We start from the raw sequence: 115,343 nt of genomic DNA, 5'->3' as shown, positions 1-115,343 counted from the left end.
GCGGTTGCCGTGGATCTGCTCCATCACGCTGGCACGCAGTTCGCGGTAATGGTCCCGCATTGCCCCCGCCGCATCGCCGTTGATTTCCAGCAGCTTGGCATCCCCATCCAGCGGCAGTGTCAGCGCCGATGCAGCCCCCCCTGATGACGCGGGCGTGCCATCGGCATACGGGTCCGGGCCAGCGCGGATCACCAGCCGTGGGTCGGCGCTGTATTTCAGGCCGCGCCCGGACTGGGACAGCAGGTAATCGCACTCGATCACCGTATCGATGGCAGCTTCAAACGTGCATGGCCCGTCCACCACGCCGGGGGCGGTCAGGTTGGCCATCCATACCCACGGTACGAAACCCAGACCATGGTGGGTGCTGCGCGTGGGGTCCAGCCGCGTGGGCAGGCCCGCATCGACCCGCTGGGGTACGTAAACATGGCAGTCTGCGCGGTCCCATACACGTAGCCACCAGAAAACGGTTGTCGCATCATCGGGGTTGACCTGCCACCCTTGCCCCGCCAGCGTGGCGCCCGTGACCTTGTAGCACTCGGTCATGCGGGACAGTTCACCCGTGCCATCCCATTGCGGGGTCAGGTACAGCGTATCATGCACGGCAAAGCGCAGGCGGCGGTCTACCGCTTCCACCAGCACCGCGACCGATCCGACCGACCCGCGGGTCGCCGCGTCCATCATTAGCGCTGGCAGCGCCGTGGCCGCCGCAACCTGCGCCAGTATGCCCGGCAATACGGGATCGGTGGCCGCCGTAGTGGGCCAGTGCAATGCACCAAACAGCAGCGACACCGCATCATCCACCACTGCGCGGCACATATTGGTGCGCACCGACGGCCTGCGCTGTGACAAAGGGATGTATTCCCCTGCCCCGTTATATTCGGTGCCGAACGGGTTGGGGATGGCATCGTACTGCGTGCCGGCCAGCACGCGGCCCAGTGCGGCAAGCCGCCCTGCACGGGGGGGCAGGTCCGGATCGTGGGGGTAGGTTTTCCTCAGTTCCTGCCAGTCCATGCTGTCTCTCCGATGTGTTGGGCAAAGGGGGGTGGATTTGATGGTGATGCGGCGGCAGAACCGCGATAGACAGGCCGCCTGGGGGCATATGACCGTGCGATGGAGAAAAAAAGAAAATGGATATCAGTCACCTACTACTGACCCCGGTTCGCCTGGCGGTCGAAATTGGCGTCGTAGGCGTGACCATTGCGGTGGTTGTGGGCGCATGGCGCAGGCGGCATGGCCACCCGCCCGTAGCGGTCCTGTTCCAGCCCGCGCCATCGCAACCCCCGGCGCCGCCGTCGGTACAGTCCTCATCCGTGGTGGATGCGGGTTTCAACGTGCCGGTTTCCATGACCGATTACGACTGGGCAGTGCGGCTGTATGAGCCCACCGCCCTGCTGTCGGAATGGGAGCGGCGGGTGCTGTCCATACTGGTGACGCAGGTGCCGCATGGCTATTACGTCTGCCCGCAGGTCAGGCTGGCGGATTTCATGGTCCCGCGCGGGCCGGACCGTGACGCCAACCGACAGGCGTTTTTCAAGATCGCCTCCAAATCAATTGATTTCGTGGTGGTGCATGTGCAAAGCTGCACTGTAGTGCTGGGGATCGAACTGGATGACAGCACCCACGCCCACCCCGAACGTCAGTATCGTGACGGACTGGTTGACGCCGCCTTTGCCCATACCGGTATCGCCCTGCTGCGTTTTTCCCCCGGCGCACGGGTGGATATCAGCGGATATTTCCGTGCGGCTCCGGTATGACCCGCCCGACGCCTGCGCCGTATCACCGTGGTGGCGGGCGGATCAGGTATGGTGCGTATTGTGCTGAATGGTATTGGAAATACCGCATGACATGTTTAAGGCGGATAATATTATTCCTGCTCCCGTGCATCGTGTTTTTACAGACATCTGATCGCGCATTCGCTACATCCATACAGGCGGACGACGGGTGAAAAATTTACGCTAATGTGCGGTATCAGTATCAGATCTGCTATCCGTCCCGTCTGCTGAAGCCATAGGGAGAACCGGGTGACAGCGACGGACAAAGGTTTCTGGCCCGTGATGGTGGAGAGTCAAGGCATTGGCATAAGCATCAGGATTATTCAGATACGTTCTTGCCAGCCTGTAGGCCGGATGTGTCGCCAGTAAGCGTCCGTGTAGTGTAGGTCGAACGCTTCATTAATTGAAGAAAAGACCCGAAATGGTACCATGGTCGAGAGCAGTCTGTGGTCTCTGGTTTCCTCATGCGTTGGTGTCATGACAAAATTCTGGTCACGTGCAGCCTTTATTTCGAACTTCCGAACGGGTTATTGAAATGAGGTGGCATGTGTTGTCCAAAACCGCTTTCCAGCATCCATTGGGCAATCGTGATGGATGCCGGGACGTCCCTGACGCCATCTTGACGCGGAGTGTCCCGCGTGATTGTCCCGGATCACTCAACAGGCGCAAGGCGCGGGCCCCGCGGGTCAATCCTTTCGTCAGGACAGGATATGCCAGCAAGGTTGTGTTGAATCTTCTGGATCGCCCCAATGGTACAATATCCACAGACGCCATCGACACGCAGACGGGAGCGGATTGCGGAAACCGTGTGTTCAGCAGTTCCTGAACGGCAATAACATCTTCACGTCGGTTCATGCCGCCCCTGCCAACGAAAGCCATGATTTTAAGGGATCTGGATAAGGACATGATAAACGCCTTTCATATATCTGGTCTTTTCCGTCCCTATCGCCCCAGTGTAAACCGCGTCGGCACCCATCGCGCGGGGGCGGCGGGCGGTGCGGACAGCATGAGGTCCGTCAGCGCCCAGACCAGCGCATCCGCCCGGTCAGGAGAATGCGGGCCATGGTAGCCACTGGCGGAAAACTGACATAACTGCTCCTCCAGCGTGACAAAGCTGCCGTGATGGGTCACGCGACCCTGTTCATATAATGCCGCCACAGGTTCAGCACGCGCGGCCTTGCCCCGGCTGGCGGTGACCATGCGCAGGGCGGCGTTGGGGTTGATGCCGCGCAACGTGGCCTCGACCAATGCACCACCAAAATTATGTTCGGCCACGATGCGTTCCGCCCCCCAGTCCATTTGCGCCTGCAATGCCGCGCGCGCCCATCCTGCCGGGCTGTCCCGTCGCGACAGGTCAGCCAGAACATGACCATTCCCGCCCGCATCCACGCCGCATACGACAATGCCGATTTCGTCCGATCGCGTATCCTCCGGTCCCGAACAGCCCGACGGGTCTACCGCCACGACAATGCGGCGCATGTCCCTTGCCACGCTGGCATGGGTTGCAGGTGTGACAGCGGCAGTACGGCGGAAATCCTCAATCCGCCACAACGCGCCATCCACCGCCTGTTGATATTCGCCCAGCATGAAACGTCTGCGCTCGCGTTCCGGCAATGCTTCCAACTGCGCCATGTATTCCGGCGACAGGTTGGCGCGGTTGCCATCGGGGTTCAGGCGCATGGTGGCATAACGTGCGCAGTCCAGCGGTGTGCCGGATGTAGGGTCCATCCCCCCCTCAAACACGCGGTACAGCCAGTGCGCGGTGGTGGGGGGATTGGCGTCGATATATTCCTTCAGCGCCAGAGGCGATTTCTGCGCCAGTCGTGTCAGCAGCATGTTGCGCGCGCCATAGGTGATCTGGCTGGCTTCGTTGAGGTAAACGGTGGCGAATTCCAGCCCCAGTATCTTTTCCGTCCGGTCCTCATCATCCAGCCCGCCAAATAAAATGACCGACCCGTTGGGCATTTCCACTGTCCAGTCGGTGCGCGACAGCGACCATGGGACAGTAGGAAAACACCGCCGCATGACAGTGGGAAACGTATCGGCCAGCACGGTGGCCCGTAGCGCGTTCAGCCGGTGACGGAATATGCCGTGCCGCGTGCCCGCCGCCTTTAGCGCCCGGATAACCAGCGCGCGCACCAGCACAAACGTTTTGCCCGACCGCGCGCCCCCGCGCAGCAGGATATGGGTGGCGGAACCGCCCAGCAGACGGTTGGCCGCGCGCTGGTCTGGTGTCAGGCTGAAGGCGTGTTTCAAAAGCCTGCCCCCCTGAAATACTTTGAAAGTAGAAAAGTTTTTTAATAAATATTTTTTAGATTTTTGAAGAACATTGCCTTTTAAAAAATCTGGCACCCAAAAAATTTTATTTACTAGAAAATACTTCACAATTCCGCATCATCGGTCGTAATCGTAATGGCAATGGTGCTTCCCCCTTCCCGCCGGTCAACCGGTGGGCGCAGGCGGGTCGCGACCCACATCCGTGCCTCCATGCGCAGCTTGATGGCGGGCACATCGTCACGGCCGGTGGCGCGGTCGGCTATGGTTATGATTTCCTCGGCCAGTGTATCGGCCGCTGCCTCCCGCGCGGTGGCATACAGGGTGCGAAACCCCGCGTTATCGCGCAGCCAGCGAAACACCGTGGCCCGGTGTGGCATGGCCGGATCTGCACAGATCGCACGCAGGCTGTGCCCATCAGCCAGCCGGGTGCAGATATCCTCAGCTACCCTGCGGCTATACGCTCCGCGCCGTGCGCCCGGTATGGCGGGTTCGGGCATGGTTATTCTTCCCTGTTATCCAGCTGACATGAAAACGCCCGGGCTACCGTGTGGGGCGGTCCGGGCGTGGTTGTGTCATGATAGGGTTGTTATCGTGAAAAAGCGTGCAGGTGGGAACCGGTTTGTTGTGCCCGCTGGCCGATCGCGGGCATGACGCAGATTGGTTCCGCAACGCCCTGGAGGAGAAAGGGATAAAGCCCTGCATTCCTGGTCGCAAATCTCGCGGGAAACCGGTCAGATACGACAGGCGGAAATACAAACGCCGCAGCCGTATCGAGATCATGTTCGGAAGAATCAAGGACAGGAGACGGGTCGCAACAGGTTATGACAGATGCCCGAATGGCTTCTTCTCAGCCATCTGCCTCGCTGCAACCGTCATCTTCTGGTTATGAGTCCTGAGCCTAATGCGACCCTGATGGCCACCATGGGCATCACACCAGCCCGTCGGGTATTTCCCGCGCAACATCAAATACAACATCTGCATAATCACGCTGACAGTACCGAAAACCCGTCAGCGCAAACATCACCTCCACCGGGATATCGAAATAGAAATCCAGCATCCCCGGTGGATAACCACTTTCGGTTTCCTCGCGGTCCATGGCGGCGATGGTTTCGTGTAACAGCGCGGGCGGCGTGCCGGTTATGGTCAGGTCGTGGGGACCTGCGCCCTGTCCGTGGTGGATTACGGACCAGATCTGCGTGCCGTCATGGTGGAAGCAGGTGACACTTTCATACCGGCGTTCATCCACCATGCAGGTCACGACCGTGGCCCCGGCGGAATACGCCGCTAGTCGCGCTGCATGTGCCCGCGCCATGGCCGGATCGTTGCACAGCACCACCGTCCATCCATCGGGCAGGCTGCCGATGGCTGTTGGCGCGGGGCGGGCGTCGTCCTGTGGCGTGCTGGTGTCCGTCAGGCCCATGCGGGCGCATACGGTGACGCGGTTGATGCCGTGGAATGCGAAGGCCGTCACCACATAACCCGCCGGTCGGGGCGGACAGGTTTCACGTATGTAGAAACGCAGCCGGATGGGGGGGAAGATATCCTGCGTTCCTTCGGTCATCTGGACTGGGGCAAAGGTCACGCCCGCCTCCCCCAGGCGATAGGGATAGACGATGTTTTCCGCCGTGCCGTCGCGGTGGGTGCACATGATGACGGCGGCCTGTTCCGGCCCGTCGCCACCGGGCAACAGCACGGTGCAGTTGGCGACTACAGCCGCCGCCCGCGCGCATGCCTGCCGTGCCGCGTCCTGCACCGCGTCGCGCGCGCGATCAAGCTGTATGGTGCTGTCGGCCTGCCCGCCTGGGCCCGCTACCGTCTCGATCGTGCCAAGATAGCGGCCCGGGACCATGACCGCGCCAAACGGGGCAAAGACGCCCTGCCGGGCCAGCAGCCGCTCCACTTCGGGACGCAGATGGCCGGCAAGGCGGTCAAAATCCTGCCGTGGCGTGGCCAGCCAGCCCGGCAGGTCAGCTTCAGTCCAGCCCTTGTACACGTCCATCCCTGTCCCCCCGTGCCGGTTCGGGGTCATGATGGGTGGCGGATGGACGGTGTGTCAATCCGGCGGGCCGATGGACCATCGTCCGCTCCTGCCGGTTTTAAACCATGGGTTGTTTCAGACAGACCAAAGGTCCAGGATCTCGTCTTTTCCGAAGCTGTTTGAAAACAAATAATTGGGGCCTGTTGGGAATTATCTTGAATTAATGATTGCGCCAACGAGATAGATCATGGCTTCGAATGATCTGTCTGTTTTTTCGCTGCGCATGGCGATGCGCTTGAACTCCTTGAGCTTGCAGAAGAAGTTCTCAATGAGATGGCGTGCTTTGAACAGGGCCCCATCGAACGGGCGTCTGTCGAGGCGGTTTTTGCGCTGGGGGATGGCCACGCAGGCCCCTTGCGCGCGTATGGCGTCCACGATCCAGTGGACATCGAAAGCCTTGTCAGCAAGAATTCCTTTAAAATCAGCTGGTTCGAGAAGAGGCGCAACGCCGACCGTATCGTAATGCTGGCCGGGGATAAGCGTGAAGCGGACCAGATTACCCAAGGCGTCGGTCATGGCGATGATCTTCGTTGACCACCCCGTTACACTCCGCCCTATCGCCTGGCTTCGGGTCCCCCTTTTGCGCCCTGGCCGTGGCGGTGAACCCGGACCACCGTGCCGTCAATCATCGCGTATTCCATGTCGGGATCATCGGAGACAGCCTCGAAAATCTTCTGGAAAACACCGGCTTTCGTCCAGTCGCTGTAGCGCGAATAAACCGAGTTCCAATGTCCGAAATACGTCGGCAGGTCCCGCCACGGACTACCGGTCCGGGCGATCCACAGGACCGCCTCGATGAAGAGGCGGTTATCCTTCCCGCTGCGTCCCTGATCCGTCTTCTTGCCAAGGCACAGCGGTTCCATTTTCGCCCATTGGGCATCCGTCAGTATGAAGCGATCCATATGGTCTTTGAAACACATCATGGCCCTTTAGAAAACTCAATTCCCAACAGCCCCTGATAAAAAACAAAAGTTTTGGGGCTCAGTCTTTTTACAAAAAGACTGCGTTCTTCGAAGCGTTTGGAAAAAAGGCTTCACCCAGTACGTCCTGATGATTGCAGGATGCTGCTTCCTGATCTGACTTTTCAAACGGTCGCTAATCTGTCATAGCCGTCCGCCCTACACAGAACCCAAGCCCTGTCACCGCAAACGGCAGTACCGCCAGCATAAGGCTGGTCCGGGCGGCAAGGCCCGTAATGCGCGTGAAATTGACCAGAATGACACACAGCACCGCGCACAGGGCCACGGCCGCTACGCACGGGATCACCACGGCGCTGAATGGCCGCCCCCCCGACAGATCACGCCTGCGGGCAAAGAACGCCACCACCGCCACGGATGTCAGGATCATCAGCACGACAATGCCAATGGTCGAGATCCCGGCCATCGACCCGAAAATATCCACCAGCGGGTCCTCTCCCGACAGGGCGGCGATACACAGCAGCACGCACGCAGTGCCCGTCTGCACGACGGACGCCACGTGCGGCGAGGCATGGCGGTCATGCGTGCGGGCCAGGAAGGCAGGCATGATCCCGTCGCGCCCCAGTGCAAGCTGGTAGCGCGCGATGATGTTGTGGAACGACAGCAGGCACGCGAACAGGCTGGTCAGCAGCAGCACCTGCATGGCCTGCTGCATTACCCGCCCCGCATATCGTCCTGCGGTTTCCAGCACGATGTTCTGCCCGTGCGCCAGGAACCCGCGCGTGATCCCGGTAATGCTGTCTGCCCCCCATGCATGAATCACGCACCAGCACGATATGGCGTAGAACAGGCCGATGATGATCACCGCGCCATAGGTCGCGCGTGGGATGGTGTGCTGCGGGTCGCGGGCTTCGTCACGGAAAATGGCCGTGGCCTCGAACCCGATGAACCCGGTAATGGCAAACAGCAGCGCCACCGCGAATGGTCCCGCTGCCTGCCCCGCGTCAGCCATGGGAGCCACGGGCATGGGGTGCCACATGATGGCGGCGTTCATGACCACCACTACCCCGATTTCCAGCACCAGCGCCACGCCCAGCACGCGCGAACTCAGGTCGATATGCCGGTAGCCCATCACGGCCACTGCGACCAGCACGCCCGCTGCATACAGCCACCATGGCAGGGCAGGCCCACCCCACTGCCGCACCGCGTCATCCATGGACCAGCCAAAAAACCCGTAAACTCCAAGCTGGATGGAGGTATAGGTCAGTAGCGCCAGAAACGCCCCCGCCCGCCCGCACCGCGCCCCCAGCCCCGCGCGGATATAGGTAAAGAACGCCCCTGCTTCGGTCATGTATGCCGTCATGGCCACAAACCCGACCGAGAACAGCAGAAGCACCATCGCCGCCGCGACGAACCCGGTCCATGCCAGCGCGCCATTGCCCTGGGTGATTGCCAGCGGCACGTTGCCGCTTATGACCGTAAGCGGTGCTGCGGCGGCGATGACCATGAAGATGATTTCCGCCACGCCAAGATTGCCCGACAGCCGCCCCATGTCGGCAGGGCTGCGTGTGTCGGTGGCAGTGGAGACTGTTGCCCGCACGCTCACGCCGTCAGGCCCATTTCGCGATACACATCCAGCCTGCGGTCAGTCAGGAAGGGATTTTCATGCTGTGCCCGTTCCACCACGCCGAGCTGGATGTCGGCCACGATCAGTGCCTCCTCCAGCCCCGCCTGCGCCAGCACCGTGGCGTCAGGCGCGATGATGCGGCTGTTGCCCACGTAAACCGTGTCCCGCTCGCGCCCGGTATGGTTGATGTAAGCCAGGTAGATCTGGTTTTCCCACGCCCGCGTGCGCACCAGTTCGCGGGCGGAAAACAGGTATGGCTCCATCTGCGCGGTGGGCACCAGCAGCAGTTCGCACCCTGCCTGCGCCACGTAGCGGACGTATTCGGGAAACTCCACATCATAACAGATCATGCCCGACACACGCAGCCCGCCAAACGACACAACGGGAGAAGGATGCGTGCCGGGCAGGAAATACGCGCGGTCCATGTCGCCAAACAGATGTAACTTGCGCACATGCAGCACCTCGGCCCCATTGCGGTCCAGCAGCACGGCGCTGTTATACAGCCCGGCGGGCGTATGTTCGGCATATCCCAGCATGACCGCCATCCCATGGGCCACCGCCATGGCGCGCACCGCCCCCACCGCGTCGAAACGGGCCAGGTCATACAGGCTGTCACCAATATCGTAGCCGGTCACGAACAGTTCAGGCGTAATCAGCAGGTCCACCCCCTGCCCCGCCGCGCGCGCCAGCGTGCTGTCAAGTTCACGCAGATTGGCATCAATATCCCCCGGGGTTCCCGCTGTCTGTAGGCCGGCCACGCGCATGCTGTAAGATCCTGATTTATTACTTCTTCGCAATGGGTATCATGGTCGCCGTCCGACGCAACACAAATCTTGCACGTGCGTACGGGACGACGTCTTTCAGAGTTTTTTTGAGAAAACTTCACCAGAAACTTTTATATGCACGGATGTATGGCGTGCCGACGGACTGGCCCGCCGCAAAACACACCGTCCGGCCACGCACTGACGGAAGCTTCACCAGAAAATTGCGGACAGCTCCCGGGGGTCAGGCCGCGTGGGTATGCCCGCCCGGGCCATGGGTATGGCCGGGATCGGGATCATGGTCGTGGGAATGGGTGCCCTCGCCATGGTCATGGCGGTGATGCAGGTCGGGGTAATGCGGGTGGCTGTGGACCAGCCTTGCATGCACATGGTGGTGGGTATGGGGTTCACCCACCGGGTCATCGGGGCCGTGTTTGTGCTGGTGGTGTTCGTCATGCACGTGGCGGTGGGTGTGCTCCATGACTTCATGCACGTGTTCGTGATCGTGACGTTCGCTCACGTGCAGCCACAGCCCTACCGCCATGAACGCCCCCGCAATGGCCAGACGCTCCACGTCATGCGCATGAAACAGCACGACCGACACCACCGCCCCGATAAAGGGAGCCATTGCGAAATATGCCCCCGTGCGCGCCGCCCCAAGGTGGCGCAGCCCCAGCATGAACGCCACAAGGCTGACCCCGTAGCCAAGGAAGCCGATGCCCCCCGCCATCGCCACGACCCCCGCGCCAGGCAGGCGGGCATGTTGCAGCACAAGGGCCGCGCCCAGGTTGACGCTACCCGCCACAACCCCCTTGATCGTGGCGATGCGTACCGGGTCGGCGGCTGAAAGCTGACCGCTAAGGTTATTGTCGATGCCCCAGCACATACAGGCCGCAATGATGTACAGCGCGCCTGGCGCCAGCGCCGCATGCCCCTGCCATGACAGCACGGCTGCCCCCGCCACGATGCACGCGGCGCCAAACAGTAGCCTGCGGTCCACGTTTTCATGAAACACCACCCATGCGATCAGCAGGGTCGCGATGCTTTCCATATTCAGCAGCAGCGACGCACTGGCCGCATCACTGCGCGTCAGCCCGATCATAAGCAGCAGCGGTCCCAGCACGCCCCCTGTGGCAATCACCCCCAGCAGGCATGGCAGGTCGGCGCGTGTCAGCGCGGCCTCGTCATGGCTGGGCAGCCGCAGCGCCGTCCGCGCGCCCAGCACCAGCGCCAGTCCGATACCAGAGCCAAGGTAAAGCAGCCCCGCCGCCATCTGTGCCGACATGCCATCCAGCAACAGCTTGGCAAATGGCGTGCTGGCGCCAAACAGCACAGCGGACATCAGGGCAAGGACAAGACCGGTTCTGTTCATCCCCCATCCTTACCACACCGTTTTCGCGTCGGGCCATGGGGTTGTGGCAGCGTGATCAGGCGGCCTGCCCCGGTGTCATTCCAGCAGTGTATAATTGACCGTGACATCGGCATGGCCGACGAATTCCGCGTGCAGGTCAAGCGGAATCGTCTGCCTCATGAACATGATCATGGTGGCGTTATCAAGCATGATACTGCCCGAGTTTCTGCGGAAACGGACAGACAGGACCCTACCCCGACGGTCCATCCGCAGCCTTTAAGGTCGTATATCCCTGCATGTCGGCGCTGCCTGCCGCAGGGGGATAATACATGTGGTCACGGCCCCACAGATCAATGCGCCGGGTGTTGCCGCGCGTTGTCATGACGGAACTGCTTGCACAAGAATCACTGGAACCGGAGGATTCAGGATCGCTGCCGGTCGTTGTGGCATCCCCATGCGGGACGTATGATTGCTGCGGCCTCACCACCGCTCATGCAGAATATCCAGTGCTGTGTGCAACGTGCGGATGCGGGTGCCGGGGGCTTCGTCCATGCCGCATACCGCGCACACCACACGGGTACGTGCCGGGGTCAGCAGCGACAGGGCGCGGTCGATGGCGCGGCGGGCGTGAACGCTGGTCTCGGTGTCCTCCATCGTGCCGCCACCGCCCGTGCCGGTATGGGGTGTGTAGCGTTGCACAAGCCGCCCGCCACGCGTCGCGCGCAGCCAGCTGGCGCGGAACCGCAGTCCTGCCGCGTGCTGGTCGGCGGTCAGGGCGGCGTTGGCACGGTAGAACAGGCGGTCCAGCATGCAGGTGTCACGCACCCGGCGCACGATGTGCTGCGGGGTGCGCGGGGACAGTTCAACGCGGTCTTCCATCACCATGCGGGCGCGGGCGGCGGGACCGTCAGCCCCCATGTCGAGTTTCAGCCCCATGGCGATGTCGCGTGCGGCCAGGCGCGCCCGGCGGTCGGCACGCAGGATGGCGGCCACGCGGCGGTGTTCCCCGTCGGGGCCATCATGGAGGGTACGCGCGGCATCAGGGGTACGGGCAAGGGGTATGGACATGGCGTTTCCTGTGCGGTCTGTATGATATTTTCATACTATCCGCCGTCCATGCAGGCGGCACGTCCGTACACCCGACTGCCGGGGCCACGGGGTACACGTGCAACACGCTGCACGCCCCGGTTTCCCGCGTCTGGCCGCAATGGTGTGCCCCTTGAAAAGTCATTTGTAGTCTGAGGCCATGAATATGGATCGTTGTATAATGTTGGGGGCAAGGGGGATGGAGGTTATATCGCCCCTGTTCATGCGGGCCACCTGTATTTGGCGGGTCCATGGTTTATATAAGGAAATATATAACCATACTTGAGTTTTTGCATAACATCCCCGGTTTGACAGCGGCCCGGAAGCGTCATCTATTGTTATTCCGTAATGTTTATGGGGATTATGTTTCATGGGACTGCTGCATTGCCATGCCGTAGGCATGGCCGCCCTGCTGTCATGCGCAGCACCCGCCATGGCGAAGACCGTACCGGCCGATGTCGTCTTTACCAATGGCTATATCTACAGTGTCGACAGGAAGGACCATGTGTACCAGGCCCTTGTGGTAAAGGACGGTCACATCGCCTATGTCGGCAGCAATGTGAAGGCGGCCCGTTATGTCGGCCCCGCCACGCAGCGCGTGGACCTTGGCGGGCGGATGATGATGCCGGGACTGGTGGACGGGCACATGCATCCGCTGGAGGGGGGCAAGAGCCTTATGGGCTGCTCGCTGGATTATCAGGCCCTGACGCACGACGAATTCAGCCAGCGCGTGCGCGCCTGTGTCGCCAATTCGGCGCTGCGCCGGCCCAATGGCACGTTGGTGGTGCGTGGCTGGTTTCAGGAAGCAATGAAGCCTGCGGGCGTGCGCCTGACGAAGGAAGATCTTGACCGCATCGACCCCCGCCGTCCCATCGTGGTGCGGTCCACCTTTGGTCATACCACGCTGGTCAATTCGGTGGCGCTGCGCATGGCGGGCATCACGGCGGCGACGAAGGCCCCACCGGGGGGCGAGATCGTGCATGACGCCAAAGGCCAGCCCACCGGCGTGCTGGAGGACGTGGCGCAGGACCTGATCGAACGCGTGGACCCGCCGCTGAGCGCTGATGAAAACGTTCAGGCGGCCCGCGCATCGCTGGCGGCCATGCGTGAACAGGGTATTACCGGATTCCTTGACGCATGGGCGCTGGATGCCGACCTGTCCAGCTATGCCGCCCTGCAGAAAAGCGGCGAACTTACGGCCCGCGCCCACTTCGCTCCGCTGGTCGAACCTGCCACGGGCACCGATGTCGCGGGCAATGTGCAGCGGCTGAAATCCATCGCGGCAAAATATGACCAGGGGCCGATTGGCGTGGACCCCGGTATTACCGTGCGCAACGTCAAGTTTTTCATGGATGGGGTGATCGCGGCTCCCGAGCTGACCGGCCGCGTGCTACAGCCTTATTATGTCAATACCGGCACGAAGGACGCGCCCGACTGGGTACCCGGCACGTCGCTGGGGCCTGCGCCCTACTTCCCGCCCGCGGTCCTTGGCCCGCTGCTGCAGGGCGTGGTGCAGGCAGGGTTTGACCCCCACATGCATGCCGATGGCGACGGCGCGGTACATATTGCGCTGGATGGCGTGCAGTACGTGCGCGCGCACCTGCCCCATGCCGATTTTCGCCCCGCCCTAGCGCATGACGAACTGGTCTCCCCTGACGATCTGCCGCGTTACAGGCCGCTGGGCGCGGTGGCGGTGCTGTCGTTCCAGTGGGAAAAGGAAGGGCCGGACACGGTGGATGCCGGCCGCGATTTCCTCGGTCCAGAACGGGCAAAGGCGATGGAACCCGCATGGCCGCTGTACAAGGCCGGGGCGCGGATTGCCTATGGTTCCGACTGGCCGGTGGACCGCCTGAACGAATGGTTCGCGCTGAAGGTTGGCGTCACCCGCACCAATGCCCCCGAAGCGGGCGAGAAATATGCCCACCCGCTGGGCGACGCTCCCGGCCTGCCCCGGCCCGAGGTACTGCGCGCGATCACCATGAATTCGTCATGGGAGCTGCGTTCGGACACGCTGACGGGATCGCTGGAACGTGGCAAGCTGGCGGACCTGATCGTGCTGGACCGTAATGTCATGCAGGTTCCCGCTGTGGATATCGCAGACACGAAGGTGCTGCTGACCATGGTGGGCGGCAGGGTTGTCTATAACCGCGATGGATCCATTCCGCTGAAAGCCGTGGCCGGCACGGTGCCGTAACCCGTTTGCAGACATCGCCCTGTCTGGATGGGCGATGTCTGTTTCTCAGCTTTTATCCCTGTCCGGGGTCATTACCCATTGGCGGTGCCGTGAAACAGGCCCGGCACGCGGGCTGGTCTGAAAACCATGCCCCGCCATCACGCCCGACCGGCGCGATCCATACCCATTGCGGATCTGATGTGCCACAGCGCAGCTTGTACCGGGCCCAGCAGAGGGCACTTACCCCACCCACCACCCGCATCCGGGCCAGCGCGCGGCCCAGTGGACGATGGTGTCCAGGTTGCAGGTGGCATGGTCCACCGCGCCACGGAAACATGCGGCGCAGGATCGCGTATGCATGGGCAGGACGTGCCAGCCATGCGGGCCACGCGATACAGGTCGGGTGGGATGGCGTGGGTCATGAGTAAACTTATGGGACATATCCCATAATCTCAAGCATTAATGGGATATATCCCCTCTACACAGGATGGGCGGATTATGGGACAGTTCCCATTATGGATATACGCTCTCCCGCCGCCGCCGAGATCGAACGCCGCATGGCGCTGCTGAACCTCAACAAAAAACGCCTTGCCGAACTGGCAGGTCTGAACGAAACCTATGTTCACGACATCCTGCGCGGGAAGTCGCGCAATCCCGGTGGCGACCGACTGGAAAAGGTCGCTGCCGTGCTGGGCTGCACCGCCAGCGACCTGCTGCGCGGGGGGCTGGCTGGCAATCCGGGGCCTGCGGCTGCGCGGCTGAAGGCGCTGCGTGAACGCGCGGGCTATACCGTGCGCGCGCTGGCGCGTGACGTGGGGCTGGGGGACAGATTTTCCAGCTATGCCTTTTATGAAAACAAGCTGAAAAAGGAATACATCCCGGTCGAGCTTGTGCGCAAGCTGGTGCCGCTGCTGACCGACCGGGGTGATCCCCCCATTGCCGCAAGCGAGGTCTGGGCATTGTCCGGTATCGTGCCGGGCGCGACCGACCTGAACGAAAGCATAAGCCGCGCCGAACGCGCCACCATGCCCGCGCAGAATGACGACGGGGCGATCACGGTACATGAATACGACATCTCGCCCCAGGCCGGCGCGGGTGCGATCGTGGACCACACTGCCTGTGGTGATGGCGAAGGCCACCCAACGCTGGATTCATGGCGCATCCCGCGCGACTTCATCCGCAATTATCTGCCGGATACCGGTGGCCTTGCGATCATCCGGGTGGCGGGCAATTCGATGGAGCCGGAATTTGCCGCGGGCGACCGCGTGCTGGTCGATACCGGGCACCGCATCCCCTCACCCGACGGGGTGTACGTGCTATGGAACGGCATGGGTGTGGTAATAAAGCAGCTGATGCTGGTCCCCAATTCCCGCCCGCCGCGCATCCGCATCATCAGCGTCAACCCCACCTATCCTGTTGATGAAGTCGATGCCTCCGACCTGGTGATAAACGGTCGGGTGGTGGGTAAATGGGTGTGGAAATAGGCACGGCATTTCCGTGATTGCCGCCATACATAGGGGGGGCGCCGACAGACAGGACGGGCCGGAACCCGCCACCACGTTGCATGAACCATGGCGTTTGCGCCGGTCGCGGCACGCGTTTTTTATGGCCGGACCTGTCACGACCGCAATGGAATGGGGCGGAAAGGCCATTATGGTTAACCGCTTCTCTGATTCGTAAAAGAACATTTTGAATCAAATGGTTCCATGAAGAAAGGTCGCTGCGCACGCGTGGATGAGCCAGATTTGTCCCACATCGACTATGATCGGGGAATGTGTTCCCTATCACCCGTCATCGTCGGGTGCGCGGGGTGTGACCGCTAGATTGTAACTTTTTGTTGCCAAATGGATGCCATATTCAGGGTCTCCTACTGCCCTGCCCGACGCATGTGACGCCGGGGCACCAGGAAAGGAACGCAACAATGTTCAAATCTGCTTCAGCATTCGTGGCGCTGGCCGCGCTGGCCATTGCCACTCCGGCCATGGCGCAAGGCGCAAATGATTTCTGCAAGGCGGTGAGCAAGCAGCCCAGCGGCGAATGGAAAATCAATACGGACACCACCGTCATGATTGGCGGTGCGCGCGTGGACCTGAAACCCCAGACAGTCTATCGCGGCGAAATCAAGATCAATGAAGAAGATCTGCATAACGAATTCGACAAGAACTGTAAGAAGTAAAAACGTCTGGAATAGCCATTTTTCAATGGAATGCGGTGTTGGAGATTGTCATGGAATGGACATTTCAGAATAGAACGTGACCAGGACATGGGAAAGGATTCGGGCTCTCGATGGGCGCAGATTTATTCCTGTGCCCACATCCCGTTCCTTCTGTAATCTCCACGCTGCGGCACCTATCCGGCTTGTGCCGGTCACGATGCCGCAGCACCGCATTTCCAGAGATCCCCAGGTCGTAGCGGCTGGAAATCCCTTACCAGCTTCAGGTTCCGGATGTCGTGGTGGCGGGGATGGCTTTGATGTCAATTGTACCACCCCGCCCCAGCCTCTGGTCTGCCTGACGGGAACACCCTTGTACCGATCAGGCCGATGATGGTGAGTGATTGCGCCGTTTACGATGTCACTGGTCCCTTTGTCTTTCCTGCCCTACTGACGCCGCATTCGGTCCTTAGGCACTCATCCTGCGCCCGCCACCGCTGTCCGGATGCTTCATGCCTGCTGCCCGCTCCCCCTTTGCGTTACAACCCCACGCCGTGACGGGCGTTATCCAGGTCATGACCGACATTACATTCCCTTCCATCCGCCCTTGCCTGTCCGGCATGACCTTGCTGTGCATGGCCGCACTGACTGCCCATCCCGCCCGCGCCGAAAGCCAGCATCTGACCCTGACACCTGCCAACACCACCGTCCTGCTACGCGCAGACAGCGTGGTGGGCGCGATGGAGGGGCAGTTCGCCAAGGTTTCGGGCACGCTGGATTATGACCTGTCGCGGCAGACCTGCCATGTTGACCTGACCATGGATGCCACCAGCGTGCACATGGATACCGTGGTGGAACGCAAGGCCGCAAAATCGGGCAACATGCTGGACAGTGACCGCTTTCCCACCACCCGGTACGTGGGCGACTGCAGCCCCCGCGTGGTGAAGGGACAGGTCCAGTCGCGCATGGTTGGCCGCCTGACCATGCGGGGCCAGACCCATCCCATGACGTTTGGCACACAGATGGTCTTTACCGGCAATACCCTGACCATGCTGGACAGCACCGGCACGTTCGATGGCCGCCAGTGGGGTATGTCCACCATGCTGCACACCGTCAAACCCCGCATGCGCACAGAAACGCGCATCACCCTGCCCGCCACCCCTGCCGCCCACGGCTGATATCGCCCCACGGCTAAATCGCACAGAAAGCGCGTCCTCCATGACCGACCAGATGACCGCCCCCCGCACGCTGGCTGAAATCACCAGCTTCCACGCCCATGTCTATTTTGATGATGCTGCCACGCGCGACATGGCGGCCCGCCTGCGGGACCAGATCGCCGCGCGCTTTCCCGTCAGGCTGGGGCGATGGCATGAGGTCGCGGTTGGCCCGCATGTCGCCCCCATGTACCAGGTGGCCTTCGGGCTGGACCTGTTTGCAAAGCTGGTGCCGTGGCTGATGCTGAACCATAATGGCCTGAGCATCCTGATCCATCCCGGCACCATCAACCCGCGCCGCGATCACATGCGTGACGGCATGTGGATCGGCCGCCCCCGTGCCCTGCTGTCCGACCGCCTGCCCGAACATACGTTCGAACCCGATGGCGTGGGTGAAATCAATACGCAGCCTGATGGGAAGACAGTGGTGTAGGTTGTCGGTGCCGGAATTGGCTGCCTGAATGTCGGGTGCTGCCTTTTTTACGGGAAAGCGGCGTTCCTGTGCAGCTTTCCCGTAAAAAGCATCACCAAAACATTCCGTTTTTCATTCATGTGCTGTTTTAAAACGGATCGTGTCCCAGCGCAGGCAGCCGAAGGATCTGGCGCTTTGCCGCGACCAGTTCATGCGCCCTGTGCCGGAAGGCGACCGGACCTGCCGAGAACGGTTCCAGCAGGTCCATGCGGGGAAGGTTGTGTTCATCATTGATGGACAGGAACATGGCCCATGCCTCGTCCGCCCGACCACACAGGCCCAGCGCCACCCCGACATTATAGGTAGACCAGTTGCCCATGTACGGTGTGACCCCACGCTGTCTCTGCTGCGACAAGTGTATCAGCGGTTGTGGCAATGGTGCTCAATTGCGCCGCCGGGACCGGCGCCGTGTTGGCGGCCAGGTGTGCGAGGCGCATGATCTCGGGTTCAAATTGCACGTTCGGGACATATTCGACAAAGTCCGTTATCCGTGCGTACGCGTCAGCATAATCGAAGCTTATGTAGTCCTGGTCCTGCCACAGCCAGTGCGCCTGCACGTTCAGGAATTCCACAATGGTCAGCCACTATCCATGATCGTATATTCATGTGTGTGAACGGCCCTTGCGCTAAGAGCCGAGGGGTCTGGGCACGGCAGTGCCCGCTTTCCCCGACCAGCCTGTGATGGGGAGGTTGCATGGAAACGGTTTTATGGACCTGCCGCGCTGCGGGCAATATCCATGTCGGCCCGATCCATGGAAAAGGAACAGCCCAGCTGACCGGCATCGCATGGGGCATAAAACCATTTATTTTCCGGGCGTGTTTCCATAAGGATCAGTAAATTTTCACGGATGCATGATGACAGGCTTACACGGCAGTCTTGATCCCTCCCTTGCCCGCTTTATTGACTGGGCGTATCAGGCGTCCGTGGCTGGCATGGGGAAAACCGGATCGGCAGAAGACATGGCGCGGACCTGTCTTGCCCGCCATGGGGACGATCCGCAGCGGGCAGCGCACGCGTTGATCCGCAGGCAGAACCTCAAGGCCGCGACGGCGGGGTTCATCAGCGGCCTGGGCGGTCTGGCCACGCTCCCCCTTGCCCTGCCCGCCAATGTTGCGGGCGTGCTGTATGTGCAGGTCCGCATGATTACGGCCATCGCCGCCATGGGCGGGCATAATATCCGTGATGCGGACGTGAAAGCCGCGTGCCTGTCCTGTCTGACCGAAGTGGGGCTGGAGGAAATGGCCAAGAATATTGGCCTGTCCATTGCCGGATCTGCCGCCGTCAACAATATCGGCAGCCGCGTCGCGGCCGAAGCCAGGAAACATATCGCCCGCCACGCCCTGCATGCGGTCGCCGCACGGGGGCTGGCAGGCGGGGCGGCAGCGGCCATACCCGTACTGGGCGGCATGATTGGTGGGACATTCGACGGCCTGAAAACCAACCGCATCGGCCGCGCCGCCATCCAACAGTTCATTACACCACCCGACCCCACCCTTCTGTCGCCGCCAGGGCGTGTCGTCAGTTAGATCCGATGATAGCGGAGACGAGTTGCACTGCTGCACAGAAGATTGATTTCAGCTTGTCATAGCGTGTTGCAATGTCCCTGAACTGCTTCAGTCTGACGAAGAACCGCTCGATGATGTTTCGTTTTTCATAAATTGAAAAACGGGTTTTTCGTGGACAGATACGGTTTTTCCTTGGGGGGATAACCGGTGTGATCCCCCGCTCTTCGAGTTTTTCGATGAGGGGATCGGCGTCATAAGCCTTATCGGCGATGAAGGTCTCGGGATCGACTTCATCGAGCAATGACTCTGCTTCAGTGATGTCCGCCCTTTGCCCGGGTGTCAGGGAAAGAGCCACAGCCTTTCCCGCAGCATCGACAATGGCATGGATTTTGGTGGTCAGTCCGCCACGGGACCGTCCGATAGCTTGATCCGCGCCCCTTTTTTACGGGTGCCCGCACTATGCTGGTGAGCACGGACAATCGTGCTGTCCATCATCATGTATTCGTTGTCATGGTCAGCAGCCAGATGCCGGAAAATCCGTTCGATCACACCGCTTTCACACCAGCGATGCAGCCGCCGGTGCACGTTCTTCCAGTCCCCGAACCGGACAGGCTGGTCACGCCAGGGGATGCCAGCACGGTAACGATACAGCACGGCTTCGATAAACTGACAGTTATCCGCAGCCGTGCCACCGACCAGAAACAGGAAGAAAACATCACAGATCAAACGGGAGTACAAGCGGCATAATCCTCCCGCTTCACTGACGACACGTCCTAAGCTGCAGCAGCGCTGACGGGGCGGCAGACAGCGCCTTCCCAGAGAAGGTCGCCGCCATCCCCTCGATCGCCAGGCGCTTTCACTGGGCGATCATCGTCTGTTGCACGTCGTGCTTCGATGCCAGTTCCGCCAGTGTCAGCTCCTCACGGATCGCCTCCAGTACGACCCGTGATCTGAACTCCACCGCAGACCTCTTGCGCGTATAAAACCCGTCCTCTCTCAGGTCGGATTATAGCTTAATCACCTGTCCAAAAATCCGGGACCACCTCTATGCGACGCAGGTCCGTATTGTCATACGCCCGGCATCCGTCCCCCGCCTGCCCCACAAGCCTGACAATCGCCTTCGCGACGGTTTTCGCATCAATTGCACCGTATCTGGCGAGTCTGCCAACCATCAGCGGTGCCAGCACCGCCGCCAGTCGCTGGCCGATCGCCTCCATCGGCCGTGCTTCCGCACGGTAACCCAGCAGCATGCCGGGGCGTATGATGTCTACACGGCTGAAGCCGAGCGCCCTGATGCCGTGTTCGATCGCGCCTTTGGTCCTGAGGTAAAAACCGGGACCACCTGCCCCGACGGAGGACACGAGAATGAACTGACGCGCACCAAGCGCACGGGCTCCTCTGGCAAAAGCGACGACATAATCGTGATCAACACGGAACATGGCCGCCTGCGATCCTGCGGCACGAAGTGTCGTGCCCAGACAGGAAATTGCTGCGTCAGCGCCGGAAAGGGCCGCAGCATGTAATGTCGTTTCGGGCGCAGCGCACAGGCGTTCGAAATCCATGACATGATCAGCTTCACATGATTTCCGACGCGTCAGGCTGGTGACGACGGTGTCGGGGCGCGTGGCAAGGTCCGCATGGACAAAATGCCCGATGAGGCCGGTGCCACCGACAAGCAGCACTCGCGTTGTCATCGCAGGATCAGATTGGTGATGGCGTCGGTGAGTTTGCCGAAAGGCGGCTGAAGCAGCGTTGCTGCATTGAAACGACCCTGTTGGTACACACCACGGGCATGCGTGAGTGCGATGAAGCCTTCCCTGCCGTGATAGGCCCCGATGCCACTATCCCCAACCCCGCCAAACGGCAGGTCATCCTGCGCAATATGCAGCAGGGTGCCATTGATGGTGACGTTTCCTGAAACCGTGCTCTTCAACACTTTGTCGCGTTCAGTGCGGTTGTCGCCAAAATAATACAGGGCCAGAGGACGCGGCCGGGCGTTGATGAAAGCGATGGCTTCGTCCAGTGTGCGATAGGTCAGCACAGGCAGGACGGGGCCGAAAATTTCTTCCTGCATCACCGCCATCTGCGGTGTCACATTCAGCAGCAGCACGGGGGCCAGAACATGATCTGCAGCTGAGTTGCGCCCCAGCCGGATCACCCGTGCGCCCTGTGTTTCAGCATTGCCGATAAGACCGATCAGTCGCTCGTAATGATGCTGGTTTAGAATGGCGGTATAATCAGGTGACCCGACGTAACCGCCCGGATGCTGCTTTTTCACGGCCTCCTGCCAGGCCGAGGCAAAAGCGTCCCTGTCGTCTTCGTGAACCAGCACATAATCCGGTGCGATGCAGGTCTGCCCGGCATTGGTCAGCTTGCCGAACGCCACGCGGTCCGCCACCCGCTGCATGGAAAAACCGGGCTCGATCACCACCGGGGACTTTCCCCCCAGTTCAAGCGTGACCGGGGTCAGGTTGCGCGCCGCCGCCTCGGCTACCTTCTTTCCAACCGCCGTGCTGCCTGTAAACAGGATATGATCGAAGGGCAGCGCCGAGAACGCGGCTCCCACCTCGCCACCGCCCGTGACCACAGAAGCCTGTTCCGTCGGAAAAACGGCCTGAACGATCTCGCCAATCACCGCCGATGTGGCCGGCGTGAATTCCGACGGTTTGAGCATGGCCCGGTTGCCAGCTGCAATGGCTGTCGCCAGCGGCACGAGTGCCAGGGAGACCGGATAATTCCACGGTGCGATAATCCCCACGATGCCCACCGGCTGTCGGACCACCCAGGCGCGGCCGCACTGGAAATAGGCCGATACGTGACGGCGCTGCGGTTTCATCCAGTGTCCCAGATGCGCGATCATGTAATTGATCGACTGCACCAGCGGGATCAGTTCCACGATGGCGCTTTCCCGTTCCGACCGCTGGCCGAAATCCGTTTTCAGGGCGCCCAGGATGTCACTCCGCCGCTTCAGGATTTCGGCTTTCAGATGGCGCAGATCGGTCCGGCGCTGTTTCAGGTCGGGTGGCCCGGCATGCAGGAATGCAGCGCGCTGCTGATCAAGAATGCGGCGCAGGTCAGCGGGCGTAACATCGGACATCGTGCCCTCCATGTTTACAGGAGAAACTTATGCAGGCAGGATATGGAGCAGGACGATCTGGTGTCAATGAAAGTTTCTTTTGCAAACATAGGTCTCACGAATGAGTGAAATCAAGGACCGCCCCTACCATCACGGTAACCTGCGTCGTGCCCTGATCGATACGGCTATGGACATGCTGGCCGCAGATCAGAACTGGGCTTTCACCCTGCGGGAGGTGGCGCGGCGCACGGGTGTCAGCCACGCAGCCCCTTACAAGCATTTTCGTGATCGTGAGATGCTACTGCGGGAACTGGCCCGGATCGGGTTCATCAGGCTTGGGGAGAGCCTGACAGAGGCCATGTCGGTAGGCCTGCCTTCCATGCGCGCGCAATTCGTGGCCGCAGCGCAGGCCTGTATCGGGTTTGCCTGTCAAAATCCCGGCCTTTATCGCCTGATGTTCAGTGCCGATGCCGACAAGACGATAGACCCGCATCTACATGACGCGGCCATGAGTACCTTCGGGATTCTTCTGGGTCTTCTGGAACGCGGGCAACGTGACGGAAGCTTCCGGTCGGTTGCCGTCAGCGCCCTGGCGGCGGCCTGCTGGGCGCAGGTGCACGGTCTCGCCATGCTGGCGATCAACAATCAGCTGCTTGAAGAGAAGGTCGGGTCAGCTCCGGTCCCGGCCGCGCTGGACGTGTTGCTGGACGGCATGTGCCGCAACGACTGATCGGGCTACGACACGATGTCGGTTTTTTGGACCGCGTGATGCCTGCTTTGGCATCGGGCCTGTTCGCCATGCGCAAGGCTTAGGTGTGTAGTCTCCGGCACACCATAGCCGTTCACTGCTGTCCAATATGGCGCAATAGCCAAGCAGCAACAGGACTGTCTTCATCCCCGAGAAAAGGAACCGAATTCATTCGATCATCTTCAGGAAATGCGTCAGAACAGGATTGGACCTGCCTGCGCGCCAGACGACACCAATATCCCATGACAGTTCCTGCCCCGGAAGAGGCCGGATAACGATAGATCCAGTGTCTGCAGTAACTGTATCAATAGCTGACTTATGGATCAGAGCCATACCAATTCCCGCTGAAACCAGCGCAACAAGTGTCCAGATCGTGTTAACTCGATGAACAGATGCTGGAAAAAAATTATGCGCTGCGAAGAGTCGTTCAATCCTCTTATTCAGGTCTGGTGACAGTTCAGGACGCAACAGTATGTATGTCGATTCTTTGGGTAATAAATCATCGAATTCTTCAATGGTATGAGACCATTTGCGCGGGATCGCCAGGACCAGGGCATCACGGGTCAGTGGACGGGCTTCCAGATCTTCCTCCACCGGCAGGCGCATGAAACCGACATCAAGGTCGCCGCTACGGAGCTTTGCGATCTGGTCGTGGGACGGCGCATCATCGAGCGTAAAGGTCACATTAGGAAAACGGTTCTGGAAACGGGGCAGTAGTGACGCCATGATATCGACAACCGAAAGGTTGAATCCCAGGCTCAGATGGCCACATTCCCCCCGCGCTTCACGTATCCCGCTTCGCCATATCTTATCTGCATGATGCAGTAATGGCCTGACTTCAATCAGAAATCGCTGGCCGAAAGGCGTCAGGCTCGTACCCTGCCGACTGCGGTCAAAGAGCGCCGCGCCCAGCAGATCTTCCAGCCGTCGGATCTGCTTGGTCAATGATGGCTGCGACAGATGAAGCCGTGACGCGGCGCGCCCGAAATGACCTGTTTCACCAAGAACCACGAACGATCGCAGAAGCTCGAGATTGGCGTTCTGCATCCGATCGAGGGGTAGCAGTGGAGTGGAAGTGAAAGACATCTGCGAACATCCTTCCGCCGCAAACCGGGTCATGCGTGGGCCGTCATGCCCTTCGGCTATCACGATAGACAACAAGAGTTTATTTATTCAACAATTAATATGATTAATAATAGAAATCGTGAAAAATATAACGATTATATATCGCTAAATTTCATTCCAAAGATCAGTCTAGACAACAGGGATGTACATATGTCGATCAAGGGAAAGATTTGTCTCGCCGGTTTCCTGAATGCTGGCCCTCAGGGCACGGCGGGATGGCGCCAGCCGGGTGCCGCACCTGATTTTCTTTCAGCCGCTTATTATGCCCGGATCGCCCGAATGCTGGAAAATGCATGCTTTGACCTGATCTTCATTCCCGACGCGCTGGCTGTTCCCCGCAGCATGTCCGACAGCACTGCCCCCGCCATAAGCTGGGGCGCGGGCACGCCCAGACTGGACCCAATGGTCGCACTGGGGGCAATGGCGGGCGTAACCAGCCATATCGGGCTAGCGGCAACGATGTCCGCCAGTTTCAATGAGCCCTATAATATTGCGCGCTCCTTTGCCACTTTCGATCATCTGTCCAGTGGCCGGGCCGCATGGAACATCGTGACCAGTTTTCAGGATGCAGAAGCCCAGAATTTTGGCATGGACCGCCTGCCTTCACGGGAAAAACGCTATGACAGGGCAGAGGAAGTCCTGCAGGCGACGACACGCCTATGGGATAGCTGGGCTGATGACGCGCTCGTCGAAAACAGGGAGACGGGGCAGTTCGGAATACCGGAAAAAGTCTCAGACGTGTCCTACTGCGGCACTTACGTGCAGGTGCGTGGTCCGTTAGCTGTCCCGCGACCACCGCAAGGTTACCCTGTTCTCGTTCAGGCTGGCGCGTCATCGCGCGGGCGTGATTTTGCGGCCCGTTGGGCAGACGTGATCTTCTGCAGCCATGAATCCCTTGAATCGGCCATTGCTTTCTATACCGACATGAAATCCTTGGCTACCGCTTACGGACGCGATCCCGATCAGCTCAAAATCCTCTGCGCAACCTGCATTATTGTGGGGACGACCGAAGAAGACGCGCTGCGCAAAAAACAGATCGCCGAGGACCTCGTCCTGCCCGAAGCGGGCCTTTCACGCCTTGCCTACCATATCAATGTCGATTTGACGCAATATGATCTCGACAGTCCCCTGCCGCCTCTCGATGAGGTTGGCATTGATGGGCATTATCGCGAAATCGTTGAATTTGCACAGCGTGAGAACGCCACCCTGCGCCAACTGGGCAAATGGTATGGCGCGCGCAGTGAGGGCAACATGGTCGGCACTCCACAGCAGGTAGCCGATGCGATGATCAGATGGCAGGAACTGGGGGCGGCAGATGGCTTCATGATCATTCCAACCCATGTACCCGGTGCGTTTGAAGATATCATCGCACTGCTGCTGCCAGAATTACGACGACGAAATGTGGTGAGGACAGCATACGAAGGAACGACCCTGCGCAACCATCTGGGTCTGGCTCGACCAGCGCGCGGCGCATGGCGCGACCGGGTCCCGCAAAGTGCCGCCCGGATGAATGGAGTCCCCTGATGAAACATGTAACATGGGAACACGACAACGTCCGCCAGACTTGGCAAGCCCTACCCGTGCGCAAACCTTTCATCTATGGGCAGACCAATTATATCGCGGCGACCCTCAGCGCCAACGTCCTGCTGGCTGCTGGTGCCGTAACGGCGATTGGGGCGATTCCATCGGCTGTCGAAATTTTTGCCAGCAACGCTGACGCTATATGGATAAACGCAGCAGCACAGGTAACAGACCCGCCGGAGCAGCTTTTTGCTGCCGCACGCATCGCGCAGGACAAGAACATTCCATGGGTGCTAGACCCGGTCGCCATGGGGGCTGGGGCGGAGACCTATGACAACGTGATCCGGCAACTGCTGACCTACCGCCCGGCAGTCATTCGCGGCAACGCAAGCGAACTGATGGCACTGGCGGGGGGGGCTGGCGGCACAAAAGGTGTTGAGGCCACGCTCTCTCCCGCGGCTGCGCTGGCTGCCGCGCGCGACCTGGCCCGCCGTTCCGGTGCAGTGGTTGCGATCAGCGGCCCGGTTGATCACATTACGGATGGTACATCGGTCAGGCTGGTTCCGGGCGGCTCACCGATGCTGACACGTATCACGGGAGCCGGATGCAGTCTGGGAGCGCTGGTCGCTGCACTGCTTCGTGTTGCCGCGACACCATTGGAAGCAGCCACGGTTGCACACGCAGCTTATGCCATCGCAGCAGAACAGGCGGCTGAACGGGCCCGGGGGCCTGCATCCTTTACAATGGAATTCGTCGATGCGCTCTCATGTCTGGCTGATAATTGATATTGTGGTTCATCTGCCCATAATTGCCAAATTATAATGCAATCATCTATTTATTACTTATGTAATACGTTAAGAAAACAGGCAGGATACCATCAACACCGGGGGCTCCAGCGTATTCCGGAAGGGCTCCCGATATTGTCATGCCAGATTACCGGTAGGGAGCAGTTACCGCGACTGCCGCCGCCTTTTGCAGAATATGCCGGGGTTTGTGGATAGTATCGCATGAACAGGATGGCCGCGAAGGCAACCCCTCTTCTGCCCGTCAATGGCATTGAAGTCCATTGACACCCTACCAGTACCCTTGTCTACGCCACTGATATGCTGACCGGCCCGGCACACCAGCAGAGCGACGGATTCCATCGACCCGATCCGCGGAATTATTCGAAAAAAACGGGCTTTTGAACAGGCTTACCCACCACAAAACAGATATTCCGCGTCCGCAGCGGCGGAGCACGGCAATTGTCCGAATGAGTTCTGACACGAATATATGCACTTCATAATTCATGTCGACTATCAGCGTGCATAACAACAATCTATTTTAAAAAACTATTATGATCGTATTGTTTTGGGAGGGTTAATATATATCCACGGTATATTCCGTTGATTTATGCAGCCTATTATGAATTGCGGGACCATATCAGATGAAACAGACATATCGCCCGGGCACATTCTTGTTTTTCCTGTCCATTCTTGCCGTAGGGGAAACAAACGCCGAGACCATATCATCTCATCCCCAACCGTCACCGACCGCGCGCCCCAGCCCTGCCGGTAAAAAATCTGAATCGGATTCAACTGCCCGACCACATGCCGCCGTACATTCTGCAGACAGGGCTACGCCACAAAGTGAGAACGTCGTGGTCACTGCGATCCGGCATCAGGCAGGTGGCGCGCTCGAAGTCATAACCCAGAATTCCCTTGGTCATTATGCACCCGGCACCAACCCGATGCAGATGCTCAATCAGGTTCCGGGACTCAATTTTGTATCCGATGATGCATTGGGGAATGAAAGCTGGGGATCAAACCTCTGGATGCGCGGTTTTACACAGGCCCAGCTTGGCGTCACACTCGACGGCGTACCGCTTGGTGCCCAGGAATATAATACCTATAATGGACTACTGGCGAATTTTGCCATCACATCGGAGAATATTGACCATATTACCGTCTCGGACGGTGGCGGGATGGTCGCGACCCCTGCAACGACAAATCTTGGTGGTGCCATCCAGTATTTCTCCAGTGACCCTGCCGACCGTATGGGGGGAAAGGTTTCCCAGATGTTCGGAAGTCGCGACACGTTCCGGACCTTCGTACGGTTCGATAGTGGAAAATTAAATCCTTCCGGCACGAAATTCTATGTGTCCTATGTCCGATCCGACCAGAGCAGGTGGAAAGGCAGCGGTAATCAGTTCAATCAGCAGCTGAATGCGAAGCTTGTCCAGCCTGTCGGCGAATCAAGCCAGATATCTGCCTTCTTCGATTGGGATGAACAGGCCTATTTCTCTTACGCCGATCAGTCGCTGGATATCCTGTCCAGCCTGGGGCAGCGGAACGATTTTTATTATCCCAACTATACAGCGGCCTACCGCGCGGCTCAGGGTATCTTTCCCAAAAACTTGCAAAATTATCCGGGCGCTACGGATGTCTCCTATTATGACGGGGTTACGTTATCCAGCGAATATCTTGGTGGCCTGAATTTCGATTTCAAACTGAACAAGCATATCCGTTGGCTGACAACCGTGTATGGACATGGGTCCAGACAGTGGTCCACCTGGACTGACCCCTATCTGCCGTCGCCAAATGGCGCCCCCTTGTCCGAACTGGTCATCCAGCCACAGACCCGGCGTTTTGGCCTGACTTCCACCGTCAGATATCGGTTCGGCCGCCACCATTTTGAAAGTGGCGTCTGGTACGAAAACAATTCCAATTCCATTGGTGAATTCATGTATCAGGAACCCCTGCTGGGACAGGGCAGCCCGATCAATCCACTTGCCAACCGCTTCGGGACACCATTTCAGCAGAACTGGGGCATGCAATACAATACGAATACTTTCCAGTTCCATCTGGAAGATGTCTTCCAGATCCTGGCTTCACTTCGACTGCAGGCCGGATTCAAATCGCTGCTTGTCACGACACATGGGGGTGCCAAGGAAAACGATGCCGCCTATACCGGTCAGGCGATGCTGGCCAGTGGTTCACTGACATCGGCAGCCCCTGCCCTGCCACACTTCAATGCTTTGTGGACGTTTCTGCCGCATCATGAAGTCTATTTTGATATTTCAAAAAACATGCGGGCGTACGATTACGGCGCATATGAATATGGATCTGCCTGGGGCGTTACCAACCAGCAGACATTCCAGCAGATTCATAATAGACTCAAACCCGAAACGGACTGGGATTACACCATTGGCTATCGCTATGCTTCGAAGTTGCTCAGTGCCTCACTTGACCTTTACCATGTTGATTTTTCCAACCGCCTGCAATCCCTGACGTCGGGTTCGATCATCTCGCCAGTCTCGACCCTGATCAATGTCGGTAGCGTGACAATGAATGGTCTGGATGCCGCCCTGACTGTCCAGCCAGTTGCAGGATTATCAATTACAAACAGTATCAGCTACAATCATTCAGTTTATGGCCAGAACGTCGCCAGCAGCGGCGTTTCCTATGCGCTGAAGGGAAAGAAAGTCGTCAATTACCCTGAACTTATGTACAAGGCACGGATTTCATATACCTATCATGGGGCGGAAGCTTATTTTGACGCCAATTACATTTCCCGCCGTTATCTGAGTTACGTGAACGATACCTGGGTTCCCAGCTACTGGATGACAAATCTTGGCGCACGCTATCGTTTTGGGAATTATGGCCTGATACGGGACGTGACTGTTGGTTTCAACGTCTACAATCTGATCAATACAAAATATGTCGCACAGATGGGCGAAAACGGAAATCCGCTCAGCGGTGACTATCAGTCGATCATGTCGGGATCGCCACGATCTTATTTTGGTTCCATCAGTGCTGGTTTCTAATAACATCCCATATCGTGGAACAGGATCCGTCATCATGACACATACGACAAATAGTGATTTACCACTTCTTGTACCGGTTGACTGGCTGATGAGCAGGCTTGAAAGTCCTGACCTTGTAATTCTGGATGCCCGCGTCGTTCGCCAGGTGGAAACAGATGGCAGCGTAACCTATCAACCGGGTGAAGCATGTTTCCAGCATGGAGGACATATCCCCGGTGCGCGGTTTGCGGACCTGTTCAACGGCTTTTCCGCCCCCAGCGCCCGCTTTGCATTTACCTGTCCCGGCATTACCCAATTAGGGATAACCGCGCGAAAACTTGGCCTGCATCCACATAATCGAATAGTTATCTATGATGCCCTGACCGGCGCCTGGGCTGCGCGCATATGGTGGATTTTACGGGTATATGGTCATCAGAATGTGGCCGTACTGAACGGTGGCCTGACAGAATGGCAAAAACAGGGAGGATCCCTGGAATACGGCATCCCGGCTGATCCCAAGACCGGATCATGGATACCCACACCGATTGCACCGCGAAGTTTCACGTCATTTCCTGAAGTGGTCGATATTGTTCAGGGACGTAGACCGGCACATCTTATATGTGCCCTGACAATAACGAATTCAAATAGCGACGCACATTGCGCTCCCATACCGGGCAGCTACAACCTTCCATATCGTGGTCTGCTTGATGATGCCGGCAAGCTTGATCCCACAGCCATTAGACGTGAGACGGAGCGGCTCAATCTGAAAAAAGACGACGATATTGTTCTGTATTGTGGGGGCGGTATCAATGCAGCCGGATTGGCGCTCGGACTGGAACTTGAAGGTTTCAGACATATCGGCATTTTTGATGGATCACTGGAAGAATGGCATGCCAGGACCGGTCTGCATTCAACCTGATACCATTCGGGCTATCCCCTGTTGATGGGAATCATCAGGGTAAGGCGTGAATTGTACGGATGTACCGGGTGGGCAGGAATGTCCATTCTCGCTGGCTACCGCCCGGACCATGCCATCACATGCATGTCTTGTCGGGCAATAGACGAAAAATCCGGATACTCCTGCTAAATTTGTCGAAATCCCTTAATTAGGCTTTGAACCCGCCGCGCACATATGCACGCTTGTCCTGTTTCATGGCTGTCGGCATCCCGTCATATGCTGACAACAACCTGGTGCGCGGGTGTCACGCCACGGTGGTCGCATGCGGTCCGCCGGTGGGGCGCATTACTGGAAATCCGTGCGGTATTTCGCTACGGCAGCCTGTGCGCAGGCTTCGTCCTTTTCCCCGCCTGGCGCGCCGGACACGCCAATCCCGCCCAGCACGGCATGGTCCGACGCCCGGCGCAACGTGACCCCACCGGGCACGAACAGGACTTCGGGAATGGTATTCAGCGCCCCGTTGGCCGGTCCCGTCACCTTGGCCGCGATCAGCGCGCTGGTGGTATCCATGTTGAAGGCCATGCCATAGGAATAGGCCGTATAGGCCTTGCGATAGGACACCGACAGCGACTGCAACGGCACACTATCGCCCTTGATGACGGCCTGCTGGTGGCCTGTCGTATCCACCACGGTCGCGGTCACGGAATATCCCTGCTTCGCACACGCATCCACGGCCTCGATCGCCAGATGCGCCGCCGTCATCCAGTCCAGCTTGGGCGTCATGACCACATGCCCCTGCGCATGGGCAGGAATGCTGGCGCACAGTCCCCCTGCGACAAGGGCATGCAGCATGAACCGGTTCATATACATCATGCCTGTCCCTTCCCTGCAGCTGGCCGGCGACATGATGCAGAACGGGTAGAACGGCATGCAATCGCAAAAGCGGCTCCTCACATGATGGTGTTGGCAGCCGGGATATCGTGCAGATCATAAAGAAGTTTTTGGTGAAGCTTTTTTCAAAAAGCTTCGAAAGATGCTGCCCTTAAAAAAAAGGCAGCGTCCAAAAACTTTTGTTTTTATCGCTCAAACGGCAATATCAGTCTCCCGCCGCGCCCATGGTGGGATAGTCGATATAGCCTTCCGGCCCATGGGTGTAGAAGGTGGATGGGTCCGGTGGCGTAAGCTCCACGTCCGCGCGCAGACGTTCGGGCAGGTCGGGATTGGCGATGAAGGCCTGGCCAAAGGCCACGGCGTCGGCGCGTCCGGCCTCAATGGCTTTTTCGGCGCTGGCCCCGGTGAACTTTTCGTTGGCGATATACACGCCGCCAAACAGTTTCTTCAACTGCGGGCCAAGGCTGTCCGGCCCTTCGGCTTCACGCGCGCATATGAAGGCGATTCCGCGTCGACCCAGTTCGGTGGCGATATAGCCGAACGTTGCGGCGGGATTGGAATCCCCCATGTCATGCAGGTCGCAGCGCGGTGACAGATGCATTCCCACCCTGTCACTGCCCCACACGGCAGTGGCGGCGTCGGTCACTTCCAGCATTAGCCGCGCGCGGTTTTCGATTGATCCGCCATACTGGTCGGTGCGGTGGTTGGTGGAATCCTGCAGGAACTGGTCCAGCAGGTAACCGTTCGCGCCGTGGATTTCCACCCCATCAAACCCGGCCACCTTCGCCAGTTCCGCGCCATGGCGGAAGGCATCCACAATGCCTGGGATCTCTTCCGTGCGCAGGGGGCGGGGGGTGACGTAATCACGCATCGGCCGCAACAGGCTGACATGCCCCCTGGCCGCAATCGCGCTGGGGGCAACCGGGGCTTCCCCCTTCAGGAAATACGGGTCCGAAATTCGTCCGACATGCCACAGCTGCATGAAAATGCGCCCACCCACCGCGTGTACGGCAGATGTGATCTTCTTCCACCCTTCCGCCTGCGCATCTGTCCAGATGCCAGGGACGCCTTCGTACCCGATGCCCTGTGGCGTGACCGGCGTCGCTTCCGACAGGATCAGTCCCGCCAGCGCGCGCTGGGCATAGTATTCGGCCATCAGGTCGTTGGGAATATGCCCGGCACCTGCGCGCAGGCGCGTCAGCGGCGCCATGACAATGCGGTTGGGCAGGGTCAGCGCACCGACCTTGAGCGGCGTGAACAGGGTTGGCATGGGGCGTCTCCACGGTTCGTTCTGGCGCGGATGATGGGCCTATCATCGCCTGCCTGCAACCCGCATGCGCGACACTGGCCGCATTACGGGCATGCGCCCGCCTTTTTCAGCAGCACATCCCGTTTTCTGCAGGTTTCCACCGCTCCGTCGCCCAGCCCGGTGCGATAGAATATCTGCGTGTGGCCGGGATCGTTCATTTCAAACGTAATGCCGGCCTCGCGGCTCTTGCGCTGGTTACGGATGCTGGACAATGCGGTTTCGCACGCAGTGATCGTGCCGATCCTCCCGCCATCCCAGAATTCATATCTCTGCTTTTCCTCACTTTCAGGAACGTCAAACAGCACATCTGCGATTTCATCAGGGCACGCGATGACATGATCCCCCTTCTCCATAATCATGATTTCATGACCATCAAACATCAGCGCATTGGGGTAGTTATCGGTCAGGGTGCATTCACCGGTGATGATCGGATGTTTCATCAGCGGCTGCAGGCGTTCTTCAATCAGGGTGTTGAAGTATCTGTCCGGCCGGGCAGCCTGTATCCGAGCGTTGATGACGGGCCTGCGGATAATCAGGCCCCGCAAGCAGGCCAAAGGCAATATAGGACGCCGAGACCAGCATGAAAGCATGGGCGACAGGCCCCGTACCCCTTTTATCATCATTATTATGGATAGGATGGGCAAGGCAATCAGGTAATGAAACGTAATAACCATGATCATAAGTTTGGATCTGGTGCGGTATGCGATATCACCGTCCAGTCTGGTATGGATCGTTATTTGTCTCCAGGAATATGGATGATGTCCACAGCTTGGCGTTTACAAGGAACGCAGGCAGTGCCCAGAAAAACGCGGACATGAACACGATACTGTTGCTTGCGAACAGGTCCTTGAAGGCTTCCCATCCCGCCTTGGTAAACAGGAACAGTAGGGAACTGATCGTGTACATCGCGATGGTCATGACTGTCGTGAATGGATGCAACAGTCGGCTCGGCTGTGTGATGACGGTAATCATCAGGCCTTCGAACACAAACGCTATGACGAAGCTTTTTGCCACGAAGTCCGGACCGAACATCTGGCCAAGTTCACGATAGTAATTTTTCACCTTTATCAGGAAATTCGCCGGGCGCTCCATATTATAAATCGTAATGAACAAAAGCGTATGGCATTTTTTGTTACCACCCGGTCCATAAATGGCGGGCAGGTTTTTCCACTTTGCAGCATTAATTTGTACATATTTGTCTAAACCGACGCGTACGCACCCCCGCCTACCTGTCACGGCATGCCGATAACAGGCCCGTCCGGACGTTCTATGGTTTCGCACCGATAAGCAGGGGCCATGTCCGTGCCCCTCACATCAGGAATAGGCGGGAATGCCGCATGTAGAACCACGGGGCCGTACCGCCCATGGCGCGCGGTGGCCCCCGGCCTCGGGGTCAGGGCTGCGGTCTCTCCGGCGGAGGCAGATCTGCACGGATGGCGGCGGAATAGTCGGGACCGATCACTGCATCCTGTGAGCGGTGGATGCGGCTTGCGTCATGCACCGCTGCAAAACCGGGATAACGTTTCGGATCATACGGGCCCAGCAGATCCATATCATACGCCATGGCCGCCGTATGACCGCTGAGGATCACGCGCCAGTCAAACCGGTACCGCAGCCGCGCGCCCGCACGCGCCAGTATGCCAGTGGTACAGTTGTCGGTCAGGGTGTTGTACCATACCGGGCGGTAGATGATGTCATGGATCGCGCCAACGTAGCTGAGGAACAGGCGCTGGCGCACTTCGGGCGCGATGTTCAGGCGGTACAGGTACACCCGTTCCCGCCGGACGTCAGTGCGCACGCCGATCAGGTCACGTTCATCGGCGGTGACGTAGAACAGTTCGTAATGATGGAAGAACCCGGCAATGGTAGAATAGGGGAAACGGGCCTGCCTGCGTGTTTCGATGGACATGGCGAGATGCTTGCCATCGGAAAACCCGAAGCTGAGAAACACATGCGCAATCGCCTCCCCCGCCCAGTAGGAGGTCACAAGGTCCACGCTGTCCAGCCGGTTAAGGTCATACGTCGCGTCATACCATGCCGGAATGTAATCGGTTTCGGTGCGATAGCGGAAATTGCGCACGTTTCGGACATGCACCACATCCCCCACCCGCCATGCATCGGCCGGGACGGCGTATTCACCCGCCCAGACCCGGTCGTTGCGCGGCGGGTCGGTCACGTACCAGATCGCCAGCGCGCTCACCGTCATCACCCGCACCGGAAAGATCAGGCCCGTCGGGCGTAGCCAGCGCGCGCAAACCATGATGGCGGGAAACGCCATCGACAGCCCCAGCCGCAGTGCATCAGGTTCAACGGTGGAATAATACAGCGCTCCCACACCCGGCAGCAGGGCCGCCCCCTGTAACGCACGGGTGCCCCAGTACCACATCCGATGCCACCCGCACGGCCTGGCGGGACGGTCGGGTGGCCCATGTGACGCATGCCCACCTGTCCCATTGATGGCTGCATCCTGTCCATGTGGGCATGTCATGGCCGCGCCACCACGGTCCGCCGCGTATGGCGGGGTGTGCCGGGGGCTGCCGCCGGGGGCATGTCCCGCAGCGGGTTCTGGGCCAGCTGCAGCAGCAGGATGCGCTGGACCTCGGCTATGGTGGCGGGGTTGGACTGGGTGGAGTGTTCGGAATTACGGACCACCAGTTCGGACTGCACGTCGGGGATGTGCGCGCTTTCATAAGTTACCACCCCATCATCGGCATGGGCCAGGTCGCGCGGGTTGCCACAGACGGGAATGATGGAATTGGCCTGCACATCGGGGGCCATGGGTATGGTGGGCAACGTACGCATGAACGCGCTGCGGGGTGACATGGCGTACACACTGCCCAGCCGCAGCACGCGGTTGTTCAGGTGCGTGCTGTCCCCTGCCCCGGTCACGATGTCGCGCGCGGTTTCGGTCACGCGCACCGGCAGGCTGACCATGCTGCCGACCAGGCGTGCGATGGACATGGCCGCAAGGTAGCTGCCATGCTGCGGGGTGGAAATGAACACCACGCGCTGGATTTCGGGCATGGCGGTGGGAAACATGGTTTCGCGCACCAGGTCGCGCGTGCTGTCGTTCAGATGGAACGAGGACAGTGGCCGTCCGGCCGTGCCGTCCCACAGCCGGTCACCGGGGTTGATGACCAGCATGCGCGCCAGCAGCCCGCCCTGGCTGTGTCCCACCAGCGTGATATGTCCCAGCGCCGGGTCCGCCTTCACCCCGCCCAGACTGTCCACTGCCTGCGTGATCGCATGCCGCAGCTGCCATGCCGAATACGGGATGGGGTTGGATGTGGCGTAGGAGAAGAACCAGAAATCGAAATGGTCACGGATACGCCGGTCTTCCAGCAGGTCATTGACCATAATGGCCCAGCGGTACGGGCTGGACGCGGTGCCGTGTATGAACACCACCGGCATGTTGCCGTGGCGGTGCGGCGTCATGGCGATCAGGCGCGGGCGCGTGCCGTCATAGGTCGTGCCGTCAAAGAAACCGCGATATTCCTTTGTCCACAGCGCGGTATCCACCAGGCTGAGCGCACGGGCGGCGGTCTGGTCATATTCGGCGGGCACGCGGGCATGGCCGATGGGGGTGTCCGGGCTTTCATCCATCACCCGCAGCACCAGCCGCCCGGTCAGGTGCATACCCAGCACCTGCGCACGCGGGTCGTCTATTTCCAGTAGCAGGCTGGCAGGCACGCGCAGTCTGTCCGATACGCTGAAGCTGCCATCACCTGTGGTGCTGGCTCCGCTGCCTGTGGGGTCGCCGCTGGTGCGGGTGTCGCCGTCATGCGGCGCGGGGGTGGCGATGGCGCGCAGGGCATCGTCATGCGCGGGGCCGGTCAGGTCGGCCACGGCGGAAGGCTGGGTCAGGTGTTTCGCGTCATGCGGGACAGAGGGCGCGGATGGCGGCGGCGCGAATGCAGGATCGGGACGGGCCAGCGCGGTCAGGGGTTCACCCAGCCCAGGGGTGCGATAGACATTGGGTATGCCGCCAACCCCCAGCGTCGCCGTGGGCTGCAGGCGTTCCAGCAGCCGCCCGTGCCAGCGCAGCTGCGCGGGGTCGGCATCCAGCACGATATCACCAAACGGCAGGACGCGGGTCTGCGCCGTGATATTGACCGGGGCAGGAAAGGCCGCTGTCAGCCCAAGGTTGTACAGGTCGCATGCCTGTCGGAAACGTTCATCATACGGGCTGGGGCTGTCCGCCTGCCCGGGCTGGAGGAAGGCATAGGCATAGACCGCCGCCGCAAGAAAATCCTGCACATGGTGGTGGCGCAGGCCCTGACGGTAGCTGAGTTCCGCCAGCGCGAACAGCACGTCGGCCTCATCATCATGGTCCTTCGCCTGCGTGCGCAGGGTTGCGATGGCCCGGTCAGGATCACTGCGCCATGCGGGCAGCAACCCGTGGCGGCGCAGCACGATCATCGTATCATCGCCCGGTCTGCCACCCTGCAATGCAGTGCGCGCGCTGTCACGATAGCTGTGAACCAGCGACACATGCCGTACTGTAACCGGCCCCGCGCACCCGGCCAGCAGCACAAGCGCCATTACAATCCCGCCGCGTGCGGCATGGCCCGTATGGACAGGACGGCGTGTGCTGCGTGCCGGCGCGTGCCGGGCGCCCGTGGGGGTGCGTGTCATGCCGCAGGTTAAGCACCTGTTGATGCATCGCGCAATGCGCTGGCGGCCCCGGTATGGGTGGCGGATGGTGGAGGTTGCCGGGGGTGACTGCCTGCGCATACAAGCAGACGGACAGCAATCGCCTTCTTTTCGGAAACACAATTCGACAATACTACGTTCCGAAAGCAGACTTGAGCAACTTGTAAAAATTACAGAATAAACAGAAAAATTCTGATCGGTTATACGATTTAAGGCATGTATAACGTATAGGTTCTCATTTATACTTTCGATAGTTACTGACTTTTTTCAAAAAGGCAGCATTTCTTGACGCGTTCTGAAAAAAGCTTCACCACAAAACTTCCTTATGATTGCAGGATGCTTCCTGGACTGACTTTTCAGACTGTTTCGTGGCGTTTCTTCCGTGTACGGATTTATGATCTGGTAAAGCACGGTGCACAGTAGCCCCCATTTATTCTGTCAGCCAGCCTACAGCCATCCCTGCATTCGGAGCCGGATTGGCCCGCAGGCATGTGACGGCATGTCGGAATGGTGAGCTATCGGCTGTGTCTGTCTATATACGGATATGTAGTCAGCGACACATGACAAAGGGATTCCTGCTCAAGATCGCATGAAACTTCCTTATCAGACAGGGAGTTATGCGCAGCTTTCAGGGCCTGTCGCCGCACCGGGATCGCCATTCCGGTGCGGCCGGGGTCACTCTGTATTACCAATGCGCCATGTAAATGCGGGGTCGCCTAATACCCTACGGCTGCGCCATCCTTGCGGTGGTCGGACGCACCGCGATACACGCCCGAATGGGGGTCGATCATGATTGCCTGATAACCGCCCATGATCAGGCCGTTGCCTTCATCCACTTCATGCCCCATTTCCTTCAGCGCGGGGCCGACAGCCTGATACAGTCCGGATTCCAGCACGACATGGTTGCTGGACTGTGAATGAGAAAACCGTGCGGCGTCGGATGCGGCCTGTGGGTTGGCTCCGAGGTCGAGCATGTTTTCCAGCACCTGCAACTGTCCCTGCGCCTGCTGGTCGCCATACATCACGCCGAGGCTGAGGAACGGCCTGCCCCCCTTCAGCACAAAGCCGGGAATGATCGTATAGAACGGCCGCTTGCCCGGGGCGATGACATTGGGGCTTTTTTCATCAAGACTGAACTGCGCGCCACGGTTGTTGAGCAGGAAGCCATAGCCGGGCACGGTTACGCCAGAGCCGAATTCGTCATAGACACTGAATATGAGCGAGACGACATTGCCCTCGCGGTCAGCCGTGGTCAGGTACACGGTGCCCCCCACCGGGTCGCGATCCGCCGTAATGGTAGAGGCATGGCGCGGGTTGATCCGGGGACATTGTGACCGGGCATAGGCCTTGCTGGTCAGTTTCGTGGTCGGCACGGACACGAAGTCCGGATCCCCGACATACTGCCGCAGATCGGCATAGGCGATTTTCTTCGCTTCGATCAGCAGGTGCCAGAACAGTGGGGAACGTGGCCCCTCCCCGCGCGGATTGATCCCGATTTTGGGCCCGCACTGTTCAACGATATTCAGGGCCTCCAGCACGGCAACGCCCTGTGTGCTGGGTGGCATTTCATAAATGTCGTACCCACGATAGGACGTGGTCAGCGGCCTGACCCATTGCGGTCTGACCCGGTCGAAATCCGCGGGCGTGAATGTGCCGCCCAGCGCCTGTGATTTCTTCACGATGGCATCCGCGATCGGTCCCCGGTAGAAGGCATTAGCCCCCCCGGTTTCCAGCAGGCGCAATGCACGGGCCAGATCGGGGTTGCGGAATACACCATACAGTCCCGGTGGTCTGCCATGCGGCAGGTAAACCGACGCCGTATCGTGATCCTTGCCCAGCAGGCTGGCATATTCCTCCCACTCGGCTTCCACCCTTTCGGTCACGCCAAACCCGTCTTCCGCCAGGCGGGCGGCGGGTTCCAGCGTGTCACGGAACGACATGGTGCCATAACGGGCCCGGATGGCGTCCCACCCGGCCACGGTGCCGGGCACTACGGCGGCTTCAATGCCTGTGTACGGAACTTCCTTCAGGCCCCGGCTGCTAAAACGTTCCGGCGTCGCTCCCGATGGCGCATGCCCGGCGGAATCCAGCGCGACAAGTCGATGTTCCTTTGCCACCCACGCGATCATGAACAGGTCGCCCCCGATCCCGGCGGATTCCGGTTCGACCACGTTGATGGCGGCGGCGGTGGCGATCGCTGCGTCAAAGGCATTACCACCGCGTTTAAGGATATCCAGCCCGATATCCGCCGCCAGTGGCTGGCTGGTCGCCACCATGCCATGCGTACCCAGCACCTCGGACCGCGTCTGTCCGGTCCATCCATAGCCCCGGTCCCCGCGCAGGGGATTGAAGGGGGCTACGGTCTGCGTATGCGCTGGTGCGGCATGCACATATCCCGGCAAAACGGCAGTGCAGGCCAGCAGCACTGAAAACGCGACGGTGGGCAGTTTCATGCCACCTGCCCTTCGCCTGCACCGCGCGGAACTGACCGGCATGCTCCGGCCGGAACGAAAACCCTGCATGCCGGTATCCCTTTCTGTATGCGTATCCATGCGACCTTCAGCTTTTGTGGTGACAGGCCGGGACAGGGAAACCATGCCCAGACCGGCTGTCGCCCCATATATATCATTTTTTTTTAATAACGAAATATCGAGGCGGCATCAGGCCAGCGGAATGCCATGCATGTGGATCGACTGTTTTCAGCGGGCACATGCCCTGCCGTGGCATTGCGCCGGAACAGAAGGTGCAATCGACCGGTCTATAGGCATCCATGCAGTGTGGAATGCGCATCCTGTCGCACTGGGCGTGGTCGGTCCGGCATCCTCCTGCCGGGATCAGTGCAGAACTTTTTACAACCATCCGGGCGGCCTGCTCGCAGGTGCAGGATCTTACTCGGTAATGCAGGCATCAGGACCGTATTGCATGGCAATATGACCGGCATGCGCATCCTGACCCGCACACAGGAATTCAGGATATATTGTTTTCACTTACTGAAATTATGATATTTAAAAAATAATTATCAATAAGTTACTTGTATTTTATTGATCAATCGATCCCGGCTGTTCGATAATAACCCGAATGCCCCATGTCTTTCCGCCATCAGCAGTGGTCAGTACGACCTGATAGGTTCCGTTATTTGGAATTATGATATGATCGAGTGGCGTATCCGTTGAAGACCAGATGATATTCCTGTCATCATAATGTTTTAACGACACCGTCATTGGCACGACCGGTGCTGCCGTGATCCCGCTTATGATGGCGGCTTTCTGGATGTCTTTTGGCAGCAAGCTCTCGATCGCCCTGATATCGATATCGCCACCACGGTTGGATGGCAGGCTCAGGATAGCGGAAATGCAGGTTTCGTATTCCCTGTAGCTCTCGCTTGTGCAGGGTGTCTGGACGGTCACGCTTGCCGGGGTATTATCGGGCAGCTTCACGTCTGTTGCATACGCCTGGCCAGTCAGCAGGAGTGCCGGAACAAAGGCGAAAAAGCGTTTACTCATGGTACGAGACACCTTACGGGAAATTTTAGCCAACCGTGCAATCCTGTTCAATACGCGAAATTCTCTCCCCTGCACAGGATATGATGAAGCCGTGCCGGTCAGATAACGCATTATTATATAATAACCCTACCCCTTGGAAATTGTTTTCATCTGCCATGCCTGCGGCTGAAACAGGCAGCGCGCCCAGGACCATATTTGCATTCTTCACATCTGACACATTTTGTATCCTCCCGGTTCCAGGGCATGCTGTGCGCCAGCGTCCGACCTGTTGTCTCTCCTGTCCGGTATGGCGGGGCTGTTCCCCCGAAACCGACGACAACGGGGCACGGGTTCATGGCCGTTTGGCATGGCTGCATATAGATTCAGTATAACTTACGTTATTTTAATAATGCCTTACACTCCGGCAGCCGGGGTGCCGTTCTGGGGTATCTGCCTTATATTATTGAAAAATATGTATGAAATGACGGCGATTGTGCTTATCGTCATTGCCAGATAAAAATCAATGTCGTTACAATTCAAGAAAGTCACGTGTTACCATGACAGGGTATCATCAGGTCAGTTCATGAAGTCAGTCGCCCGACCACCATCGAAAAGCAGTGAAAATACAAGATAATACGTCATATTAAGAAATGTAGAGTTCTATTGTTATGAAAAAAATTACGGTGGTGCCGCTCATTTTATTGCTGGGTGGATGTTATGGCGTTGGCTCCCAGAGACTGGACCATGATCAACTTGACTATTCTCAGGCGTTGATTGGATCTTCCAAACAACAGACACTCCTTAATGTCGTCCGGCTGAGATATGCCGACACGCCGGGCTTTCTGGACACGACCCAGCTGATTTCCGGCTACCAGTTGCAGCGCAATATTTCCATCGGTGTTGGCTCGGACTCCAATCCGATCAGGCCCGCGGGCGCTATCGGGGCGCAGATACAGGAAAGTCCGACTTTTACATTCCAGCCTGTTACGGGTGATGCCTATGCGCAGAGTTTCCTGCGCCCGCTTCCGCCGGGTAGCCTGCTGCCCCTGGCCATGGGGGGGCTGCCCATAGATATTTTGTTCCGCCTGTCGGTCCAGTCAGTCAATCTTATCAATAACGCGGGCTCCATCGGGGGCGACGTTGGCCGGGGTTCGCCTGAATTTTTCGAACTGATCTATGACCTGCGTCGGCTGCAGATTGCGGGCCTTCTGGGCATACAACTTGAACATAGCGAGGAAATACCAGGAAAAACCCCGGCTTTTGACCGGGTATTCCTTACGGTATCATCGACTACGGACCCCCTTCTGGCCGAAGTTGTGAAGTCGACACGGCGCTTTTTTGAAATGGGTCCGAAAGATGAACGTGTCGAAGTCATATACGGAGCGGGAAGGCCGCAACATGGCCAGATCAGGCTGCTTACCCGTACAATGCTGGGCGTTTTAGGGCAGATTGCCTACCAGATCGATGTTCCGCAGGAAGATATTGATTCAGGGCGTACCCTTCCCAAGATCATCCTGATAGGACGCAATACAAAGCCAACGGTTTTTGTTCATGTCAGTAATGAACGGCCGCGCCTTTCTTTTGTATCAATAAAATACAATAACAAATTCTATTATATATCGGATACCGATTTTCCCAGCAAACTTGGGTTTACAATGCTGCAGATCCTGATGGAGCTTTCAAAAACCACCAAAAATCCGGGTGCCGTGCTGACCATACCGGTGAATGGATGAAGGCTGTCAGCCTGTTGCCTGAAACATAACAACATGGCCTGAAAACAGACTGCGCCACGCGTTCTTTCTTCAAAAAAAACGTAATCGTTTACGCGACTTATGGGCGCACAGACCGGGCCTGCGCGTCGTCCAGACTGAAACAGCGCCTTCTCCTGAAAGCTGGTCGGGACCATGGCCAGCAGGCTGATCGGACCAATGATGTTTTCTGGCAGGCGTGCCCGTTCGGACGGCACTACCCCTGATAAAGAAATAGCCCGTCCGGATCCATGTAAAGACCTGGAAAAACATTCGTAGGTCATGCTGGTCTTCGGCAAAGGCGCTCCCCCGCCGCCGCTCGACCACATCCTGCATGACGGGACCGTGCGGCCTATCGCCCCAATCGTGAAGACGATGGCAATAAGAGCGTTGGCAAGAACGGGTTCGATCCACAACCCCGCCTGCCCCTGCAAACCACACTCAGAATCGCCAGCATCAACGCCAGTCCATTGAACAGCAGCCACACACATGGAAGGCCCAGATTCCGCCGTGCATCAACCCGTCGCCGGTAACAAACACGCCCCAGTCCACGCGCCCCGTATTCCCGGAACAGCAGCACCCCCCAATTCGGGCGCAATACCCACAAAGGCTGACTGACAGGTCATGGGCCTGTCCGCGGGGCAAGAAAAATATCGGGTACGAAACTGCCGTAGAAACCGTCCGGTATCCGCTGGGGCAGGATTACGCTGGCCAACCGGACCCATCAGCCACACGCCCCACATCAAAAACGACCAGCCGCGATTGTGCGAACGTTGGCCGCCAGGGCAGACCCAGCAGCCATCCGTCATCGGGTCGCCCCCATGGCACTGGCCATGCGCGGAGCAGCGTGCCGCCTGCGCCACTGGTGACATGGGCGGATACGGGGGACACACTGTGGGTGGAATACGTGGCCGGTGGGTCAGGCACGGTTGACTGGCTGATGTGGTACGACGCGGCAGGCCGCCCCGTGTGACATACAGCGCGGTGATGGATCATCCCAACCTGTGCAGCATGCTGCGTGCGCTGGGCCACGGAAACGCCCTGTCCCCACTGTTCGCATCCTGACCAGCGCCGATGGCATCGCATGCTGGCACCATCAGGCGTTTGCTGATACCTGATGGCGGCAGTGACATGTGCAACACGACAGGCAAGGCGAACAGGCTCCATGACATATTCCTTTCCCTTCATGCGGCGGCTGGCGCGGTGCGTGGCCTTTGGCAGTATCGTGCTGCTGGGCGCGTGCGCGACCGGCCATCATACCCCGGCGCATGCATCGCGCATCGGCATGGCCAATCCGGCCTCGGTTTACTGCCAGCAGCGTGGCGGCACGGTGGAAATGCGCACCACATCGCAGGGCGTGACAGGCTGGTGCCACCTGCCCGATGGCACGGTGATGGAAGAATGGGCACTGTTCCGCCGGGATCACGCCACCACCACGCCATGACATGCCCCCCGCGCGCATGATCGGGGTTGCCGCCCTGCGTGGCGTGGCGCTGGCAGCGCTTCTGGGCCTGGGCGCGTGTGATGACGCGCTCATGGCCCGACGCACGCCTCCGCCCGCGGACTGCGCGCGCCGGGGCGGGACATGGCAGGTAAGTGATAATGGGCATAACGGCCTGTGCCGCCTGCCACCCGGCGGGCAGGTAGCGGGGTGGACGATTGTGCCTCGCGGCCATTAAACCGTCATCTTGTGCCCTGATATTTCCCTACTGCTGCCCAACTGACAGTGTGTCATACTGGTATGAAACCGCATAATTTCCCTTCTGTCCTTTCCGTCCTGCGCGGCGCGCTGCGGCAGGGGACCCTGATTGCAGGCATGGTGGCTATCGTAGCCCTGCCTGTCGGTGCATGGGCACGGCCATGGGGACCGGCATGGGGGCCACCGCATCATCGGCACTACATGCGGCGTTATCCGCCGCCGCCCCCGCCACCACCGCCGCCGCCACCCATGCGGATGGGGCGGTTTTACGGCCCCCCACCACCGCCCCCACCCCCGATGATGCCGCCGCCGCCCATGTGGTAGGATGCAACCCCAGCGCGGCTGTGCCGTTCCTCCCCCCATAACAGATGGAGGATAACGTGCCAGCCGTGCCCATGAACCACCTGCCCCGTATCAGGGCGACCCGTCGCCTGCTGCCCCTTATGCTGGGGTTTGCACTACCACTGGCCGGGTGTAGCCATGGAAAGATCGGGGAAGATTTCTGCATTTCGTGCGCGGGTGAAAATCATGCCGAAGCAGGCGCGCCGGGCGCGAATGCCACAGGCAGCCATGGCATATCCGGCCCACGATCGGCGGACAGCCAGGGATCAGCAGCATCGGGCACGCCGCGCATGTAGTGGCGCGGGGCTGACGTTTCATGGTCCGGCCGGGCGGGCATTCCCAAGGTCACACCAATGTGTCCGCAGCGGCCATGATGGCGGCAAACCCATGCCGACAGTCCACGTTTGCTCCATACCACCCCATTGGAAAACAGACAGGAGGACAGATAATGAGGCGATCCGTTTTCTGCGCCCTCCCGATCGTGACAGGGTTGGGAACGGCACTACCGGCGAATGCATATTCCGCCGATCCCGGCACACCGCAACAGGTCGCGGCGTGCAAGGTCGATGCCCTGCGGCTATGCCCGCTGGACATACCGGATACAAGACTGGTCGAAGCCTGCATGCAACGCCGGATTGCCGATCTTTCACCTGCATGCCGGGACACCGTGCAGGGTAAATGACGCCGTCCCGCAAACTCCGGGGGTATGCCGTGGCACAGGCCCGGCCACCCCGCCGACGTTCGGAGGCTCACATGAAAATCTCACGAAGCCTGACTGGAAATATCTCCAACATGACCACCGCCATCGGTGATTTCCTGACCGGCGCACAGGGCGACCGTTCGGGGGCACTGTCGGTGCTGAACGATATTCTTGGTCCCCTGCCCGCACCGGACCAGCCCAGCATGCTGGAACATCGCGCGCAGGAACTGGGCATGCTGCCGCTGATCCGCACATGGCAGGAGCGTGACAACACGTCAGTCGCGGATGAAAGCACCATCCATGCCCTGTTCAGGCCGGCGGAACTGCAACGCTTTTCCAACCAGACCGGCCTGTCGGAACGCGCGGCGATGAATATCCTGCGCGATCTGCTGCCTTCGGCCATCCGCCACCGCGCGCTGAACGCCCGCGCGGGCTGGCAGCAGATGGGCCAGACAGATGCCACCACCCAGCAGCGGGTGGCTGGCGAATAACAAGCAACCCCTAAAAAATGGCGGCAACATGCGTGCCGCCTGACTGGCCCGCCCGCCAAGGGGTCTTCCCCGGCGTGGCGGGCTTTTTTTGTGCCTGTATTTCACAGATATCAAGCAGCACCCCGCCTTGATATTCACCATGAGCGAACGTCAACTCGTCAGTGTCGTCCGGGCGATACCTACCAGGCCACGAAAGTATCAACAGGGCCGAAGGTCTGGCCACGATGGGCATTGGCGCTGCGGAAATGGCCAGTGCCGCGGGCCTGATGGCTGCCCCTGAAGTTGCCTGGCAAGGTTGGCTGCATTGCGCTTGCGGCCCATGGCGCCGACATGATGGTCGCCAGACAGCAGGCGTGGAAAAATGGCACCGAAGTGCTGGAAACAAAAGGCGGTTGACCAGAGCGTGTAGGTTATTCGCCAGCAGGCAATACATGCCTGTAACACCCGGGTTCATGGTCGTGGATCATCCCGGCGGCCTGCATCCAGGCGTAGACCGTGACCGGACCGACGAAACGGAAACCCCGCGCCCGCAATGCGGTGGACATGGCGTATGACAGGGGAGATGACGCCTGAACCGGTCCGGGATTATGCACGGGCGCATGGCCCACCATGGCCCATGCAAAGGTGGCGAAGTCCTCGCCCCGGTCACGCATGGCGATATAGGCGCGGGCATTGCCAATGGTGGCGACAATCTTGGCGCGTGCGCGGATAATACCCGGATCGGCCAGCAGGCGCGTGATGTCAGCATTCCCAAAACGGGCTACGCTGTCGGGATCGAACCCGGCAAAGGCACGGCGGAACCCTTCGCGCCGTTTCAGGATCGTGCGCCATGACAGTCCGGCCTGAAAGCTTTCCAATATCAGCATTTCCCATAACTGACGGCTGTCATGCACTGGCTGGCCCCATTCGTTATCATGATAGGCCATCATCATTGCATCCGTCTGCGCCCATCGGCACCGTGGACGGGTGGGATCAGGTGACATGGGAACGGGTTCCTTGGAATTGTTTAAAAAGCCTGCCTTCGAGACATCCTGCGCATTATAAGAATCTTTTTTAAAAAAGATTCAGAGAACGCTGCCTTTTTTCAAAAAGGCAGCGCCTAAAAACCCTTTCTTCATTTTCATATAGTCTGTTGGATCAAAACCGGCATCTGGTCACCATAAGTTTTTCTCGGTTGGCAGGTTATTGTAATTGTATACTTTTGAATCGGCATGCAACACATGATCCCTGCTGCGTGCCGCATCCATGGCGGCAGGGTCCACATCATACCCCAGCATGTCCAGCAACAGGTACTTGTTCATGATGGAGGTATAATACCCGTCATGGTTGCGCATCTGTTCAGCCATGTTGCAATAGGTGCCCACACCGTTTGCGTCATGGATGATCATGGGAATGATATACTGGTCATAACCACCATACTGGTAACCATGACCTACATTCACGATTTCCCCATGGTCGGAGGTATAGATCATCGTGTAATCGCCCAGTTCCGATGTCGCAATGGACATGATCTGCTGCACGATGCTGTCGGTATGGTGGATGGACTGGTCATACGTGTCGGCGTCGGGCAGGGCCTGCACATCGCGGGGGGTGACCTTGTCGTCATATTTCCGGTGGCTGCCCATAATATGCACGACATACATCTTGTACGGCGCCGGATCATGCATCTTGTCCGCCAGCACAGGCATGATGGATTCATCCTTCCAGTTCACGCCGTTGGTTTCATTATTATAATCCTGGCGGGTGGTATAGTCGCTGTATTCAGACAGATAGCCGAACGGGCGCGCATATGGTCCCTTCCCGTCCTGTGACGCAATCCAGAAGGTCTTGTAACCGTTGTCACGCGCCATTTCGATTATGTTTTTTTCGTTAAACAGCGTTTCGCGTATTTCCGGCGTCTGGAATGAAAAACTCATGGGCACCGAATAACGGGTCATGGGGGCGTTGGTATGGACCTTCGCCAATACGCAGATCTGTTTCCTGTCCTTCATTTCCTGAAGGTTGGGCGTAGTATTCTGATTGTCGTAGCCATACACGCCATAACGCGACGCCAGCGAGGACTCCCCCATTATAAAGACGATGTTGCGCACCCTGCCTGCATGTCGACCGATGACCTGACGGTCAGTGACAGTATGCGCCCTGACGACAAAGCGCCTGTCTTTCACCCATTTCGTCGATATGATGGCAAGATACGTCACGTCCCCAACGACCCCCGGTGCGTGGTCACGCAGGTCCGATGCAATATATCTGCGATAGACGATATCGGTCCATTTCGCGGTATGGAAAGGCCAGTTGGCGTACAGCTTCCAACTGTTATAGCCCCCCGTCAGGACCAGCGGCACCATGGCAATCATGACCGCGCGCCGGTTCCACCGACCCAGACGCCATGACAGGACCGCCACCAGGCCCAGCGCCAGCACGGCCGCGATATAGGCGGACCACGGCACGGTGCCCAGCATGGACGCGGCTTCATGCCGGTTCGTACCCATGATCGCATCCAGCGTACCGTCGGTTATCAACTGACAGTCATGCGCAATATAGAAGTCAAGGATCAGCAGCGCCACGAACACGGTGTTGAGGCACATGCTGCCAATGCGGCCACAACTGAAGAACAGCAGCGGCAGCAGGCTCATCTGTAACGTAAAATGCCACGGATGGCTGCCAGTTGAATGACGCGCAATATACAGTTCTATGAAAAAGTAAATAATACTGATTATAGAAATGAAAAGCGTTCTTTTTTTATTATAAATTTTCCGCAGTCCGTTTTACATATTTTGACACAATCAGGCGTGTATATGTAACAAAACCGCTCATATCAAGCGCATTATTAAAATAAACTAACGTGAATTCATTTGTTTTTATAATAAATTATCCGCTACAAACCATTTTATCCCCGGCCCGCCGTGGCTGCTTCAGTGCCGGTTCCGTTCAGTCGGCAGATTGCTGTAATCGTATATTTTGGAATCCGAATGCAGCACATGGTCCTTGTTGCGTACCGCATCCATGGCGGCAGGGTCCACATCATACCCCAGCATGTCCAGCAGCAGGTACTTGTTCATGATGGAGGTATAATACCCGTCGCGGTTACGCATCTGTTCAGCCATGTCGCAATAATTGCCCACACCATTGGTGTCATGGATGATCATGGGAATGATATACTGGTCATAACCGGCATACTGGTAACCGTGGCCCATACCTACGACTTCCCCATGGTCGGATGTATAGATCAGCGTGTAATCACCCAGTTGCGACGCGGCCATGGCCATGATCCGCCGAACGAACTCATCAGTGTGGTGAATACTCCGGTCATATGCATCCGCATGTGGAAGGGCTGCGATATCGTCACTGCTCGCCTTGTCCGAATATTGCTGGTGGTTGCCCATGATATGCACGACATACAGCTTGTACGGTGCGGGATCCCGCAGCTTGTCCGCCAGCACGGGCATGATGGACTCATCTTTCCAGTTCACGCCGTTGGTTTCGTTATTATAGTCTTGGCGGGTGGTATAGTCGCTGTATTCAGACAGGTAGCCATACGGGCGGGCATATGGTCCCTCCCCCGGCTGTGACGCGATCCAGAAGGTCTTGTACCCATTTTCGCCCGCCATTTCGATCAGGTTCTTTTCCTGAAACAGCTTTTCCCGGATTTCGGGGATCTGGAACGAAAATGTCATGGGCACGGCATAACGGGTCAGGTTGGCATTGGAATGGGCTTTTTCCAGTACACATATCTGTTTCCGCGCCTGCATGTTACGCAGGTTGGGCGTGGTGTCCTGTCTGTCGTAGCCATATATGCCATAGCGCGACGCCAGCGAGGACTCCCCCATGACAAATATGATGTTATGCACTCTGCCCGGATGCCGTCCGGTTACCTGCGGGTCGGTATTGGGGTGGGGCCGGACAACAAAGCGTTTGTCCACCGCCCGTTCAGCCGTCATGATGATGAAGTAGGTTGCGTTTCCCACTACCCCCGGCGAATGGTCACGCAGGTTGGCCGCGATATAGTCCAGCCCCCCGATATCGTTCCATTGCGCGGTGCGGAACGGCCATGTGGCATACAGCTTCCATGTATTATAGGCCCCCGTCAGCACCAGCGGCACCATGGCGATCATGACCGCGCGCCGGTCCCACCGCCCCAGCCGCCATGACAGCACGGCCACCGCCGCCAGCATGAATGCCGCCGCCACATAGGCAGGCCAGGGCACCGTACCCATCATGGATATGGTCAGGTGCCGGTTCGTACCCATGATCGCATCCAGCGTGTTGCCGGTTACAACCTGACACAGACGGGCAATATAGAAATTACTGACCAGCAGAACCACGAACGTGGTGTTGAGACACATGCTGCCAATGCGGCCAAAGTTAAAAAACAGAAGCGGCAGCAGGCATGTCTGTATTACAAAGTGATACGGATGGTTACCGTCTGAATGACATGCAATGTAAAACTCTAACAAAAAGTAAATGATACCAATGATAGAGATATACAATGCTCTTTTATGAATCTTAATTGCCGTCATCCATTTTTATGCATTGAATGACCGGCCTACATAAAATTGTCACAATCCGTCAATCTCATTTAATGAATAAATATATGTTACGTTATTTTATTTCATAATAAATCGTCAGCATGCCGCAGGCGCGCATAAAAAAACCGGGACCGCAACGATGCGGCCCCGGTCGGGTCAGCCCGAATATGACGGGTAAGGTCAGTTCACGTTATCAAGAGCATAGACCACCAGGTCATCAGTGACCGGCGTCATCATGAAGTGGTGGCCACCGGCCATGATGGCGACGTACTGCTTGCCCTTGTATTCATACGTCATGGGCGTTGCCTGTCCGCCACCGGGCAGGACATCGTTCCAGACTTCACGGCCAGTATGGATGTCGAAGGCATGGATCATGTTGTCGGTCGTTGCCGCAACAAAGATCAGGCCACCAGCAGTAATGACCGGGCCACCGTTGTTGGGCGTGCCTATGGTCAGCGGCAGGTGGGTGGGCAGGCCGAACGGCCCATTGGCACGCGCGCTACCCAGCGGGTGCTGCCACAGGACCTTCTGCGTGTGCATGTCGATGGCGGTAATCATGCCATAGGGCGGCCGGTTGCACATCATGCCCGTATATTCATCCCAGAACGGCGAGACGACGATACCATACGGCGTTTCCGCCATGGCCCCTGCCCCTTCGGCACCACCGCCGCCGGGTTTGTAGTTGGGATCATCCACCGGCATCAGCCCCAGCTTGTCCGCCTTCTTGCGGCTGACCAGCTGGTCATACATGGGCGTGTTGTTCCAGTTGGCGATCAGGATGCCGGTCTTTTCATCATACGCGACACTGCCCCAGTCAGATCCACCATTATAGCCGGGATATTCCAGCCACGGCTTGTCGATGCTGGGCGGCGTGAACTCACCCACATAATGCGCACGGCGGTATTTCAGGCGGCAGTACAGCTGGTCAATGGGGGACATGCCCCACATGTCAGCTTCCTTCAGCGGCGCGAAGCCCAGACGCGGCATGCCGACCGACCATGGTTGCGTCGGCGCGCGCGTATCACCCGGCACCATGCCTGGCGAGGGCGCGGGCCGTTCTTCCACCGGCAGCACCGGCTCACCCGTGCGGCGGTCCAGCACGAAGGTCTGGCCACGCTTGGTGGGCATGATCAGCGCGGGCACCGTGCTGCCATCAGGCTTGGTAAAGTCCATCAGCGTAGGCTGCGACCCGATGTCGTAATCCCACACATCCTTATGCACGGTCTGGAACACCCAGCGCGGTTCGCCCGTTTTCACGTCAATCGCGACAACGGCGGAGGACACCTTGTTTTCCTCCGGGCTGCGCATGGCGCTGTAGTAATCAGCGGCCGAGTTGCCGGTAGGCACGTAAACCAGCCCCAGCGCGTTGTCACCAATCATCGCGGCCCAGGAATTGGGGGTGCCACGGCTGTAATGCTCGCCTTCCTTCGGCTCGCCATGTTCATGCGGACGGTTGACATCCCATGCCCACAGGAAGCGCCCGGTTTCTGCGTCATATCCACGGATTACACCCGACGGCGCCCAGCGGCGCTGGCCGTCAAGGATTTCCTGATTGGTGATGATCGCACCATTGACGATCGGCGGCGGCGCGGTTTCGGCCACGAATCCGGGCACGGATTCACCCATCCCCTTCATCAGGTTGACCATGCCGTGCCAGCCGAAGCCCTCGCACACCTTGCCGTCCTCGCTGTCCACCTCGATCAGGCGTTCATCCAGCGTGGCTTCGAGGATACGGTGGTGGCAGTGCTCGCCTTCAGGCACGGTGGAGGACGTGTAGTACACCACCGCCTTGCACGCCGCCGTATACGGAATGCTCTCGTATTTCTCATTGGCGTGGAAGTGCCAGACTTCCTTGCCCGTGGCCGGATCGATACGCATCATGTCGTTCAGCGCGGAACACATGTACAGCCCGTCACCCACCTTGATGGGCGTGGTCTCGGCAGCCCATTTGTTCACCTGCCCCGGCCCCGGCTTGCTGCCGGTATGGTAGATGAAGGCACGTTTCAGGTGGCTGACATTGGACGGCGTGATCTGGTCCAGTGGCGAGAAACGCGTCGCCCGGTCATCGCGCCCGTAGCCGGGCCAGTCATCATGCGCGGGGCTGGCCGTAACCTGCTCGACCATCGGCGTGGCCTCGCTGGGTTCTGCAGGCGGACCGTCGGGAATGTTGGCGGCGTTGACGCCCGGCGCCTGCGGGCTGTTGGGCGACGGGGCGGAAAACGCGTCCGTCGGCGGTGTGGGCGTGCCGGGGGCAACGGTGGCATTGCCGCTACCGGGTGGCTGGTCGGCAGGAGGCACCTGCGCCAGGGCACCTGCGCCTGCGGTACCGGCAATGATGGTGGCGCCCAGCAGCAGGGTGCGCAGCATTGGAGTATTGGACATTATGCGACCTCCCGCACATGGGTTGTGCGTGCGTGGTCAGCACGCCGCAGCACCGGCAGGCACAGCGCCACGCCAATGGCCAGCAGGGTTGGGCCGAATACGCGCGGCAGCAGTCCCCAGCCGTCAAAGCCCACTTCCCAGAATGCCCACAGCCACGTAAAGGCGCAGGCCCCAAGGTAAAGCAGGCCGCCCACTGGCCGACCCATGGCCATCAGCACACCCGCGGCCGTCACCACCAGGCCGCAGACGACGTAATAAAGCGAGCCACCCAGGAACGCGAGTTCAGCGCCCATGTATACCAGTGGCAGGCCCAGCAGGATGATGATGACCGCAAGTAAAAGCGTCGCCCATCCTGCGGCGCTCTGCGGTTTCATAAAAGCAGACATAATGGATGTTCCTCCAGTATCATGCAGCGGAGGCTAATCCCGCGCCTGTTAAACGCGAAAAAACGAAATCGCGAGCTTGGTCACGACTTTATTACTATTGTTTCAGGGTTGTAAGTATTCCGCCAGAAAACAGGTCCCAGCATGACGTATTTGGAATCCAGACCTGCTGTGCTTGCACACGAAATATTTTTTTTACTTATCCATGACCAGATCGGGAACCATTACGGACCTGTCGCGCGCAGGTGCGATCAGGTACAGCCCCGCATCCCTCCCGCTACCCGCAACGCGCGCGCCGTGGGCGCTGTTACCGCCACCAGTTCCGGCATGCCCGCCATGATCGCCTTGTGCATCCTTTCATACGAACACCGGCTGACAATCACGCAGAACCTGCGCCCAAAATCCATGCCGTCCGCAATCCGGCCCCCCAGCTTGTCCCACGGCGTTGTGGCGGCCCACATCTTCAGCGTCTTTTCACGATCGGGGTCCGGCCATGCGCAGTTTGGGCAATTGAAGCCGTCCGGGTAATTCATGGACAGAAGTGCGCGCGACCCCCTTGACCAGTAAGCTCTGTTCCATCAGCACGCGTGCGGTGGCGTTCGCCGCCCCCACCTACCGGCGGGATGGGTATAGGGCCTGAATTCCGGCTTGTCAGATATGGCGTTCTTCCGTGTTTGTACGCAGGAAACTGCAGGATTGTTGTTATTTCAACTACAAAAGACATAATTTTGCATGTATGAAAAATATTTATCTGTTAATAAATTTATTTTATCAACAGAATGGAATGAACGATATGTATTGATTGTATAATACCATATATAGTTCGTTGGTGGCAATGCTTCATTGCATCATGCCGAACCGGTTATATCCTGTCTGGTATGATATCGTGCAGCGTTGTGCGGTCCAGCACATGCAGGAAGGCCTCCAGTGACTGGGACAGCAGGCGACGCAGGCGGCACATGTCCGCCAGTACGCAGGGCTGGCCGTTTTCTGGCTGGCACGACACGACGGAAAGCATGTCCGTTTCCATCAGGCGTACGATATCCCCGATAATGATGTCCTGTGGCTGGCGGGGCAGTTGCAGCCCACCCGACCGGCCACGACGCGCCTGCACTACCCCTTCGTTGGACAGGCGGTTGACGACCTTGACCAGATGGTTATGGGAGATGTTGTGATGGCTGGAAATCTCGTGCACGGATACGCGCCTGTCTGCATTGCACGCCAGATAGACAAGCACGCGAATGGCGTAATCGGTATGAAGGGTCAGACGCATGATATGCTGTTTACGGCCTCCCCATTCCGGTTATCATATAGACCTGTCATGGCGATGTAACGGTTCCCGGCCCGAATGGTAGGCATGGTCCAGTGTTGCAACAGATAGGACATGGATATCCTGTGGTCAGACATGGTGACGATATTACCATAGGGTAAAAAAGACCGTATTGGTACGCACTGCAACAGGAAACCACACTGCCGCCTGTCACATAACTTATTTTTATCACATCATAAGCATAGATTATAACGAACCGATATAAAGGAGCCGATTTTGTTTCGTTTCCAAATTAATCTCTATGCGGTATGCAAATAAAAAATCAAGAATTATTCTTCTTGCCACGAATTAATATTTTTTATGCTCCATTATGAGATCATGCAAGGTCACACGGTCCAGTACGGCCATGAAGGCGTTCAGTGATTTGGCGAACAGGCCCCGCAGACGGCAGGCATCCACCAGTATGCAGGGCTGCCCTTTACCCGGTACACAGGTCACGATCGTATTCAGATCGGCTTCCATCAGCCTTACGATGTCACCAATGAAAATCTCATGTGCCGCCGCCGCCAGTTCCAGCCCCCCGCTGCGGCCCCGCCGCGCAAGGACGATGCCATTATTGGACAGGCGGTTGACCACCTTGACCAGGTGGCTTTGTGAAATTCCGTGGGCATCGGCAATTTCCTGAATCGCAACGCGCCTGCCCGGATTCTGTCCCAGGTAGACGAGGGTGCGAATGGAATAATCCGTATAAAGTGTCAGGCGCATGGTACCTCATGACGCCTGCAACGCGACTTCGGAATGATCTGGCGCAAGGATGTGCTCCGCCAACACCAGATTTGCGGCAGAAATAGGGGGGGAAATGTAAAAACCCTGAATTCTGTCCACTTTCATGGCAGTCAGGATATCCATCTGCCCCTTGGTTTCCACCCCGGTTACGGTCACACTCAGCCCGAAGGCATGAGCAAGTCCCGTCAGATGGGCAATCACGTCGCGCGCCGCCTGGCTGTGTTCGATATTGACCACCAGGTGGCGTGAAATCTTGGCCTGCGTGAACCGGATATCGCGCAGCACCGCGATCGGCAGCGTGGCCTGCCCAAAATCATCCAGTGTCAGCTGGAAGCCCAGATTGGCCAGTTCCTGCAACCGCAGCAGCACGCGATCCGACCGGCGCCCCGCCAGCACGCTTTCCGATATTTCCAGCACATAATCACTGGCGGTGCCGCCCTGCCGCTTTATCTCGGCTTCCAGATCGTTCTGGAACCCGATATTGAGCAGGTCGAGCCGCGAGAGATTAATGGTCAGGTTGGGATAACTTGAAAGGCTGGTATTCCACAGCCGCATGTCATTCTGGAACGACTTCACCAGCCGCGGACTCATGGCCTGCGCCAGTGTCGCATCAAGAAATACGTCACGGAAGCTTTCCGCCGCCAGTAGTCCGCGCATGGGGTGGTGCCAGCGCAGCAGCGCCTCGATCTGGTCGCACCTGCCGGTCGCAAGGTTCAGGATCGGCTGGTAATACAGCTCGAACTGGTCTTTTTCCACGCCATCACGCGCATCGGTCAGGATCTGAGCGCGCTCAAGGGCATGCTGGTGCAGGGTGATGTCGAACATCCGCGACTGATGGCCGCCCGCGCGCTTGGCGGCATACAGCGCGATATCCGCATTTTTCTGCAGGGATTCAGCACTTTCCTGGCTAGCGATCGGGCATACGCCAATGCTGCCCGATACGTTGACCATGGTATTGCCGACCTCGATCGGCGCTTCAAGTGCCGCCAGCAGCCGTTCCAGCATTGTGTCCAGCGGCGTGGCCAGCAACGTGTGGTTGAGGATAAGCGCAAATTCATCCCCACCCAGTCGACATACCGCGTCCTGCGGGCTGACCAGTTCCAGCAGCCGGTGCGAAATGGTTTTCAGTACCACGTCACCGGCATGGTGACCGTGAATGTCGTTGATCTGCTTGAAACCATCAAGGTCGAACATGACCAGCATGATTTCACGGGTGATGTTGCGGGCTTTCTCCTCCACCGCCGCCTGCAGCACGGTGTTGAAGCCGCCACGGTTGAACAGTCCCGTCAGCGGGTCGGTCGCCGCCAGTGACTTCAGCCGGTCACGGGTGTTCATCAACTCGGTAATCTCGAAACGGGTCGCGACATAGCCCTCGACCGCGCCAAGCGAGTTGTGCTTGGGCATGATGGTCGTCGCCACCCAGTACAGCGTCCCGTCCTTCGCACGGTTGCATATGTTGCCGCGCCAGATTTCCCCTGACCGGATGGTGCGGTACATCTGCCTGAAGAAGCTGGCATCATGATACCCCGAATTGACGATCCGGTGCGTCGAGCCGAGCAGTTCCTCACGCGGGTAGCGGCTGATCTCACAGAAGCGGTCATTGACGTAGGTAATCACGCCACGCACATCCGTAATGGCGACGATCAGGACATTGTCCACCACATCGGCCCAGAAATCGGAATCCTTGTGGGTTAGCGCGCGCAGGCGATCATCGTGTTTGAGTGACATGGCGTTGCTCCGTCTTTCGCCTTGAATGGATCAGGACCTGGCTTTGGCAGCGGGGGACTGCGTGGCTGCGGTGGCGGTTGCCTCTGTGGTGGGGGCAGGCTGTTTTTCGGTATTCTTTAATGGCTGGGAGGATGACGCCCCGGCAGCGCGCGCCTTGGCGCGGGCAGCTTCGATGTTACGGATAACGGCAGGTGCGCCCCCCTTGCGGACCCACTGTTCCAGGTCCTTCGGGGCCAGCGGCTTGGCAAACAGGTAACCCTGCATCACGTCACAGTTCAGTTTTTCCAGCAGTTCGCGCTGCTGTTCCGTCTCGACCCCTTCGGTCACGACGGTCATGCCCAGGCGCGAACCGATGCCGATCACGGCCATGGTCACCGCCTGCGCGTTGGTGTCGTATTCAAAGTCGTTGATGAAGCTGCGGTCGATCTTGATTTCCGTCAGCGGCAGGCGCGTCAGCCGCGACAGGGACGAATACCCTGTGCCGAAATCATCCATCGACAGGCCACAGCCAAGGTTGCGGATGGATTGCAGCACTTCCTCGGTATCGCGGCTGTTGTCCATCATCACGCTTTCGGTGATTTCCACCGTCAGGCGCGCAGGCTTCAGGTCATGGTCCTTCAGCAGGGTTGCGATGTGTTCAGGCAGCGCGCGGTTACGGAAATGCACCGCCGACAGGTTGACCGCAACGGTGGGGACATGGATGCCGTCGCGGTCCCATTTCACGATCTGGCGGCAGGCTTCCAGCAGTGACCACCGGCCAATGGCCTCGATCTGTCCGGTTTCCTCCGCCACGGCAATGAAGCGGGAGGGGAAGATGTTACCAAGATGCGGATGGTGCCACCGCGACAGGGCCTCCACCCCGCTGAGTTCCAGCGTATGCGTGCGCACCTGCGGCTGGTAATGCAGCTGCAGCATACCCTGCGCCAGCGAATCACGCAGCGCGGAGCCCAGCACCAGCCGGTCCTGCGCCACCTGGTTCTTTTCCAGGTTGGCGAAGCGGAAGATGCCGCGCCCGTCTTCCTTGGCCTGACGCATGGCGGTGTCGGCATGGCTGAGCAGCGATTCACTGTCCGGCCCGTTGGACGGGAACGTACTTATGCCGATCGAGCATGAAATGGAGAGCGTGTTCTGGCCGATCTGCAGCGGGCGGCCGATGGTGTCCAGAAGCTGCTGGGCGATTTCCTCGATCCGCTTGCCTTCGCAGTCGGGCACCACCACCACGAATTCATCCCCGCCGGAGCGGCTGATGACGTAATCATCACGGGCGATGGAGCGGATGCGGGCTGCGATCTCGACCAGGAACTGGTCAGCATAGACATGACCCAGCGCGTCGTTGATATCGCGGAAACGGTCGATATCCAGCATGAAGATCGCCAGCGTCCGGTTGCCCGGCTGGGCAATGATGTCTTCCATTACCCGGTGCAGTGCGCCACGGTTCAGCAGGCCGGTCAGGGAATCATAACGCGCAAGCTGGGTCATGTGCGTCTTGGTGGCATGCTGTTCCAGCGCCAGCGCGCAGAACGGCAGGCACGACCCGACCAGCCGCTGTGGCCATGCGCCAAGCTGGTTGGGTTCACGCAGGTACAGCGCGAAAATGCCCGTTATCCGTCCGTCACCCGCCAGCACGGGGGCGGCGTAACAGGACTGCAGCCCCAGTGAACGGCACATGGACTGGTAATTGTCCCACACCAGCCGACCGGTATAGGACGCGTTGGCCTTCAGCTTTTCCACATCGGAAGGGGACGGCACGGTGGTTTCCAGCGCATTGCGGATACGCGGCGGCAGGGCAGACGTGCAGATCACCCGCCACGGCTGCGCATCATCCAGCACCAGCAGGGCGGCGACAGAATTGGGCACGAAGGCTTCGACCTTGCGGCAGATCAGTTCACCGATATCCTGTATCAGCATGTCACTGGCCAGTGCCTGCAGCACATCGTTCTGCAGGATCAGGATCTTGCGGCGCTGGCTTTCTTCCGTGACGTTCTTCATCACGCCCATGTAATAGGTCAGCTTCCGGCCGTCTTGATCGATCTGTACCTTCGACAGTGACAGTTCACCGCAGATATATTCGCCATCCGCGCGCGTGAATTCAACTTCGCGCGACGTGCCGACAATGCGGTTGTGACCGCTTTCACGATTGCGATCGATATAACGGTCATGTTCATGGCGCAGGCGCACGGGCACCAGGCAGTCCACGTTACGGCCCATGACATCGGCGCGTGGAATGCCCCATAATGATTCCGCCGCCTGATTGTAGAAAATGATCTCGTTATCCTGGCCGATGATGACCGTGGCGTCGATTGCCTGTTCCAGCGCGGGCAACAGGATTTCGGTAGTCAGGGCTGTGATCTCGGGCATCTGCGGGCTGTCTTTCTTCGCTGTCATTCGGAATGGGCCACGATCGCGCGCAGGCGGTCTAGGTCGAGGATGTGTATGGCGCGCCGCTGCCGGGAAATAAGCTTCTCCCGGTGGAACGTGCTGAGCAGGCGGCTGACAGTTTCGGTGGTCAGACCAAGGAAATCGGCTATGTCGGTGCGGGAAATGGCCGGGTCGACGGGCCACAGTTCATTCTGCCCCATGCGGGTCCCCTGCCCGATCAGGAAGGCGGCCAGCCGTTCGCGCGCCGTCTGCCGCCCCAGCATCAGCAGCCGGTTATGCAGCCCGATCAGTAGCTGGCGGGCGGTATGCAGTGATGCGGCGCATGCGTCGGGTGACGTTTCATGCAGGTGCCGCAGGTAGGGTGCCGGCATGCACACCACCCGCAGCGTGCGCATGGCTTCGGCGCTGTAGCCATAATGATTACAGGGATAGGCGGGCAGTACATCCCCCTTATGGGCAAAACCGATAATCTGCCGCCGTCCGTCAGGAAGTGACTTGAACAGGCGCGCCCCGCCACTCACCACATGGAAATGCATGCTGGCGGGCGTACTTTCCGTCATGAATTCCTGCCGGTCCGCATAATGGCGTTCCGCTCCGGCTAAAGGATTATGAGGCTGCGTTAAGGACATTTTTATCTTTTTCTGTTCCCGACAGGACTGCGACAGTTCTGATTAAAGACATATTTTCGCCATAAGTTAATTTGTAAAATATATGCAGAATAAACAAACGGAATTGTTTATTTTCCCGTACGCCTTATATTTTTGTGTAACTGTCGGATGACTGCTGCAGCCTGCGCTGTAAGTATTCCGCTACACGGACTTGTGTCACAACGCACCTGCAATGGTGTGGTCCGGGCCGCCAGCCTGCACTGCCGGACATGAGCGGTACGGGCTAGATACGTCCCCCATCCCGTCCACGCCATGAACCAGGCCAGGTTACGGTTACGTTACCGTCTCCGGCCGGTGGCTATCGGATGCCTGCCCCGGTTTTCCGCGCCCCGTCCGGGAATGAATCGCGCAGTTCGTCTCCCCTTGCACCGCAGGAGCATATTGCCCGCTGGGTACGGTGCCAGTACGGTTGCCTCGCCTGTTGCAACCGGGTTCAATGCGCCCGGTGCGATCTGGGTGCCCGGTGTCCCTACCCGGTAAGGATGGGATTCGGGCGGCCTGCCTACACCCGCGTGGTCAGTGTAAAAGGCCGGTCTGGTCAAATAATGGTGCCCCCCGTATCGGGACAGGCGGTCACGATTTTCTATTTTTACTTACGCCAGCCAATACCTTGCAGGTGGCCTGGCGCATGCTGATCGGTATGCCTTTCACGCGGTGAGCATGAGCCATGAATATCGCATGGATAATTTAACAATTCATGAAAGTGTCATGAATTGTTTTGGAATATTCTGGTACGATATGCCGCAGGCATATGAAAAAAATTGCCTTCGGTCGGTCAAAATCACGGTCACGTGTCAGGGTGCCCTATGCCGCACACGATCTCGCGACCATCGGATCGTAGGAAATCCTCCCGTCATGGGCAAAAAAAACGGATCGTGCCGAAAGAGTCGTCTCAACAGGTTGTGCAATACGGATGCTAAATGGTGCGGATGCCTGCACGGGGGTACAACCGGAAGAGCATGATGTTTGCGCACCGGTTCGATGGGGTGATGCAATCCATCGGGTCAGTTACATGCGGATGCGGCCCGGAAACGCAAAGGAGCGGGCACGCGCCCTGCGTACCCGCCCCTTTGTCGTCATGTCAGAACCGGCGACTTATTTTTTCGCTGCCGCACACTTGCCCAGAAGCGCGATTTCAGCAGCATTGACACCTTCGGGATCCAGTGCTGCCTGCCTGGCGATGGCCTGCTCTTCTTCCGTGGCGTGCTCGCCACCCTTCAGGACGTGTTCGGCCAGACGGATGGTTTCCGCCTTTGTCATGATGGCGGGAGAATGGGTGGCCTTGCGTACCAGATCATGGATGGAACCGGCGGCATGGGGAACGCGATGTTCGCTCATGGTGAATAACTCCTTATGATATCAACATATGTTGAGCGTCGACCGCGCGGCATCAATACACAGTTTGAAATATTTTCTATCTGTCCGACGTATCAATATCCATAAAATCATTCGACACGAGATATTCCGGCGCACGAGCATGGGCCGGTCTCAGCCCTTTCCTGGGGGTGGATGACCGGGCAGGCCCGTCAGGATCAGGGCGGTGGACGGGCGCGTCGCCGCTACATATAGCAGTTGCTGCGTTTCCAGCACGTTTGTCGCGGCCCGGCGGGTGATGTCACCTATATCCACGAACACGCGCCCGAACGTGCTGCCCTGTGCGGTATGCACGGTCATGGCATAGACCGCCTGCAGCCGCCCGATACCGCGGCGGAATACGAAACGGTGCTGCCAGCGCGCGCGTTCTTCCGCCGCCTCGCGCCGCAGGCGGCGTTCGACACCGGCCATGTCCGCGCCGGGCCGCAGGATCGGCACGGGCACTTCCTCCCCCGTCAGGGTGCGCAGCACCACGTCATGCACCGGCAGTTCCGTGGTCCAGCCCGCGACCTTTGACGTGGCGGGAAAGGCATGGCGCAGGATGGTGGGGCGGATGTCGATGACTTCCGCTTCCTCATTGGTGGCGACGACAACGCGCCGCCCCTCCACATCCATGACCGGCGCGCGGGCAATCACGCGTTCACCCGTGACAAAAGGGGTTGGTGTCTCACCCCCATACACCCACCGGCGCACCATGCGGTTGACCGCCTCCACCCGTGCATTGGTCCAGCACAGGTATCGGAACGCATCGCTGTCGGTGCGGAATTCATCGGATGTGAAGGCACGCTGCATCCACGTATCGGGTTCACGGGGCAGGAAGAGGCCAGCCCCCCCGTGGTGATTGGCGCGGCACCATGACCAGTCCAGCGGGCCGCCCTGACTTTCGCGTATGGTTGTCGCAGCGGCGACCAGCGGGTTGCCCGCCGCCTGCCGTACCACCGTTTCCAGATGCGAGGCCGAGCGGATGGCGAAGGACGGGCTGATCGCCTCCCCCACTGGCGGCAGTTGTGCGGGATCGCCCACAAACAGCACGAAACGGTCGGGCACCAGTTCGCGCACCCAGCGCATGAGTTCTGACCCCACCATGGAACATTCGTCAATAATGATGACATCGGCCGTGATCGGTTCGGGCCGATCGGCGCGCTGCAGCACCTCACGCCCGCCATCCTGCGTGCCGGGCTGCAGCGACAGGACGTTATGGATGGTCCGGCAGGGGGCAAGGTTGCCCACGCGCGCCTTCAGCACGGCAGTGGCCTTGTGGGTTGCGGCGGTAAAGACAACCTCTGCCCCCTGTTTGCGCAACGCACGGGCAACGCGCTGCATGAGCGTGGTCTTGCCCGTCCCGGCATAACCGGTCAGCAGATGCGTGGCGCAGGTTTCGCGCGCGGTCAGGATCTCCGCCAGCGCGCGTTCCTGGCACGTTGTCAGTTCCAGCCGGGACATGGGACGGCCCTGAGGGAATGGTAAGCGATATCGGGGGCCATCGGGCCTGAAGTGATCCTTGATCCGTTGATGCAGCGGGAATGAGTATTAGGCCGCTCCACCCCATCGGGCCAGCGGAAATGCGCCCCGTGATCTTAACCGTCGGCGTTGCGCATTTCCGCTGTCACATGTAGCAGTCCGTGCCAGATGCAGCATCAGGCCGTTCCTGTCCGTGTCGTGCGGTCACTCAAGGTCAGATGTCGGTGATGGACATGGATCGGCAGGCGATAATTGATTGACAGAAAATAATAAAAGTCTCTGGGTGCCCCGTTCTTCGAGGCTTTCTGAAAAAAGCTTCACCACAAACTTTTATCTGTATCAGGCGCTACGGCGGCCCGCGACCCAGACTTCCTGTACCGTCAGATCCGGCCCCATCACCACCATGTCCGCGCGACGCCCATGCATGATGACGCCACGGTCATGCAGTCCCAGCCAGTTGGCGGCATGCGTGCTGACCAGGGCTGCCGCCTGCGGCAGGGACGCCCCGGCCTGTATGGCGTTACGCAGGGCCTGATCCAGTGTCAGCACGCTACCCGCAAGCGTCCCGTCCTGCAGGCGCGCCACACCGTCAAGCACCATCACATCCTGCCCCCCCAGCGAACTGGGGCCATCACCCATGCCGGTGGCGCGCATTGCATCGGTCACAAAAACCAGCCGTCGCCCCATGACCCGGTGCGCAAGGCGGAACAGGGCAGGATGAACGTGATGGGTGTCGAAAATCATCTCGGCATAGGCGTCCTCGCTGCACATCAGCGCCGTGGCCGGCCCCGGCGCGCGCGCCATGACCGGCGGCATGGCGTTGAACATATGCGTGCCACCAGCCACGCCCCCGCCGCCGCATATGCGACAGATGGCGCGTTCGGCCTGTTCATGATCGGCCTGCGTATGGCCGATATTGACCCGTATGCCCGCCTGCACGAACTGCTGGATGGCGGTATCGGCATGTTCCACTTCCGGCGCCAGCGTCACCAGCTTTACCGCCCCGGTCCGGATCACCGCACTGACCCGCGCGGGCGTGGGCGGCAGGGTATGCGCGGGTTGCGCGCCACGCCGGTGGGGATTGATGAAGGGCCCTTCCAGATGCGCGCCGGGAATGCTGGGACCGCCAAAGGCACCGTTGCGCAGGATATCGGCTACCGCATACAGGGTCTCGGTTATGTCCGACCATGGGGCGGTCATGGTGGTGGGCAGCAGCGTGGTGGTACCCTGCGCCATATGGAACATGGCCATGTTCCGGATTGCCATCGGGCCATCCATGGTGTCGGCCCCACCGCCACCGTGAACATGGCCGTCAATGAAACCGGGCAGGATGTAGCGGTCGGGCACATTGTGCGACAGGGGCCGCACGTCAGTAATTGAGGTATCGAACACGACACGACCCGGCATGACCCGGTCTGGCAGGACGATATGGCCATCAATGTTCACGGTGCGGCTTTCCCTGTTCGCATAAGTTGACGCTGTATGTGCGTGTTACCGCGTTGGCGCGGCGGATGCCATAACCTGTCGGATATATCGCAGCCATCCCGGCACGACGATACGGACTGACAACGAACGGGAAATTCAGACCGGCCGCATATCAATGCAGGAAAAAAATTACCGAATGCGCGGATGATGTGACCGGCACGGATTTCGGTTTTCCATGCGTCTGCCGGGCGCTGGCCTGTCCCCTGCCCTGTCGCCGGTGGCGGCACGGGCGACGACGGATAATTCTGTCGCAGGTCTGGTGGGAAAAGGGAGCGAGGCAGCACATGCGTGAAGTATTCACGGCATCAGCATTACCCTGCCCGACGCTCTGCCCGGTCACGGCCATGGCGGGTTGTGGATCACGAAGGTGGCAGGGTGCAGCCATCCCTGTGCGCCATCGCCCTGAAAACCGTCAGGATTCAGGCTGATAGGCGGAAAACCATGCCGCAAGTTCTTCCGCCGGCAGCGGCTTGGAGAACATGTACCCCTGCAGCACGTCGCAATCCATTTCCGCCAGAAGACGGCGCTGTTCCTCGTGCTCGACGCCTTCGGCCACCACGGTCATGCCAAGGCTTTGGCCAATGCGGACCACGGCCATGACCACGGCACGGACCTTCTCAATGCTTTCCAGACCCGTCATGAAGCTCCGGTCGATCTTGACCTCGTTCACCGGCAGGCCCGCAAGGTTGGATAGGCTGGAGAACCCGGTACCGAAATCATCCATCGACATGCCAACCCCCATTTCCCGCAGCTTCTGCGCCACGCGGATGGTGCGTTCGTAATTGTCGATCATGGTGCTTTCGGTAATTTCGATCGTCAGGCGTTCGGGCGGAATACCGGTTTCCTTCAGCAGCTTGTCCACGAATTCGGGCAGCGTTTCGTCACGGAAATGCAGCGGCGACAGGTTGACCGACACCACCGGCACATCCACCCCATCGCGCATCCAGTGCGCCATCTGCATGCAGGCCGCGCGCAGGGACCATTTGCCAATGGCCTCGATCTGTCCGGTTTCCTCCGCCACGGTAATGAACCGCGCGGGGGAAACGAAGCCCAGTGACGGGTCGATCCAGCGTGACAGCGCCTCCACCCCGTACAGTTGGCCGCTACGGGCATGGACCTGCGGCTGGTAGAACAGGCGCAGCCGGTCGTGAGTAATGGCGTCGCGCAGGGCCGCAGCCAGGATCAGCCGGTCACTGGCCTGCTGGTTCATGCGCGGGCTGAAGAAGCAGCAATGCCCCCCGCCATTCGCCTTGGCCTGGAACATGGCGGTTTCGGCATTTTTCAGCAGGGTGTCCCCGTCCTCGCCATTTTCGGGGTGGACGGCCACACCCAGACTGGCGGACAGACTGACCGGTACCGCGCCGATATGGGTGGGCTGGCCCAGCACGCGCAGGATCATGGCGCTCAGCGTGGAGGCATGCTGCTGTTCGCCATTGGTGACGATAGTGAACTGGTCCCCCCCGCTGCGCACCAGCGTGTCATCAATGGTCAGCACGTCACGCAGCTGGCTGGCGATATGGGCAATCAGTTCATCGCCCGCCGTATGGCCGAACACATCATTGATATGCTTGAAATTGTCCACCCCAACGGTCAGCAGCATCAGGTTGCCGCGCACGTGGCGGCGCAGCATGCGGGCCATGTTCTGACGTAGCCAGCGGCGGTTGGGCAGGCTGGTCAGCAGATCGAAATCCGACAGGCGGTTGATGTGTTCCTTCGCCTCGTGCCGTTCAATGGCCAGCGTGCACAGGTGCAGACTGGTGGCCACCGCCTTCTGGCAGGCCGCATCGGGCAGCATGTCGGTGCGTGAATAGCACGTGAACACCCCCGCCACTCGGTTGTTGCGCAGGATGATGGGGGTGGCGCGCGCGGTCTTGATGCCGTTATGCAGCGTCTGTTCACGCAAGTGCTGCCAGCTTGGGTCATGGGCGATGTCGCTACATTCGGTCACATTGCCGGTGGCGGCGGCAATGCCTGAACATGCGGCGCCGTCGCCTATGGGCAGCGTGTCATACAGCTTGACCAGCGACAGCGGCAGGCTGGCACGGCCCTTGCATTTCAGGTGTTCGTCCTTTTCCACCAGGTAGATGGCGGGCATGACGTCGGGGATATAATGTTCGATGCGGCGGCAGATGAAGTCCATGACTTCATGCAGGCTCAGGTCACTTGATATCGCCTCCAGCGTATCGCGCTGCAGGCTGTCCAGGAAATGCTGTTCGGTAATGTCGGTCAGGACAACGACAATGTTCTCGATCTCGCCACTTTCGCTGAACACGGGGTTCATCGCCGCCGATACCCATATGTCGCGGCCGCTGGCGTGACGGGCGCGGATTTCCAGTGTGAAGCCACGGGCGTTGCGCGCGCCTTCATGCAGCTTGTTCAGGATGCCGATATCCGTCGTATCCCCCGCCAGGATGACAGACAGACCATGCCCCGTCACCCGTTCGGGGCCAAAACCGAACATGTCGCTGAAAGCGCGGTTGACATAGATGATGCGGAATTCCGGGTCCAGGATGGCAACTCCTCGGTCGGTTTCACGCACCACCAGCGACAGCAGGCGGATCTTTTCGCGGTCGTCCACTTCCTGTGAAATGTCGCGGATCAGCGCCATATAGCCGATCTTGCCATCCACCGCGATGCGCGACAGCGACAGGTTGGCCCAGAAACTGGTGCCATCCAGCCGTTCCACCAGCACCTCGCGGCTGGTGCCGACGATCTTGTTGATCCCGGTTTCGCGGTTGTGGCGGATCAGGTCGTCATGAGTGGAACGGATGTTGCGCGGCACCAGCACGTTGACGTTGCGCCCGATCACGTCCTGGCGCGCGCAGTGCCACAACCTTTCCGCCGCACGGTTGAAAAAGGTTACGGTGTTGTTTTCATCAATCAGGACAACACCAAGGATGGTCTGTTCCAGTGCAGGAAGGACGGTTACCTGCATGTCATCTATCATGTCGCGGGGCATCGGGCTGCTGGTCTCCTGCTGACTGGAAACGAACGGGGATGAAGCTGAAATGTGACCCCGGTCCGAAACCGTCCGGGGCACTGCAATAAGCGACAGCCAGCATGATGTTTCATGCACATGAAGGGGTTAAGAAAAGGTATATGGAAGTAAATATAAAATATTGTATTATGCATTCATGTATTCACCCCTGTTGCAGGGCAGCCCATGGGCGGGACAGGTGATGGCCGCGCGAATTTACATAAAAGTGAGGTGTGTAAAAGTAAGCTGTCGCGCCACGTGGCATGGGGGTATGCTGTCCTGCCTTCCATCATGCGCCCCCACCGGGACCATGCGGGGCGGCGTAACCCCGGCTGGCAAGGTGCGGCCTGCACCCGCCCCGGCCATGGCAGGAGCAGGCATGACACTGACACGGGCCGATCAGGCGGAGGTGATGGCAACCGGCATTTCCGGGCTGTCGCATGCCGTCCCCCTGCCCGGGGCACGCGCGGCATCATGAAAATGGCCATCGACCATATCCAGCCCCACGGGTGGCTGCTGGCATGTGACGCGCGGCTGGAACGCATCGTGCGCTGGTCCGCCAATGCGCCGCGCTGTCTCGGGCGCGAAGGGCTGACAGGGGGCCTGCTGCTGCGCGATGTCGTGGGGCGGCAGGCCACCCACAGCATCCGCAACGCCCTTGCCACCCATGGGGAAGCCCACCGCCGGCCCGCCCTTGTCTTCGGGCAGGAAGCGCCGGATGGCAGGCGCTATGACATTGCCATCCATACCGCCGGGTCGGATATCCTGCTGGAATGGGAACCTTCCGCCGACCCGGATGGGGATGGCGCGCACCTGTCGCTGCTGCGCACCATGATCGACCGGATACGCGAAATCACGGATTTCGACCGCCTGTTCCGCACCGTGGTCCGGCTGTTTGCCGGGGTGCTGCATTACGACCGCGTGATGCTCTACCGCTTTGCCGAGGACGGATCGGGCGAAGTCGCGGCGGAATATCACGTCCCCAACCTTGAAAGCTTCCTGGGACAGCATTTTCCCGCCAGCGACATTCCCGATCCCGCCCGCAGGCTGTACAGCACCAACCTGATCCGCGTGATCGGTGACGTGGACGGTACCCCCATTCCCATCATCTCGCCCCCTGGCATGGCGCCCCCCGACCTGTCGCACGCCCACCTGCGGGCCGCCACCACCAGCCATGCCGACTACCTGCGCACGATGGGGGTGGCGGGGTGCGTGTCCGTCTCGCTCATGGTGGACGGGCGGCTGTGGGGCATGATCGCAGGGCACCATTACAGCGCGCGCGTACTGAACATGAGCCATCGGATCGTGGCGCGCATGTTTGGCGAATTCCTCTCGCTGCAGATCACCAACTTGCTGCGCACCAAGCGCCTGGCCATGACGCGGCAGACGCATGCCCTGATCGAAACGCTGCTGAAGGGGGCGGCCCCGGTGGCGGACATGCCCGCCTACCTTACGTCGCACCTGACGGACATGCTGTCATTCGTGCAGTGCGACGGGGCGGCGCTGTGGGTCGGGGGGCAATGGACTCTGCATGGCGCGCATCCCCCACCCGGAGCGATGGACGACCTGCTAGCGCTGGCCCGCACGTATGCTGGCGCGCAGATCTGGCATACCACCCGGCTTGCGGCGCATATTCCCATGGCGGCGGATTACGCGGCGCAGGCGGCAGGGGTGATGGTCGTTCCGATTTCCTCGCAGCCGGGCGACTACCTGCTGGTGTTCCGGCGCGAGGTGGTCCGCACCCTGAAATGGGGCGCGGACCCCACTGCCCGCCCCCGCAAGCAGGCCGAGGACGGGTATTTCGGCCCGCGCACCAGCTTTGCCATCTGGACCCAGCAGGTCATGGGCGAATGCCTGCCATGGTCGAGTGACGACATGGAGGCGGCGACCCTTGTCCGTTCCGCCCTGATCGAGGTGATGGGCGCGTACCACCAGCTGCAGCTGAACGAACGCGCCACCGCCGATCTGCGTCAGCGCATGCTGAACGAGGAACTGAACCACCGCGTCAAGAACATCCTGTCGGTGGTGCAGTCGCTGGTCAGCCAGCCGCTGGAACCCGGGGGCACGGTCGAAGGCCATGCCGAACGGCTGCGCGGGCGCATCCGCGCGCTGGCGCTGGCGCATGACCAGGCGGTGCGCAGCGAGGGCGGCGGCCTGCTGCGCGCGCTGCTGGATGCGGAACTTGCCCCCTATCGCGAACGTTGTTTCATCACCTGCGACGGGCCGCCCGTCTGGCTGACGGGCCGCGCCCTGTCGGTTCTGGCGCTGGTGGTGCATGAACTGGCCACCAACGCCGTCAAATATGGTGCGCTGGCCCATGCGGGTGGGCGGCTGGACATTACGTGGTCGCATGACGCGGTGGCGGATGGGTGGCGTATTTCATGGCGCGAAAGCGGGGGACCGGGTATCGCGCCCCCCGCGCGCCGGGGCTTCGGCTCCGTCCTGATCGAGCGTGGCTTCCCGCATGAACTGGGGGGACGCGCGCACGTCAACTATAGCCCTGGCGGGCTGGAGGTGGTTCTGGACCTGCCTGCCCGCCACGTAAACCCCGCCCCGCCAGTACAGGCGCAGGACGCGGCCACCCCCGCCACATCCCCCACGCCGGGAAAGGAGAAGAAAGTGACCGACGCCGATATCCTGCTGGTTGAGGACCAGTTCCTGATTGCGATGGAAGCCGAATGGGCGATCGAGGAAAGCAATCTGGGGCAGGTCCGCACCGTGGCATCGGTATATGAAGCCCTGACCGCCATCCGCACCCGCGTGCCCGATGTCGCGATACTGGATGTCAACCTTGGCGATGAAAACTCGATCGAGATCGCGCATATGCTGCGTGCGCGCGGCGTGCCTTTCATTTTCGCCACCGGCTATGCCGACCGCACCATGATCCCTCCCGACCTGCGTGATGTCCCGGTGGAGCGCAAGCCGTATTCCGCCACGGCGCTGGCCGAACGTATCCGCCAGCTTGTCTCGTGACCATGCCCGCCGCACCAGGGAGCAACCCGATGCCCCGTATCCCCGCAGCCTTCATGCGGACCGCCGTCACTGTCGCGGCCCTGCTGGTCCCGGCCATGGCTGCCATGGCGGCCCCGCGCACGGACCTGTTGCAGGTGCCACCGGGATTTCATGTCAGCGTGGTGTCCGATCATGTGCCCAGTGCGCGTGAAATGGCACGTGGCGCACGCGGCACCATATTCGTCGGCAGCATGGCGGCGGGCAACGTCTATGCCCTGAGCGGGGTTGATGATGGGGGTACGGTGCGGGTGCAGACCATCGCCCACGGGCTGGACCTGCCGGTGGGCGTGGCCTACCACGATGGTGACCTGTATGTGTCCGACATGCGGCGCATTGTCGTGCTGCGCGATATCGAGGACCATCTGGATGCACCGCCAAAGCCGGAGGTCGTGGCCGATGACCTGCCCTACCGCGCCGGAGACCATTCGTGGAAATTCATCGCTTTCGGGCCGGATAACCGCCTGTATGTCCCCATTGGCGCGCCGTGCAACATATGTGACGTGGGCCACGAATTCGGGCGCATCATTTCCATGAACGCCAATGGCACGGACCGCCACGACGTTGCGTACGGTATCCGTAACTCGGTGGGTTTCACGTGGCAACCGGGCACCGGGGTCATGTGGTTTACCGATAACGGCCGCGACAACATGGGCGATGACGTGCCATCCGATGAACTGAACCGGGTGGACGTATCGGGGCAGTCCTTCGGCTATCCCTACTGCCATCAGGGCAACGTGCCCGATCCGCAGTTTGGCAGCCTTCATCCATGCAGCGAATTCACCCCTCCCGCCCTGCTGCTGGGTGCCCATGTCGCGGCCCTTGGGCTACGGTTTTATGAAGGCATGGCATTTCCCGCAGCCTATCACGGCAGCCTGATGATTGCCGAACACGGGTCATGGAACCGCAGCCAGCTATCGGGCTATCAGGTGGTCAGTGTCAGCTTTAACGCGGAAAACCGGCCACAGCCGCCCACCGTACTGGTCAGCGGCTTCCGGCAGGGGCAGCGGGCATGGGGCCGTCCGGCCGATGTCCTGCCCCTGCCCGATGGCAGCATGCTGATCAGCGATGACCTGTCGGGCGCCATATACCGCCTGACCTACGGGAACGCCGCCCCCATGCACTGACCATGCCCCTTTTTTCTTCAACTGTTACGGAGGCCCCCGATGTTCCCGCGCGCCACCGCATTGTCCGCCGCCCTTGTCACCCTGCTGGGTACTGTACCTGTCATGGCCGCCGTGCCCCCTGCATCCCCCCGACCCGCCGTCCTGCCTGATACCACGCAGCCCGGACCACCACAGCGGTCGTACCGACATTTATGGACCGATGACAGGGGGATCAGCCACATCACCACCTGCCCGGTGCATGACTTCTTCCTCAAAAGCATGTCTCCGCCCGCAGGACCGCAATGGCAGGACCCGATGGAACCGCAGGTCGCGACCGTTATGGTGACGGTGCAGCCCGCGCACTGGAACGGTACATGGCACCCCGACCCCAAGCCGCAGTGGATCGTGCCATTGCAGGGCCGGTGGTATGTGCGCGCCATGGATGGCACGCGGGTGGAAATGGGGCCGGGCGATATCCTGTTTGGCGAGGATCAGGGCGTGCGTCCCATGGAAACCGGCCGGTACCGGGGCCAGAAGGGGCATGACGCAGGCAATGTCGGCAAAGGGCCAGTGACGCTAATGGTTATCCAGTCCGCTAATGAGCCGGTCATCAACCAGCCCTGCCGGTATCATTGACACTGATTGAAGAAATCACCTGGTTTTTTGGTGAAACTGTTTCCAAACAGCTTCGGAAGACGCCGTTTTTTTCAAAAAGAGGCATCCAGAAATTTTTATCATTTATCAGCAGGTTATTCTCAGGAATATGGGTTTGCTGGCGTTCGGGCAACCGCCCCGCTTTATCCACAGATTCCGGGGATAGGGAGAAAGATAACCCTGTGGAAAAAATTGGGAGATCCGCATTCCCCCTGTATTTTCAATGATTTTTTCCGTGGCTGTCGAGTTTGCCCGCACACCTGCCCCTTTCCGCCCCACATGGGCGGGTGGGTGTGATTTTTGGGCTGTGCAGGGCGGGGTTTTACGGAAATAATAATTCGTTTTCGTAATATGGGGATCCTGCTGCAGCATGGATGAATTCGTTATCCGCGGTCATATCATCAACCCGGTTGCCATCGACCGGGCCACCATGGCGAACAGCGTGGTGCATGTCGGCGCGGATGGCATGATTATTGCCCGACATGAAGCCAGTACCCCCATGGCGGCACAGATTCTGGACCATGCCGACCGTCATGGCATGGTCGTGCATACACTTTCGTCCACGCAACTGCTCATGCCAGGATTTGCGGACCTGCATGTCCATGCTCCGCAATGGCCACAGATGGGTCGGGCGCTGGACCTGCCGCTGCGTGAATGGCTGGAACAGCGGACTTTCCCGCTGGAAGCCCGCTTTGCCGATCCCGCCTTTGCCGCCCCGGTCTATGATGAAATGGTCCGCACCCTGCTGGCCAACGGCACCACCACTGCCGTATTTTTCGCCACCATTCATGAAGAGAGCAGCCTGCTGCTGGCGCGCACCTGCCTGCGCCACGGCCTGCGTGCCCATGTCGGGCTGGTGGCGATGGATGACCCGGCGCTGTGCCCACCCACCTATCGCAATGCCAGCGTGGAACAGGCGCTGGCGGCAACCCGCCGCTTCATCCATGCCGTGCGGACCCTGCCGGGCAACGAAAGCAGGCTTGTGCGCCCCATGGTCACGCCGCGCTTTATCCCCGCCTGCACTGACGGCCTGTTACGGGGACTGGGCGACTTGGCGGCGGCGGAAGGCTGCCTGATCCAGACACACTGTTCCGAAAGTGACTGGGAACATGACTATGTCCGCCAGCGGACCGGCGTGAACGATACCGTGGCACTGGAACGCTTTGGCCTGCTGCGCCGGAACACGGTGCTGGCCCATTCGTGTTTCATGACGGCGGATGACATGGCGCTGGTCCACGCGCGCGGCGCGGCCATCGCCCATTGCCCCATTTCCAACGCCTATTTCGCGGGCGCGGTGCTGCCCTTGCGCGCAGCGTGGCAGGCGGGCGTACATGTCGGGCTGGGCACGGATATTTCGGGTGGGTATTCCCCATCCGTCGCGGTCAATGCCGCCATGGCGGTGACAGCCGCCCGCATGCTGGACAGCGGCACCGATCCCGACCGGCCTGCAGCAGCGCGTGGCGCGCCCGGTTCACGCCTGACCTTTACCAATGCCCTGTGGCTCGCCACCCGTGGCGGCACCGCGGCACTGGGTATTGAAGCCGGTCAGTTCGCGACCGGCCAGGCATTTGATGCCATCCTGATCGATCGCGCCGCTCCCGGCAGCAACATCCTGCCCCCCACCCATGGCGAACCGGACAGCGCAGCAGAAGATGTGGTACAGCAGATCCTGTGCAATATCGGCAGGCCCAACATACATACCGTATGGGTGGCGGGACGGAAGGTGCCTGGGCCGGAGTAAACAGAGGCCTGACACAGGTCCGGGCTGCTCTGGTATCGTTGGGTCAGGAACTTTCGTATGATTTTTCAATCAGGGGTTTGGCACGATCCAGATCGTGGGGGGTACGAAGCGTGACCTCAAGGTCGCCCGTTCCGAAATGTCCCTTGTTCCTGACGTTGCGCGTGAAGCCTTTTTCCAACGTGATGGTATCCGGATCGACTTTCAGGAACAGCCGGAGGACATCAAGGGTTGGCTTTACCTCCAGACAGACAAAATTCTTTATGCGTTTGAACGCAAAGTAACAGTTCAGGGTTTTCTGTGTGACATCATCACCCAGTGACAGCAGATAGGCTACCGTATCTGAATACAGATTTGTAAGGGCTTCCCCTGCATCCGCCAGACTTTCCGAATTTGTCTTGTGCCGCGCAGGGCCCTTTGTTCCACCCGAAGGAGTCGGAATATAATCCGACATTGACATGGACGTGTGTGATACCGGCTGGCTGACATTGGACGAAACACTTGTCAGCAGGTCAAGCATAAGCAGGTCCTGCCCAAACCGCCTGTAGCGGATCAGTTCGATATTTCGTCCCATCTGCTTGATGGCATGCAGGTCATAACGCGTGAAATCGGCAGCGATACAGATCAGGCGCGGCGCGCTCCATTCAATGGCGTCGGCTTTTTCCTTTCCCAGATTTTCCTGTACCAGAAGCCGGAAATCTGCCTTGTGATCCATCAGCCAGTCGAGATAGAACAAACCTTGATTGATGACATTTTCATTTATGTTTCTTTTATATTCGATGATAACAGGATAACAGTTTTCATCCAGCCCCAGCGTATCCATCCGGCCGCCATGCGTCGTGGAATATTCGGACGCCAGAAAGCGGACACCCAGTAACGCATCCAGATTTTTCTCAAAAAGGGTCTGCAATGCCCGTTCAAGCGGTGCGGATGATCCAGACAGCTCGCTCGCCTTGTTATCACTGATCTGGAAAAGCTTGATATCACTCAAAAAAAACTGCTCCGGTCTGATATAATTACCTTTCCTTTTTAAAATAAAAGAAGTCATGCACAACCATTGATCAGGCTGGTGGTGTCATGCGGGCCGGTCATGAACGGCTACGGCAGGCCGCTCACCCCATCCACCGCCCAGTTCCAGTCATACAGGTCAAGATCGTTCATGACCGCGCCCTCGGCCACGCGCAGGGTGCCATGCTGGTCACGGATGGGGCCACTGAACGGCGACCAGCCTCCCATGATCCGTGCGCGCACGGCATCCGCCCGGTCGCGCACGGCCTGCGGCACGCGCTGGCCCCACGGGTCACGGTCCACGCCCTGTCCCATCATCAGCAGTTGCGGGACCGGCCGCCACGTGCCCGCCAGCCGCGCGCGCACCTGCGCGATATAGAACTGCGTGAAATCCAGCACGACCGACGCCACATACGCATCCGGCCCGAACTGCCGTATGTCCTTGTTCCACATGGCCGCCCACAGCCCGCGTTCCTGCGCCACATGCAGGTAGCCCGCTTCGTCCATGATGCCGAACAGGAAGTCACACCCCTTGTCCGCCAGCGCATTGGCCGCCTGAATGGCGGCCTGCGGATCGAACCAGGCGTTGATGCTGATGACCTGCATGGTGGCGTCGGGGTTGACGCTGCGCGCGCCCAGAAGCGTTGCATTGGCCCCGGCATAAGCCGAAGGCAGCGGAAAGGAGGCGATAAAGCCCAGCTTCCCATCCCTGCTCAGCAGGCCCGCCGCCACCCCGATCACATAGCTGACATACCAGTGCGCGATATAATACCAGCTGACATTACCGCGCAGCGGTCGCCCGTCGCACTGCATGAAGGCGGTTTCCGGCGCACGGACCGCCACATCCGTCAGGAAATCCCCATAATCTGCGCCCGTCAGGACCAGTTGCGCGCCCTCGGCCACGAATTCACGCAACAGGCGAGTGGCGTCAGCAGAATACGGTACGCTTTCCACATAGACCGTGCGCAGCTTCGGAAAGGTACGGCGTACGGCCTGCAACGCCACATGGTGCATTTCGGTCCAGCCACCATCGCTGGTGGGACCGACATAGCCCAGCGCCAGCAGGGCGTCTTCCTCCGCTACGGGGGGCATGGGCGGCACGCTGGCATAAGGGGCGGCCAGTCCCGCCAGAAGCCGTTCGGTAGTGATGGAGCCTGCTGCCCATCCATGCCGGGGCAGAAGACCGGTAGAAAACGCTGCCCCCGCTGTGGCCAGAAGCTGCCGACGCGGCAGGATCATGCATGTTGTCCTTTGGCAATGGGCGGAAGATGCGCGACTGCCCCTTCCGGGGCTGTCCGGTTAACCGTATACCCGACATGCATGGTAACCATGCGCGTGCCGGACACAAGGGGAACAATGCGCAGCAGACCGCCAGCTTGGCGAAAGAAAACAACCGCCCGCAGGCATGTGGCCGCCCACCTGTCCCTGCCACGTCAATATCTGCGGCAGGGACGTCTTCTTCCGGTAGTGGTCTAGTCGAGTTGCTGTATGCGCCGGGCCTGTCGCGCATGTTCACGCAGGACCTCACCCAGACCCGCCATCGTGGGTTCGCAGTTTTCCACCAGTACCTTCCCGGCCACAATGGTAGTGCCCGCTACGGTGGGGCCGCAGCGCAGCCATGCCTCGACCGGATCGGTCAGCGCGCCCGCCAGCGCGACATCACTTGCATGCCAGATCACAAGGTCGGCGCAGGCACCGGGGCGCAGGTGCCCGATCTCGTCTTCCCAGCCCAGGCAGGCCGCCCCGCCACGGGTCGCCATATCCAGCGCCTCACGCGCACCCATGCCCTGGGGGCCATGGTTTATGCGGCCCAGCAGCAATGCGTTGCGCGTTTCCATCCACATGGAAGCATGGTCCGTCGTGGCCGACCCGTTGCAGCCAAGGCCCACATGGATGCCGCGCTCACACATGTCCAGCGCATCAGCGCAGCCGCCGCCGATCATCATGTTGGAACTGGGGCACTGCACCACGCTGACCCCCGCGCGAGCGATGCGGTCGATTTCCGAGGACGAGGGATAGATGTAATGCGCCACCCACGTGCGCGGACTGGCCCAGCCCATGCGTTCGAACTGTTCGGTAGGGGTGCATCCGTACAGACTCAGGCAGTAATCATCTTCCTCCATATCCTCGGCCAGATGGGTGTGCAGGCGCAGATCGAGGCGTTCAGCCATGGCCAGGGATTCGTGCATGATCCGTTCGGACGCCGAAAACAGCGATACCGGGCCCAGCGCCACCCGTCCCATCGCGCCAGGACCGGGGTCATGGTACGTGCTGACCAGCCGTTCGCAGTCAGCCATGATCGTATCCTCGTCCTGCACAAGACCGGTGGGGGGCAGGCCGCCATCTTCCTGTGCCCGCGTCATGCTGCCGCGGGTCGCATAAAAGCGAAAGCCGATTTCACGCGCAGCACGGAACTGTTCATCAATCAGCCGGGGGCGGGGATGGATGAACATATGATCCATGGAGGTGGTGCATCCCCCCATCAGCAGTTCCACCATGGCGACATAGCTGGACGCATATACGGAATCCGCGTCCAGTCCGGCCCATAGCGGGTACAGCGTCTGCAGCCATGGAAACAGCCGCATCCGCGTGACGGGAGCGTAGGACCGCGTCAGGTTCTGGAACATATGGTGGTGTGCATTGACAAGGCCAGGCGTGACCAGCCGGCCGCGCGCGCTGATGACGCGCGCGGCCGGAGGGGGTGGCTGTCCGGAACCGCCGACGGAATGGACGCGATCCTTTTCAATGGCGATCCAGCCGTCGGGAATTTCCCATTCGCGGTCAATGTACAGGTGGGCATCACATATCAGAATATCAATCATTACTTAACCATACTGTTCCACCCCCGATGCATGTGGGATGGGGGAAATCCGACACAGCGGGAAACCGGAAACCTGAATATTGAATCAATCACTATTTAAGTAAATTATTTAAGTGTTTTTTTGAACATGCCATCATCATGCGTGCCTGTCCATATGTATAGATGTTCGCAGGTTGAGAAATGTCAGCTAAAACAACCTCGGATTGTGAAAATTCAATGCATCAGATGCATTGAATTGCACCTTATGGTTGCATTGATTACAAACAATTAACTAGAATCCTCATTTATGTACACCAAAAAAGGTAAGGACTCTTCCTCCCCTCGGCAGATATGCTCTTTTATCCAGATAGGTCCATAAAATTAATTGTCAGTTAAAACCTGATTACATCATAAGAACAAAGTCTGTCATCATATCGATTATAGGTATAATTTCCTATAACTCTACACTGAACAGGCCATGTAAACAAATATTATAAAGTCATGTGACAGATTAAACCGGGACGGGGTATTGCTCATTTGTGATTTTCTGTAACCATTTTATTAATAAATATAAATGAAGCCACGATCGGATGGCATATGTTTCATAACATTTCCCGATCGCGCACTACCTTGATCCGGGCATATTCCGGTTGTGGAAATATGGCTGTTCTGGAACGGATATCCTTCTGTCTGTATATTTGTGTATACAGTATTTTCACGTCAAAAAATCTATAATAAATATCTATTACATGTAATAGAGCAGCAACTCATGGTTGCATTTCGTCGCACCATACCGCCTTTCCCTCGCCATGATGTGATCGGGTCGTGCCACATTATATCCTGACATGGAGGTTGCGGGTTGCATTTCCCCTACCCTGTGGCGGATACCATCATGCAGTGCGGGGACCCTCCCGCCATCAATGGAACAAGGGGCATGCTGGTTCACGAAGGGGCAACACGCAGTATCGGCACTGACCTGCGCCTGGGCTGCACGCTGGCGGCGGCGGCGGGCGCGGTCAATGTAGCGGGGTTTCTGGCTGTCGGCTATTACACCGCCAACATGACCGGCAACCTGTCGGCGCTGGCTGTTGGCGTGGGCGACGGGGGTATGGTGTCCGTGCTGTCATGCATGGGCGTGCTGGTGGCGTTTGCCACGGGCGGGTGTATTGCGGCACTGCTGGTAGGTATGGGTCGCAGGCGGGGCGTGCGCGCGGTCCATGCCGCGAGCATTGTGCTGGAGGGCACGCTGCTGATCGCCCTTGGTATCCTGTCGCGGGCGCTGCCCGCATGGATGGAAGCAGGTGGACTGGGCTGCGGGCTGGGTTTCCTGATGGGACTGCAGAATGCCACCGTCACCCATATTTCCGGCGCGCGGGTACGCACCACCCATATGACCGGCATGCTGACTGACCTTGGCATGGAGCTGGGCCAGTGGCTGCTCGACCCCGATGCGGCACGGGTGCGCGAACGGCTGCGTCTGCATGGCGCGATCATTGCCTGTTTCGTGCTTGGTGGGATCATGGGGGGCGCAGGCTACCGGATGTACGGCATGGGGGTGCTGATATTCATGGGGAGCGGGCTGGTGTTGCTGGCGGTACCGGGGCTGTGGCGGGCGATGCGGCACCGCTGATCCATGCAGGCAAAGGCTTGCATGGCACCAGGTGCTATTTTATCCTTGGTGGCAGGAAACGCGGGCAATCCCGCGACGGGCCAGGAGCAGCACGTGACGAAACAGACAAAAGCCACAGAATTCCTGACTGCCAGCGGCATGCCCTTTTCGGTGCATGATTATGAATACGCCCCCGGCGGCGGGCTGATCGGGATACAGGCAGCGCAGTCCATCGGGGCGGACCCGGGCTGTGTACTCAAGACATTGGTGGTGGAAGTGGACCGCAGGATACCGGCGTGTCTGGTGGTGCCTGCTGATCACAAGGTGAATTTCAAGAAGGTCGCGGCCCTGTTCGACGGTCGCAACGCGCGGATGATGAGTCCGGAAAAAGCGGCGGAACTGACCGGCTTCCGCTCCGGCGGGACCAGCCCGTTCGGTCAGGAACACCAGTTGCCTGTTATCCTGTCGGCAGACGCCATGGCATGCCCGCATGTCTATATCAACGCGGGCGACCAGGGGCTGGTGGTACGCATTGCCCCCGCAGATGCACAGAAGGCGGCGAATGCACGGGTGGCCGATATTTCCGCAGCCCCCGTCCCGGCGGAACCAATCAAAAATTAACCTTTGCTGTCCATAACCCGTCCCTGAACAGAACAGGGACAGGATGCACGATGGCTGTTTCCTCGGACAATACGGAAATGGCTGATGGGTGGGCCACATTCGATACCGCATGGTACCGCGCCCGTTATGCGGCGATGCTGGACCTTATGGATATTCCCGCCGGACAGGTGCGCGAATTCCATGAAGCGCACGGCGCGGCGCTGGGGCATTCCCCCAATCCCTTTTTTGATGAGGAATGGTACCGCGCCACCTATCCCGACGTCGCGGCACAGGTGGCGGCGGGGACATGGCGCAGCGGATTCGACCATTACCTGAACGCCGGCGCGCGCACTCACAACCCACACTGGCTGTTTGACGAACGCGCCTATCTGGCTGCCTACCCTGACATAACGCCCGCAACGCTGGACGCGGGCGGGTACCGCAATGCCTATGACCATTACCTGCGCACGGGTGATGGGGAAATGCGCAGCGGGTCATGCTTTTTCGATCCTGAAACCTGTGTCGCCCTGCTGGCGGAATGTGACCAGGGCAGCACGCAGCGCCCCTTTTCCGATTACCTGCGCCGGGGCATGGACGCCCTGCCGTGTCGCAGCCTGTCGCTGTATTTCGATGCGGAATGGTACGTGCAGACTTACCCCGAATCCCATGCTGAAATTACGCAGGGACTGTGGCGCAGCGCCCTGCACCATTATCTGTGCAACACCACACCACGGGCGTTCGACCCGGGACCGTTCTTTTCCGAATCCTTTTACACCATGGTCAACCCCGACGTGCTGACCGCGATCGAGGCAGGGGCGCTGCGCAATGGTTATGCCCATTTTCTGGGTGACGGGGTGTATGAACAGCGCAAGCCATGTTCAACGCTGGATCTGGCGCAGTATATGCGCGACCCCACCGTGCAGGCTGATATTGCCGGACGCCGCGCGCGTGACGGGCTGGGCCATTACCTTGCCGCCCGTCCTGACCTGAAGCCCGCGCCCCCGCCATCAGTCACGGAAGATCAGGCCCGCGCCCTGTTCCGCCACATGTGTACCGCCCGCCTGCCGCTGCTGCTGAATGGCGGGATTGATTTCACGGCCGCCACGCCCCCTGCCCTGAGCGTCATTATCGTGGCGCACAACCAGTTTGAACTGACCATGTCTACCCTTGCCTCGCTACGGGCGAATTATCACGGGTCGATCCAGGTGCTGCTGGTGGATTCCGGATCGCGTGATGGCGTAGCCCGGATCGAGGACCATGTGCGCGGAATCGAAATCCTGCGTTTTGCGGGCAATATCGGCTTCGTGCGCGGATGCAACGCCGCCCTGCGCCGGGTAACGGCACCTGCCGTGCTGTACCTCAATAACGATGTGGACCTGCAATACGGCGCGATTGCAAACGCCCTGTCGCGGCTTATGGCGGATGACACCACGGGGGCGGTCGGTGGCCGCGTCATCCGCACGCACGGCATGCTGCAGGAAGCGGGCAGCATGATCTGGCGTGACGGGTCGGTGCAGGGCTACATGCGCGACGCCCACCCCTGCGTGCCCGAAGCTGGTTTCGTGCGCACGGTGGATTTCTGTTCGGGCGTATTCCTGATGGTCCGGACCGAGGTGGCGCAGGTGCTGGACGGTTTTGATGAAAGCTTCGCCCCCGCCTATTTCGAGGAAACAGACCTGTGCGTGCGCATCCGCGCGCTGGGCTACCGGATCCTGTATGACCCTGCAGTATGCCTTGTGCATTATGAATGTGGCACGTCGGACAGGGCCAGCGCGTCGCGGCTGATCGCGCGCAACAGTAACCTGTTCACCCGTCGCCATGCCCCTACGCTGCGGCGCAGGCTGCTGCGCCATGACCCGTCACAGGCACGCGCGCGCCACGCGGATGGCGGGCGGCACATCCTGTTTATCGAGGACAGGCTGCCGCTGCGCTACCTTGGTTCGGGCTTTACCCGGTCGAATGACATCGTGACCACGCTGGCTGACCTTGGCTACCATGTCACGGTCTATCCCATCTTCCGCCCGATCGAGGATGCCCCGACACTGGCTGCGGCCTTCCCTGAGGATGTGGAGGTCATCCACGACCGCGAACTGCCCGACCTGCCTGATTTCCTGCGCGCGCGCAGCGGGTGTTTCGATGCGATATGGATCGCCCGCACCCATAATGCCGCCCGTGTGGCCAGTATCCTGAACGATGCCGCATCCTGCATTTCCGCCAGCCGGATCGTGGTCGATACCGAGGCACTGGCCGCCTGCCGGGACGTGGCCTATGACCGCCTGCACGCCATCACCCCTTCCCGCCCGCTGGACGCGCGGCTGGAGGACGAACTGCGTCCCCTGTTTCTGGCGCAGCGCGTGGTGGCGGTCAACGCGGCGGAGGCCGACCTGCTGCGCGGTGCCGGATTTGATAATGTCTCCGTCCTTGGACACGTGCAGGTGCCGCGTCCCACCGGGCCCGGATGGGCGGCGCGGCGGGATATCCTGTTTCTTGGCGCGGTGCATGACATGGCGTCACCCAACCTTGATTCACTGGCGTGGTTCAGTGGGCAGGTCCTGCCCCTGCTGGTGGCGCAGCTGGGGGCGGATATCCGCTTCAGTGTGTGTGGTCATACCAGCCCGCGCGTTGACCTTGGCCCCCTGCGCCACCATCCCAACGTACGCATGCTGGGTCGCGTTGCGGATACTGCCCCGGTTTATGACCACCACCGCGTATTCGTGGCCCCCACCCGTTATGGCGCAGGCATTGCCTATAAACTGCATGAAGCCGCAGCCAATGGCCTGCCGGTGGTGGGATCGCCGCTACTATGCCAGCAGGCGGGCTGGCGCGACGGTCAGGACATGCTGTGCGCCAGCATCACGGACCCGGCGGATTTTGCGAAGCAGGTCGTCCGCCTGTATCATGACCAGGCATTATGGGACACGGTGCGGGACAATGCGCTGACACGCATCGCGACCGAACATGCCCCACAGGATTACCGCAACCGGGTGACGGCCATCATGGACGCCATATTCACGCAGGGCTAGCAGCCGGGCCTGTTTCCGGCGCGCAACCGACAGGAACCGGAAACCATGACCCAGATGGACAACATTTCCTTCGTCCCCGGCATTGATGCGGGCCTTCAGGCGCGGGTGCTGGCGGCCCCGCATTTCCGACGGTGGTATGACGGGATGCGCGCGCGTTTTAGCCTGCGTCACGTACTGGTGCGCGACGCCATCGCGTTTGATGCACAGCGCATGGGGTTCATACTGGTCGAGGCCGATGCCCTGCATGATGGCCACCGCGTGCCCGGCATAGCCCTGCTGCGCGGGGATTCCGTGTCGGTGCTGCTGGTGCTGAAATGCCCCGGTTATCCCGACCGCACCGTACTGACGTGCGAGGCACGGGTGCCCGTGGCGCGGCCTGACCTGCTGGCACTGCCCGCCGGGATGCTGGATGGTGGTGCATTCACCAGCACGGCGCTGCGTGAACTGTCAGAAGAAGTCGGTGCGGACCTGCAGGTCCGTGCGCAGGACCTGGTGAAGCTGACCGATGTCTGGCTGTCACCCGGGGGATGTGACGAAGCGATCGGTCTTTATTATGCCGAACTGCACATAAATGAGACACTGACCCGGACCCTGTCCGACCGCCAGACCGGCCTTGCGCGGGAACATGAATATATTCACCTGCATGTCATTGACCTGTCGGCGGTGCCGCATATCGGTATGACGGACGCAAAAACGTTGCTTTCATGGCACATGTATCAGGCGCGTCAGTAAGCTCCGCTTTTTTTGTTGACACAACCCTGTGATGACAATCATAAAGGCTGGAAGCAGGCTGCCTTGTGCAACTGCTTCTTGGACGTTTCCTCCCTAAACTCAGCGGTGCATATGCACCGCTTTTTTTTGGTCTGTTTTATATAAATTTCCTATAACTGTATGTCGTGTAGTATAGTCGAGACCCCACACATACGAGAGACGGGAAAGAAAGCAGAATGAGCGGTATCTTCAATGATGTAATGGGCAAGCTGAGCGACCTGGCTGGCGCATCGGGCCTGTCACAGCAAGTGCATTCCTACCTGTCGCAGCTGTTGACGGCTGACACCCTGAACACGCTGGTGGCGCAGGCGGAACAGGCCGGGCTGGGGGACAAGGTGCGCTCGTGGATTGGTGATGGCCACAACCTGCCCATTTCCACCGATGAACTGCGCAGCCTGCTCAGCAGCCAGCAGGTGCAGGCCATGGTGGACAAGACCGGCCTGCCGGCCGCCACCATCCTGCCGGTTCTGGCCCACCTGCTGCCCGAAGCCGTCAATACCCAGACGCCACAGGGCACGGTACCTACCAAGACCGCCTGATATGCGACAGGGGGCCGGGTGTCACGCCCGGCCTTTTTTATTCCGCCGCCTGCTGTCCCAGCATGCCGCCATACTGCACCAGACGGTCCACCAGATCCCCCAGCACAGCCTGTAACACTGCAAAGCCCGCATGGGGGGCCAACGTATCCTGATCCATATAAAGCGTCCGGCTGATTTCCAGCTGCAGGGCCTGTACACCCCGTCGTGGCCTGCCGTAATGCCGCGTGACGTACCCCCCGGCAAACGGGACATTGCGCGCCACGCTGTGCCCGTGGGCCAGCAGCACCTGTTCCACCAGCGCCGTCAGCTGCGGCGAACACGCCGTGCCCCACGCATTGCCCAGAACAAAATCCGGCTGCATGCCCCGCCCCTTCGGCGCGGGCATGGAATGGGCATCCAGCAGGATACAGCCGCCATGCCGCGCCACGCTGTCGGCCACAAGACCTGCCAACGCGTCATGATAGGGCTGCCAGCAGGTACGGATGCGGGCCTCGGCCTCGCTAAAGGGCAGCGGGCGGGGATAGATCGGTCCGTCATGGGAGACAATGCGCGCGATCGTGCCAAAGCCCGCCCGCACCTTGCGGCTGGTGGTATTGCACCAGTCAGGCAGTTTTTCACGGAACATGGTGGGGTCAAGTTCCCATGCCTCGCGGTTGGCATCGCAATAGGCGCGGGGAAAGGTTGCGTGCAGTAATGTCGCACCCCGCCCCGGCGTGGATGCGAACAGCTGGTCCACGTAGCAGTCCTCGCTGCGGCGCAGGGCATGCGCGTCAAGCCGCGACATACGCAGGAATTCCGGCGGATAATTCCGGCCCGAATGGGGCGACGCCACGATGACGGACGTCCCCGCCCCATCGGGGCGATGGATATGGAATGGCGGCATGGCAAGGCCCGTCACGGCGTTTTTTTCGCGGGTAACGGCCACGGACAGCCCCGAATGGCCACAGGCAGGAAAGCAGCACAGCACATGCCTGCCATAGGGACAGGAGGCCGCTTTGCGGTCAATGCGATTTTTTTCAAAACAGGGGTTGCATCCCCCTGAAAGGGCAAGTAAAAGCCATTTCACCGAAGCCGATTGGGCGCATAGCTCAGCGGTAGAGCACTACCTTGACATGGTAGGGGTCACAGGTTCAATCCCTGTTGCGCCCACCACTCGGCTTCGGTCAGACCCCCGTAAAATCAATGTGACGCGTGATAGTCCCGGTAGGGATAAGCTTGCACCCGTCCGTCTAAGACCATGGAAATCTGTCCGTATGTATGGAATTTCCGTGAAGTCGTTCTGGCCTTTGCCCCGTACAATTCTTCCTCGCTGCACCTGACCGCACATTATGGGATGCTGCAAGCAGGGATGGACGTAGTGATCCTGCCCATCCTCAAGCAGTGATGCCTTACACTATCCCCCAAGCTTCAACTGCGGTGAAGGCAGGCTGATTTCCTTGCCTCGCTGGCAGCGGGTTTCTACACCCGCGCCAGACCGGATCAGGCGGGCACAAGCTCCGCCGCGACAGGGTGCATGACGGGCGGCGCGTGCCAGCGGCCCTGGTCCACATCCGCGATCTCGCGGTCGATCTCGGCAATGACCTGCCGCGAAAACGGGCCAAGATGCAGGTAAAGCGCGCTTGTCATCACCACATATGGCAGCGCTTTGGGGTTATGCAGGGCACAGTCCAGCATCATGCGCCAGAACTGCCCGGCCGTGCCCGGTCCCGCACGATGGATACGGAACATAAGCCGGACAAAGCTGCGCAGGTCGCCCTTTATCATCCGGTGTGTACGCTTGCGCCCGAGCATCCGGCCAAGCCTGCGGACACGGCCGAAATAGGCGACCGGATCATAGATTGCCGCAAGCACTGTCCTGTAATCGTTCAGCACGTCGCGACGCGGGCGCTTTGTCTCGAAATTCAGTCCTGCCGTGCACTGGTCACCCGATTGCGTCTGTTCGCTGCCGGAAAAAAGACGGTCCTCGGCCAGAAGGCGGCGCGTCAGCTGGGTGGTGGGCAGGGCATAAAGCAGACCGACCATGCAGACCGGGATCGACGTATCCTCGATACATTCGATCATGCCCGGAGCAACGCTGCCCTTTTCGCTGTCGAAACCCACGATGAAGCCTGCATTGACGAAAATCCCGGCCCTGTGGATCGTCTCGATGCTCTGCTGCAGGCTGCGCCTTGTGTTCTGCTTTTTCTGCATGAGCACGAGGGAGTCTGTATCCGGACTTTCTATGCCCACAAATATCGCGAAGAAATTCGTATCGGACAGGCTGCGCAGCAGGTCGGGATCGTCCGCCAGGTTGATCGAAGCCTCGGTCGAAAATTCGAAGGGGAAATTCTTCTCGTTCTGCCAGCGCTTCAGGTCCGGCAGGAATTTCTTCAGCGCCTTCTTGTTGCCAATCAGGTTATCATCAACAAAATCCACATGCCCGCGATAGCCAAGGGCATACAGGGCATCCAGTTCGGCCATGACCTGTGCATTGGTCTTGGTGCGCGGCACCCGGCCGTAGAGTTCGATAATATCGCAGAATTCGCAACTGAACGGGCATCCACGCGAAAACTGGACGCCAACATGCAGGTACTGGTCCAGCTTCAGCAGGTCGAAGCGGGGCAGCGGGCTTTTTGTGACATCGGTCTTGCCCATCGGCGCTTCAAACACGCCCTGCCGCACGCCGCGCCGCCAGGCGGCGATAAAATCGACCATGATCTCCTCGGCTTCGCCCAGAACCTGAAAATTCGCAGCACTGTAAAGCGCCGGGCTGGATGTGACATCGGGGCCACCGATCACAACGGGCTTGTCACAGGCACGGCACATTTCGATAATGTGGAGGGCATCGTTACGCTGCGGCAGCATGCCGCCGGTCATCACGATATCGGCCCAGGCAAAATCCGCGTCATCCAGTTGTTCGGTATTGCGGTTGACCAGCCGGATTTCCCAGTTTTCGGGCAGCAGGGCCGCAACGGTAATCAGGCCAAGCGGTGCCGCAGGGTAGCGTGCGCCGGCCAGATCACAGGCCTCCTGATAGTTCCAGAATGAATTGGCGTTAAAGCGGGGGAAGATCATCAGGACCTTGCAGGTATCGGTCATTATGATGAAATCCCCTGATCAGCCTCCTCTTCAAGATTGAAACGGCCTCCCCGATCAGTGGCAGGGCACATGCGGACGGACGGTCCCATCTGTGGTGAAATGGTACTATTCCGGCGAATGGTCGTCATATGGATCTTCCATCTGGATGAAAGATGTCTCTACACCCCCTGACCTGCAATAGCGATAGAAGAGCATTTGCAATGTAAGATCCCCGTCTTGCAAAATGTAACAGACACATGAAAATCCCTGTTTTTCCACCCCGAAACAACAGTGCCGCCTATCGCACCCGGACGCCCTTTGACCAATGATTGCAGGTGATGACCGGCAGGACCGGATCCATGCATGCCGGGCAGGAACCATGATGGGCGGGGCAGGAAAACTTTTTCCATTACCTGGCATTATCCCCGGGAAGGCCTTGCATCACATACCGGGCGCAAGGTCCGCCAATCATACGGAACGGGAGCTTGGATCATGCCGCGTGGTGACAAGTCCGCCTACACGGACAAGCAGAAGCGACAGGCCGAACATATCGAAGACAACTACGAGGCACGTGGCGTCAGCAAGGACGAGGCAGAACGACGCGCCTGGGCCACCGTAAACAAGGAAACGGGGGGCGGAAAGAAAAGCGGCTCAGGCAGGGGCCACGCCGTCACACACGATCCCGCCCGCAAGGGTGGCAGGATTGGCGGGGCGGCCTCAGCCCATCGTCCAGCGGAAGAACGCGCCGCCTCGGCACGGAAGGGCGCTGAAACCCGACGGAAAAATGAAGGGGGATAGAACGCGGTGTTCTCTGAAGCTTTTTGACAAAAGCTTCACCAAAACACTTCTTTATAATTTGCAGGCTTCTGAAATAGGCTGGGCTTGATGACATTATCCATGTTGTGCGGGTGCAGGCACGATCCTGAGCACATTATCCGCAAGTGGCCGCTGTAACCGCAGGGCTTCCGGGGCTGGCGCATTCATCCAGATATCCAGTTCTTCCGGCCGGGTCAGGATGACAGGCATGGCCCTGGGGTGAATCGCGCCAACCACCCGATTGGCGTCCGTGGTCAGGAACCCGAACAGGGTGTCCGTGGTCTCGCCATCCACAAGCTTGCGGACCGATGTCCACTGGCACCAGATACCGGCAAAGAAGGCCAGTGGTCTCCCATCGCTGCGAGCAAACCAGACCGGCCTGCTGGTCCCGTCGGACAGACGTTCCGGTTCCGAAAAGGCCGTAAGTGGCACAAGGCAGCGATGCGCAACCCCTTCCCAGCGTTTCCACCATGTCGAGGCCGGATTGCGGATATTGGTCACTCCCCGGTCGACTTTGCGTCCCTTCAGGTAACCCGGTGGGGTTGGCATGCCCCAGCGCGCCATGATCAGTTCGCGCCCACCCTGCGCATTGCGCACGACAGGGGCCTGGGTGTCGGGCCAGATATCAGGCAGGGCTGCAAGATTGCCGGTGCGGTCCGTCATGACCCGTGCCGCTTCACGGATGGCCTGCTGGCTGTCCGTCATCGCATAAAGGTTACACATTATCCCACTTCCCTGCCCGCATGGCGTTTCCCGGTTGGTAACGTCCATCAACGCTACAGGACCATGCGATATGTTGGGGAAAGAGCAACGGCTCCCTTTCCCGACTGATCAGGAAAGGGAGCCGTCTGCCTATAGCGATGCCTGCAGGTCAGGGTGCGTTTTAGAAATCGAGGGATGTCTTGACGTAATACATTCCGCCATTGAACCCGTAGGGTGAGTAGGATGCGTATTTTGCCAGGCCCTGCTGCGAATTAGCGATCGCGCTGGAAATGCGGGTCGGGTATTTGTTGCCAAGGTTGTTGGCGCCTACACCGATGGTCCAGCGCGGCACAGGCTTGTAGTCCACTTCCAGGTTGGTGATGAAGGCCGGGTTCTGTTCAAACGGCACGGCGCCGGCGCCGGTCGGGGCCGCCATGTAGGTGATGGAGCCATAACGCATTTCCTGCACGAATACCGACCATTTCTTGTACTGCCAGTTCACGCTGATCTGCTCCCGGTTTTTGGGCGCGGAATGCAGGACCATTTCCTTGGTGTATTCGTTCACCAGGTTGTTGCGGGCGGAACGGATTTCGTTATCGGAGAAGTTGATGCCCATGGCAAAGCGGAACTTGCCAAAGCGATGCGTATGCAGTGTGTAATCCGCGCTCAGGTCACCACCAAACGTCTGGGTATTATACAGGTTGGCATAGTATGACAGGGATGTTGCGCTGGAAATATTGGCCGCCGCCAGCAGTTTCTGCAACGTGGCGTCATTCGGGTCGACGGAATAGGACTGGGTGCTGCCCAGACGGTCATTGATCGCAATGTAGTACAGATTACCCGTGATGTGAAAATCATCCACAGGCGTTGCATCAAGCCCGATCGTGTAGCTGCGCGAATACTCGCCCTTCATGTTGCCCGCGCCCAGGTATTTGGCAATAGCGCTGTTCGCTGGCACCTGATCCACGGTGTAACCGGGATAAGGCGCTGAATAGAAATAGGACATTTCACCCAGCGTAGGCGGACGGTAGCCAGAATTGATGTTGGCGCGGATGGCCCAGCGCTTGCTGAAGTTGTAGCGCGTGCCGACGGACCCGGTCTCGACAGTGGCCAGGTTGTTGTAGCTGTCAACGCGGCCGCCCAGCGTCCATTCCCATTTCTTGGTTATATAGAAATCAAGGTTGGCGAAACCTTCATACACGTCACGGTTCTGGTTCGTGACCGCCATGGGCACGTTACCAGGGTGATCGGTCGCACCCTGCCCGCCCCATGACGCGGTTTCACCCTGCGTCATCTGGAAAGTGTCGTGACGATATTCCGCGCCGAATTTCAGGTTGATGTCACGCGGCAGCAGCCCCGTGTGGAACGAACGCGATCCCCGCAGCCCTGTCGTCAGTTCGGACGAAATCGACTCACCATCATAAAAGGATGTCTGCGTCGGGTCATACACGTAGGACCCACCCGACATCGTGGCGTTTTCGGAATCCTTGGTGCCGTATTTCTGCTGGTCGCGGCCGTAAGTTACGTACGCATCCCACGCAAAACCGAATTTGCGCGCGCGAATGCCGTTATCCGTCTCGAAATCATACTGGTCCATGGTGATGTAGGGCTGGTCACCATTGGGGTAGAGCGACGGATTGATCCATTCATCAGCCCCCGAATTGGCGCGGTATGTTTCAGGCACGTTGGCACGACGGTGCGAGAAGGTGGACGTGCTGTAGAAACTGAACCCGTGCGCCACGGGAATGGACATGTTTTCGCTCAGCGTCTCAAGCGTGCTCTTGGGCAGCCCCAGCCCGCGCTGCACGTTACGGTCCGCGGTTGCGTTGCGCGTGGGATCGGCAAACAGGGTGCCGTAGAAATCCCCGCCCCGTGTCGTGGGCAGCTGGTGGGTAACCTGTGCCGCAAGATCAAGGTAGCCACCCTTGTTGCCCAGCGCCATGGCATAGCTGGCCGAACCGTCAAGCGCCTGACCGTCGCCCGCGTAATACCCGCTGTTCTTGAAATTGATGGTGCCGCCATGCGTATCGCGCTTCAGCACGATATTGACCGCACCCGCAATGGCGTCCTGACCATACAGCGCGGATGCCCCTTCGGTAATGACCTCGATATGATCAATCGCCGTGATGGGAATGAGCGAAATGTCGGCCGGCTCACTACCCCAGTTGGTACCCGCATTGGAATTGAAGTTGGCGCCAATGTGGCGGCGATGGCCGTTCACCAGGATCAGCGTGTCATCGGGCGACTGCCCGCGCAACTGCATGGTCTGGACAAAGGAACTTGCGCCGCCACCGGGCAGGGCGGCTGTGGTGATGGCGGGATTGGCCTGCGCCAGCGCGGAAAGGACATTGGTCTGGCCGGTCTTGAGCAGTTCCGCACCGGTCACGACCGTCACCTGCGTGGTGCTATGACGTGCGGCACCCGGTGAAAAAATGGAGTTGGTCTGATGACCACCCACATGGATTACTTCCGGCTGGCTGGACGCACGCAGCGCCGTGGGCGTGGCATGCTTTACGACAGTCGTTTTCCTGGTGGGGGCAACCCTGTAATGTTTATCAGGGGATGAGATGGCTGCCGTCGCGGCTTCACCCGCAACCGGCACGAATGTACCGAACGCAACCCCGGCTACCAGATATAACTTCCGCTTTGATAGGCCTGACATCTGCCTTCCCCCCCTGAAACTCGACCGGACGTTTGGTAACGAATATGTGCAAGGTTATGATGCGCATTCGTTACGATGTGGCGTCATATGGATTATTGATATGTTCGGGGCTGGCGGCGGCTCTTACTTGGATCTGATGAATTATATAATTGAAAACGTTTCGGGTTTTGGAACGTGTCGCGTTTTTGACACTATACACAGCAAGTATCAGGCAACGTGTTTCGCAACGGACCGTACTGTCGCGAAGGCACCGCGCCTGAACCGGGCATGAATTTTTCGAAACGTTATGCCCTTACATGACAATATATTGACAATTTCAGAAATATCCCTATTATCAATGCAATAAAGCCAAAGCCTATAATATTTATGGAGTTCCAGTTGGACATACGGCGACTGCAGGCTTTTATTAAAATCATCGATCTGGGCAGCATTTCCCGGGCGGCTGACCTGCTCAATATTGCCCAGCCCGCGTTGAGCCAGCAACTGGCCACACTTGAAAACGCCTTCAAGCAGAAACTGGTCATCCGCAGCAAAAGTGGTGTGACACCCACTACGGCCGGATCGGAACTGTACCGGCACGCGCAGACCCTGACCAAGCAGTTCGACCGGGCCATGGTTGAAATAACCCAGGGGGCCGGGCCGCTGGTGGGCAAGGTGTCGGTCGGGCTGTCTCCCTACAGCGCGGGGTCCACGCTTTCGGTCAAGCTGCTGCAGCGCGTGCGCGCGTGCCTGCCCGACATAACGCTGCACCTGACCGAAAGTTTTGATGATATCTATAGTGAACTCATCATGACCGGGCGGCTGGACATGGCGGTGATCCATGGCGCGGGACCAATAAAGGGCGTTATATTTACCCCGTTGATGAAGGAAGAATTCTTCCTGCTCGCGCCACACGGGCTGGAATTCCCGCAGGATGAAACCGGCGCAGTACAGCTGGTGGACATAGCCGATACGCCCCTGCTCCTGCCGCCCAAGCATAACTTTGTCCGCAAGAGCGTGGACATGGCCTTCATGCGCAAGCAGCTTGAACCATGCATCGTGGCCGAAATCGAGGCATTGATAACCCTGCAGGGCGCTATAGAGGAAGGTATTGGCAGCACCATCCTGCCATGGTCCGTCGCCAGCCGTATTGTCGTGCCAGGCCGCTCGCGCATCTATCCACTGCGCAACCCGGTCATTCAGGAAGACGTGTCACTGTGCATTCCTGAAATCATTCCCGAAACGGAAGCATCTGTCGCGGTGCGCGAACTGCTCATTGAACTGGCCAAGGCCATGGCGGCCTCGCACAACTGGCCGGGCGCCCAGCCTTTCGGCTGAGGGATCAGCCCGCCTGCCGCCCCACATTGGGACCGGTCAGCGCATCAGCCTGCAGCAGGGCCGCAAGCCGTTCGGGCGAAAGCAGTTTTTCCGCTACGATCAGGTCCGTCACCCTGCAGTTTTCCGCCAGCGCACGCCTGGCAATGGTCGAACACGTATCATAACCCAGCACCGGCACCAGCGCGGTAATGATGCCAATATTGATATCGGACAGATACTGGCACCGCGCCCGGTCGGCTGAAATGCCGTTGATGCACCGCGTTGTCAGGGTTTCGATGGCGGCGCGCAATATCCTGATGGATGTAAACAGGCAGTAGCCGATCATCGGTTCAAACGCATTAAGCTGTAACTGTCCGCCATCAGCGCACATGGTAATGGTCATGTCATGACCCGCGACCAGATAGGCCACCTGATTGACGGCTTCGGGTATGACGGGATTGACTTTGCCTGGCATGATGGATGACCCTGCCTGCACCGCTGGCAGCACGATTTCGCCCAGTCCCGTCCGCGGCCCGCTGGATAGCAGGCGCAGGTCGCTGGACATCTTCGACAGTTTCAGCGCCAGGCGTTTCAGCACACCGGAAAACAGCACAAAGACCCCTACATCCGATGTCGCCGCGATCATATCCGGCGAGATGGCCATGGGCCGCCCGGTCAGGCTGCGCAGTTCCGTCATGACGGTCGATGCATAACGCGGATCGGTATTCAGCCCGGTTCCGATGGCCGTGCCACCCAGATTGACCTGCCCGAACGCCGTGACATGGGTCTTGATGCTAGTGATTTCGGTAGCAATGCCCGTGCGGAAAGCACCAAATTCCTGCCCCAGCGTCATGGGCACGGCGTCACGTAGCTGCGTGCGGCCGACCTTCAGGATAGCACCAAAGGCTTCCGCCTTTTCGTCCAGCGCCACATGCAACCCCTCCAGGGCGCGCACCAGCGGGTCAACCGCCAGCAACAGACCCAGCCTGAGTGCTGTTGGATACACGTCATTCGTGGACTGTGCCATGTTGACGTGGTCATTGGGGTGCAGCACGGAATAGGCGCCCGGCTTTTCCCCCAGCAGCCCAAGGGCCACATTGGCAATGACCTCATTGGCGTTCATGTTCGTAGACGTACCCGCCCCACCCTGCATGGCGTCCACGACAAACTGCGCACGGTAGGCGGGATTTTCCAGTATAATCTGGCATGCCCGATCAATGGCATCGGCGCGTGTAGGGTCCAGATAACCCAACGCAAGATTGGCCCGTGCCGCTGCCTGCTTGACAGTCACCAGCCCCTGCACCAGTTCCCCGAATGTCCCGATTGTCGTGCCACTTATGGGAAAGTTATCAAGCGCGCGCTTTGTATGCACACCCCACAGGGCACCGGGGGGAATGGTAACCTCCCCCAGCAGGTCACGCTCGACGCGAGGCACGGGCATTCCCGTCTCCGGCCCCACGGGGCTGGTCTGGCCTGTGGAATTGCAGAATGCTGCGTCCTGTGCCGGAGGGGGCATATTCATCATTTCGGCCTATGCACGTTACAGGATTGTCTTGAAACAACCCATTGATGAAATAATAAAAGCTCTGGTTACCGCTGTTTTTCAAAAAAAAAGTGTTCTTCAAAGCTTCCTGAAAAAACCTTCACCAGGACCATCCTTATGATTTGCGGATGTTTCCTGACCTGACTGTTCAGGCTGGGCAAAGCAATCCTGTCGGGGCAATGCCGGACCAGCGCCCACAATACTTCACTACACACGAAATTTCGCGCACGCTGCCCGCATGTCACTTTAAATAAAGCGGCATGCCGGAACGCCCCGAATACTGTTGCCCGGCAGGCGACCACTTCCGGGCTGACGTGTCTCAGTCGGGCCGGATCTGCATGACTGTCGCGCCATATCCCACCAGCGCGCCGGGCTGCCCCACGATGTCTACTACCGTGCCTGCCACCGGCGCGGTAACCTGCACCTGCAGGCTATCCAGTGTCAGAAGTGCGACCACCTCCCCCTGCACCACCTTTGTTCCCACCGGTGCAAAGGGCGTATCGCTCGATGGATGGGTCAGGCACAGGTGACCGAAATACGGCGTCTTCACCGCCACATCCCCTGCCCCGACATCCGCCTGCTGGGCCGCAGCCTGCGCTGTGGGCAGGATCGTGGCCACCTGTTCCGCGCGAATGCGCAGCTTCAGTCCCGCTGCCTCATTCGTCAGTTCCAGACTGTCCAGCCCCGCCTGTGCCAGCCATGTCGCCATCTGTACTATCTGTTCGGGTTCTGGCAGCCGGTCAAAATGGGGCACCAGCTGTTCGGACCGGTTGTTCATGGGGCCGTCCTCCGCGCAAGCCAGCGTTCAAGATAATGGATATCCACCCCGCCACGCTGGAAATCCGGGTCCGCCAGTAGGTCACTGTGCAGGGCGATGTTGGTTGACACCCCTTCCACCTTCATTTCCGCCAGCGCCACCTGCATTCGTGCAATGGCTTCGGCGCGGGTTGCGCCATGGCTTATGATCTTGCCGATCAGCGAGTCATAATAGGGCTGCACCGTATAGCCCGCCACCACATGCGTATCGACCCGGATACCCGGCCCGCCAGGCAGGTCCCAGCGCGTGATGGTACCCGGCGAGGGCATGAAGGTGAACGGATCTTCGGCATTCAGGCGACATTCAATGGAATGTCCCAGCAACGGAACGTCCGATTGTGCGATACCCAGCGGCGCGCCCTGGGCCACGCGCAACTGCCCGGCCACGATGTCGATGCCCGTCGTTTCTTCCGTAATAGGATGTTCGACCTGAACGCGGGTATTCATTTCGATAAAGGCGAATACCCCGTCTTCATACAGAAATTCGAACGTACCCGCGCCACGGTAGCCGATGCGGCGGCAGGCCTCGGCACAGCGTTCGCCAATTTCGGCAATCGTCTCCGGCGCAATGCCAGGGGCGGATGCTTCCTCCAGCACCTTCTGGTGACGACGCTGCAATGAGCAGTCGCGCGCGCCCAGCCAGAGTGCAGTGCCGTGCGTATCGCACAGGACCTGTATCTCGATATGGCGCGGCTTCTGCATGAAGCGTTCGAGGTAGAGCGTCGGGTTGCCGAATGCCTGCTGGGCTTCCTTGGCGGTCAGTGTGACCGCCTGCGCGAGATCAGCCTCGCGCTCGACCACGCGCATGCCGCGCCCGCCGCCCCCGCCCGATGCCTTGACGATAACGGGAAAGCCCACCTGCAACGCAATGGCTCTGACCGCATCCATGTCAGCAGGTAGCGGCCCGTCCGACCCGGGCACGCAGGGCACGCCGGCGTCGCGCATGGCGCGCTTGGCGGTAATCTTGTCGCCCATCATGCGGATCGACGCACCCGTCGGCCCGATGAAGGTCAGGCCCGCATTTTCCACCGCATCGGCAAAATCAGCGTTTTCCGACAGAAAGCCATAACCCGGATGAACGGCCTGCGCCCCGGTCAGGCGGGCCGCCAGCAGCAGACCGTCAGCATCAAGGTAGCTGCGCGCCGCGGCTGCCGGGCCGATACACAGGGCGATATCGGCTTCATGCACATGGCGGCTGTCGGCATCGGCTTCGGAATACACCGCCACCGTTTCCAGACCTAGCTGGCGGCAGGCGCGCTGGATACGTAGCGCGATCTCGCCACGATTGGCGATAAGCACCCGGTTGAAACGTGGGGTCTCACTCATGCCAGCCGGAACAGGGGGGTCCCTGCCTCCACTTCAGTACCGTCTTCAACCAGCACGGCGGCAATCGTGCCAGCCTGCGTGGCGCGGACGGCGTTGAACACCTTCATGGCCTCGACCAGTCCCACTTCCTGCCCGACCGTCACGGCCTGCCCTGCGGTAACGTAAGGGGCAGCCCCGGGAGACGGCGAGAGATGGAACACACCATAGGACGGGGCCGTAATGACGGCTTCCATCACGGGTGGCGGTTCTGATGCGGCCACCACCGGCGCACTGACCGGGTTTACAGCCGGTGCGCCGGATGCAGGCGGGACGACCGGCTGCGTTCCACCACCACGGGTGATACGGATACGACAACCACCTTCCTCAACCTCAAGCTCCGTGACCGGGGCATGGGCCACAAGGTCGATCAGCCGCCTGACATGCGTGAGATCCACTGGTCTTACGCCGCGCCGGCTGTCTTCTTGGCGAAATTCAGGCCGCCCACAACCTGCATGGTCGGCAGCACTTCCATGAAACTGACATTCATGCGCTGCGGCGCCATGACGGCAAAGGCGACGGAATTGGCGATATCCTCGGGCAGCAGGGATTCATATTCATCAAAGAAACGCTTCTTCGCTTCTTCCATGTTGCCGATCAGGCGGCCGAATACTTCGGTTTCGCAACGCGCGGGCGAGACCTCGGTCACGCGGATGCGGTGGCCGAACAGGTCACAGCGCAGCTGCTGCGACAGCGAATGCACGCCAGCCTTCGTTGCATGATAGACCGTGTTGCCACCGGCAAAGGCATAATGTCCGGCAATGGAGGTGATGTTGACGATATGCCCGCGGTCACGCTCGATCATGCCCGCGACCACCAGCCGGGTCAGCTGCAGCACCGCGCGCAGATTCACGTCAACCAGCGCGTCAATATCATCGGGCGTGGTGCTGGTGATGTTGCCCGTGCGCGACTGCCCGGCATTGTTGACGAGGATATCGATCTCCAGCCCGTTGACCAGCGCCTCGATCCCCTTCTGGTCGGATACGCTGACCGCATGCACGACACAGCCGGTTTCCTTCGACAGTGCTTCCAGTCGCGCCGCATCACGCGCCAGGGCATGCACTTCGATCCCTTCCCTGAACAGGCGGCGGACAATTTCCGCGCCAATGCCAGAAGATGCGCCGGTGACGAGGGCGGTACGGTACGGCTGGTTGCTCATGGTAAGAAAACCCGATCCTGAACAGAGAAACTAATCCCACCCGGCCCCACAACGGGTACCGGATGCTCAGCTATTCACTGCATGCTAGCGGGCGCGGTCAACATGCGCCAAGAGCACTTCGTTCTCACGCCATAACAATATACGATGGCCCGGCCATGGTGCTGAGCCATAAGATTATCCAATAGCCATACAACCAGAATTGCACTGGCCATCGTTACGCAAACGGCCATACTTTCCGGGTCGGCGCCAGATACCGCGAAACCTGCATTGTTATGGTTCAGGCCCCGTACCGGATCCTGCAATTTCCGGGATATGACCAGCACTGTTCCAGGGACTGTGTATTTTGAACACGGATATGAAGAACGACGTGGCGCGCGATACCCGCCCGGCCCCCACCATCAGCATGATCGGCACCCGCGCCATGCTGTTCGAGGCGCCGGGGGACTTCACCATGGCCCACCAGCGCCGGATATGGTCGCTGATGGACGCGGCACGGGCGCGGCCCGATGTGTGCGAACTCATTCCCGGCGTGACCAACCTCATGCTGATTTTCGCGGCCCCGCCCGACCGCCCGCAGGAAGTGGCTGACTGGCTGCGCCATGCGTGGGACACCCTGCCCGAACGGCATATCGAAGGCCGCCTGTTTGAAATCGGCGTGCGCTATGGTGGCGAACTGGGTGGTGACCTGGCCACTGTTGCCGCTCATGCAGGCCTGCCCCCCGAAGAGGTGATCGCCATCCACCACGACAGTGAATACACGGTCTGCGCCATAGGCAGCGCGCCGGGTTTTGGCTACCTGCATGGGCTGGACCCGCGTATCGCAACACCGCGCAAGACCGTACCGTCGCTGAACATGCTGGCCGGGACCGTCACCATTGGCGGCATGCAGGCGGGCATTTCCGCGCTGACCGGACCGAACGGGTGGAATTCCATCGGGTATACCGACATAACCCTGTTTGATCCCCACAAGCAGCCGCCTGCCCTGTTCGCCATTGGCGACCGCATCCGCTTTTATCCCGAAAGCATCGAGCTGTGATGACCATCCTTGAAACATCCGCCCTGAACACGGTGCAGGATCTGGGCCGTCCCGGTTACCGCAACCTTGGCGTGGGCACGTCGGGCGTAATGGACGCCATCGCCCTGCAGGCGGGCAATATCCTGCTGGGCAACCAGATGGACGATGCCTGTATCGAATTGCAGACCTATCCTTTCGTCCTGCGTTTTGATGCACCGGCCAGCTTTGCGGTCACGGGTATTGATGCCGCAATCGAAGTTGATGGCCGCACCATCCTGCCATGGACGGTCGAGACGGTGGCGGCAGGACAGGTGCTGCGTGTGGGCGCCCCCAGAACCGGCGCGCGCGGGTATATCTGTATTGCGGGCGGGATTGAGGTGCCTGTGGTGCTGGGGTCGCGCAGCACGCAGTTGCGTGGCGGTTTTGGTGGGCTGGACGGTCGACCGCTGGAAACAGGCGATACGCTGAAGACCACGGGGGCCACGCTGGATGTTGCGGGTTACGGCGCCGTGCCGCCTGCAACGGTGCTGGATGCCGTAGCAAGCGAGGACGATGCGAAGGTCATCCATCTGCGCGCCATGCCAGCGACCGATTACGAACTGTTCACTTCCGAATCCCGGCAGCGTCTGTGGGATACCCCATGGCGCATCACACCGCAGAGCAACCGCGTGGGCTACCGCCTGTCGGGCGCGCCGCTGGAACTGAATCACCGGATTGAACTGCGATCCTACGGTGTGATTGCCGGTATCGTGCAGGTGCCACCGGCGGGGGAGCCGATCGTGCAACTGGCCGATGCCAATACCGTGGGTGGCTACCCCCGCATCGCCACCGTGATCGAAGCGGACCTGTGGCGGCTGGCGCAGGCGCGCATCGGCACGCGTATCCGCTTCCATGAATGCAGCTTTGCCGAAGGTGTCGCGGCCATGCAGCCGGTCAACGCCTATCTGGATGACCTGCGCATGATGGTTGCCCATTACCGCACATCCGCCCGCTGCCGTGCTGGCATCAAGTCTGGAGACAAGGCATGAAGATCGACCTCAATTCCGACATGGGCGAAGGCTTTGGCCGCTGGCGCATCGCTGATGATGACGGGCTGATGGATACCGTGTCCTCGGCCAATATCGCCTGCGGGTTCCACGCCGGTGACTACGCCATCATGAACCACACAGTGCAACTGGCGAAGGAAAAGGGTGTGGGCATCGGCGCCCATCCCGGCCTGCCGGACCTGATGGGCTTCGGACGGCGCAACATGGCCGTGTCGGACGCGGATATGGAATCCATGATGTGCTACCAGATCGGCGCATTGCAGGGCATTGCCGCACGGCATGGCCACCGTGTCACCCATGTCAGCTACCACGCCGCATTCGGCAACATGGCCAACGCCGATGAAGCCCTTGCCCTGCGCCTGACCCGTGCCATTGCAGCCCTTGACCGCAACCTGAGCGTATTCTGCATGCCCGGCCAGGCGACCGAACGCGCGGCGGAAAAAGCCGGGCTGCGGGCACGGACGCTGTTCCTGGCGGATCGGGCCTATACCACGGCGGGCACGCTGGTCCCGCGCGGGCAGCCGGGCGCTGTCATCCATGACATGGCGGGGGTGCGGACGCGCGTGAAGCAGTTCCTGCAGGACGGGTCGGTCACGACCATTGACGGCAAGCGCCTGCCGGTGAAGGCCCAGTCCATACTGGTGCACAGCGACACGCCCGGATCGCTGGAACTGGCGCGCGCCATCCGTGCGGAAATCGAGGCCAGTGGCGGCGTGCTGACGCCTGCCTGCCAGCTTGGGGACTGATTGCGTCCCCTCATCCATAAGAATTTCTTATTGCACCGCAACGAACTCCTATAACCCGGAATGCGCCCCATGCGTTACGTTACCGTAACGTGAAACAGGTGAGGGACCGACCGGACTGACCCTTCATGAAGCGCGCTCCCGTCCATGTCGTGCATTGAGGTACGGACAAAATGAAGCATGACCTGAAACGTGGCGCCCTTCTTCTGGCATCGGCGACATTTTTTACCGCCGCCCTCAATGCCCTGCAGAAACTGACCGGATCGACACTGCCCGCGCTGGAGATCATTTTCTTCCGCAACCTGTTTTCCCTACCCTTCGTGCTACTGATCGCGTCGCGCACGGGCATTGTACTGAAAACCAGTCATTTTGGCGGGCATGTCCTGCGGTCGATCGTTGGGCTGATCAGCATGATCATGGTGGTGATTACCGTAACCCGCCTGCCGCTGGCCGAACAGCAGGTCCTGTCCTACACGCAGCCACTGTTTCTGGTGCTGCTGTCCATCCCGCTGCTGCATGAACGGCCGTCGCTGCAGCGCTGGGTCGCGGTCTGCCTCGGGTTTTCAGGCGTGGTCGTGGTCGCCCTTGGCAAGGGGCTGCTGCATGGCGCCAGCAGCGCGGTACCCAGCTGGGCCTACGCCGTAGCCCTGGCGCAGGGGGCGGTGGGTGCGCTGACCACCATGCAGATCCGCCAGCTTTCGGCCACGGAATCCAGCACGACCATCGCGCTGTGGCAGGCGATCCTCATGACGCTCATGACGGCACTCCCCCTGCCTATCATCTGGACCACGCCCGGCGTGACCGAAGCCGCATGCCTTGTCGCCGTGGGCGCGTTTGCCGGGATCGCGCAGGTTCTGCAGACCGAGGCCTTTGCCTCGGCACAGGTGTCCGCAATTGGCCCCTTTGCCTATTCCGGGCTGCTGTGGGCCGCGCTGATCGGGTGGTTCGGGTTCGGTGAAATACCCGGCGTCGCCATGGTGATGGGCGGACTGCTGATCATCGGGTCCGGCGTATGGATGCTGCGTCACGATCGCCCAGCAAAACAGAAAGTCGTGGCGGAAGGCACAATGGACGCGGCCACCGGCACCCCGCCATGAAGCACGGCCTGTGCGTGATGGCCCGTTCCTCATCGTAATTCACGGCACACCAGGAGTCCTACAGCGTGACAACAGGTGAAACGACCACCAACGCACGAAGCGGGCGTGCAATTCCTGCCCGCTACGTATTCTTCTTCCTTGTATTCCTGATGTACGCCATCAGCTATGGCGACCGCGCCGCGCTGTCCATCGCCCTGCCGTCGATGGGCAGGGAGTTTTCCCTCACACCAGTGCAGATGGGCTGGGTTTCATCCAGTTTCCTGTGGTCGTATTTCCTGCTCAACCTGCCTTCGACCATTGTGCTCGACATGGTGGGTGCCCGCGCCATTGGCAGCCTTGCCGTGGGGATATGGTCGTTCGCCATGCTGCTGGGCGGCATGGCGCAGAACATCACGCAGTTCCTGCTGACACGCGTGCTGCTGGGGGTTGGTGAGGCACCGACCTTTGGCGTGGGGGCCACCGTGGTGCGCAACTGGGCGCAGCCGCGCGAACGCGGGTCGGTCATGACCGTGCTGCTGACGGGCATGCAACTCGGGCTGGCTGGCGGCACGATCGCGGGGGCGTACCTGATTACCTTTTTCGGGTGGCGGTGCGAGTTCATGGCACTGGGCGCGGTGGGCATTGCGTGGGCGCTGGTGTGGTGGCTGGTTTACCGCAACCCGGCCCGCAAGGCAGATGCCGTCCCGCGCAGGCCCATTACGCTGCGTGAAATCAGAAATCTGTTCCGCTCATCTTCCTTCCTGGGGATACTGGTGGTGCAGTGCACGCAGAATTACCTGAACTTTCTGGTCATGTCATGGATGCCGCTGTACCTGATCCATGAACTGCACATCAATACCACCGGTACGGGCAACAGCACAGCCCTGTGCTATCTGGTCGCGGCCATTGGCGCGGTCATTATCGGGCGGGTGCTGGAACACCTTGTCTTCCGTAATGGCATTCATCCGCCCTACCGGCGTTTTGTTGTCGTCACCTGCCTGATCGGTGCGGCCACGATCGGACTGCTGCCGCATTTCCATACCATGATGCCCATCCTGCTGGTGCTGTCCGGCGCGCTGGCCTGCCTTATGGCGGCCAATGGCGCCAATACTGCACTGCTGACCGATATGGTGGAAGATGGCCAGAAAATGGGGGCAGTTACGGGTGTAACGCTGACATGCAGCAACTCGCTGGGGCTGCTTTCACCCATCCTGACCGGGTATATCGTGGCGTGGACCGGCAGTTTTGACATGGCATGGTACATGTGCGCCACCGCCCTGGTTATTGCGGCCGGGCTGTCACTGGTCATGGTACGCGACCCGATCCGCATGGATGGGCAGGCGGGATGAGGGCCATCGGGCTTTCATAGTATTGTTGTATGGGGCCAGATCATTTTCGTCGGTATCTAACCCGTGTCGAAACGATTTACGATGCGGTGTGAGCATGTGTCCTGTTGCATGAGTAAAAGTGGAGAGAGCGTCTGATGCCTGGGTTTGCGGATCGACTGAATGGAATTGGGATTTCGGCTTCCGCCGCGATGACCGACAAGGCGTCGGCGCTGAAGGCGGAAGGGATGAAGATCGTCAGCCTGTCATCGGGCGAACCCGATTTCCCCACCCCCGAACATGTCGTGGATGCCGCGATTGCCGCAGCCCGCGCGGGTGATACCAAATATCCGCCACAGGATGGCAAGCCCGCGCTGAAAAAGGCGGTGCAGGGCAAGTTCCAGCGTGAAAACCACCTTGATTACGCGCTGGATGAAATCCTTGTGGCCAACGGCGCCAAGCAGATCATCTATGACGCCATGATGGCCACCATCAACCCCGGTGACGAAGTGGTCCTGCCCACGCCAAGCTGGATCAGCTATGCCGATATCGCCCGCCTTGCCGGGGCATCCATCGTATCCGTGCCCTGCCCGGCCGAAGGGGGCTTCCGCCTGTCGGCCGCAGCGCTTGAAGCCGCAATCACGCCAAAGACCAAATGGCTGGTACTGAACTTCCCCGGCAACCCCACCGGCGCGTGCTGCCCGCGCGCGGACATGGAAGCCATCGCCGCCGTCCTGCTGAAACATCCGCAGGTCTGGATCATGACCGATGATATCTATGAACACCTGATTTATGATGGCTTTACCTTCTGCACGATCGCCGAGGTCGAGCCGCGGCTGAAGGACCGTGTCCTGACCGTCAACGGTGTGTCCAAGGCCTATGCCATGACCGGCTGGCGTGTCGGCTACTGCGGCGGCCCGCGCGCGCTGATCGCGGCCATGAACAACATGCAGGGCCAGTCCACCAGCGGCATCAACACGCTGGCGCAGGCCGCAGCCGTGGCCGCGCTGAACGGCCCGCAGGATTTCCTGAAGGACCGCGCCGCCGAATATCAGGCCCGACGTGATCTTGTAGTCAGCCTGCTCAACGCCATTCCCGGCGTGCAGTGCCATACGCCGCAGGGTGCGTTCTATGTCTATCCCGATATCAGCGGGTGCATGGGCAAGACCTCGGCCGGTGGTCGCCTGATCGCAACCGATGCCGATTTCGTCATGGCGCTGCTGGAAGAGCAGCAGGTGGCGTCCGTACAGGGCGCAGCTTATGGCATGAGCCCGTTCTTCCGTATTTCCTATGCGACCGGTACGGATACCCTGCGTGAAGGCTGCCGCCGCATCGCGGCCTTTGTGGATGGCCTGAAATAAGGCTGGCCCCATATCCACAACAAAGGCCGGGGCACTCATAGGATGCTCCGGCCTTTAATTTTACGGGCTGGCATAGGTAAGCCAATAAAGGCTTGATATGTCATATGAAAGCACGTCATCGCAACCGGCTGCCTGTCACCACCCAGAAACGCCTTCTGGAGCACTTTGTTGCGGGCACAGGCGCGTTCTGCGAAAAAACCACAGGCGGCACGATCCCGCCTGCCGGTCAAGGCCGCTGCCACATCACCGAAACCATGTGTCAGCGCTCAGCGGCACAGTGCCCATGGCAGGACGGCACCGTCCACCCGTCGGGCCGTCACCCCGTAAACCGTGCGCATGATGTCATCATCCAGCACCTGCGTGGCCGGGCCATGACGGATGACGGCGCCATTGTCCATCAGCACCAGTTCATCACAGAACCGGGTTGCCAGCACCAGATCATGCAACACGATGACGATCCCCTTTCCCTGCCCCGCCTGCTGGCGGAAAAGCTGCATCATCGACAGGGCATGCGCCGGGTCCAGTGCCGCAATCGGTTCATCGGCCAGTATGACCGGCGTGTCGGTCGCCAGCGCGCGGGCCAGGTTCATGCGCGCGCGCTCTCCGCCGGACAGGTCCGTGGCCGGGCGCGCGCTCAACTCCAGCAGGCCAGTGGCCGTAAGGGCACCCGCCACCGCCGGGTGATGGACGGCATGTCCGTTCACCTGCCCGTGCGGCAGGCGTCCCAGTCCCACCATCGTGCGCACGGGCATGGGCGGCGGCAGTTCACCCTGCTGTGGCACGAAGGCAAGCTGCCGGGCACGTACTGTCGGGGTGATCCGGTTCATGTCATGACCAAGAAGGGTGATTTGCCCGTAATCGGGTGCCAGCAACCCCGCCAGCATGCGCATGAACGTGCTTTTCCCCGCCCCGTTCGGTCCGATCAGGCCAATAACCCGCCCCCGCGCCAGCGTAAGGGACGCGCCGGAAACAACAGCCCGGTCCCCACGCCTGAATGAAATGTCGTATGCCTGCAGCAGGGTCATGACACGCCTCTTTTCAGCATGATGACACGGGCAAGGAAAAACGGCGCACCCACCAGCGCCGTCAGCACGCCAAGCTGCAGTTCGGTCCCCACCGTTACCAGACGCACCACCATATCCGCCCCCAGCAGCAGCAGGCTTCCCCCCAGAAAGGACGGTACGAGCAGCTTCGACGGCTGATACCCCGTCAGTGGCCGCAACAGGTGCGGCACCACCAGCCCCACGAAACCGATCGCGCCCGCAACCGCCACACACGACCCCACGGCCAGTGCCGCCCCCAGCACGATACGCGTCTGGACGCCCCTCATCCCATGCAGTCGGAAGCCAAGGCTTTCCGCCACGTCTTCGCCCAATGTCAGCGCATCCAGCACGCGCCCGGCCGACAGCATGAGCAGCGTGCCACATATGACACCCGGCAGGCAGATCCAGACATGGGCAAAGGTTCGGTCCGTCAGCGATCCCATGAGCCAGTGCATGATTTCAAAAGACGCGTACGGGCTGGGCACAAGGTTCAGCACCAGCGCGGTCAAAGCCGCGGCAAGACTGCTGAGCGCCGCCCCCGCCAGCAGCAGCACCAGCGTGCCACCACGCCCCACCAGCCCCATCAGCACGGCTGCCGCACATAGCGCACCCATCAGCCCACCCAGCGGCAGGGCCGCGACGGAAACCTGCATGAGGCCGGTATAGAACACGCTGACCGCCCCAAGCGCCGCCCCACCCGACACCCCCAGAATACCGGGATCGGCCAGCGGATTGCGCAGGTATCCCTGCAACACCGCCCCCGACAGGCCCAGCGTCCCGCCCACCATGATGGCAAGAAGCATGCGCGGCAGGCGCAACTGCCCGACGATAATCGCCCCTGCGGTATGCCGCCCCGCCAGCAGGTCCGCCAGCGCATGCACGGCCATGATGCGGGTTTCCCCCCACATGAGCGACGCACCGGACAGGCCCGCTACCGCCGCCAGCAGCATGATGTTCAGTAACAGGTTGCTACGGGCAGGTTTCACCGGACGGTTCCAAGTCTATCGCGGGCGGCATGCAGCAGGGCGACACTGTCCAGCGTCTGTGGCAGGCCACACAACCACAGCCGTGAGGGCAGATCCAGACGGTGCGGCCCGGCAAACGCCTGTTTCAGCGCCGGATGGTCCAGCATGGACTGGGCAAGGGACGTGCCCTGCCCCGAACGGTCAAGCACCAGCAGGTCGGGTGGATGCGCAATCAGCAATTCCATGGAAAAGCGGGCGGATGCCTGCCGGTCCATCACGGTCGCATAATTACGCAGGCCCGCATGGGCCAGAACGTCGTCCGGCAGCGAGCCCGCATGGGTGACAAAACCATTGGCGGCATAAATTGCCGCTGTCGGGTCGGTGGGGCCGGGAGCGGCTGAAAGGGATGCAAGGCGGCGGGCAAAATCCCCAGCCAGTGTCCGTCCCCGGCTGCGCGCGCCAATGGCGTTCGCCACCACCATGATCTGGTCGGGAATATCCGCCAGTGCCCGTGCTGGCGGCAGGACGATAACCCGCGCGCCCTGCTCGCGCGCCGCCTGAATGGCGACGGCTGCCGTATAGGTCCCGCCCAGCACGACATCGGGGTGGGACGCCACGACATTTTCCGCCGTAGGGCGCAGGACGGGCACCTGCCGCGCCTGTTCACACAATACGGCATTCCAGCAGTCGCGCGCCAGCGGCGTCACTCCCGTAATCTGACCGGGTCCGGCCAGCAGCAGAAGCAGCTGGTCGGTACAGACATTCAGCGACACCACGCGCGGCAATGACTGCGCCCGCACGATCGGGGCACAGGCAAGAAGGCCCGCGACAATGCCCGCCATAACCCCCTTCACGTCAGTAATTCAGCATGAACCCGCCGTAACCGGCGCGACCGGGCTGCAGGTAGCCGATCGGGTCCTCGAACTGGTGGTCCAGCAGGTTGTCGGCGCGGGCATAGACGGACACATAACGGTTGATCTGGTAATTTGCGGCCACGTCGATAGTAAAATACCCATGCCCTTTGGCACATGTGCTGCATGTCTCGCTGCCAATGACCGGCAGGCCGCGCCAGCCGCTGGTATACAGGATGTTGCCCGAAAATGTCAGGTCGCGGATGGGGGTCCATGTCGTGTTGAAATTGAATTTGTGCTGGGGACGCTGCAGCAGTTCGTTGTGGTCTGCTTCATCCCGCGCATGGGTCCAGGTGTAGCTGAGGTTAAATTCCAGACCACGCAGCGCCTTCCAGTTCACGAATGCTTCCACACCGTACATCCGTGCCTTTGCCACATTGGCATAGGAGTAATTATAGTCGTATGCCGAATCAATCGAAAGCGAGGACTGGATCAGATTCCGGACGCGGCTGTCATACCATGTCGCGCCAAAATTCAGGCGATCATGCAGCAGCTTCTGCTCCACCCCTGCATCGTAACCGACCAGTTGTTCCGCCTTCAGGTCCGGATTGCCTTTTTCGGAATAACCGGCCCCCACCTGGCTGGCGAATAGCTGGTACAGCGATGGACCATGAAAACCCGAACCGGCACTGGCCTTGATGATGGTCCCGGTTCCCGGCACATGGATCGCGGGGGCCACGCGCCATGTCACATGGTTGCCATAACGCGAATTGGCGTCGTAACGGATATTGGCCGCGCCATACAGGATATGGTGCCAGTTGCCCTGATACTGCCCGTAGCCTGCGGTCGTATCCATGCTGGCGGATGTATCATATCCGCTGTCCCACATGCTGGACGCCGTATGGCTGGTATTGAACGTATCGTGGAAATGTTCGGCCCCGATCAGAAGCTGTCCATACTGCCGTAAATTGAACGTGCCGTGCCAGTCCACCTTCATCCGGCTGGAACGGTAATAATCAGGGTCGGGACTGATCGGACTGCCGTAAGCTGTGCCCGTTTCCGTCCAGCGGTTGCGGTTGGTCATGTAACCAAGGCCAAGCACCTGATCGAACAGTCCATGGAACGACACAAGATGCGCCGTGCCGCGCACGATGGCCTCGTTCTGGGTGGTCTGTTCCCGCACGCCTTTATCCCCGTACAGATTTTCGCTCTGCAGGTCATACACCGAATAGGAATGATTGTTGTCCTGTATCAGCCGCGCCGTAAGTCCCAGGTCAAAATTATGGGTGACATCATAACCCAGCCGGATATTGACGCCACGGTTGTCATTCCGGTTGCCTTCATGGCGCTGCTGCCGGTCCGCGCCGTAGTAGCGTTCGATATAGGACGGAATATTATGGAAGCCGTCCATGCGGTAATGGGAGAATTCCACATTATAATGAAATCGCCCCCTGCTGCCGCGCGCGCCGAATGTCTGGTTGAATGTCCCATACCCCCCGCCTTCGATCCGGACGAACGGCCTGAATCGTCCCTGCCCCTGCGCTGTGGTGATATCGATGACGCCGGCCATGGCGTCCGCGCCGTACAGGCCGCTCTGCGGACCGCGCAGGATCTCGATCCGGCCCATGCCATCGGTCACGAACGCGCCCGCGTCAAACATGCCGGTCGAGGAACTGCCGTCGTTGATATCCATGCCATCAAGGCGGACCTTGACCTCGTTGGCGTTATTGCCACGCATGAAAATGGACGAGGTACCACCCGGGCCACCCGTCTGCACCACGTTCAGGCCCGGCTGGCGTGCAAGGATATCAGTCAGGCTGCGCCGCTGCTGGGTCTGGATCTGTTTTTCGGTGATGATGGTCATGCTGGTGCCGATATCATCCACCTTTGTCGACCGACGGGCGGCACTGACGCTGATCAGTTCAGGAAGGCCCGTGTTGTCCAGCGAAACAACAGCTTTCGATTTCCTGTTCTGGACAGCATACTGGTTGGCGGGCTGCTTTTGCGGTGTGTCCCGTCTGGACAGATCATCGGCGCGCGCCACACAGGCGCCCATTGTTACCAGTGTGGTGGAAGCAATCAGCAGATTCCGAAAAAGGATCATGGAATTCAGGTCTCGCGGTCACATCATCGTTGCCACGAGAGCGTGTCGCCACACGGCTTCCGATCCGCAGGAAGGCCCGTGACACCACACCGTCAGGACACCCCGCCCGACAGTTCCCGGTCGCAACCATCATGACGGCAGGTCTCCTGGCTCACGGCGTGGCATCCTGCACAACCTTCCCGGAAAACCGCAGTCTCCAGTGGCCCGGACCATGACATCCGGTAATGCAAGGACATACCGCTTACAGTTGCGGGGACAGCCGGAGCATTGGATCGTAACCCGCACTCCGTTCCCTTTTAATCCCCCCGCAGGGGGAACCGTCGGCATGGTTCTGATCGTGCGGGGCGGTCCTGTCAACCCGGATGGTCCCGCGCCCCATGCCCGCTGGCAGCCGTTAGCGGGTGGCGGGCCGGGCCTGCTTCAGCAGCGCCGCGATCTGCGCACAGGCCGCTTCCCCTGCCCCTTTGGCAAAGGACGAACTCCGCGCTTCGTAGGTATAGCGGTCATAGCTCCGCGCATCGGGCATGTATTTGGCCCCGCCATCGATCATAGTCGCCACCATGGTATGCGCAAAGGGCGAATGGTCGCGGATCCGTGCACCAAGGCTGGCCGCCAGTTCCGGCCGCACGCCCACCAGCGCCAGGTCGCCAATACGGACCAGCACGACCGGCAGCGAAACCGGTGACCCGGCCGTATAGGCAAAAGTGGTGACAGGCCCCGTGGCGCGACCCGTCCGTGGCGGGAATGCCTGCGACGCCACCTGTATGTTTTCACGCCGGATGTCGAGTGTCGGCATATCGGCAGTCCTGATCTTCCCCGCCACATCGACGATCTGTGCGCCAAGGCGCGCGCCCAGCAGGTCAACAATCGCGAAGCCGGCTTCGTGAATGTCAATCCGGCCTGCCTGTCCATCCGCATTCACGACGGGACGGCTGGCCTGAAGATAGGGTGCCTGATCGCCTGCCGCCCCCACCACGAACAGGGCAGTCGCGTCAGGGCCGTACTGCGCCTCGACATGCCGCATCGCAGCACCGGCAAGATCCGCCGTCATGAGCCTGCTGCCCGTGCTGGATACGGACCCGTCCATGACCGAGGACTGCACGGCAAAATTCGTCATGACCGCCAGCGGCCTGCCATCCAGCCGGTCAATGCGCAGCACGCTTACGGTCGGGTCCGTATCGCCCGCGTCATCCGCGCCCAGCCACCATCCATACGGTGTCCACACATCACGGTTCACGCTGACCCGGCTTGTCCCCACGCCCGCGCCCAGACGCGCGGGCTGTCGCATTGCAAAGGCCCGCGTCGCGGCCTGACGCGCGGCCTGTATGACTGCCTGCCATGCAGCGGCATTGGCCTTCATATCCGTACCCGGTGGCGTCTGCCCCGCCGCGAATACATGCGGCGCTGAAAAGGTGTGGCTGGCGCTGACAATGATATTGGGGGCAGCAATGCCTGCGACATCCGTCACGGTGGCCTTGATCGCGGTTATCAGGTCATCAAAGATGGATGTCAGGTCCACCACGACAATGGCAAGCCGTGTTGTCCCGTCATCAAGCAGCAGGACACGCACGGCCAGCGGATCATGCTGCCCGGTAAACCCGTCAATGGGAAACTGGCTGGCCGGAAACACGATATCCGCCCGCCCGCTTCCTGCACGAAAAGCAGGCTTCGCGGCCATGGCGGCATGTACAGGAACCGCACCCAGCGCCACAAGCGCGCCAAGACCCATGCCCCCCATGAAATCCCGTCTTGTTGGCATGGTCCCGTTCCCTGTCTTATTTCTTTTCATGGGTGCGATATGATTACGCCTGCCCATAATAAAAAAAGGCCCGGCAATAAGCCGGGCCTTCCGTTGTGGGGCGGAAATCAGTTGGAGCTGTTGTTCTGGTTCCAGCCGCCGTTGTGGTCACCACCGCGACCACCGCCGCCGTGTTCACCCCAGCCGCCATTCTGGCTGTCGCCACCACGGTTGCCGTTCTGGCTGTCGCCGCCGCGGTTGCCATGTTCGCCCCAGCCGCCACGCTCGCCAGAGCCACCGTTGCGGTCACCACGACCTTCGCCACGGCCTTCACCGCCGCGATCACCACGCTCGCCACCGTTGCGGTCACCGCCCTGGGAATCGCCACCCTGGCCGCCTTCGCCGCCGCCATGGCGACCACCGTGATGGCCATGGCCACCACGACCACCATGTTCGCCCTGTTCACCACCCTGATTCCAGTCCCCGGACTGGGCATGTGCTGCCAGCGGGAGGGAGGCGCCAAGAGCAAGTGCGAAAAGAATGGAACGCTTCATAATATGATATCCTTTAATTCGACCGTTTAAACATTGTGTCATATGACAAAAAATGTAAGGCCGGATGATGTAACAAAAAGCATCAGGAATATCCTGCGCAAAAATCATCAGGATTTATGAGGCAGGATTATTCCGGAAAATATTCCAGATATCGCTGTATATTCTGGAAACTGAGTGGCCTGCACTGGATCACTCATAAATCACGCCATGTCTTCCTGTACGGAACAGACCTAATACATGGCAGGATTATGGGAAGTATTTCCTAACCTGATGATTACCCGGCCAGGACAATACAGGTTTCAGACCTGCCCGATCGCCCGGGCGGCGTCATCCAGCAGGGCGGCGATCTTTTCCTCGGCATCCGTATCAAGGCCACCGTTACGCAGCCGCAGGCGCAGCGCCGTGCGCAGGTTTTCCATGCCCCGCATGACCGGCATCGGAACATTCTTCCTGCCGCCCCTGCCCTCTGCCGCACCTGTCGCGGCGCGGGACAGGATTTCATCAAGGGCCGCGCGACTGGCGTTCAGGAACGCCTCGCCTTCCGGCGTAATGTGGTAGTTCTTGCGGCCATCAGCTTCGACAATCCGGGCGTAACCCGCTTCATCCAGCCAGGTCAGCGTGGGGTAAATCACGCCGGGGCTGGGGGCGTAGCTGCCACCGAACTTTTCCTCGATCATGCGGATCAGTTCGTAGCCGTAGGTCGGCTTCTCCGCGATCAGCGAGAGGACCAGAAGCCGCATCTCGCCATAATCGAACAGCCGGTGACGGCCGCCCCGGCGACCACCACCATGATGTCCACCGCGACCATGATGGCGGCGGGGTTCCCCCCCACCGGCCATGCCTTCGGGGGAGAAAGTCTGGCGGTTACGACCGCCTGCGTGTCTGTTTCTGTGTTTCATGCTTACCGATATACGTTCCGATATATCTTACGTCAAGATATATCGAGATATGTTTTTAAAAAATATTCCCAGCCCCGTAATACCCGGCGGAAATCCGCCTGTTTTCCCTGACGGCGGGCAGTATCACCTGTTCAGCCACCCGCCCCCCATGGCGCGGACAAGGTCGATCCCGCTGACAAGGCGTCGCGTATTGACCGTAATCAGATCTTCGCGTGCCTGCAGTTCAGCCGTCTGGGCGATGACGACCTGAAGGTAATCCACTGCCCCTTCCCGATACTGGACGGTTGCCAGATGGTCGGTACGTGTGGCGGCACTCACCGCCTCATCCTGCCGTGCGGCGGCGTTCGCCAGATGGTTCAGCAGGGCCAGCTGGTCTTCCACCTCGCGGAATGCGTTCAGCGCCGCCTGCCGGTAATCCGCAGCCGCCTGCGCATATTCCGCATGGGTTACGGCCAGGTTGGCGAACCGCCGACCACCATCAAATATGGCCAGTGTCGCCAGCGCCGGACCCAGCGCCCATATACCCGTCCCGGCCGATGCAAGGGCGCTGGTCGTGGTTTCCGAACCTGCGTTCGCGCCCAGCGTGATATTGGGAAAAAATGCAGCCCTCGCGACTCCGATCCGCGCATTCGCGGCAGCCATATGCCGTTCCGCCACCGCCACATCCGGCCGGCGTTCCAGCAGTGTGGACGGGGCCGTGACGGGAATGACCGGCACGGGCGGAAGGTCGGTGGCGGACGGGATGGAAAAGGTCGAAGGCTGCGCACCGATCAGCACGGCAATGGCGTGTTCGATCAGGGCACGGTCGGCCACCTGCTGTTCAAGCCGGGACTGGGTCGTGGTCAGCTGGGTCCGGGCGCGGCCGACATCCAGTTCATTCGCTGCCCCACCGACAAAACGCTTCGTGGTCAGGTCCAGCGCCGCCTCATAGGCCGCCATGGTCTGCCGCAGCAGGTTGATGCGCGCATCCAGCCCGCGCAACTGGAAATAGTCATCTCCCAGTTCCCCTTCCAGACTGAGCCGGACCGCTGCCAGATCCGCCGCACCTGCCTGCGCATTGGCCCGCGCCGCCCTGACCAGATTACGGATGCGTCCCCAGATGTCCGGCTCCCACGATACGGTGCCACCGGATGCGTAATCCCGGTATTCGTAATAATTGCCCGTGGCGGGAAACAGCGCACGTTCGCGTTGTGCGCTGGCGGTCGCGTCGATCTGGGGAAAGAATTCGGCCCGCGCGCGACGGACAAGGGCACGCGCCTGATCATACCGCGCCACGGCCGCCGCCAGTTGCGGGCTGCCGTGTTCGATCCCGTCTTCCAGACGGTTCAGGTCGTCATTGCCCATGACCGTCCACCACGCGCCACGTTGCATGGCGTCCGCGGGCCGTGCCGGGGTCCATGGCCCGGTTTCCCTGAATGTGGCGGGAATATCGGGTAATGCCGGTTTCCTGTACCGCGGGGCCAGGTTGCACCCGCACAGCAGGGACATGAGGAGCATGACCCCCACACGCCAGTCAGGCGCCATGTCCGCCCTCGCGCGGTCTGACGGGGTCACCATCCCCGATATCATCCGGCGGGTTGGTAATGACCCTGTCCTGTGGTGCCACGCCCGTGACCTCAAGCTCCGTCCCGAAATCGATCAGGATCGAGACGGGCCGTATCCTGACATGGTTGCGTCCATCCACCACCGCCACGGTGGTCCCGTCCCGGCGGAACAGCAGGCTGCTGGCGGGAATGCGCACGCTGGGCGGTGCCTGTGGGCCGGGGCCGTGAAACGTGAAGGCAATCTGGGCATACGCGCCGGGTTTGAGCAGGGCTTCCGCATTGTCATAGACCAGCTGGACCAGCATGGTGCCAGACTGGGAATCAACCGCGTCCGAGGAATGGATCAGGTGGGCATCAAACTGCCGGTTGTGATAATCCGGCACCGTAAAATGCGCATCAAAACCCTCCCGCATGCGCGCGGCATAGGCCTGCGGCACCCGCACGTACAGCCGCAGCCGGGCCACGTCCGATACGGTAAAAAGCGGCTGGCTGGCGGCCGTGCCCGCCACGATCAGCGCCCCGATATCGGTGGCGCGGCTGGTCACCACACCGGCAAAGGGGGCGATGATACGCTTGAAGGCCGAAAGCGTTTCAAGCCGTTCGACATCGGCTGCCGCTTCATGGCGCGTTGCCTCGCTGGCCGCAAGGTTGCCCCGACGCTCGTCCGTTTCCTGCTGGGATACCGCATTCTGCGCGTTCAGCCGATCCCACCGGCGCGATGTAATACGCGCAAGGTCACGCTGCGCCGTCCGGGTACCCAGCGCCGCCCGCGCCCCGGCAAGCTGCAGGTCAACATCGGGCGTATCGATTTCCGCCAGCAGCTGGCCTGCCGTCACCCTGTCCCCGATATCGACATACCATTGCCGCAGGTAGCCATTGGTGCGTGCATAAACGGGCGCGCTGTACCATGCCTGCAGGATGGCGGGCAGGACCAGCGTATCAGTGGCCTTCCCGCCGGGATGCACGACGGTGACACTGGGCACCAGCGCCGCCACGTTGCTGGCATGCAGCCGGTGGCGGGCATGGATACGGGCGAGCGTTCCCACCACAAGGATGATGCCGAAAATGCATGCAGCCCCGATAATGATCCAGCGCAGGCGGGGCTTGTGCCCTGACTGCGGCATGACCGCAGCATCAGGCATGGGCATGCGCCCCATCCGCCGCATGACGCGCGCGGCGATCATAGATGATGGCGAACAGCGTCGGCACGAAGAACAGCGATGCACAGGTGGCGAATATCAGCCCGCCGATCACGGCGCGGCCCAGCGGCGCGTTCTGTTCGCCCCCTTCCCCCAGTCCCAGCGCCATGGGCAGCATGCCTATGACCATGGCCAGCGCCGTCATGATGACGGGTCGCAGCCGCGTGCGCCCTGCCGCCAGCGCCGCGCGGACGGCGTCGCCATGTTCCGCCAGCTGTTCACGGCAGAAAGTGATGACAAGGATGGAATTGGCCGTCGCCACCCCCATGCACATGATCGCCCCCGTCAGTGCGGGAACGGATAACGGCGTCTGCGTTGCAAACAGCATCCAGCATATGCCCGCCAGCGCGCCGGGCAGCGCCAGGACGACAATGCACG

The 115,343-nt window shown here is 59.9% G+C and carries 98 protein-coding genes, 1 tRNA gene, 4 pseudogenes and 1 riboswitch (2 of these 104 cut by a window edge); of the genes and pseudogenes, 39 read left to right on the top strand and 64 right to left on the bottom strand.

All coding sequences use genetic code 11. The features are described 5' to 3' along the window. Positions 1–1,011, bottom strand: the 5' portion of a protein-coding gene (locus tag ACE2AA_RS03445; protein WP_395371182.1) for a portal protein. It extends 402 nt beyond the left edge of the window; the window shows 1,011 of its 1,413 coding nt (coding positions 1–1,011); it begins with the start codon at positions 1,009–1,011; the stop codon falls past the left edge of the window. A 116-nt stretch (positions 1,012–1,127) separates the two neighbouring features. Between ACE2AA_RS03445 and ACE2AA_RS03440 the strand changes: the two genes are divergently transcribed. Continuing rightward, positions 1,128–1,754: a DUF2726 domain-containing protein gene (locus ACE2AA_RS03440; protein WP_395371181.1), complete on the top strand. Its 627-nt coding sequence runs from the start codon at positions 1,128–1,130 to the stop codon at positions 1,752–1,754. A 960-nt stretch (positions 1,755–2,714) separates the two neighbouring features. Here the strand turns inward: ACE2AA_RS03440 and ACE2AA_RS03435 are convergent. Together ACE2AA_RS03435 and ACE2AA_RS03430 are read right to left on the bottom strand one after the other, a co-directional pair. Beyond that, positions 2,715–4,028 (bottom strand): phage terminase large subunit, encoded by a 1,314-nt coding sequence (locus ACE2AA_RS03435; RefSeq protein WP_395371180.1) that lies wholly within the window; start codon positions 4,026–4,028, stop codon positions 2,715–2,717. 125 nt (positions 4,029–4,153) lie between these two features. Further along, entirely contained in the window at positions 4,154–4,546 is a 393-nt protein-coding gene (locus ACE2AA_RS03430; protein ID WP_227002345.1) for a terminase small subunit, read from the bottom strand. A 134-nt stretch (positions 4,547–4,680) separates the two neighbouring features. Here ACE2AA_RS03430 and ACE2AA_RS03425 point away from each other — a divergent pair. Continuing rightward, positions 4,681–4,938: pseudogene (locus ACE2AA_RS03425) on the top strand (transposase); the annotation flags it as partial. A gap of 39 nt (positions 4,939–4,977) precedes the next feature. On the opposite strand, the gene ACE2AA_RS03420 reads toward ACE2AA_RS03425, so the two are convergent. From ACE2AA_RS03420 to ACE2AA_RS03395, 6 genes are all read right to left on the bottom strand, one after another. Continuing rightward, entirely contained in the window at positions 4,978–6,048 is a 1,071-nt protein-coding gene (locus ACE2AA_RS03420) for a hypothetical protein (RefSeq protein ID WP_395371178.1), read from the bottom strand. Positions 6,049–6,237: 189 nt separating this feature from the next. Beyond that, positions 6,238–6,989, bottom strand: a protein-coding gene (locus ACE2AA_RS03415; protein WP_395372112.1) for an IS5 family transposase whose coding sequence is annotated in 2 segments (ribosomal slippage) — positions 6,238–6,659 and positions 6,659–6,989 — 753 coding nt in all. Because the reading frame shifts where the segments join, the coding sequence is not laid out codon by codon here. 193 nt (positions 6,990–7,182) lie between these two features. Beyond that, entirely contained in the window at positions 7,183–8,610 is a 1,428-nt protein-coding gene (locus ACE2AA_RS03410) for an APC family permease (RefSeq protein WP_395371175.1), read from the bottom strand. Then, a complete protein-coding gene (locus ACE2AA_RS03405) occupies positions 8,607–9,395 on the bottom strand; it encodes a carbon-nitrogen hydrolase family protein (protein WP_395371173.1) in 789 nt (262 codons plus the stop codon). The genes ACE2AA_RS03410 and ACE2AA_RS03405 overlap by 4 nt, the downstream gene beginning before the upstream one ends. A 241-nt stretch (positions 9,396–9,636) precedes the next feature. Next, a complete protein-coding gene (locus tag ACE2AA_RS03400) occupies positions 9,637–10,764 on the bottom strand; it encodes an EamA family transporter (protein WP_395371171.1) in 1,128 nt (375 codons plus the stop codon). 459 nt (positions 10,765–11,223) lie between these two features. Beyond that, on the bottom strand, positions 11,224–11,811 hold the full coding sequence (locus tag ACE2AA_RS03395) for a hypothetical protein (protein WP_395371170.1): 588 nt from the start codon (positions 11,809–11,811) through the stop codon (positions 11,224–11,226). Between the two features lie 388 nt (positions 11,812–12,199). Here ACE2AA_RS03395 and ACE2AA_RS03390 point away from each other — a divergent pair, with 388 nt between their 5' ends. Beyond that, on the top strand, positions 12,200–14,023 hold the full coding sequence (locus ACE2AA_RS03390) for an amidohydrolase (RefSeq protein WP_395371168.1): 1,824 nt from the start codon (positions 12,200–12,202) through the stop codon (positions 14,021–14,023). Positions 14,024–14,242: 219 nt separating this feature from the next. Here the strand turns inward: ACE2AA_RS03390 and ACE2AA_RS03385 are convergent, their stop codons facing one another. Then, complete coding sequence (locus tag ACE2AA_RS03385; protein WP_395371167.1) at positions 14,243–14,443, bottom strand: hypothetical protein; 201 nt, start codon at positions 14,441–14,443, stop codon at positions 14,243–14,245. Positions 14,444–14,517: 74 nt separating this feature from the next. On the opposite strand from ACE2AA_RS03385, the gene ACE2AA_RS03380 reads away from it, so the two are divergent. The 4 genes from ACE2AA_RS03380 to ACE2AA_RS03365 all read left to right on the top strand — a co-directional run bounded on the left by ACE2AA_RS03380 (position 14,518) and on the right by ACE2AA_RS03365 (position 17,801). Continuing rightward, positions 14,518–15,486 carry a S24 family peptidase gene (locus ACE2AA_RS03380; RefSeq protein ID WP_141259897.1) on the top strand — a complete coding sequence of 323 codons (969 nt, stop codon included), beginning with the start codon at positions 14,518–14,520 and terminating at the stop codon, positions 15,484–15,486. A 437-nt stretch (positions 15,487–15,923) separates the two neighbouring features. Next, positions 15,924–16,178 (top strand): hypothetical protein, encoded by a 255-nt coding sequence (locus ACE2AA_RS03375; protein WP_141259896.1) that lies wholly within the window; start codon positions 15,924–15,926, stop codon positions 16,176–16,178. A gap of 542 nt (positions 16,179–16,720) precedes the next feature. After that, positions 16,721–17,332 carry a YceI family protein gene (locus ACE2AA_RS03370; protein ID WP_395372111.1) on the top strand — a complete coding sequence of 204 codons (612 nt, stop codon included), beginning with the start codon at positions 16,721–16,723 and terminating at the stop codon, positions 17,330–17,332. Positions 17,333–17,372: 40 nt separating this feature from the next. Beyond that, positions 17,373–17,801 (top strand): DOPA 4,5-dioxygenase family protein, encoded by a 429-nt coding sequence (locus tag ACE2AA_RS03365; protein ID WP_141259895.1) that lies wholly within the window; start codon positions 17,373–17,375, stop codon positions 17,799–17,801. 127 nt (positions 17,802–17,928) lie between these two features. Here the strand turns inward: ACE2AA_RS03365 and ACE2AA_RS03360 are convergent, their stop codons facing one another. Together ACE2AA_RS03360 and ACE2AA_RS03355 are read right to left on the bottom strand one after the other, a co-directional pair. Continuing rightward, positions 17,929–18,159 (bottom strand): hypothetical protein, encoded by a 231-nt coding sequence (locus ACE2AA_RS03360; RefSeq protein WP_395371164.1) that lies wholly within the window; start codon positions 18,157–18,159, stop codon positions 17,929–17,931. Then, entirely contained in the window at positions 18,137–18,412 is a 276-nt protein-coding gene (locus tag ACE2AA_RS03355) for a hypothetical protein (protein WP_395371161.1), read from the bottom strand. Before ACE2AA_RS03355 ends, ACE2AA_RS03360 begins: the two co-directional genes overlap by 23 nt. 283 nt (positions 18,413–18,695) lie before the next feature. On the opposite strand from ACE2AA_RS03355, the gene ACE2AA_RS03350 reads away from it, so the two are divergent. Then, a complete protein-coding gene (locus ACE2AA_RS03350; RefSeq protein ID WP_395371160.1) occupies positions 18,696–19,367 on the top strand; it encodes an EcsC family protein in 672 nt (223 codons plus the stop codon). Here ACE2AA_RS03350 and ACE2AA_RS03345 read toward each other — a convergent pair. The 4 genes and pseudogenes from ACE2AA_RS03345 to ACE2AA_RS03330 all read right to left on the bottom strand — a co-directional run. Beyond that, positions 19,360–20,042 (bottom strand): annotated as a pseudogene (locus ACE2AA_RS03345) (IS5 family transposase); the annotation flags it as partial. The gene ACE2AA_RS03350 and the pseudogene ACE2AA_RS03345 sit on opposite strands and share 8 nt — an antisense overlap. Before the next feature lie 97 nt (positions 20,043–20,139). Next, positions 20,140–20,346: pseudogene (locus tag ACE2AA_RS03340) on the bottom strand (IS3 family transposase); the annotation flags it as partial. 13 nt (positions 20,347–20,359) lie between these two features. Then, entirely contained in the window at positions 20,360–21,040 is a 681-nt protein-coding gene (locus tag ACE2AA_RS03335) for an NAD(P)H-binding protein (RefSeq protein WP_395371158.1), read from the bottom strand. Further along, complete coding sequence (locus tag ACE2AA_RS03330; protein WP_395371155.1) at positions 21,037–22,443, bottom strand: coniferyl aldehyde dehydrogenase; 1,407 nt, start codon at positions 22,441–22,443, stop codon at positions 21,037–21,039. Before ACE2AA_RS03330 ends, ACE2AA_RS03335 begins: the two co-directional genes overlap by 4 nt. Positions 22,444–22,543: 100 nt before the next feature. Between ACE2AA_RS03330 and ACE2AA_RS03325 the strand changes: the two genes are divergently transcribed. After that, positions 22,544–23,152, top strand: coding sequence for a TetR/AcrR family transcriptional regulator (locus tag ACE2AA_RS03325; protein ID WP_395371153.1), 609 nt, complete (start codon positions 22,544–22,546; stop codon positions 23,150–23,152). 186 nt (positions 23,153–23,338) lie between these two features. Here ACE2AA_RS03325 and ACE2AA_RS03320 read toward each other — a convergent pair whose 3' ends face one another. Beyond that, positions 23,339–24,256 (bottom strand): LysR family transcriptional regulator, encoded by a 918-nt coding sequence (locus tag ACE2AA_RS03320; protein ID WP_162515714.1) that lies wholly within the window; start codon positions 24,254–24,256, stop codon positions 23,339–23,341. Between the two features lie 45 nt (positions 24,257–24,301). On the opposite strand from ACE2AA_RS03320, the gene ACE2AA_RS03315 reads away from it, so the two are divergent. From ACE2AA_RS03315 to ACE2AA_RS03300, 4 genes are all read left to right on the top strand, one after another. Continuing rightward, a complete protein-coding gene (locus tag ACE2AA_RS03315) occupies positions 24,302–25,819 on the top strand; it encodes an LLM class flavin-dependent oxidoreductase (RefSeq protein WP_395371150.1) in 1,518 nt (505 codons plus the stop codon). Beyond that, positions 25,819–26,601, top strand: coding sequence for a hydroxyethylthiazole kinase (locus ACE2AA_RS03310; RefSeq protein WP_395371148.1), 783 nt, complete (start codon positions 25,819–25,821; stop codon positions 26,599–26,601). Before ACE2AA_RS03315 ends, ACE2AA_RS03310 begins: the two co-directional genes overlap by 1 nt. A 671-nt stretch (positions 26,602–27,272) precedes the next feature. Further along, on the top strand, positions 27,273–29,621 hold the full coding sequence (locus tag ACE2AA_RS03305; RefSeq protein WP_395371146.1) for a TonB-dependent receptor domain-containing protein: 2,349 nt from the start codon (positions 27,273–27,275) through the stop codon (positions 29,619–29,621). A gap of 34 nt (positions 29,622–29,655) precedes the next feature. Further along, entirely contained in the window at positions 29,656–30,519 is an 864-nt protein-coding gene (locus tag ACE2AA_RS03300; RefSeq protein ID WP_395371145.1) for a sulfurtransferase, read from the top strand. Positions 30,520–30,843: 324 nt separating this feature from the next. Here ACE2AA_RS03300 and ACE2AA_RS03295 read toward each other — a convergent pair whose 3' ends face one another. From ACE2AA_RS03295 to ACE2AA_RS03260, 8 genes are all read right to left on the bottom strand, one after another. Continuing rightward, the gene (locus ACE2AA_RS03295) at positions 30,844–31,362 is read right to left on the bottom strand and encodes a heme-binding protein (RefSeq protein WP_395372109.1); all 519 of its coding nucleotides are present in this window, start codon (positions 31,360–31,362) and stop codon (positions 30,844–30,846) included. A 232-nt stretch (positions 31,363–31,594) separates the two neighbouring features. Next, a complete protein-coding gene (locus ACE2AA_RS03290) occupies positions 31,595–32,659 on the bottom strand; it encodes an alkene reductase (RefSeq protein ID WP_395371143.1) in 1,065 nt (354 codons plus the stop codon). A gap of 83 nt (positions 32,660–32,742) precedes the next feature. Next, entirely contained in the window at positions 32,743–33,243 is a 501-nt protein-coding gene (locus ACE2AA_RS03285; protein WP_395371141.1) for a hypothetical protein, read from the bottom strand. Positions 33,244–33,406: 163 nt separating this feature from the next. Beyond that, complete coding sequence (locus tag ACE2AA_RS03280) at positions 33,407–33,790, bottom strand: hypothetical protein (RefSeq protein ID WP_395371139.1); 384 nt, start codon at positions 33,788–33,790, stop codon at positions 33,407–33,409. A gap of 301 nt (positions 33,791–34,091) precedes the next feature. After that, positions 34,092–35,084, bottom strand: coding sequence for a DUF4105 domain-containing protein (locus ACE2AA_RS03275; RefSeq protein WP_395372107.1), 993 nt, complete (start codon positions 35,082–35,084; stop codon positions 34,092–34,094). A 98-nt stretch (positions 35,085–35,182) separates the two neighbouring features. Next, positions 35,183–37,333, bottom strand: a complete 2,151-nt coding sequence (locus tag ACE2AA_RS03270) for an esterase/lipase family protein (RefSeq protein WP_395371138.1) — start codon at positions 37,331–37,333, stop codon at positions 35,183–35,185. 734 nt (positions 37,334–38,067) lie between these two features. Next, positions 38,068–39,804 carry a gamma-glutamyltransferase gene (gene ggt, locus ACE2AA_RS03265; RefSeq protein ID WP_395371137.1) on the bottom strand — a complete coding sequence of 579 codons (1,737 nt, stop codon included), beginning with the start codon at positions 39,802–39,804 and terminating at the stop codon, positions 38,068–38,070. Between the two features lie 585 nt (positions 39,805–40,389). After that, positions 40,390–40,965, bottom strand: coding sequence for a hypothetical protein (locus ACE2AA_RS03260; RefSeq protein ID WP_395371135.1), 576 nt, complete (start codon positions 40,963–40,965; stop codon positions 40,390–40,392). A 536-nt stretch (positions 40,966–41,501) separates the two neighbouring features. On the opposite strand from ACE2AA_RS03260, the gene ACE2AA_RS03255 reads away from it, so the two are divergent. The 4 genes from ACE2AA_RS03255 to ACE2AA_RS03240 all read left to right on the top strand — a co-directional run bounded on the left by ACE2AA_RS03255 (position 41,502) and on the right by ACE2AA_RS03240 (position 44,260). After that, positions 41,502–42,566: a hypothetical protein gene (locus ACE2AA_RS03255; RefSeq protein WP_141299057.1), complete on the top strand. Its 1,065-nt coding sequence runs from the start codon at positions 41,502–41,504 to the stop codon at positions 42,564–42,566. Positions 42,567–43,428: 862 nt separating this feature from the next. Beyond that, on the top strand, positions 43,429–43,554 hold the full coding sequence (locus ACE2AA_RS03250; protein WP_395371132.1) for a hypothetical protein: 126 nt from the start codon (positions 43,429–43,431) through the stop codon (positions 43,552–43,554). Between the two features lie 192 nt (positions 43,555–43,746). Beyond that, positions 43,747–44,025 (top strand): DUF333 domain-containing protein, encoded by a 279-nt coding sequence (locus tag ACE2AA_RS03245; RefSeq protein WP_395371130.1) that lies wholly within the window; start codon positions 43,747–43,749, stop codon positions 44,023–44,025. Between the two features lies 1 nt (position 44,026). Next, entirely contained in the window at positions 44,027–44,260 is a 234-nt protein-coding gene (locus tag ACE2AA_RS03240; protein WP_395371128.1) for a hypothetical protein, read from the top strand. Between the two features lie 144 nt (positions 44,261–44,404). On the opposite strand, the gene ACE2AA_RS03235 is transcribed toward ACE2AA_RS03240, so the two are convergent. Then, complete coding sequence (locus tag ACE2AA_RS03235; protein ID WP_395371127.1) at positions 44,405–44,677, bottom strand: hypothetical protein; 273 nt, start codon at positions 44,675–44,677, stop codon at positions 44,405–44,407. Between ACE2AA_RS03235 and ACE2AA_RS03230 the strand changes: the two genes are divergently transcribed. From ACE2AA_RS03230 to ACE2AA_RS03220, 3 genes are all read left to right on the top strand, one after another. Further along, entirely contained in the window at positions 44,661–44,918 is a 258-nt protein-coding gene (locus ACE2AA_RS03230; RefSeq protein WP_395371125.1) for a hypothetical protein, read from the top strand. The two genes, ACE2AA_RS03235 and ACE2AA_RS03230, sit on opposite strands and share 17 nt — an antisense overlap. A gap of 152 nt (positions 44,919–45,070) precedes the next feature. Continuing rightward, positions 45,071–45,304, top strand: a complete 234-nt coding sequence (locus tag ACE2AA_RS03225) for a hypothetical protein (protein ID WP_141259844.1) — start codon at positions 45,071–45,073, stop codon at positions 45,302–45,304. A 110-nt stretch (positions 45,305–45,414) separates the two neighbouring features. After that, positions 45,415–45,813 (top strand): hypothetical protein, encoded by a 399-nt coding sequence (locus ACE2AA_RS03220; RefSeq protein WP_227000568.1) that lies wholly within the window; start codon positions 45,415–45,417, stop codon positions 45,811–45,813. Positions 45,814–46,223: 410 nt separating this feature from the next. On the opposite strand, the gene ACE2AA_RS03215 is transcribed toward ACE2AA_RS03220, so the two are convergent. From ACE2AA_RS03215 to ACE2AA_RS03140, 16 genes and pseudogenes are all read right to left on the bottom strand, one after another. After that, complete coding sequence (locus ACE2AA_RS03215) at positions 46,224–46,796, bottom strand: DNA-3-methyladenine glycosylase I (RefSeq protein ID WP_395371122.1); 573 nt, start codon at positions 46,794–46,796, stop codon at positions 46,224–46,226. Positions 46,797–46,967: 171 nt separating this feature from the next. Next, positions 46,968–48,446: a phosphoethanolamine transferase gene (locus tag ACE2AA_RS03210; RefSeq protein WP_141299049.1), complete on the bottom strand. Its 1,479-nt coding sequence runs from the start codon at positions 48,444–48,446 to the stop codon at positions 46,968–46,970. A 279-nt stretch (positions 48,447–48,725) separates the two neighbouring features. Further along, positions 48,726–50,156: a phosphoethanolamine transferase gene (locus tag ACE2AA_RS03205; protein WP_395371120.1), complete on the bottom strand. Its 1,431-nt coding sequence runs from the start codon at positions 50,154–50,156 to the stop codon at positions 48,726–48,728. A gap of 363 nt (positions 50,157–50,519) precedes the next feature. Further along, positions 50,520–52,706: a pyrroloquinoline quinone-dependent dehydrogenase gene (locus ACE2AA_RS03200; RefSeq protein ID WP_141259886.1), complete on the bottom strand. Its 2,187-nt coding sequence runs from the start codon at positions 52,704–52,706 to the stop codon at positions 50,520–50,522. A gap of 14 nt (positions 52,707–52,720) precedes the next feature. Continuing rightward, positions 52,721–53,107, bottom strand: a complete 387-nt coding sequence (locus ACE2AA_RS03195) for a glycerol dehydrogenase (protein WP_141259839.1) — start codon at positions 53,105–53,107, stop codon at positions 52,721–52,723. A gap of 248 nt (positions 53,108–53,355) precedes the next feature. Beyond that, positions 53,356–53,511 carry a formate dehydrogenase accessory sulfurtransferase FdhD gene (locus ACE2AA_RS03190; RefSeq protein ID WP_395372106.1) on the bottom strand — a complete coding sequence of 52 codons (156 nt, stop codon included), beginning with the start codon at positions 53,509–53,511 and terminating at the stop codon, positions 53,356–53,358. A gap of 54 nt (positions 53,512–53,565) precedes the next feature. Next, a pseudogene (locus tag ACE2AA_RS03185) lies at positions 53,566–53,763 on the bottom strand (oxidoreductase); the annotation flags it as partial. A gap of 203 nt (positions 53,764–53,966) precedes the next feature. After that, positions 53,967–54,377, bottom strand: a complete 411-nt coding sequence (locus ACE2AA_RS03180; RefSeq protein WP_141259838.1) for an Rrf2 family transcriptional regulator — start codon at positions 54,375–54,377, stop codon at positions 53,967–53,969. A gap of 345 nt (positions 54,378–54,722) precedes the next feature. Continuing rightward, entirely contained in the window at positions 54,723–55,139 is a 417-nt protein-coding gene (locus ACE2AA_RS03175; protein ID WP_141259837.1) for an Rrf2 family transcriptional regulator, read from the bottom strand. 6 nt (positions 55,140–55,145) lie between these two features. Further along, positions 55,146–56,888, bottom strand: a complete 1,743-nt coding sequence (locus tag ACE2AA_RS03170) for a bifunctional diguanylate cyclase/phosphodiesterase (protein WP_141259836.1) — start codon at positions 56,886–56,888, stop codon at positions 55,146–55,148. Between the two features lie 30 nt (positions 56,889–56,918). Beyond that, the gene (locus tag ACE2AA_RS03165) at positions 56,919–59,273 is read right to left on the bottom strand and encodes an EAL domain-containing protein (protein ID WP_395371117.1); all 2,355 of its coding nucleotides are present in this window, start codon (positions 59,271–59,273) and stop codon (positions 56,919–56,921) included. Continuing rightward, positions 59,270–59,896, bottom strand: a complete 627-nt coding sequence (locus ACE2AA_RS03160) for a Crp/Fnr family transcriptional regulator (protein WP_141259834.1) — start codon at positions 59,894–59,896, stop codon at positions 59,270–59,272. The genes ACE2AA_RS03165 and ACE2AA_RS03160 overlap by 4 nt, the downstream gene beginning before the upstream one ends. Positions 59,897–61,030: 1,134 nt before the next feature. Beyond that, entirely contained in the window at positions 61,031–61,273 is a 243-nt protein-coding gene (locus ACE2AA_RS03155; RefSeq protein ID WP_141259833.1) for a hypothetical protein, read from the bottom strand. Between the two features lie 150 nt (positions 61,274–61,423). Further along, on the bottom strand, positions 61,424–62,752 hold the full coding sequence (locus tag ACE2AA_RS03150) for an ATP-dependent RecD-like DNA helicase (RefSeq protein WP_395371115.1): 1,329 nt from the start codon (positions 62,750–62,752) through the stop codon (positions 61,424–61,426). 357 nt (positions 62,753–63,109) lie between these two features. Next, the gene (gene nagA / locus ACE2AA_RS03145; RefSeq protein ID WP_141299040.1) at positions 63,110–64,216 is read right to left on the bottom strand and encodes an N-acetylglucosamine-6-phosphate deacetylase; all 1,107 of its coding nucleotides are present in this window, start codon (positions 64,214–64,216) and stop codon (positions 63,110–63,112) included. A gap of 451 nt (positions 64,217–64,667) precedes the next feature. Next, positions 64,668–67,214, bottom strand: coding sequence for an EAL domain-containing protein (locus ACE2AA_RS03140; protein WP_395371113.1), 2,547 nt, complete (start codon positions 67,212–67,214; stop codon positions 64,668–64,670). Between the two features lie 289 nt (positions 67,215–67,503). On the opposite strand from ACE2AA_RS03140, the gene ACE2AA_RS03135 reads away from it, so the two are divergent. The 5 genes from ACE2AA_RS03135 (at position 67,504) to ACE2AA_RS03115 (ending at position 73,742) form a co-directional block, all read left to right on the top strand. Then, positions 67,504–67,710 (top strand): hypothetical protein, encoded by a 207-nt coding sequence (locus ACE2AA_RS03135; protein ID WP_395371111.1) that lies wholly within the window; start codon positions 67,504–67,506, stop codon positions 67,708–67,710. Next, the gene (locus tag ACE2AA_RS03130) at positions 67,707–70,205 is read left to right on the top strand and encodes an HWE histidine kinase domain-containing protein (RefSeq protein ID WP_395371109.1); all 2,499 of its coding nucleotides are present in this window, start codon (positions 67,707–67,709) and stop codon (positions 70,203–70,205) included. The genes ACE2AA_RS03135 and ACE2AA_RS03130 overlap by 4 nt, the downstream gene beginning before the upstream one ends. Before the next feature lie 29 nt (positions 70,206–70,234). Then, positions 70,235–71,368, top strand: coding sequence for a PQQ-dependent sugar dehydrogenase (locus tag ACE2AA_RS03125; protein ID WP_395371107.1), 1,134 nt, complete (start codon positions 70,235–70,237; stop codon positions 71,366–71,368). Positions 71,369–71,407: 39 nt separating this feature from the next. Beyond that, positions 71,408–71,983: a cupin domain-containing protein gene (locus ACE2AA_RS03120; RefSeq protein WP_395371105.1), complete on the top strand. Its 576-nt coding sequence runs from the start codon at positions 71,408–71,410 to the stop codon at positions 71,981–71,983. Between the two features lie 388 nt (positions 71,984–72,371). Continuing rightward, positions 72,372–73,742: an amidohydrolase family protein gene (locus ACE2AA_RS03115; protein WP_395371103.1), complete on the top strand. Its 1,371-nt coding sequence runs from the start codon at positions 72,372–72,374 to the stop codon at positions 73,740–73,742. A 43-nt stretch (positions 73,743–73,785) separates the two neighbouring features. Here ACE2AA_RS03115 and ACE2AA_RS03110 read toward each other — a convergent pair whose 3' ends face one another. The 3 genes from ACE2AA_RS03110 to ACE2AA_RS03100 all read right to left on the bottom strand — a co-directional run bounded on the left by ACE2AA_RS03110 (position 73,786) and on the right by ACE2AA_RS03100 (position 77,569). Beyond that, positions 73,786–74,787: a DUF5655 domain-containing protein gene (locus ACE2AA_RS03110; RefSeq protein WP_395371101.1), complete on the bottom strand. Its 1,002-nt coding sequence runs from the start codon at positions 74,785–74,787 to the stop codon at positions 73,786–73,788. A gap of 50 nt (positions 74,788–74,837) precedes the next feature. After that, positions 74,838–75,986 carry a BMP family ABC transporter substrate-binding protein gene (locus tag ACE2AA_RS03105; protein WP_141259823.1) on the bottom strand — a complete coding sequence of 383 codons (1,149 nt, stop codon included), beginning with the start codon at positions 75,984–75,986 and terminating at the stop codon, positions 74,838–74,840. A 233-nt stretch (positions 75,987–76,219) separates the two neighbouring features. Further along, positions 76,220–77,569: an amidohydrolase family protein gene (locus tag ACE2AA_RS03100; RefSeq protein WP_395371099.1), complete on the bottom strand. Its 1,350-nt coding sequence runs from the start codon at positions 77,567–77,569 to the stop codon at positions 76,220–76,222. A gap of 912 nt (positions 77,570–78,481) precedes the next feature. On the opposite strand from ACE2AA_RS03100, the gene ACE2AA_RS03095 reads away from it, so the two are divergent. The 5 genes from ACE2AA_RS03095 to ACE2AA_RS03075 all read left to right on the top strand — a co-directional run bounded on the left by ACE2AA_RS03095 (position 78,482) and on the right by ACE2AA_RS03075 (position 84,089). Next, complete coding sequence (locus ACE2AA_RS03095) at positions 78,482–79,177, top strand: YoaK family protein (protein WP_395371097.1); 696 nt, start codon at positions 78,482–78,484, stop codon at positions 79,175–79,177. Between the two features lie 93 nt (positions 79,178–79,270). Beyond that, positions 79,271–79,777, top strand: coding sequence for a YbaK/EbsC family protein (locus tag ACE2AA_RS03090; protein WP_141299022.1), 507 nt, complete (start codon positions 79,271–79,273; stop codon positions 79,775–79,777). 50 nt (positions 79,778–79,827) lie between these two features. Continuing rightward, complete coding sequence (locus ACE2AA_RS03085) at positions 79,828–82,779, top strand: glycosyltransferase (protein ID WP_395371095.1); 2,952 nt, start codon at positions 79,828–79,830, stop codon at positions 82,777–82,779. A gap of 45 nt (positions 82,780–82,824) precedes the next feature. Continuing rightward, entirely contained in the window at positions 82,825–83,511 is a 687-nt protein-coding gene (locus tag ACE2AA_RS03080) for an NUDIX domain-containing protein (RefSeq protein WP_141259818.1), read from the top strand. A gap of 215 nt (positions 83,512–83,726) precedes the next feature. Continuing rightward, complete coding sequence (locus ACE2AA_RS03075) at positions 83,727–84,089, top strand: YidB family protein (RefSeq protein ID WP_141259817.1); 363 nt, start codon at positions 83,727–83,729, stop codon at positions 84,087–84,089. Between the two features lie 37 nt (positions 84,090–84,126). On the opposite strand, the gene ACE2AA_RS03070 is transcribed toward ACE2AA_RS03075, so the two are convergent. After that, on the bottom strand, positions 84,127–84,972 hold the full coding sequence (locus ACE2AA_RS03070; protein WP_395372104.1) for an N-formylglutamate amidohydrolase: 846 nt from the start codon (positions 84,970–84,972) through the stop codon (positions 84,127–84,129). A 194-nt stretch (positions 84,973–85,166) separates the two neighbouring features. Here ACE2AA_RS03070 and ACE2AA_RS03065 point away from each other — a divergent pair. Then, positions 85,167–85,241: transfer RNA gene (locus ACE2AA_RS03065), tRNA-Val, on the top strand. Positions 85,242–85,568: 327 nt separating this feature from the next. On the opposite strand, the gene ACE2AA_RS03060 is transcribed toward ACE2AA_RS03065, so the two are convergent. After that, entirely contained in the window at positions 85,569–87,167 is a 1,599-nt protein-coding gene (locus ACE2AA_RS03060; RefSeq protein WP_395371094.1) for a B12-binding domain-containing radical SAM protein, read from the bottom strand. A gap of 471 nt (positions 87,168–87,638) precedes the next feature. Between ACE2AA_RS03060 and ACE2AA_RS03055 the strand changes: the two genes are divergently transcribed. Beyond that, positions 87,639–87,944 (top strand): plasmid stabilization protein, encoded by a 306-nt coding sequence (locus ACE2AA_RS03055; protein ID WP_141259815.1) that lies wholly within the window; start codon positions 87,639–87,641, stop codon positions 87,942–87,944. Between the two features lie 93 nt (positions 87,945–88,037). On the opposite strand, the gene ACE2AA_RS03050 is transcribed toward ACE2AA_RS03055, so the two are convergent. Both ACE2AA_RS03050 and ACE2AA_RS03045 read right to left on the bottom strand, forming a co-directional pair. After that, on the bottom strand, positions 88,038–88,685 hold the full coding sequence (locus ACE2AA_RS03050) for an SOS response-associated peptidase (RefSeq protein WP_141259814.1): 648 nt from the start codon (positions 88,683–88,685) through the stop codon (positions 88,038–88,040). A gap of 160 nt (positions 88,686–88,845) precedes the next feature. After that, a complete protein-coding gene (locus ACE2AA_RS03045) occupies positions 88,846–91,326 on the bottom strand; it encodes a TonB-dependent siderophore receptor (RefSeq protein WP_141259813.1) in 2,481 nt (826 codons plus the stop codon). A gap of 378 nt (positions 91,327–91,704) precedes the next feature. Here ACE2AA_RS03045 and ACE2AA_RS03040 point away from each other — a divergent pair, with 378 nt between their 5' ends. Continuing rightward, complete coding sequence (locus tag ACE2AA_RS03040; protein ID WP_395371092.1) at positions 91,705–92,643, top strand: LysR substrate-binding domain-containing protein; 939 nt, start codon at positions 91,705–91,707, stop codon at positions 92,641–92,643. A 4-nt stretch (positions 92,644–92,647) separates the two neighbouring features. Here the strand turns inward: ACE2AA_RS03040 and ACE2AA_RS03035 are convergent, their stop codons facing one another. The 5 genes from ACE2AA_RS03035 to ACE2AA_RS03015 form a co-directional block, all read right to left on the bottom strand. Further along, positions 92,648–94,063: an aspartate ammonia-lyase gene (locus tag ACE2AA_RS03035; protein ID WP_395371091.1), complete on the bottom strand. Its 1,416-nt coding sequence runs from the start codon at positions 94,061–94,063 to the stop codon at positions 92,648–92,650. 421 nt (positions 94,064–94,484) lie between these two features. Continuing rightward, entirely contained in the window at positions 94,485–94,943 is a 459-nt protein-coding gene (locus ACE2AA_RS03030; RefSeq protein WP_141259810.1) for a biotin/lipoyl-containing protein, read from the bottom strand. Further along, on the bottom strand, positions 94,940–96,307 hold the full coding sequence (accC, locus tag ACE2AA_RS03025; RefSeq protein ID WP_395371089.1) for an acetyl-CoA carboxylase biotin carboxylase subunit: 1,368 nt from the start codon (positions 96,305–96,307) through the stop codon (positions 94,940–94,942). Before accC ends, ACE2AA_RS03030 begins: the two co-directional genes overlap by 4 nt. Next, positions 96,304–96,741: a biotin/lipoyl-containing protein gene (locus tag ACE2AA_RS03020; RefSeq protein ID WP_141259808.1), complete on the bottom strand. Its 438-nt coding sequence runs from the start codon at positions 96,739–96,741 to the stop codon at positions 96,304–96,306. Before ACE2AA_RS03020 ends, accC begins: the two co-directional genes overlap by 4 nt. A 5-nt stretch (positions 96,742–96,746) precedes the next feature. Next, positions 96,747–97,502 carry an SDR family oxidoreductase gene (locus ACE2AA_RS03015; RefSeq protein ID WP_395371087.1) on the bottom strand — a complete coding sequence of 252 codons (756 nt, stop codon included), beginning with the start codon at positions 97,500–97,502 and terminating at the stop codon, positions 96,747–96,749. Positions 97,503–97,857: 355 nt separating this feature from the next. On the opposite strand from ACE2AA_RS03015, the gene pxpB reads away from it, so the two are divergent. The 6 genes from pxpB to ACE2AA_RS02985 all read left to right on the top strand — a co-directional run bounded on the left by pxpB (position 97,858) and on the right by ACE2AA_RS02985 (position 104,068). Continuing rightward, positions 97,858–98,538, top strand: a complete 681-nt coding sequence (gene pxpB / locus ACE2AA_RS03010) for a 5-oxoprolinase subunit PxpB (RefSeq protein ID WP_395372102.1) — start codon at positions 97,858–97,860, stop codon at positions 98,536–98,538. Further along, positions 98,535–99,545: a biotin-dependent carboxyltransferase family protein gene (locus tag ACE2AA_RS03005; protein ID WP_395371085.1), complete on the top strand. Its 1,011-nt coding sequence runs from the start codon at positions 98,535–98,537 to the stop codon at positions 99,543–99,545. The genes pxpB and ACE2AA_RS03005 overlap by 4 nt, the downstream gene beginning before the upstream one ends. Then, positions 99,542–100,309: a LamB/YcsF family protein gene (locus tag ACE2AA_RS03000; protein ID WP_395371083.1), complete on the top strand. Its 768-nt coding sequence runs from the start codon at positions 99,542–99,544 to the stop codon at positions 100,307–100,309. The genes ACE2AA_RS03005 and ACE2AA_RS03000 overlap by 4 nt, the downstream gene beginning before the upstream one ends. A 170-nt stretch (positions 100,310–100,479) precedes the next feature. Continuing rightward, positions 100,480–101,403 carry a DMT family transporter gene (locus tag ACE2AA_RS02995; protein WP_395371082.1) on the top strand — a complete coding sequence of 308 codons (924 nt, stop codon included), beginning with the start codon at positions 100,480–100,482 and terminating at the stop codon, positions 101,401–101,403. Between the two features lie 65 nt (positions 101,404–101,468). Next, positions 101,469–102,731, top strand: coding sequence for an MFS transporter (locus ACE2AA_RS02990; RefSeq protein ID WP_395371080.1), 1,263 nt, complete (start codon positions 101,469–101,471; stop codon positions 102,729–102,731). Positions 102,732–102,865: 134 nt separating this feature from the next. Further along, positions 102,866–104,068 (top strand): pyridoxal phosphate-dependent aminotransferase, encoded by a 1,203-nt coding sequence (locus ACE2AA_RS02985; RefSeq protein ID WP_141299002.1) that lies wholly within the window; start codon positions 102,866–102,868, stop codon positions 104,066–104,068. 266 nt (positions 104,069–104,334) lie between these two features. On the opposite strand, the gene ACE2AA_RS02980 is transcribed toward ACE2AA_RS02985, so the two are convergent. From ACE2AA_RS02980 to ACE2AA_RS02935, 10 genes are all read right to left on the bottom strand, one after another. Then, complete coding sequence (locus tag ACE2AA_RS02980) at positions 104,335–105,093, bottom strand: ABC transporter ATP-binding protein (protein WP_395371079.1); 759 nt, start codon at positions 105,091–105,093, stop codon at positions 104,335–104,337. After that, the gene (locus tag ACE2AA_RS02975) at positions 105,090–106,097 is read right to left on the bottom strand and encodes a FecCD family ABC transporter permease (protein WP_395371077.1); all 1,008 of its coding nucleotides are present in this window, start codon (positions 106,095–106,097) and stop codon (positions 105,090–105,092) included. Before ACE2AA_RS02975 ends, ACE2AA_RS02980 begins: the two co-directional genes overlap by 4 nt. Next, complete coding sequence (locus ACE2AA_RS02970; protein ID WP_395372099.1) at positions 106,094–106,918, bottom strand: ABC transporter substrate-binding protein; 825 nt, start codon at positions 106,916–106,918, stop codon at positions 106,094–106,096. The genes ACE2AA_RS02975 and ACE2AA_RS02970 overlap by 4 nt, the downstream gene beginning before the upstream one ends. A 13-nt stretch (positions 106,919–106,931) precedes the next feature. Beyond that, on the bottom strand, positions 106,932–109,031 hold the full coding sequence (locus tag ACE2AA_RS02965; protein ID WP_395371075.1) for a TonB-dependent receptor plug domain-containing protein: 2,100 nt from the start codon (positions 109,029–109,031) through the stop codon (positions 106,932–106,934). Between the two features lie 118 nt (positions 109,032–109,149). Beyond that, a riboswitch (cobalamin riboswitch) is annotated at positions 109,150–109,368 on the bottom strand. Between the two features lie 57 nt (positions 109,369–109,425). Further along, a complete protein-coding gene (locus tag ACE2AA_RS02960; RefSeq protein ID WP_395371074.1) occupies positions 109,426–110,790 on the bottom strand; it encodes a neutral/alkaline non-lysosomal ceramidase N-terminal domain-containing protein in 1,365 nt (454 codons plus the stop codon). Positions 110,791–110,897: 107 nt separating this feature from the next. Then, on the bottom strand, positions 110,898–111,323 hold the full coding sequence (locus ACE2AA_RS02955) for a hypothetical protein (RefSeq protein WP_395371073.1): 426 nt from the start codon (positions 111,321–111,323) through the stop codon (positions 110,898–110,900). 299 nt (positions 111,324–111,622) lie between these two features. Further along, complete coding sequence (locus tag ACE2AA_RS02950; RefSeq protein WP_193557630.1) at positions 111,623–112,222, bottom strand: PadR family transcriptional regulator; 600 nt, start codon at positions 112,220–112,222, stop codon at positions 111,623–111,625. 123 nt (positions 112,223–112,345) lie between these two features. Next, on the bottom strand, positions 112,346–113,779 hold the full coding sequence (locus ACE2AA_RS02945) for an efflux transporter outer membrane subunit (RefSeq protein WP_227002332.1): 1,434 nt from the start codon (positions 113,777–113,779) through the stop codon (positions 112,346–112,348). Further along, positions 113,736–114,908, bottom strand: a complete 1,173-nt coding sequence (locus ACE2AA_RS02940; RefSeq protein WP_395371071.1) for an efflux RND transporter periplasmic adaptor subunit — start codon at positions 114,906–114,908, stop codon at positions 113,736–113,738. The genes ACE2AA_RS02945 and ACE2AA_RS02940 overlap by 44 nt, the downstream gene beginning before the upstream one ends. Then, a protein-coding gene (locus ACE2AA_RS02935; RefSeq protein ID WP_395371069.1) for an efflux RND transporter permease subunit crosses the window boundary here: on the bottom strand, positions 114,901–115,343 show its 3' portion. 2,722 nt of this gene lie beyond the right edge of the window; only the last 443 of its 3,165 coding nucleotides appear in the window; the start codon falls outside the window, past its right edge; it ends in the stop codon at positions 114,901–114,903. Before ACE2AA_RS02935 ends, ACE2AA_RS02940 begins: the two co-directional genes overlap by 8 nt.

The organism is Komagataeibacter diospyri (assembly GCF_043995075.1).
Classification (GTDB): Bacteria; Pseudomonadota; Alphaproteobacteria; order Acetobacterales; family Acetobacteraceae; genus Komagataeibacter; species Komagataeibacter diospyri.
This window is presented reverse-complemented; position numbering and strand designations above follow the sequence as displayed.

Coding starts and splice junctions, on each gene's coding strand:
- ACE2AA_RS03440 (WP_395371181.1), top strand. CDS start 1,128: ATGGATATCAGTCACCTACTACTGACCCCGGTTCGCCTGGCGGTCGAA.
- ACE2AA_RS03430 (WP_227002345.1), bottom strand. CDS start 4,546: ATGCCCGAACCCGCCATACCGGGCGCACGGCGCGGAGCGTATAGCCGC.
- ACE2AA_RS03420 (WP_395371178.1), bottom strand. CDS start 6,048: ATGGACGTGTACAAGGGCTGGACTGAAGCTGACCTGCCGGGCTGGCTG.
- ACE2AA_RS03405 (WP_395371173.1), bottom strand. CDS start 9,395: ATGCGCGTGGCCGGCCTACAGACAGCGGGAACCCCGGGGGATATTGAT.
- ACE2AA_RS03400 (WP_395371171.1), bottom strand. CDS start 10,764: ATGAACAGAACCGGTCTTGTCCTTGCCCTGATGTCCGCTGTGCTGTTT.
- ACE2AA_RS03395 (WP_395371170.1), bottom strand. CDS start 11,811: ATGTCCATACCCCTTGCCCGTACCCCTGATGCCGCGCGTACCCTCCAT.
- ACE2AA_RS03390 (WP_395371168.1), top strand. CDS start 12,200: ATGGGACTGCTGCATTGCCATGCCGTAGGCATGGCCGCCCTGCTGTCA.
- ACE2AA_RS03385 (WP_395371167.1), bottom strand. CDS start 14,443: ATGTCCCATAAGTTTACTCATGACCCACGCCATCCCACCCGACCTGTA.
- ACE2AA_RS03380 (WP_141259897.1), top strand. CDS start 14,518: ATGGATATACGCTCTCCCGCCGCCGCCGAGATCGAACGCCGCATGGCG.
- ACE2AA_RS03375 (WP_141259896.1), top strand. CDS start 15,924: ATGTTCAAATCTGCTTCAGCATTCGTGGCGCTGGCCGCGCTGGCCATT.
- ACE2AA_RS03365 (WP_141259895.1), top strand. CDS start 17,373: ATGACCGACCAGATGACCGCCCCCCGCACGCTGGCTGAAATCACCAGC.
- ACE2AA_RS03360 (WP_395371164.1), bottom strand. CDS start 18,159: ATGGGCAACTGGTCTACCTATAATGTCGGGGTGGCGCTGGGCCTGTGT.
- ACE2AA_RS03350 (WP_395371160.1), top strand. CDS start 18,696: ATGACAGGCTTACACGGCAGTCTTGATCCCTCCCTTGCCCGCTTTATT.
- ACE2AA_RS03335 (WP_395371158.1), bottom strand. CDS start 21,040: ATGACAACGCGAGTGCTGCTTGTCGGTGGCACCGGCCTCATCGGGCAT.
- ACE2AA_RS03330 (WP_395371155.1), bottom strand. CDS start 22,443: ATGTCCGATGTTACGCCCGCTGACCTGCGCCGCATTCTTGATCAGCAG.
- ACE2AA_RS03325 (WP_395371153.1), top strand. CDS start 22,544: ATGAGTGAAATCAAGGACCGCCCCTACCATCACGGTAACCTGCGTCGT.
- ACE2AA_RS03320 (WP_162515714.1), bottom strand. CDS start 24,256: ATGTCTTTCACTTCCACTCCACTGCTACCCCTCGATCGGATGCAGAAC.
- ACE2AA_RS03315 (WP_395371150.1), top strand. CDS start 24,302: ATGCCCTTCGGCTATCACGATAGACAACAAGAGTTTATTTATTCAACA.
- ACE2AA_RS03310 (WP_395371148.1), top strand. CDS start 25,819: ATGAAACATGTAACATGGGAACACGACAACGTCCGCCAGACTTGGCAA.
- ACE2AA_RS03300 (WP_395371145.1), top strand. CDS start 29,656: ATGACACATACGACAAATAGTGATTTACCACTTCTTGTACCGGTTGAC.
- ACE2AA_RS03295 (WP_395372109.1), bottom strand. CDS start 31,362: ATGAACCGGTTCATGCTGCATGCCCTTGTCGCAGGGGGACTGTGCGCC.
- ACE2AA_RS03290 (WP_395371143.1), bottom strand. CDS start 32,659: ATGCCAACCCTGTTCACGCCGCTCAAGGTCGGTGCGCTGACCCTGCCC.
- ACE2AA_RS03280 (WP_395371139.1), bottom strand. CDS start 33,790: ATGGAGCGCCCGGCGAATTTCCTGATAAAGGTGAAAAATTACTATCGT.
- ACE2AA_RS03275 (WP_395372107.1), bottom strand. CDS start 35,084: ATGTGGTACTGGGGCACCCGTGCGTTACAGGGGGCGGCCCTGCTGCCG.
- ACE2AA_RS03270 (WP_395371138.1), bottom strand. CDS start 37,333: ATGACACGCACCCCCACGGGCGCCCGGCACGCGCCGGCACGCAGCACA.
- ggt (WP_395371137.1), bottom strand. CDS start 39,804: ATGAAACTGCCCACCGTCGCGTTTTCAGTGCTGCTGGCCTGCACTGCC.
- ACE2AA_RS03260 (WP_395371135.1), bottom strand. CDS start 40,965: ATGCGTTATCTGACCGGCACGGCTTCATCATATCCTGTGCAGGGGAGA.
- ACE2AA_RS03255 (WP_141299057.1), top strand. CDS start 41,502: ATGAAAAAAATTACGGTGGTGCCGCTCATTTTATTGCTGGGTGGATGT.
- ACE2AA_RS03245 (WP_395371130.1), top strand. CDS start 43,747: ATGACATATTCCTTTCCCTTCATGCGGCGGCTGGCGCGGTGCGTGGCC.
- ACE2AA_RS03240 (WP_395371128.1), top strand. CDS start 44,027: ATGCCCCCCGCGCGCATGATCGGGGTTGCCGCCCTGCGTGGCGTGGCG.
- ACE2AA_RS03235 (WP_395371127.1), bottom strand. CDS start 44,677: ATGGGCACGGCTGGCACGTTATCCTCCATCTGTTATGGGGGGAGGAAC.
- ACE2AA_RS03225 (WP_141259844.1), top strand. CDS start 45,071: ATGAGGCGATCCGTTTTCTGCGCCCTCCCGATCGTGACAGGGTTGGGA.
- ACE2AA_RS03220 (WP_227000568.1), top strand. CDS start 45,415: ATGACCACCGCCATCGGTGATTTCCTGACCGGCGCACAGGGCGACCGT.
- ACE2AA_RS03215 (WP_395371122.1), bottom strand. CDS start 46,796: ATGTCACCTGATCCCACCCGTCCACGGTGCCGATGGGCGCAGACGGAT.
- ACE2AA_RS03210 (WP_141299049.1), bottom strand. CDS start 48,446: ATGAGCCTGCTGCCGCTGCTGTTCTTCAGTTGTGGCCGCATTGGCAGC.
- ACE2AA_RS03205 (WP_395371120.1), bottom strand. CDS start 50,156: ATGTGTCTCAACACCACGTTCGTGGTTCTGCTGGTCAGTAATTTCTAT.
- ACE2AA_RS03200 (WP_141259886.1), bottom strand. CDS start 52,706: ATGCTGCGCACCCTGCTGCTGGGCGCCACCATCATTGCCGGTACCGCA.
- ACE2AA_RS03195 (WP_141259839.1), bottom strand. CDS start 53,107: ATGTCTGCTTTTATGAAACCGCAGAGCGCCGCAGGATGGGCGACGCTT.
- ACE2AA_RS03190 (WP_395372106.1), bottom strand. CDS start 53,511: ATGGATTTTGGGCGCAGGTTCTGCGTGATTGTCAGCCGGTGTTCGTAT.
- ACE2AA_RS03180 (WP_141259838.1), bottom strand. CDS start 54,377: ATGCGTCTGACCCTTCATACCGATTACGCCATTCGCGTGCTTGTCTAT.
- ACE2AA_RS03175 (WP_141259837.1), bottom strand. CDS start 55,139: ATGCGCCTGACACTTTATACGGATTATTCCATTCGCACCCTCGTCTAC.
- ACE2AA_RS03170 (WP_141259836.1), bottom strand. CDS start 56,888: ATGTCACTCAAACACGATGATCGCCTGCGCGCGCTAACCCACAAGGAT.
- ACE2AA_RS03165 (WP_395371117.1), bottom strand. CDS start 59,273: ATGACAGCGAAGAAAGACAGCCCGCAGATGCCCGAGATCACAGCCCTG.
- ACE2AA_RS03160 (WP_141259834.1), bottom strand. CDS start 59,896: ATGTCCTTAACGCAGCCTCATAATCCTTTAGCCGGAGCGGAACGCCAT.
- ACE2AA_RS03155 (WP_141259833.1), bottom strand. CDS start 61,273: ATGAGCGAACATCGCGTTCCCCATGCCGCCGGTTCCATCCATGATCTG.
- ACE2AA_RS03150 (WP_395371115.1), bottom strand. CDS start 62,752: ATGTCCCGGCTGGAACTGACAACGTGCCAGGAACGCGCGCTGGCGGAG.
- ACE2AA_RS03140 (WP_395371113.1), bottom strand. CDS start 67,214: ATGCCCCGCGACATGATAGATGACATGCAGGTAACCGTCCTTCCTGCA.
- ACE2AA_RS03135 (WP_395371111.1), top strand. CDS start 67,504: ATGCTGTCCTGCCTTCCATCATGCGCCCCCACCGGGACCATGCGGGGC.
- ACE2AA_RS03130 (WP_395371109.1), top strand. CDS start 67,707: ATGAAAATGGCCATCGACCATATCCAGCCCCACGGGTGGCTGCTGGCA.
- ACE2AA_RS03125 (WP_395371107.1), top strand. CDS start 70,235: ATGCCCCGTATCCCCGCAGCCTTCATGCGGACCGCCGTCACTGTCGCG.
- ACE2AA_RS03120 (WP_395371105.1), top strand. CDS start 71,408: ATGTTCCCGCGCGCCACCGCATTGTCCGCCGCCCTTGTCACCCTGCTG.
- ACE2AA_RS03115 (WP_395371103.1), top strand. CDS start 72,372: ATGGATGAATTCGTTATCCGCGGTCATATCATCAACCCGGTTGCCATC.
- ACE2AA_RS03110 (WP_395371101.1), bottom strand. CDS start 74,787: ATGACTTCTTTTATTTTAAAAAGGAAAGGTAATTATATCAGACCGGAG.
- ACE2AA_RS03105 (WP_141259823.1), bottom strand. CDS start 75,986: ATGATCCTGCCGCGTCGGCAGCTTCTGGCCACAGCGGGGGCAGCGTTT.
- ACE2AA_RS03100 (WP_395371099.1), bottom strand. CDS start 77,569: ATGATTGATATTCTGATATGTGATGCCCACCTGTACATTGACCGCGAA.
- ACE2AA_RS03095 (WP_395371097.1), top strand. CDS start 78,482: ATGCTGGTTCACGAAGGGGCAACACGCAGTATCGGCACTGACCTGCGC.
- ACE2AA_RS03085 (WP_395371095.1), top strand. CDS start 79,828: ATGGCTGTTTCCTCGGACAATACGGAAATGGCTGATGGGTGGGCCACA.
- ACE2AA_RS03080 (WP_141259818.1), top strand. CDS start 82,825: ATGACCCAGATGGACAACATTTCCTTCGTCCCCGGCATTGATGCGGGC.
- ACE2AA_RS03075 (WP_141259817.1), top strand. CDS start 83,727: ATGAGCGGTATCTTCAATGATGTAATGGGCAAGCTGAGCGACCTGGCT.
- ACE2AA_RS03070 (WP_395372104.1), bottom strand. CDS start 84,972: ATGCCGCCATTCCATATCCATCGCCCCGATGGGGCGGGGACGTCCGTC.
- ACE2AA_RS03060 (WP_395371094.1), bottom strand. CDS start 87,167: ATGACCGATACCTGCAAGGTCCTGATGATCTTCCCCCGCTTTAACGCC.
- ACE2AA_RS03055 (WP_141259815.1), top strand. CDS start 87,639: ATGCCGCGTGGTGACAAGTCCGCCTACACGGACAAGCAGAAGCGACAG.
- ACE2AA_RS03050 (WP_141259814.1), bottom strand. CDS start 88,685: ATGTGTAACCTTTATGCGATGACGGACAGCCAGCAGGCCATCCGTGAA.
- ACE2AA_RS03045 (WP_141259813.1), bottom strand. CDS start 91,326: ATGTCAGGCCTATCAAAGCGGAAGTTATATCTGGTAGCCGGGGTTGCG.
- ACE2AA_RS03035 (WP_395371091.1), bottom strand. CDS start 94,063: ATGCCCGTGCCTCGCGTCGAGCGTGACCTGCTGGGGGAGGTTACCATT.
- ACE2AA_RS03030 (WP_141259810.1), bottom strand. CDS start 94,943: ATGAACAACCGGTCCGAACAGCTGGTGCCCCATTTTGACCGGCTGCCA.
- accC (WP_395371089.1), bottom strand. CDS start 96,307: ATGAGTGAGACCCCACGTTTCAACCGGGTGCTTATCGCCAATCGTGGC.
- ACE2AA_RS03015 (WP_395371087.1), bottom strand. CDS start 97,502: ATGAGCAACCAGCCGTACCGTACCGCCCTCGTCACCGGCGCATCTTCT.
- pxpB (WP_395372102.1), top strand. CDS start 97,858: ATGAAGAACGACGTGGCGCGCGATACCCGCCCGGCCCCCACCATCAGC.
- ACE2AA_RS03000 (WP_395371083.1), top strand. CDS start 99,542: ATGAAGATCGACCTCAATTCCGACATGGGCGAAGGCTTTGGCCGCTGG.
- ACE2AA_RS02995 (WP_395371082.1), top strand. CDS start 100,480: ATGAAGCATGACCTGAAACGTGGCGCCCTTCTTCTGGCATCGGCGACA.
- ACE2AA_RS02985 (WP_141299002.1), top strand. CDS start 102,866: ATGCCTGGGTTTGCGGATCGACTGAATGGAATTGGGATTTCGGCTTCC.
- ACE2AA_RS02980 (WP_395371079.1), bottom strand. CDS start 105,093: ATGACCCTGCTGCAGGCATACGACATTTCATTCAGGCGTGGGGACCGG.
- ACE2AA_RS02970 (WP_395372099.1), bottom strand. CDS start 106,918: ATGGCGGGCATTGTCGCGGGCCTTCTTGCCTGTGCCCCGATCGTGCGG.
- ACE2AA_RS02965 (WP_395371075.1), bottom strand. CDS start 109,031: ATGATCCTTTTTCGGAATCTGCTGATTGCTTCCACCACACTGGTAACA.
- ACE2AA_RS02960 (WP_395371074.1), bottom strand. CDS start 110,790: ATGCCAACAAGACGGGATTTCATGGGGGGCATGGGTCTTGGCGCGCTT.
- ACE2AA_RS02955 (WP_395371073.1), bottom strand. CDS start 111,323: ATGAAGCGTTCCATTCTTTTCGCACTTGCTCTTGGCGCCTCCCTCCCG.
- ACE2AA_RS02950 (WP_193557630.1), bottom strand. CDS start 112,222: ATGAAACACAGAAACAGACACGCAGGCGGTCGTAACCGCCAGACTTTC.
- ACE2AA_RS02945 (WP_227002332.1), bottom strand. CDS start 113,779: ATGGTGACCCCGTCAGACCGCGCGAGGGCGGACATGGCGCCTGACTGG.
- ACE2AA_RS02940 (WP_395371071.1), bottom strand. CDS start 114,908: ATGCCTGATGCTGCGGTCATGCCGCAGTCAGGGCACAAGCCCCGCCTG.